This window comes from Ktedonobacter robiniae (assembly GCF_016587375.1).
Lineage (GTDB): Bacteria > Chloroflexota > Ktedonobacteria > Ktedonobacterales > Ktedonobacteraceae > Ktedonobacter > Ktedonobacter robiniae.
Map to the genome: position 1 here is coordinate 1,960,833 of NZ_BNJG01000001.1, position 115,343 is coordinate 2,076,175.

The 115,343-nt window shown below is 53.0% G+C and carries 90 protein-coding genes and 5 tRNA genes (2 of these 95 cut by a window edge); 44 read left to right on the plus strand and 51 right to left on the minus strand.

Going from position 1 to position 115,343, the window contains the following annotated elements; genetic code table 11:
* Window positions 1–613: the 3' portion of an isoaspartyl peptidase/L-asparaginase family protein gene (locus JMJ04_RS08215; protein WP_201370032.1), read on the plus strand. Its footprint begins 260 nt before the window's first position; the window shows 613 of its 873 coding nt (coding positions 261–873); the start codon falls outside the window, past its left edge; it ends in the stop codon at window positions 611–613.
* A gap of 61 nt (window positions 614–674) precedes the next feature.
* Here JMJ04_RS08215 and JMJ04_RS08220 read toward each other — a convergent pair whose 3' ends face one another.
* Both JMJ04_RS08220 and JMJ04_RS08225 read right to left on the minus strand, forming a co-directional pair.
* A complete protein-coding gene (locus JMJ04_RS08220) occupies window positions 675–1,850 on the minus strand; it encodes a protein kinase domain-containing protein (protein ID WP_201370033.1) in 1,176 nt (391 codons plus the stop codon).
* Window positions 1,851–1,990: 140 nt separating this feature from the next.
* Window positions 1,991–3,055, minus strand: a complete 1,065-nt coding sequence (locus JMJ04_RS08225) for an ROK family protein (protein ID WP_201370034.1) — start codon at window positions 3,053–3,055, stop codon at window positions 1,991–1,993.
* 420 nt (window positions 3,056–3,475) lie between these two features.
* On the opposite strand from JMJ04_RS08225, the gene JMJ04_RS08230 reads away from it, so the two are divergent.
* Window positions 3,476–3,973 (plus strand): hypothetical protein, encoded by a 498-nt coding sequence (locus JMJ04_RS08230; RefSeq protein ID WP_201370035.1) that lies wholly within the window; start codon window positions 3,476–3,478, stop codon window positions 3,971–3,973.
* A gap of 72 nt (window positions 3,974–4,045) precedes the next feature.
* Here JMJ04_RS08230 and JMJ04_RS08235 read toward each other — a convergent pair whose 3' ends face one another.
* The gene (locus JMJ04_RS08235) at window positions 4,046–5,188 is read right to left on the minus strand and encodes an ABC transporter ATP-binding protein (RefSeq protein ID WP_201370036.1); all 1,143 of its coding nucleotides are present in this window, start codon (window positions 5,186–5,188) and stop codon (window positions 4,046–4,048) included.
* A 243-nt stretch (window positions 5,189–5,431) separates the two neighbouring features.
* Between JMJ04_RS08235 and JMJ04_RS08240 the strand changes: the two genes are divergently transcribed.
* The 6 genes from JMJ04_RS08240 to JMJ04_RS08265 all read left to right on the plus strand — a co-directional run bounded on the left by JMJ04_RS08240 (window position 5,432) and on the right by JMJ04_RS08265 (window position 12,518).
* Window positions 5,432–5,845: a winged helix-turn-helix transcriptional regulator gene (locus JMJ04_RS08240; protein WP_201370037.1), complete on the plus strand. Its 414-nt coding sequence runs from the start codon at window positions 5,432–5,434 to the stop codon at window positions 5,843–5,845.
* A gap of 189 nt (window positions 5,846–6,034) precedes the next feature.
* Window positions 6,035–6,538 carry an HIT family protein gene (locus JMJ04_RS08245; RefSeq protein WP_201370038.1) on the plus strand — a complete coding sequence of 168 codons (504 nt, stop codon included), beginning with the start codon at window positions 6,035–6,037 and terminating at the stop codon, window positions 6,536–6,538.
* Between the two features lie 382 nt (window positions 6,539–6,920).
* Complete coding sequence (locus JMJ04_RS08250; RefSeq protein WP_201370039.1) at window positions 6,921–8,051, plus strand: ABC transporter ATP-binding protein; 1,131 nt, start codon at window positions 6,921–6,923, stop codon at window positions 8,049–8,051.
* Complete coding sequence (locus JMJ04_RS08255) at window positions 8,038–8,898, plus strand: ABC transporter permease (protein ID WP_201370040.1); 861 nt, start codon at window positions 8,038–8,040, stop codon at window positions 8,896–8,898. The genes JMJ04_RS08250 and JMJ04_RS08255 overlap by 14 nt, the downstream gene beginning before the upstream one ends.
* 4 nt (window positions 8,899–8,902) lie before the next feature.
* Entirely contained in the window at window positions 8,903–9,712 is an 810-nt protein-coding gene (locus JMJ04_RS08260; protein WP_201370041.1) for an ABC transporter permease, read from the plus strand.
* 565 nt (window positions 9,713–10,277) lie between these two features.
* Entirely contained in the window at window positions 10,278–12,518 is a 2,241-nt protein-coding gene (locus JMJ04_RS08265) for a glycosyltransferase family 39 protein (RefSeq protein WP_201370042.1), read from the plus strand.
* A gap of 239 nt (window positions 12,519–12,757) precedes the next feature.
* Here JMJ04_RS08265 and JMJ04_RS08270 read toward each other — a convergent pair whose 3' ends face one another.
* A complete protein-coding gene (locus tag JMJ04_RS08270) occupies window positions 12,758–14,224 on the minus strand; it encodes an acyltransferase family protein (RefSeq protein WP_201370043.1) in 1,467 nt (488 codons plus the stop codon).
* 630 nt (window positions 14,225–14,854) lie between these two features.
* Between JMJ04_RS08270 and JMJ04_RS08275 the strand changes: the two genes are divergently transcribed.
* The 3 genes from JMJ04_RS08275 to JMJ04_RS08285 all read left to right on the plus strand — a co-directional run bounded on the left by JMJ04_RS08275 (window position 14,855) and on the right by JMJ04_RS08285 (window position 20,482).
* Complete coding sequence (locus JMJ04_RS08275) at window positions 14,855–16,339, plus strand: hypothetical protein (protein WP_201370044.1); 1,485 nt, start codon at window positions 14,855–14,857, stop codon at window positions 16,337–16,339.
* Window positions 16,340–16,644: 305 nt separating this feature from the next.
* Entirely contained in the window at window positions 16,645–18,552 is a 1,908-nt protein-coding gene (locus tag JMJ04_RS08280; protein ID WP_201370045.1) for a hypothetical protein, read from the plus strand.
* A gap of 19 nt (window positions 18,553–18,571) precedes the next feature.
* Window positions 18,572–20,482, plus strand: coding sequence for an ArnT family glycosyltransferase (locus JMJ04_RS08285; protein ID WP_201370046.1), 1,911 nt, complete (start codon window positions 18,572–18,574; stop codon window positions 20,480–20,482).
* On the opposite strand, the gene JMJ04_RS46455 is transcribed toward JMJ04_RS08285, so the two are convergent.
* On the minus strand, window positions 20,474–20,641 hold the full coding sequence (locus tag JMJ04_RS46455) for a hypothetical protein (protein WP_236037962.1): 168 nt from the start codon (window positions 20,639–20,641) through the stop codon (window positions 20,474–20,476). The two genes, JMJ04_RS08285 and JMJ04_RS46455, sit on opposite strands and share 9 nt — an antisense overlap.
* Window positions 20,642–20,833: 192 nt before the next feature.
* On the opposite strand from JMJ04_RS46455, the gene JMJ04_RS08290 reads away from it, so the two are divergent.
* Window positions 20,834–22,180, plus strand: coding sequence for a hypothetical protein (locus tag JMJ04_RS08290; protein WP_201370047.1), 1,347 nt, complete (start codon window positions 20,834–20,836; stop codon window positions 22,178–22,180).
* A 239-nt stretch (window positions 22,181–22,419) separates the two neighbouring features.
* Window positions 22,420–23,697, plus strand: coding sequence for a M16 family metallopeptidase (locus JMJ04_RS08295; protein ID WP_201370048.1), 1,278 nt, complete (start codon window positions 22,420–22,422; stop codon window positions 23,695–23,697).
* Window positions 23,698–23,766: 69 nt separating this feature from the next.
* On the opposite strand, the gene JMJ04_RS08300 is transcribed toward JMJ04_RS08295, so the two are convergent.
* The 6 genes from JMJ04_RS08300 to JMJ04_RS08325 all read right to left on the minus strand — a co-directional run bounded on the left by JMJ04_RS08300 (window position 23,767) and on the right by JMJ04_RS08325 (window position 33,599).
* Complete coding sequence (locus tag JMJ04_RS08300) at window positions 23,767–24,684, minus strand: WD40 repeat domain-containing protein (RefSeq protein ID WP_201370049.1); 918 nt, start codon at window positions 24,682–24,684, stop codon at window positions 23,767–23,769.
* A gap of 73 nt (window positions 24,685–24,757) precedes the next feature.
* Window positions 24,758–25,243 carry a molybdopterin adenylyltransferase gene (gene mog / locus JMJ04_RS08305; RefSeq protein WP_201370050.1) on the minus strand — a complete coding sequence of 162 codons (486 nt, stop codon included), beginning with the start codon at window positions 25,241–25,243 and terminating at the stop codon, window positions 24,758–24,760.
* 95 nt (window positions 25,244–25,338) lie between these two features.
* Complete coding sequence (locus JMJ04_RS08310; protein ID WP_201370052.1) at window positions 25,339–25,989, minus strand: CpXC domain-containing protein; 651 nt, start codon at window positions 25,987–25,989, stop codon at window positions 25,339–25,341.
* Window positions 25,990–26,260: 271 nt separating this feature from the next.
* Window positions 26,261–27,535 (minus strand): DNA double-strand break repair nuclease NurA, encoded by a 1,275-nt coding sequence (locus JMJ04_RS08315; RefSeq protein ID WP_201370054.1) that lies wholly within the window; start codon window positions 27,533–27,535, stop codon window positions 26,261–26,263.
* 28 nt (window positions 27,536–27,563) lie between these two features.
* Complete coding sequence (locus JMJ04_RS08320) at window positions 27,564–30,710, minus strand: AAA family ATPase (RefSeq protein ID WP_201370055.1); 3,147 nt, start codon at window positions 30,708–30,710, stop codon at window positions 27,564–27,566.
* Between the two features lie 255 nt (window positions 30,711–30,965).
* The gene (locus JMJ04_RS08325; RefSeq protein WP_476630024.1) at window positions 30,966–33,599 is read right to left on the minus strand and encodes a heavy metal translocating P-type ATPase; all 2,634 of its coding nucleotides are present in this window, start codon (window positions 33,597–33,599) and stop codon (window positions 30,966–30,968) included.
* Window positions 33,600–34,157: 558 nt separating this feature from the next.
* Between JMJ04_RS08325 and JMJ04_RS08330 the strand changes: the two genes are divergently transcribed.
* Both JMJ04_RS08330 and JMJ04_RS08335 read left to right on the plus strand, forming a co-directional pair.
* Window positions 34,158–34,424, plus strand: coding sequence for a metal-sensitive transcriptional regulator (locus tag JMJ04_RS08330; protein WP_201370059.1), 267 nt, complete (start codon window positions 34,158–34,160; stop codon window positions 34,422–34,424).
* Window positions 34,425–34,462: 38 nt separating this feature from the next.
* Window positions 34,463–34,678: a heavy-metal-associated domain-containing protein gene (locus JMJ04_RS08335; RefSeq protein ID WP_201370060.1), complete on the plus strand. Its 216-nt coding sequence runs from the start codon at window positions 34,463–34,465 to the stop codon at window positions 34,676–34,678.
* A gap of 61 nt (window positions 34,679–34,739) precedes the next feature.
* Here JMJ04_RS08335 and JMJ04_RS08340 read toward each other — a convergent pair whose 3' ends face one another.
* Complete coding sequence (locus JMJ04_RS08340; RefSeq protein WP_201370062.1) at window positions 34,740–35,396, minus strand: TMEM175 family protein; 657 nt, start codon at window positions 35,394–35,396, stop codon at window positions 34,740–34,742.
* A 288-nt stretch (window positions 35,397–35,684) separates the two neighbouring features.
* Between JMJ04_RS08340 and JMJ04_RS08345 the strand changes: the two genes are divergently transcribed.
* Window positions 35,685–35,757: transfer RNA gene (locus JMJ04_RS08345), tRNA-Ile, on the plus strand.
* Between the two features lie 903 nt (window positions 35,758–36,660).
* Window positions 36,661–37,185: a DUF4352 domain-containing protein gene (locus JMJ04_RS08350; protein ID WP_201370064.1), complete on the plus strand. Its 525-nt coding sequence runs from the start codon at window positions 36,661–36,663 to the stop codon at window positions 37,183–37,185.
* Window positions 37,186–37,380: 195 nt separating this feature from the next.
* On the opposite strand, the gene JMJ04_RS08355 is transcribed toward JMJ04_RS08350, so the two are convergent.
* The 3 genes from JMJ04_RS08355 to JMJ04_RS08365 form a co-directional block, all read right to left on the minus strand.
* Window positions 37,381–37,453: transfer RNA gene (locus tag JMJ04_RS08355), tRNA-Met, on the minus strand.
* 92 nt (window positions 37,454–37,545) lie between these two features.
* A tRNA-Met gene (locus JMJ04_RS08360) sits at window positions 37,546–37,621 on the minus strand.
* Between the two features lie 24 nt (window positions 37,622–37,645).
* Window positions 37,646–37,720: transfer RNA gene (locus tag JMJ04_RS08365), tRNA-Met, on the minus strand.
* 514 nt (window positions 37,721–38,234) lie between these two features.
* On the opposite strand from JMJ04_RS08365, the gene ftsH reads away from it, so the two are divergent.
* Window positions 38,235–40,241, plus strand: a complete 2,007-nt coding sequence (gene ftsH, locus JMJ04_RS08370; RefSeq protein WP_201370069.1) for an ATP-dependent zinc metalloprotease FtsH — start codon at window positions 38,235–38,237, stop codon at window positions 40,239–40,241.
* A 110-nt stretch (window positions 40,242–40,351) separates the two neighbouring features.
* Here ftsH and JMJ04_RS08375 read toward each other — a convergent pair whose 3' ends face one another.
* Complete coding sequence (locus JMJ04_RS08375; protein ID WP_201370071.1) at window positions 40,352–41,263, minus strand: toll/interleukin-1 receptor domain-containing protein; 912 nt, start codon at window positions 41,261–41,263, stop codon at window positions 40,352–40,354.
* Window positions 41,264–42,054: 791 nt separating this feature from the next.
* Between JMJ04_RS08375 and coaA the strand changes: the two genes are divergently transcribed.
* Window positions 42,055–43,014 (plus strand): type I pantothenate kinase, encoded by a 960-nt coding sequence (gene coaA / locus JMJ04_RS08380; RefSeq protein ID WP_201372345.1) that lies wholly within the window; start codon window positions 42,055–42,057, stop codon window positions 43,012–43,014.
* Window positions 43,015–43,267: 253 nt separating this feature from the next.
* Complete coding sequence (locus JMJ04_RS08385; protein ID WP_201370073.1) at window positions 43,268–43,603, plus strand: hypothetical protein; 336 nt, start codon at window positions 43,268–43,270, stop codon at window positions 43,601–43,603.
* A 342-nt stretch (window positions 43,604–43,945) separates the two neighbouring features.
* Here the strand turns inward: JMJ04_RS08385 and JMJ04_RS08390 are convergent, their stop codons facing one another.
* From JMJ04_RS08390 to JMJ04_RS08405, 4 genes are all read right to left on the minus strand, one after another.
* On the minus strand, window positions 43,946–44,893 hold the full coding sequence (locus JMJ04_RS08390; protein ID WP_201370075.1) for an LLM class F420-dependent oxidoreductase: 948 nt from the start codon (window positions 44,891–44,893) through the stop codon (window positions 43,946–43,948).
* 74 nt (window positions 44,894–44,967) lie between these two features.
* Entirely contained in the window at window positions 44,968–46,146 is a 1,179-nt protein-coding gene (locus JMJ04_RS08395; protein WP_201370077.1) for an RNA polymerase sigma factor, read from the minus strand.
* A 117-nt stretch (window positions 46,147–46,263) separates the two neighbouring features.
* On the minus strand, window positions 46,264–46,512 hold the full coding sequence (locus JMJ04_RS08400; RefSeq protein ID WP_236037964.1) for a YciI family protein: 249 nt from the start codon (window positions 46,510–46,512) through the stop codon (window positions 46,264–46,266).
* A 795-nt stretch (window positions 46,513–47,307) separates the two neighbouring features.
* On the minus strand, window positions 47,308–47,925 hold the full coding sequence (locus JMJ04_RS08405) for a TetR/AcrR family transcriptional regulator (RefSeq protein ID WP_201370079.1): 618 nt from the start codon (window positions 47,923–47,925) through the stop codon (window positions 47,308–47,310).
* 291 nt (window positions 47,926–48,216) lie between these two features.
* Here JMJ04_RS08405 and JMJ04_RS08410 point away from each other — a divergent pair, with 291 nt between their 5' ends.
* The 7 genes from JMJ04_RS08410 (at window position 48,217) to JMJ04_RS08440 (ending at window position 55,831) form a co-directional block, all read left to right on the plus strand.
* Window positions 48,217–48,984, plus strand: coding sequence for an SDR family NAD(P)-dependent oxidoreductase (locus JMJ04_RS08410; RefSeq protein ID WP_201370081.1), 768 nt, complete (start codon window positions 48,217–48,219; stop codon window positions 48,982–48,984).
* Between the two features lie 70 nt (window positions 48,985–49,054).
* Window positions 49,055–50,236, plus strand: coding sequence for an acyl-CoA dehydrogenase family protein (locus tag JMJ04_RS08415; RefSeq protein WP_201370086.1), 1,182 nt, complete (start codon window positions 49,055–49,057; stop codon window positions 50,234–50,236).
* 140 nt (window positions 50,237–50,376) lie between these two features.
* Window positions 50,377–50,907, plus strand: coding sequence for a flavin reductase family protein (locus JMJ04_RS08420; protein WP_201370087.1), 531 nt, complete (start codon window positions 50,377–50,379; stop codon window positions 50,905–50,907).
* Window positions 50,908–50,937: 30 nt separating this feature from the next.
* Window positions 50,938–51,828, plus strand: a complete 891-nt coding sequence (locus JMJ04_RS08425) for an SDR family oxidoreductase (protein WP_201370089.1) — start codon at window positions 50,938–50,940, stop codon at window positions 51,826–51,828.
* A 62-nt stretch (window positions 51,829–51,890) separates the two neighbouring features.
* Window positions 51,891–52,655 carry a hypothetical protein gene (locus JMJ04_RS08430; RefSeq protein WP_201370093.1) on the plus strand — a complete coding sequence of 255 codons (765 nt, stop codon included), beginning with the start codon at window positions 51,891–51,893 and terminating at the stop codon, window positions 52,653–52,655.
* 171 nt (window positions 52,656–52,826) lie between these two features.
* Window positions 52,827–53,717: an SDR family oxidoreductase gene (locus JMJ04_RS08435; RefSeq protein ID WP_201370094.1), complete on the plus strand. Its 891-nt coding sequence runs from the start codon at window positions 52,827–52,829 to the stop codon at window positions 53,715–53,717.
* Between the two features lie 455 nt (window positions 53,718–54,172).
* Window positions 54,173–55,831, plus strand: coding sequence for a glycosyltransferase family 39 protein (locus JMJ04_RS08440; protein WP_201370095.1), 1,659 nt, complete (start codon window positions 54,173–54,175; stop codon window positions 55,829–55,831).
* Between the two features lie 75 nt (window positions 55,832–55,906).
* On the opposite strand, the gene JMJ04_RS08445 is transcribed toward JMJ04_RS08440, so the two are convergent.
* Window positions 55,907–56,650 carry a TetR/AcrR family transcriptional regulator gene (locus JMJ04_RS08445; RefSeq protein ID WP_201370096.1) on the minus strand — a complete coding sequence of 248 codons (744 nt, stop codon included), beginning with the start codon at window positions 56,648–56,650 and terminating at the stop codon, window positions 55,907–55,909.
* A gap of 564 nt (window positions 56,651–57,214) precedes the next feature.
* Window positions 57,215–57,556, minus strand: a complete 342-nt coding sequence (locus tag JMJ04_RS08450; RefSeq protein WP_201370097.1) for a hypothetical protein — start codon at window positions 57,554–57,556, stop codon at window positions 57,215–57,217.
* A 299-nt stretch (window positions 57,557–57,855) separates the two neighbouring features.
* Between JMJ04_RS08450 and JMJ04_RS08455 the strand changes: the two genes are divergently transcribed.
* From JMJ04_RS08455 to JMJ04_RS08470, 4 genes are all read left to right on the plus strand, one after another.
* Window positions 57,856–59,883, plus strand: coding sequence for a hypothetical protein (locus tag JMJ04_RS08455; RefSeq protein ID WP_201370098.1), 2,028 nt, complete (start codon window positions 57,856–57,858; stop codon window positions 59,881–59,883).
* Between the two features lie 267 nt (window positions 59,884–60,150).
* Complete coding sequence (gene modA, locus JMJ04_RS08460) at window positions 60,151–60,984, plus strand: molybdate ABC transporter substrate-binding protein (RefSeq protein WP_201370099.1); 834 nt, start codon at window positions 60,151–60,153, stop codon at window positions 60,982–60,984.
* A gap of 94 nt (window positions 60,985–61,078) precedes the next feature.
* Complete coding sequence (locus JMJ04_RS08465) at window positions 61,079–61,918, plus strand: ABC transporter permease (RefSeq protein WP_201370100.1); 840 nt, start codon at window positions 61,079–61,081, stop codon at window positions 61,916–61,918.
* A gap of 174 nt (window positions 61,919–62,092) precedes the next feature.
* Window positions 62,093–62,554 carry an SRPBCC family protein gene (locus JMJ04_RS08470; RefSeq protein WP_201370101.1) on the plus strand — a complete coding sequence of 154 codons (462 nt, stop codon included), beginning with the start codon at window positions 62,093–62,095 and terminating at the stop codon, window positions 62,552–62,554.
* A 71-nt stretch (window positions 62,555–62,625) separates the two neighbouring features.
* On the opposite strand, the gene JMJ04_RS08475 is transcribed toward JMJ04_RS08470, so the two are convergent.
* The 7 genes from JMJ04_RS08475 to JMJ04_RS08505 form a co-directional block, all read right to left on the minus strand.
* Window positions 62,626–64,116, minus strand: coding sequence for an aldehyde dehydrogenase family protein (locus JMJ04_RS08475; RefSeq protein WP_201370102.1), 1,491 nt, complete (start codon window positions 64,114–64,116; stop codon window positions 62,626–62,628).
* A 15-nt stretch (window positions 64,117–64,131) separates the two neighbouring features.
* A complete protein-coding gene (locus JMJ04_RS08480) occupies window positions 64,132–65,337 on the minus strand; it encodes an RNA-guided endonuclease InsQ/TnpB family protein (RefSeq protein WP_201370103.1) in 1,206 nt (401 codons plus the stop codon).
* A 16-nt stretch (window positions 65,338–65,353) separates the two neighbouring features.
* Window positions 65,354–66,727 (minus strand): baseplate J/gp47 family protein, encoded by a 1,374-nt coding sequence (locus JMJ04_RS08485; RefSeq protein WP_201370104.1) that lies wholly within the window; start codon window positions 66,725–66,727, stop codon window positions 65,354–65,356.
* Window positions 66,728–66,786: 59 nt separating this feature from the next.
* Entirely contained in the window at window positions 66,787–67,215 is a 429-nt protein-coding gene (locus JMJ04_RS08490; protein ID WP_201370105.1) for a hypothetical protein, read from the minus strand.
* A complete protein-coding gene (locus tag JMJ04_RS08495) occupies window positions 67,212–67,940 on the minus strand; it encodes a hypothetical protein (RefSeq protein ID WP_201370106.1) in 729 nt (242 codons plus the stop codon). The genes JMJ04_RS08490 and JMJ04_RS08495 overlap by 4 nt, the downstream gene beginning before the upstream one ends.
* Window positions 67,940–68,362, minus strand: a complete 423-nt coding sequence (locus tag JMJ04_RS08500; protein ID WP_201370107.1) for a hypothetical protein — start codon at window positions 68,360–68,362, stop codon at window positions 67,940–67,942. The genes JMJ04_RS08495 and JMJ04_RS08500 overlap by 1 nt, the downstream gene beginning before the upstream one ends.
* Before the next feature lie 61 nt (window positions 68,363–68,423).
* Window positions 68,424–68,918 (minus strand): hypothetical protein, encoded by a 495-nt coding sequence (locus tag JMJ04_RS08505; protein WP_236037966.1) that lies wholly within the window; start codon window positions 68,916–68,918, stop codon window positions 68,424–68,426.
* A gap of 354 nt (window positions 68,919–69,272) precedes the next feature.
* On the opposite strand from JMJ04_RS08505, the gene JMJ04_RS08510 reads away from it, so the two are divergent.
* Complete coding sequence (locus tag JMJ04_RS08510) at window positions 69,273–69,482, plus strand: hypothetical protein (protein ID WP_201370108.1); 210 nt, start codon at window positions 69,273–69,275, stop codon at window positions 69,480–69,482.
* Between the two features lie 373 nt (window positions 69,483–69,855).
* On the opposite strand, the gene JMJ04_RS48395 is transcribed toward JMJ04_RS08510, so the two are convergent.
* From JMJ04_RS48395 to JMJ04_RS08535, 5 genes are all read right to left on the minus strand, one after another.
* Complete coding sequence (locus JMJ04_RS48395; RefSeq protein ID WP_201370109.1) at window positions 69,856–70,188, minus strand: NUDIX hydrolase; 333 nt, start codon at window positions 70,186–70,188, stop codon at window positions 69,856–69,858.
* The gene (locus JMJ04_RS48635) at window positions 70,100–70,345 is read right to left on the minus strand and encodes an NUDIX hydrolase (RefSeq protein ID WP_201370110.1); all 246 of its coding nucleotides are present in this window, start codon (window positions 70,343–70,345) and stop codon (window positions 70,100–70,102) included. Before JMJ04_RS48635 ends, JMJ04_RS48395 begins: the two co-directional genes overlap by 89 nt.
* A gap of 137 nt (window positions 70,346–70,482) precedes the next feature.
* A complete protein-coding gene (locus tag JMJ04_RS08525) occupies window positions 70,483–73,488 on the minus strand; it encodes a hypothetical protein (protein ID WP_201370111.1) in 3,006 nt (1,001 codons plus the stop codon).
* 444 nt (window positions 73,489–73,932) lie between these two features.
* Window positions 73,933–75,201: a transcription termination factor Rho gene (gene rho / locus JMJ04_RS08530; RefSeq protein ID WP_201370112.1), complete on the minus strand. Its 1,269-nt coding sequence runs from the start codon at window positions 75,199–75,201 to the stop codon at window positions 73,933–73,935.
* Window positions 75,202–75,729: 528 nt separating this feature from the next.
* The gene (locus JMJ04_RS08535) at window positions 75,730–76,254 is read right to left on the minus strand and encodes a hypothetical protein (protein ID WP_201370113.1); all 525 of its coding nucleotides are present in this window, start codon (window positions 76,252–76,254) and stop codon (window positions 75,730–75,732) included.
* Window positions 76,255–76,773: 519 nt separating this feature from the next.
* On the opposite strand from JMJ04_RS08535, the gene JMJ04_RS08540 reads away from it, so the two are divergent.
* The 3 genes from JMJ04_RS08540 (at window position 76,774) to JMJ04_RS08550 (ending at window position 79,287) form a co-directional block, all read left to right on the plus strand.
* Complete coding sequence (locus tag JMJ04_RS08540; RefSeq protein WP_201370114.1) at window positions 76,774–77,226, plus strand: hypothetical protein; 453 nt, start codon at window positions 76,774–76,776, stop codon at window positions 77,224–77,226.
* A 426-nt stretch (window positions 77,227–77,652) separates the two neighbouring features.
* Window positions 77,653–78,135 carry an FtsB family cell division protein gene (locus JMJ04_RS08545; protein WP_201370115.1) on the plus strand — a complete coding sequence of 161 codons (483 nt, stop codon included), beginning with the start codon at window positions 77,653–77,655 and terminating at the stop codon, window positions 78,133–78,135.
* Window positions 78,136–78,507: 372 nt separating this feature from the next.
* Window positions 78,508–79,287, plus strand: a complete 780-nt coding sequence (locus tag JMJ04_RS08550) for a gamma-glutamyl-gamma-aminobutyrate hydrolase family protein (protein ID WP_007912885.1) — start codon at window positions 78,508–78,510, stop codon at window positions 79,285–79,287.
* A 344-nt stretch (window positions 79,288–79,631) separates the two neighbouring features.
* Here the strand turns inward: JMJ04_RS08550 and JMJ04_RS08555 are convergent, their stop codons facing one another.
* The 5 genes from JMJ04_RS08555 to JMJ04_RS08575 form a co-directional block, all read right to left on the minus strand.
* Window positions 79,632–80,729, minus strand: a complete 1,098-nt coding sequence (locus JMJ04_RS08555) for a BMP family lipoprotein (protein ID WP_201370116.1) — start codon at window positions 80,727–80,729, stop codon at window positions 79,632–79,634.
* Window positions 80,730–81,079: 350 nt separating this feature from the next.
* Window positions 81,080–83,833, minus strand: coding sequence for an NYN domain-containing protein (locus JMJ04_RS08560; RefSeq protein ID WP_201370117.1), 2,754 nt, complete (start codon window positions 83,831–83,833; stop codon window positions 81,080–81,082).
* Window positions 83,834–84,363: 530 nt separating this feature from the next.
* A complete protein-coding gene (locus tag JMJ04_RS08565; RefSeq protein WP_201370118.1) occupies window positions 84,364–85,125 on the minus strand; it encodes a CDP-alcohol phosphatidyltransferase family protein in 762 nt (253 codons plus the stop codon).
* A gap of 438 nt (window positions 85,126–85,563) precedes the next feature.
* Window positions 85,564–86,427 carry a PHP domain-containing protein gene (locus tag JMJ04_RS08570; RefSeq protein ID WP_201370119.1) on the minus strand — a complete coding sequence of 288 codons (864 nt, stop codon included), beginning with the start codon at window positions 86,425–86,427 and terminating at the stop codon, window positions 85,564–85,566.
* A 263-nt stretch (window positions 86,428–86,690) separates the two neighbouring features.
* On the minus strand, window positions 86,691–87,092 hold the full coding sequence (locus JMJ04_RS08575) for an ArsR/SmtB family transcription factor (protein ID WP_201370120.1): 402 nt from the start codon (window positions 87,090–87,092) through the stop codon (window positions 86,691–86,693).
* A 323-nt stretch (window positions 87,093–87,415) separates the two neighbouring features.
* Between JMJ04_RS08575 and JMJ04_RS08580 the strand changes: the two genes are divergently transcribed.
* A complete protein-coding gene (locus tag JMJ04_RS08580; protein WP_201370121.1) occupies window positions 87,416–88,324 on the plus strand; it encodes an LLM class flavin-dependent oxidoreductase in 909 nt (302 codons plus the stop codon).
* A 48-nt stretch (window positions 88,325–88,372) separates the two neighbouring features.
* Here the strand turns inward: JMJ04_RS08580 and JMJ04_RS08585 are convergent.
* From JMJ04_RS08585 to JMJ04_RS08620, 8 genes are all read right to left on the minus strand, one after another.
* A tRNA-Lys gene (locus JMJ04_RS08585) sits at window positions 88,373–88,447 on the minus strand.
* 163 nt (window positions 88,448–88,610) lie between these two features.
* Window positions 88,611–90,098 (minus strand): sensor histidine kinase, encoded by a 1,488-nt coding sequence (locus tag JMJ04_RS08590; RefSeq protein WP_201370122.1) that lies wholly within the window; start codon window positions 90,096–90,098, stop codon window positions 88,611–88,613.
* Window positions 90,099–90,151: 53 nt separating this feature from the next.
* Window positions 90,152–90,895, minus strand: a complete 744-nt coding sequence (locus JMJ04_RS08595; protein ID WP_201370123.1) for a response regulator transcription factor — start codon at window positions 90,893–90,895, stop codon at window positions 90,152–90,154.
* 239 nt (window positions 90,896–91,134) lie between these two features.
* A complete protein-coding gene (locus tag JMJ04_RS08600; protein ID WP_236038137.1) occupies window positions 91,135–91,707 on the minus strand; it encodes an NUDIX hydrolase in 573 nt (190 codons plus the stop codon).
* Between the two features lie 189 nt (window positions 91,708–91,896).
* Window positions 91,897–92,292, minus strand: coding sequence for a response regulator (locus JMJ04_RS08605; RefSeq protein WP_201370125.1), 396 nt, complete (start codon window positions 92,290–92,292; stop codon window positions 91,897–91,899).
* 191 nt (window positions 92,293–92,483) lie between these two features.
* Window positions 92,484–94,109, minus strand: coding sequence for a benzoate-CoA ligase family protein (locus JMJ04_RS08610; RefSeq protein ID WP_201370126.1), 1,626 nt, complete (start codon window positions 94,107–94,109; stop codon window positions 92,484–92,486).
* Window positions 94,110–94,248: 139 nt separating this feature from the next.
* Entirely contained in the window at window positions 94,249–95,010 is a 762-nt protein-coding gene (locus JMJ04_RS08615) for a TlyA family RNA methyltransferase (protein ID WP_201370127.1), read from the minus strand.
* 70 nt (window positions 95,011–95,080) lie between these two features.
* Complete coding sequence (locus tag JMJ04_RS08620; protein WP_201370128.1) at window positions 95,081–96,097, minus strand: ROK family protein; 1,017 nt, start codon at window positions 96,095–96,097, stop codon at window positions 95,081–95,083.
* Window positions 96,098–96,415: 318 nt separating this feature from the next.
* Here JMJ04_RS08620 and JMJ04_RS08625 point away from each other — a divergent pair, with 318 nt between their 5' ends.
* The 3 genes from JMJ04_RS08625 (at window position 96,416) to JMJ04_RS08635 (ending at window position 103,310) form a co-directional block, all read left to right on the plus strand.
* A complete protein-coding gene (locus JMJ04_RS08625; protein WP_201370129.1) occupies window positions 96,416–97,600 on the plus strand; it encodes a lysylphosphatidylglycerol synthase transmembrane domain-containing protein in 1,185 nt (394 codons plus the stop codon).
* A 220-nt stretch (window positions 97,601–97,820) separates the two neighbouring features.
* On the plus strand, window positions 97,821–101,339 hold the full coding sequence (locus tag JMJ04_RS08630) for a DNA polymerase III subunit alpha (RefSeq protein WP_201370130.1): 3,519 nt from the start codon (window positions 97,821–97,823) through the stop codon (window positions 101,337–101,339).
* A 216-nt stretch (window positions 101,340–101,555) separates the two neighbouring features.
* Window positions 101,556–103,310 (plus strand): PrsW family glutamic-type intramembrane protease, encoded by a 1,755-nt coding sequence (locus JMJ04_RS08635; protein ID WP_236038138.1) that lies wholly within the window; start codon window positions 101,556–101,558, stop codon window positions 103,308–103,310.
* A 174-nt stretch (window positions 103,311–103,484) separates the two neighbouring features.
* Here JMJ04_RS08635 and JMJ04_RS08640 read toward each other — a convergent pair whose 3' ends face one another.
* Window positions 103,485–104,723: an IS110 family RNA-guided transposase gene (locus JMJ04_RS08640; RefSeq protein WP_476630025.1), complete on the minus strand. Its 1,239-nt coding sequence runs from the start codon at window positions 104,721–104,723 to the stop codon at window positions 103,485–103,487.
* Between the two features lie 718 nt (window positions 104,724–105,441).
* On the opposite strand from JMJ04_RS08640, the gene JMJ04_RS08645 reads away from it, so the two are divergent.
* From JMJ04_RS08645 to JMJ04_RS08665, 5 genes are all read left to right on the plus strand, one after another.
* Complete coding sequence (locus JMJ04_RS08645; RefSeq protein ID WP_201370133.1) at window positions 105,442–106,725, plus strand: MFS transporter; 1,284 nt, start codon at window positions 105,442–105,444, stop codon at window positions 106,723–106,725.
* Window positions 106,726–106,973: 248 nt separating this feature from the next.
* Window positions 106,974–107,741 (plus strand): nucleotidyltransferase family protein, encoded by a 768-nt coding sequence (locus JMJ04_RS08650; protein ID WP_201370134.1) that lies wholly within the window; start codon window positions 106,974–106,976, stop codon window positions 107,739–107,741.
* 709 nt (window positions 107,742–108,450) lie between these two features.
* Window positions 108,451–109,764, plus strand: coding sequence for an aspartate--tRNA(Asn) ligase (gene aspS, locus JMJ04_RS08655; RefSeq protein WP_201370135.1), 1,314 nt, complete (start codon window positions 108,451–108,453; stop codon window positions 109,762–109,764).
* A gap of 152 nt (window positions 109,765–109,916) precedes the next feature.
* Complete coding sequence (locus JMJ04_RS08660) at window positions 109,917–110,453, plus strand: NUDIX domain-containing protein (RefSeq protein ID WP_201370136.1); 537 nt, start codon at window positions 109,917–109,919, stop codon at window positions 110,451–110,453.
* Window positions 110,454–110,481: 28 nt separating this feature from the next.
* Complete coding sequence (locus JMJ04_RS08665) at window positions 110,482–111,030, plus strand: GNAT family N-acetyltransferase (protein WP_201370137.1); 549 nt, start codon at window positions 110,482–110,484, stop codon at window positions 111,028–111,030.
* A gap of 20 nt (window positions 111,031–111,050) precedes the next feature.
* Here the strand turns inward: JMJ04_RS08665 and JMJ04_RS08670 are convergent, their stop codons facing one another.
* The 3 genes from JMJ04_RS08670 to JMJ04_RS08680 all read right to left on the minus strand — a co-directional run.
* Window positions 111,051–111,839, minus strand: coding sequence for a class I SAM-dependent methyltransferase (locus tag JMJ04_RS08670; protein WP_201370138.1), 789 nt, complete (start codon window positions 111,837–111,839; stop codon window positions 111,051–111,053).
* Window positions 111,840–111,913: 74 nt separating this feature from the next.
* Window positions 111,914–113,332 carry a class II fumarate hydratase gene (locus JMJ04_RS08675; protein WP_201370139.1) on the minus strand — a complete coding sequence of 473 codons (1,419 nt, stop codon included), beginning with the start codon at window positions 113,330–113,332 and terminating at the stop codon, window positions 111,914–111,916.
* A gap of 148 nt (window positions 113,333–113,480) precedes the next feature.
* Window positions 113,481–115,343 carry the 3' portion of a S53 family peptidase gene (locus tag JMJ04_RS08680; RefSeq protein ID WP_201370140.1) on the minus strand. The gene runs 1,347 nt beyond the window's last position, so 1,863 of the gene's 3,210 nt are visible here — the last part of the coding sequence; the start codon falls outside the window, past its right edge; its stop codon occupies window positions 113,481–113,483.

The window sequence follows — 115,343 nt, forward strand, 5'->3', positions numbered from 1 at the left end:
GGTTGGCGCGCTTGCGGGCATTGAACTGGTGAAGAACCCGATTGCCCTGGCACGCCTGGTCCTCCAGAGTCCTCATGCCATGCTGATTGGCCGGGGGGCCAGCCTCTTCGCCGAAGAGCAGGGTATCGCATTCTGCCAGCTTGAAGACCTGCTCACCGAGCGCCAGTATAACAACTGGAAGCGAGCCCAGGCCCAGCATACGACCGAGGCCGAAGATCTTTTCGAGGAGAAAAAGCATGGAACCGTGGGCGCCGTCGCCGTCGACAGCCATGGGCATCTCGCGGCCGCGACCTCCACAGGTGGCATCATCAACAAGCATCCCGGGCGTGTGGGAGACTCGCCCCTGGTCGGATGCGGCTTCTACGCGGACGCAAACGCGGCCATATCCTGCACAGGCTATGGAGAAGACTTCACGCGCCTAACGATCGCCAGGCGTATCGCAGATGCCGTAGGCACAGGCAAGACGGCCCAGGAAGCGGCCGACGAGGTCATCGCCTTCCTGGGAACTCAAACAAAAGAGACTGGGGGCGTCATCGTCGTCGATAAACACGGCAACACTGGTCAAGCCTGGAACAGCGAAAACATGATGTACGGCTCCGCGCAAAACAAATAGGTAGGTACATAAAGAAAAAGCGAGGGGCGCCATCCTGCAGATAGCGCCCCTCGCTTTTTCTTTACTTTAATACCATTTGGGCCAGGAAGTAGCCGATGACAAAAAATAGGGCGAATAGTAGCAGACCCGCGACGATCAAGACTGGCATATTCACGCGGCTGGGAGCCTGTTGGGCTTCGGGATAGGGAAGCGCCTGGTCCGTCATGGGAGACTGGGCGAACTGGGGATCTGCCAGGGCGGCAGCAGCCGGGGGAGCATCCGAAACAGCCAGGGAGCCTGGCTCAGAGCGATAGTTGGAGAGCAGGCCTGGCTGTGAGCGTTCCTGGCGGACCCCAGCAGAGGCTGAGCTTAGCTTGCCAGTGCCAGTAGGCAAGACCTGGTGTGGCTTTAAGACATCCTCTGACTTGAAGGTGGACACGGGTTCATAGGGTTCCAGGGCGTCGGCAATCGCTTTAAGTTCGCTATAGAGGGCATCTGGGGTCACGATATTTTGAGGATGCTGGCGAATGAGCGTCCGGGCAATCACATCGCAGACCTCAGGCGGCACATTGCGGTGGAAACGCAGGCGGCCATCAGTGGGCGGCTCAACGGAGGTCGCGCCCTGAGGTCGGCCTGAGAGCAACTGGTAGAGCAGGATACCAACCGCGCGTGTGTCATCTGCAAGCCGATTCTCGCTCATCTGTCCCCAGGGGGTCTCGGCATCGAGCAGGGCAACTCCATCGGCCCCTACAATGCTCCAGGCATTAAAGTAAGCCATGTCAGGAGGAGAGGCAAAATTGCTTAAGCGCACACTGCCACGACGATCACGTAAAATAGTGGCGGGCGTCAGATCTCCATGACAGACTTTGCGTGAAGAGGTATTGGCGTACATGAGTGCCTGGCAGATCTGGCGACCGAGGTCAGCAATTTGGTAGATAGATGGCTGAGCCTGGAGCAGCGTAGCAAAATCATCGCCGTCCACATATTCCTGCACAATATAGAGGCCATCAGCTTCAGGAATCACATCATACACACCAATGATATTAGGATGTGAGAACTGAGATGTCAGTCGGAGCGAGGCCCGATATGTGGGAATCTGTTCAGCGGGAGCAACCTTGACTGCAACCACACGCTGCAATACCTGGTCGAATCCTTGATAAACAGCACAGACCTGGCCCTGCTTCACCAGACGTTGCAGCAGGTAGCGCCTTTGTATGACTCGACCTGTTTCTACCATAAGCCCCTCGAGATTCTGCATTATTCCTTACGATCTTATTCCGAAACCCAACATCACTGGCGTGCCTAGCGCTTCCCCCATTCGGGGACCACCTAACCCCCATTCGGGGGCAAGCGGTGGCATGGCAAGCGCGCTCATGGTTTTCGGATCAGAAGTACATGTCATAAATCCTGGAGAGCCAGTGTGACAGCTCCAACCAGGCTGGCATCCACTCCTAGATGCCCTTGCACGACCTTTAGATCCTGGCACACCTCGGGCAGACACAACTGGTGTATCTGCTGCTCCACGGGTTTCACGAGGAGATCGCCAGCCTGGGCGACCGATCCTCCCAGGATAATCATACTCGGATTGACTAAATGCACGATATTAGCAAGTGCGATGCCAAGTGAGGTATGCACATCTGATACGACGCGCTGTGCAACCTGGTCGCCCTCATCGGCCAGTTGAAAGACCTGGGCAACCGTCAGGCGCTCCGCCCAGTCATGTGAGAGGCGCATAATCGCGGCATGCGTCTCTGTCACCTCAACCGAGAGGCCAAGCGTGGTACTGATAATCGCTCGCGCCGACGCGATGGCTTCAAGATGCCCATAACCACCACAGGAGCAACGGGGACCCTGCTCTTTCACCAGCATATGGCCAATCTCTCCGGCCATTGAGTTCACCCCGTGATAAATTTTCCCGTTAATGATCAGTCCCCCGCCGATACCTCGCCCCAGGCCAACATAGAGTATCACACGCTCGCCAATACCAGCCCCACGATGATACTCAGCCAGGGCCGCGGCATTTGCGTTATTATCAATAATACAAGGAGCATCAAAGCGCTCAGTGAAATAATCCTGAAGCGGAAAATCGTTCCACCCATGAGCGTGATACAGCCTTCGCACCATGCCACGCGAAGCATCTACCAACCCTCCGACCGCAATCCCTACACGTAAGATGCGTCCGTCCACAAGGCGCTCAGGCGAGGTGACCTCGGCTAGCATCGCCTCCAGTTGCTGCAAGACAGTCGCACTATCAGGAACGACCTCCAGTGGGCGGCTGATACGGAAGAGAATGTCTCCATCCAAATTGGCTAATGCTACCGATTGGCGCAGACCACTACTGCTAATCTCGATGCCTACGACATAGCCATGAGTGGCAAGCAGTTTGTCTGTAACGCGCTGTGGATGTACCAGCCCTGTGGAAAAAGATCCGGTTGGCATATCGGAAGAGTGCTGTATAGACACGGCGGTTCTCCCTTTCACGCGACCCTTCGCCCACGCGCCTAACGATTTTCCCGAGAAAGATCTTATTCCGAAACCTCCCCATTCGGGAACACGGCAACGTCGCTCTCGCGACTAGCGCTCCCCCCTTCGGGGGCACGCGCGCTCAGGGTTTTCGGATAAGCAGTAAGCGACGCAGGGCGGTCTTCTTTAAGGCCCCTTGTGACTGATTAATACAGGTGCTACCGGGCAACAAGGCATACTACCCTACCGGGACAACGTGTTCAGTATATCATACTGGTCGGGCAACGCAAAGGTGCTAGGATGCCTGTCCCAGTTTTGGCATGTTGCATTGTTTTCGCCCTATTGTTACAATACCTGTTACTACTATACTGCGTTAACATACGTCCGCCTATATTTATAAATTTATGGGAGCAGTTTTCCATGGCATCATCTCCTGCCTCCTCCAAGCAGGTCTTCATAGGACCCGGCCTGAGCCGCTTTAAGCTCGTTGTGACTGTCATAGGCATTATTGCTATTACAGCTTTAGTGCTCTGGATCGCTATTCATCAGGGCGCATCGGTACTAGCCAGCACCATCATCGCCATCCTGTTTATCCTGGGCTTCGCAATCTACCTGCGCATCGTCGCCCCCATTCCCTTTACCATCGCGCTCGAGCCAGATGCCCTGGTCAGACGCAATAAAAGTGGCGAGGACGTTATCATTCCCTGGGAGAACCTGACCAAAATCAAAGAGGAGTTTTTTCCCAATGGCAAGCGCATCAGCGTCATCGCCTACCGCAAGGTGACCGAGCCTGGCATGAAGGCCAAGGCCTGGGCGGTCTACCGCGACGATGTTACCGACCTCGATGGCCTGGCTGAGGCCCTCAAGCAGAATCATCCCGATACCTGCCAGTGGGAAAGCGAAACCGTTCACGAGTAGTTAATGTTTTGGCTATGTATGATGAGTGCTGGCAGCCGCAGGCTGCCAGCACTCATCATACATAGCCAAAACTTACATATACGCGTGGGCGGCGGAGGCTTTGAAGGAGGCGTAGATCTCCTGGCCCTCGTGCAGGTTCAGGCGCGCGGCGGAGGAGGCCGTGATCTCAGCCGTTAGGGGGATGGGCGCGGACGCCACACCGTCGACGGCCATACTGACACGGACGCGCCCCTCAGAGGGTGAGGGCAGATGGAGCAGTTGCACGATGCGCCCCTTGCAACTATTGCGCGCCGAACTCTCGGGGGGACCAGGGTGCAACGTGATGTCACGCGGCTCCACCACGACATAAATCTCGCTCTCGCTCGGAGGCACTCCCTGGCGCTCCTCAAACATGACTGTCAAATCCAATGCTGGCTGAGATTGCGCGATACGCACCACACAAGAGTCGTCGTCCTCGGTACGCAGCAGGCGACCATGTAGAAAGTTCATGCCAACCAGCTCGGCCACATAGGCTGAGCGCGGCTGCTGCGCCAGGTCAAGCTGCGACCCCTGCTGCAAAACCTGCCCCTGGTCCAGCACCAGGATATGCTGACCAAAAACCAGCGCATCCACATACTGGTGCGTCACAAAGACCGTCGTAATACCCGTCTCAGTCAAGATACGGCGTAGTTCCTGGCGTACCTCGCGCCTCGTCTGTACGTCCAGGGCAGAGAGCGGCTCATCCAGTAGCAGTAGCTGAGGCTGTAGAACCAGGGCGCGTGCCAGCGCCACGCGCTGCTGCTGTCCCCCCGAGAGTTGGGCAGGATAACGCTGGGCATAGCCCTCCAGATGTACCTGTGCCAGTGCCTCAGTAACCCGCAAGCGTATGCGCGAGCGCGCCTCTGCCTGCGCTCGTAAACCAAAGGCAATGTTCTCAAAGACCGTCAGGTGCGGAAAGAGCATATACTCCTGGAAGACATAGCCAAAGGGGCGCGCCTGGGGCGGTAACGCCAAGCCACGCTTGCTATCGTAGTAAACCTGCTTATCGAGGATGATATGGCCTGCCTGAGGCTGCAAGAGGCCCGCCAGTAAACGCAGAACGGTGCTTTTCCCCGCGCCACTCTCTCCAAGCAGCACCGTCGTTGTTCCCTGCGGCACGGCGAAGCTTACATCCAGCGTAAAGGTATCCAGTTGTGTTGAAAGGGAGACATCCAGCATACCGCTAGTGTAGCACAAATCCCCCTACCAGGCTCACGAGCTGGCCTTATAGGAGAACCTTCGCGCCTGCGACACTCAGGGAAGTGACCACTATATAACAAAAGTATGAGGGCAGAAAAAAGCTTTTCACTTACTTTTTAGCTGTATCCATCCTTGCCTTAGAGAATAAAACATGGTATACTTACAAGTAATTCTAAACAGGCGCTTTTTATCCCTATTGGTACAATCAAGGTACCTGTGAAATGGCAGGTAGGTGAATCCATGGCTACAAAGCCTACAACCTCAACAACATCAGCGCAAGACTCACCAGCGCGCATGTGTCCTCGCTATGAGCACGCGGTTCAGATACTTGGCAAACGCTGGACAGGTCTCTTATTGAACACGCTCCTTGATGGCCCGTGTCGCTTTGGTGAGCTGACCACAGTCGTCGAAGGTCTCTCTGACCGCGTATTGAGTGACCGCTTACGCGAATTGGAGAGCGAGGGCATCGTTAAACGCGTTGTTTACCCCCAAATTCCTGTGCGCGTCGAGTATCAGCTCACGGAGAAAGGGCATGCCCTTAAACCGGTCGTTGATGCGATCCATCTATGGGCCGAAGACTGGATTCCACTGCGTACAGAAGCAGAAGGCTGTCCCGCCCTGGAAGAACAACCGGAAGAGTCCACACAAATGTAGCCGCGAAAACGTGTTTTCGCGGCACGTTTCTTTCCCCTCTCCAACACCTACAGCATCCACTCCCAGACATAGCAGGCTTCGCTGTGATGTGATACTCTCTAATAGCAACTCGGCGTCTGCGACGCCTCCCACGTCGTGGCGCATCCACACTAAAGCGTCATCACTTATGCACTGTAGAGGATGTTGTTTATGGAAAATTTATGGGCGCCATGGCGCATGGCCTTTATTCAACCCCAAACTCCACCCAAGCCCGGCTGCATCTTCTGTACTCAGCCAGCCGAAGGGCGCGACGAGGAATATCATATCCTTCAGCGCGGCGAGCACTGCTTTGTAATGCTCAATCTCTATCCCTATAGCAATGGACACCTGATGGTCGCGCCCTACCAGCATATCGGCGCACTAGAGGAGCTTGACGCCGCGACGCTGGCCGAGATGATGGCCCTGGCTCAACTCGCCATCAAGGCCCTGCGCCTGGCTATGAACCCCGATGGCTTTAATATGGGTTTTAACCAGGGGAAGGTCGCGGGCGCGGGCTTCGCGGAACATATTCACTTCCATGTCGTTCCGCGCTGGAACGGCGACACCAACTTTATGCCTGTCCTGGCCGACATCAAGGTCATGCCTGAACACATCGATACCGTCTACCAGCAACTCAAAGAGGCCCTGGCCAAAGTCCAGAACAACCAGGAATAGAAAGCCTATTTGACAAGACGCGTATTTTACCTGTACAATTCCTCTATGTTATACGCGCGTTTATAGAAGCAACTTCTTTATCGTGAAGTTGCTTCCTGTAATTATCATTTGAGACTGAAAGGGCTACGATAACCACCATGCAGGCGAAGAACATATGGTTTACCACTACCATACTTGCCTCCACTACCCAATGTTATTCCCACGTGGAATATCCTCGGGTAAGGTGTCGTTGTCCTCTAGCTCATTCTCCATCAGTAAGCTTACCGTTACAACGTAGCTGTCAATAGACAGAGTAAAAAAAGAGAGAGGCGCAGGCGACACACCTGCGCCTCTCTCTTTTTTTACTCTGGATCTACTTTTCTCAGGCAAAGGAGGGGTATGTATGCCAATCATCGAAGTGGAACAATTAGCCAAGACCTTCAGGAGTCGGGAGCGGGCCTCGGGTCTCGCTCAGAGCCTCCAATCGTTTGTGGCGCCGCGTTATCGGACACGTGAGGCCGTGAAGCATATTAGCTTTGCCCTTGAAGCGGGTGAAGTGCTGGCCTTTATTGGTCCCAATGGAGCTGGTAAAAGCACGACCATTAAGATGCTGACCGGTATTCTCCACCCTACGGCAGGCAGGACACAGGTGCTTGGGTTCACCCCCTGGCAACAGCGGAGACAATTGGCTTACCACATTTCCAGTGTATTTGGGCAGAAATCACAGTTGTGGTATCACCTTCCACCACAAGACACCTTCAATCTTCTGGCACGCATCTATGAGTTGGATATGGCTGAGTACCGCAAGCGACGAGACTTTCTGATCGAGGTCTTTGACATTGCTGACTATATTCACACGCCAGCACGGAAATTGAGTCTAGGTGAGCGCATGCGTTGTGAATTGGCGGCAGCCTTTCTGCATAAGCCACGTATCGTCTTTCTGGATGAGCCAACGATTGGCCTGGATGTCATTGCCAAGCAGCGCATTCGAGACCTCATAGGTCTGCTGAATGTGGAGGAAGGTGTGACCGTGTTTCTCACCTCACATGACGCTGGCGATGTCGAACAGGTCTGCCGCCGGGCAGTGGTCATCAATCATGGAGAGATCATCCTGGATGAATCGGTGGCGATTCTGAAGCGCGATTACCTGAAAGCGAAGACCATTGAGCTGCAACTGGCTGAGAATGTTGAGAGTCTGATCGCTAGCGATCATGATCCTCAATCCCGGTTGCAAATGAAGTTAGCTACGCCCGCATTCGCCCAGGAAGGCATCCAGGTTTTAAAGGCGCAAGGGCATAGTCTCACGCTCGAAGTCGATACTGCCCGCTGCCTACTAGAGCCGGTCATTGCAAGCATTATGCAGCAACAACATATTCTGGATATGACCATTTCGGACCCGCCGATGGAGAAAATTATCGCCTCGATCTATGGGGAACAGAGGGAGGAAACAAGCAGTACCACTCACACCCAGGTTGAAGAGGTCGTACAGCAGCAAGCAGGAGCGGAAAGGGAACTACTCCATGAAGATGTATAGCGAGAGGGAGCCAGCAGGGGGAATCGTTGAGCGCATCCAGAGGCGAGGCCGCCTCTCTACCCTCAAATACCTGGCTGTCTTACGGGTGAGTATCTTAAATAACCTGGCATACATCATGGAGGTCTTCTTTCGCGCATTATTGCTGGTCGTGCTGGTCTTCGTTCTCACCCAACTCTGGAAAACGACCTTTGCCCTGCGTGGAACCAGCGTCCTGAGCGGTTTTAGTATCGCGGATATGATCTGGTATCTCGTCGCGGGTGAGGCCATTGCCCTGAGTTTACCCGCCTTAACCAGGCGCATTGATCAAGAGGTCCGTTCTGGACAACTGGCCTACCTGCTGGGGCGTCCCAGCAGTTACGTGCTTTACAATTATGCTCACTACCTGGGGGAGCGCCTGGTTCGTCTGCTGATGAATGCGTTGATAGGAGCGGTGCTGGCTTTTATTATGGCCGGTCCTCCCCATTTCACCTGGCAAGGAGCGCTGGCCTGGCCGCTTGTCGCCTTCCTCGCGCTCAGCATTGACTTCGTCATGCACTTTAGCATCGGTTTAATGGCGTTCTGGAGCGAGGAAACACAATCGTTTTCACTCATATTGAGTCGGCTCACTCTAGTACTGGGAGGCGTACTGGCGCCGCTTGAGATCTTTCCCCAGCCATTACGCAGTATCGCTCAGGTCTTACCATTTAGCACCATTCTCTATGGGCCATCGCGCACCCTGGTACATTTTGAAACCGCTCGCTTTACAGGCTTGCTCGTGCAACAATTCGCGACATTGGGAGTGGGAATAATTATTATGCTGAGCATTTATCATGCTGCGGTGCGTCGCGTCAACATCAATGGAGGGTAGAAACATGGCTATGAGCTGGCTTAAACGTTGCATTTCTGAGGTCCGCTTGATCCATGCCTATACCATCGCGAATACGCAAGCGGCGCTCGAATATCGTTCCGCCTTTATTGTACAGGTCGTTGCTATGCTCGCAAACGACTCGCTCTGGCTCTTCTTCTGGTGGAACTACTTTCAACAATTTCCTCTCGTAAATGGGTGGCAAGGGAGCGATATTGTCATTTTATGGGCCGTCTCGGCCTGTGGATTTGGCATCAGTGTCGCCATATTTGGCAATGCCCGCCAGATTTCGGCTCTGGTGATGAATGGAGGTCTGGATGCGTACCTGGGGATGCCTCGCTATGCACTGATCCATGTATGTATTGCCGCGACTGATCCGACTGCATGGGGAGATATCATCTTTGCCATTGGCGCCTACCTGCTCTTAGTGCGACCAGACATAGGTCATATCGGACTCTTTATCCTCCTTGTATTGCTGGTCTCACTCATTTATACCGCTTTTCTGGTGTTGCTTAACTCACTTGCATTTTTCCTCGGCAACACCGAAGGGATGGCTCAGCAACTGTTTGGCGCCCTGATCTCATTTAGCACATACCCGATGGATATCTTCAACGGATTTGTGCGCGTGCTGCTCTTCACCATTCTGCCTGCTGGTTTTGTCTCGTTTGTGCCATTACAGCTCCTTCGCCATTTTTCATGGTCACTATTGGGCATCCTTATCAGTGCAGTAGCCATATTCATCCTGGCTGCCGCTGGACTGTTCGAAGCTGGCTTACGCCGCTATGAAAGTGGAAATTTGATGGGCTCACAAATGTAGTTAAGCGAGAGAGAGTGGAGCGTGCTGGCAGCCCTCGGGCTGCCAGCACGCTCCACTCTCTTTACCCTGGAAGAGATGTGCCAGGATTGCTTTTCTGCGCTATCATTGCTAGAGGTAATCTGCTACTCCAATGCGTTAAGCATAGCAGCCAACACTTTGATTGTTTCGATTGTGTTCCACTCCAAAGCCCTCCATCGGCTGGAGGGTGTTTGAGAGCCTCCGCGCTTATGATGCTATAATGCCCTATTGCATTAGAGTACTGCCAATAAAGATCGACCAATGGACCGGCGTCGGTCCTAGTCCCTTCGCGCTACTCTACCACCGTTTTGTTGCTCTGATAGCTATGACCGCTTTTTGAGCTCTCACACCAATCCAAAATGATTTTTTGGTGAAGTAGACATTCATCCTACCTTAGTAATCACTACAGAAGATAGTTCGTTCTGTATTTAATGACTAGAGAAGCGAGCTTCCTCTTTTTTCAAATCGGCTAAACACCACTACTACCCTGAAGAGATTGGCGACAAGAGTGGAATGTAAATAACAGAGAGAAGGTAATTTTGGAATCATGGATGCAATTGATACAACTGACCTTACGAAGAGAGAGCAGGTACAAAGGCCAGAACCATCATTCTGGTCACTCGCCAGGCATACTATTTCTTCCTGGTTATTGACGTGGGAAATTTATCCCATCATCCTGGTTGCTGCATTTCTGCGCTTTTATCGACTTCCACTCACAGAGCTTGATGCAGACCAGGCGATACTCTTTAGTATGCCTCGCGAGGCCTTTTTGCATGGCCTTATTCCGGCAACCGGTACCGTTTCCTCCATTAAAATGGTGAATCCGCCAGGCTATATCTATTTCTTAATGCCTATTGCTGCCTTCATATCCAACCCACTTGCCGGTGCTTTTTTTACAGCCTTGCTGAATGTTCTCGCTGTTTTTCTCGTCTATATTTTTACGCGTCGTTATTATGGGCGCCTGGCAGGTACCGTTGCAGCACTCCTTTATGCAACTACAGTTCAGGATATTATATTTAGCCGTTTTATCTGGCAGCCTAACTTATTCCCGTTTTTTACCATAATATTTATGCTGGCTCTTTTCTGGGGAGCAGTTGAGCGCCGTCCCGGCTGGCTTCTGCCAGCGCTTCTCTTACTGGGATGTATGCTTCAGTTGCATACCACAGCTATCTATATGGCCATCCCTCTCGCCATAGCTCTGCTCCTGGCCTATAAAAATGTGCGTTGGCGCGATCTGATCCTCGGTAGCCTGCTCATTTTATTGATGTTTTCAACGTATTTTATCTGGTTAGCTGCCACGCACTTTGCCGATCTTAAATTTTTACTAGCAGTTTCCGGTGGACAGGCACACGTTGATACACAGGGGTTAGTTCAGTACCTTAGTTTTCTCATTCCCTATATATCAACACCGGACACCCCACAAAGTCTCCTGCCTCATCTTGTTCCTTTCCTGCGTTGGGGAAAATTGGCAGTGTACATCGTAATATCTGGAGGATTTTTCGTAGCGGTTTTAGGACTATTGGGCTGGAAGCATATTCAGCTTATGCCTTATTCACACTTTCCCACAGAGGAAACTCATGATGTTGCCAGAACCTCTCTGTGGCAGAAAGCCCTGTATTGGTGGAATACACTAGCGGCCTCTCCTCAACGTCGTAGCCTACTTCTACTTCTGGCCTGGCAGATTCCTCCTCTGGTGCTGTTCTCGCGCCATTCCATTGATCTTCAACCGCAATACGTTATGGTTTTGCTGCCAGGGTCGTTCATCCTTATCGGCTTATTCTTCAGCCAGATAGTTTCCTGGTGTGGAATGCTTAAAGAGCTGAGCAAACTTCTGCGTTTTGCGACTCTCGTGCTCTCCATTGTACTGATACTTACACAACTTATAGGTTCTTGTACATGGCTTTTTGACGAGGCGCATGGGTATCATTATCATGGTAACGCATACAATACGTTGCAAGATGTAGAAGGAGCTGTCAATACCGCTGATCAGCTTGCTCAAGCTCGCCATTTGCATCATGTTTATATTATTGCTGGAAGTGACCTTACCTATTTTCCACTGCACTATCTGGCCAGCGAGATGAAAACGCCGACGACTCTTCTCAGCGATCCCTACAGTACCTGGAAATATCTGCAAGGGCAGGTGTACGCCCCCCCGTCCAGTACTGCTCATTGCCTGATTTTACCCTCGCCCTCTCAGGGACCCGCGGTCATGCTCCTAGAGCCAAATGATCTGCTTGATATTGCGTTGCTTACTCATTTCACAGCGGCAACCCTGGTAAGTGAGCCAACTCGTCTGGGAGGTCAACCTTTTCGTATCTATGTAGTGCAACCACTCCCTGCCACGTCTGGCAGCCAGGTCTCGTTCACGCATGCCCTAGCTTTATCTACTAAAAGTCCGGGCACCATTGTGGAAAACCAGCTCAATCTGTTAGAGACACGCTGGACGAACCTAAAAAATTTACCGGCAAAATATGGTACTACATACAATTATCATTTCGTGGAGCATGCTTCTGGCAATGGTACAGATGGCGCAACCAGCACAGTGGATTGTAACTTTACCAGCCTGACTCCCGGTGAGGAACTGCTGGTACCTTTCAATCTCCCGGCAGGCAACTCTGCTCAGCCTGTATCGCTTTCTATTAGTGGCTCGACCCGTGTTACCAGTCATATAACTCTGCAATACGGACCATTAGACTTCCAATCGATTCTCGATCAACGTTCCGTATTAGCTCCATTTCAATCCTCTTCCGGTGGAGGAGACATCGTTGTTCAGAGCCAGGTCCCTTAGTAGCCTCTCATGTTTCTCAAGCTGTATTTGATGAGGCTCCGGATCATTTAACACAAGCGATAGCATGAGGTGAGAGCCCGTCGAGTTTTTTCGATCTCACTGAAGGGTTAATATAACAAAAGGTGGAAGAATAGACCACTGAGGTGCAGAGAATACGCCCAAATCTAGCTTACCCTTGTTTTCCGTTTCTTGCACCTCAGATCCTGGAGTTAGCGGCGTAGGGACAGTGGCAGGAATGGTTAAGGGATTTCTACCTCTACTGGTGAGGATATTCTTTTCTGAGCTGATGTTTCACCTTGAGCAGGTACATGTCCAGAAGAAACGGCCAGCCTTTTCTTTTTCACATTTCCAATCCACTGGATTAGCAACTCTCCTACACGCATGCCTGGCATTTCAATCCAGCGATAAAGGGTCAATGAGATGGGGATAATTACGAAGAGAATCCAGGCTACTGTACCCATATAGGCAATGCTTTTTCCCCATCCCCGTAATTGAGGAAGGATAGCATCCATATACAAGAGGAGCAGCGGAAGGTGCCACATATATAAACTGAAAGAGATCAGGCCTATCCATCGTAAAACCGGTAACTCAAGCGGTCGTTTGAGACGATCTGTTCCATACAACATGGCATAAAGGCAGAAGCCGTAGGCGATAGAATAGCTGATTGGTTGCCACATCTGCCAGGCTAATTCGAAGGCCTGAGGCTCCCCGTAGTTGAACATCTGGCTGCCAGAAGGATCGAGCCTGAGATTGATGTAATAAAGATGCAAGAAGGAGAGGATACCTAAGAAGCCTAAACCTGTTAGTAATATCCAGGGACTCCAGCGCTGAAATTGTACTCGCCAAACATCTCCTTGAGAAGCATTTTGCGTATAAATATAGAGCATTGCCAAGAGCATGCCTACTGCAAAGGATTCAAAATACTTACCCGTGTCGTCTCCATACACAAATGGTTTTATCTGAAGAAAGAGATTCTGAGCAAAGTTTACTGTTCCTGTACTGGGAATTGACAATCCCCAATAGCGTGTGAGCAATCCCCAAGTTAACATAAGAAGCAGGCAGCAAGTTAACTTAATCATGCGCCAGGAGAGAGTACCCCTACGAACAAAGAGGCAAAATACTCCCGCAATCAGCGGCAAAAGCATATAAAACTGAAATTCAATTGCTAATGTCCAAAATGGTCCATTTACTTGTTGTGAAAGTGCGTCGTCCATACGAAATGTGAGTAAAGCCCACAAGTCGGCCCAGTGTCCAGAATGGAAGTAATTGGAATGAAAAAAGAGGAGGATTAAAAATAATGCAACAAAGTATCCTGGAACAATACGGAAAATGCGGCGAAGGTAAAAACGCAAGATAGATGGCCATGATTCATCAAATAAAAGCGCTCTGGCAAAGGGGAGAAATAAAAGGAACCCGGAAAGGAGGAAAAAAAGGATTACCCCCGATTCGCCAAAATAGTATAGGGAAGCAAACAAGTTTTGAAGGGTGCCTCCTGTTGGGTTCCAGACACCACTTATGCGAAGGCGCAAATGCATATGATAAGAAAGCACTGCAAGGCAGGCAATTGCTCGTATCCCATCTAACACCAGCAAGTGGTGTTTTGGTTTGCTCACCTCTAAGGAAGCGGTTACCTTCTGGTTATAACTCTCCGCTTTTCTTCGTAGATAAGAGTACATTCGTCCAGAAGACGCAGATGTTGCGTCCATTTTTTATCCTTCCAGAATAAAGTCGGCTAACGCAGCCAATGAACTAATGTATGCAAATAAATCATTACAGCGATGATTATCCCCGCGAGCCTCTCAAGAAGAAAATATCTCGCTTACTAAACAGCATTTTGAGGGTATAAAAACACTGTATAAAAAACAACGGATCAGTAAATGGAAAAATGAGCGTCTAGCCTATATGGGTAAAGGTTCTGCTAGGACTCAGAAGAGGGCTTGGCTGAGAAGCCATTCATAGAGATACAGTTGTAAGAAGCCAACCTCTTGACGAGGAGCGATCCATGAGGCGCTAAAAAACGCGGTGTGTTGGGGGATGGTTTAGTACTCTGAGAATATTTCATGAGCCTTTTCTCTGGCAAGAAAACTTGTACGTCAGGTTAGTACTACTTTGGTGGTTTCTAAAAGATGGTCTTTGTAGCGAGCACCAAATATTGCCGTAATACTCAGCTTGGCAACTTGGTTCCAAGCTCCCATCTACAAAACTAACAGTGTAGTATTAGCTATACTAGTGATAGTTATAAAAATTTTGTAACTACTCAGCTCTTTCCTGAGTAGTAGTTATAAAATTGAAAAATATATTGCATGGACATATTACCGAATAGGAGTGAAATTTATATGCTAGGTAATTTTCAGAGGATGAACAAAAATTTTCAATCTTCTTCCGAGAACGATGTTGGAGCAGAAGATACAGAGGTAAGGATTCCAGTGCTACAGCCCATAAAGGATATGGATGGGTTGACTGACAAAAAAAACTCTACTTTTGTAAAAGCAGTTATAGAGACAAGTCTGATTGTTGTATGTCTGATAGCTCTTTTTCTGCTTCTTCCACGGGATGCTGGAGCTGATGGTTTGGTTCGCTATCAAGGTCTTTTGCAGATTGTTATGCAACATAAGATACCTGATATAAGGTATTCTCTTATTGGTCCATCTTTTGCGCTGCCTCTTGTATGGATTGGTAGAAAGCTTGGCAATCCGTATGGCTGGACGATTTCTTATAATCAGATCTTATTTTCCTTTACCTTGCTGGTCAGCTTTTTTCTACTACGTAAGCGCATAGACCGCGCGCTTTTGCGTAAATTCTATCTTCTTCTGATCATTGGGTCGATGTTTACAGCGCACCTGGCGTTTTTCTATGGCGAAGTATTTACCGCACTCCTGGTTGGGTTTGGGGTTTTGATAGCTAGCTTGCGTTCTGATCTACCTGTAGCGTGGCTGGCTGTCGCTCTAGGTGTTGCTAATACTCCTGCAACGCTGGGGGGATTGGTGCTACTTGTGCTCAAAAAGGTATTTGACAACAAGCGTTTGCGTTACGCGCTGGTGTTCCTTGGAGGCCTGGCGTTGATTGGTTTGGTTAACTGGCTTCAGCATGGCAATCCTCTAAATGGGGGATATACTGACGATCACGGAATTAAAACCATCATGCCTTACTCTAGTCTGCCCGGCTTCAGCTATCCTTTCGTCTTTGGCGTGCTTTCCCTCACACTCTCTTTTGGCAAAGGACTGCTTTTTTTTGCACCTGGCCTCCTTTTACCTGTACGCAAAACGCTGTTGCGCTGGCAGCAGCAAAAACAGGTGCTGCTCTACCAGGTGTACACGCTCTGGATTGCTTTTATTATTGGATTAGTACTGGTTTACGCACGCTGGTGGGCCTGGTCTGGTGCCATATTCTGGGGACCACGTTTTCTGCTTTTTGCATCTATTCCAGCTTCGTTCGCTCTGGCTATACGCATACATGATCGTAAAGAGGCATCACTGGCGGTAAACTTCTTAACGCTCGTGATATTTGTGTTTTCGGTTTGGGTCTGTATAGATGGCGCGGTTTATCAGTGGGCAGCGGCCTGGCATATGCCTTCAGTGTGTACACAAAATAACTACAATCTGGAGATGATGTGCTACTATATTCCTGAGTTTAGTGCCCTCTGGCTGCCATTTACTCAGCACTATGTGCTGAATATTCAGCAGAAACTTTTTCTGGGAATTATTCTTGTTACCGCCACATATATTGCTTTCCCTCTATTCTTGCAAACTGTATGGCAATCGTGGAACTTCCTCAAGAAATATGGTAAGGAGCATTTCACACCCACAATCTGGCGTATTTGACACTGGCGCGTTTTTAGAAAACTGGCAGTGGAGTTTCGCTGTTGGGGATGTCGGCTGTCGCAGAGGCTGGAGTGGTACGCACTACATAGAGAGAATGCCAGCCAGCTTCTAGAGGAGGTTGGCGTTCTGCAAAGAGTATGTCACTTTTTGCAAGGATACATAAAAGGCAAGCTTTTCAAAGAAATTACCAAATTTGCTATAGGCAGAGTTTTTATGAGATTTTCCTCTCCTCTATACGTCATAAATCAGTGAAAGTTAATGAAGTTTAGACCATTATTATTGAAATAGTGAATGGTTTTTTGCGTATGAGTATTAAAACAGGAAATGTTGCCAAACCTGCAATCCCTAACCAGCGAGAGCAGCCCGCAACATCTGAACAATCTCGTTGGCAGCGTATGCTCTTTTCACCACTCTGGCTCTGTCTACTTTTAGCATTGGTTGTGCGCATCTGGCTGATTATGCGTTCGCAGGGCATGATTGACGGTGATGAAGTGTTGGTTGGCATCCAGGCAGAGCATATTTTACATGGTGATTTTTCGATCTATTTCTATGGGCAGCCCTACATGGGCAGCCTGGAAGCCTATCTGTCAGCTATTTTCGTCGCCATCATGGGTCCTTCCGTATGGTCATTGCGAGCTGAAGCCATTGTCCTTTCGCTAGTTCTGGTCAGTCTCACCTGGTGGTTTGCCTCACTTCTCGCTGAAGCTGCGCGATTACCTCTCTCTATCAAGAGATACTTTACAACTGTCGCTACACTGGTGGCCGCAATACCCCCTCTCTATGATGGGGTTATAGAGCTACGCTCCTGGGGCGGCTGGATTGAAATATATATACTTATACTGCTGCTCCTCATTTCGGCATTTCGCTTGACAAGTCGTTGGAGCGAAGGAGCCTCTAACCGCGAACTGGCCTTACGTTGGGTCGGGATCGGTTTTATTGTAGGACTGGGTTTCTGGGTCTATCCGTTAATTGTCTCTGCTGTCGTGGCAGCTGCCCTCTGGATACTGGGCTATGCTGTCATGCTCATGTATCGCAATTATCAGCAACCCCACCAGGAAGCTCGACAAGTGTTGGGTATACTGCTGAGTACACTGAAGAAGCTTCTGCTGGCGCTTTTTGCCATCCCTGCTGCTCTCTTTGGCTTTACCCCTGCTCTGATCTGGGGCGCTCAGCATAACTGGGAAAATATCACTTATATTTTGAATCTGGGTGGCGGTATCCTGCAACGCCGGGGAACTATTATTCGTGTGGCAAAAGCCTATGTCACCTGTATCTCACCACGTGTTGTCAGTGGCGCGTTTCCCGCTGAATCGAGTAGTCTCGCAGCCTTGCACCTTCCGCTCTTGATCCTGGGAATGATCTGTATTTTTGGCTCATTCGCTCTGTTGCTGGCCTCATTCCTCTGGAAAGAGCCTCTGCTGGCGCAGGCGCGGAGTCTGGCCGCACTACCCCTACTTTTTGGCACATGGACGGCTATTAGCTTCGCTACAGGCAAGAATTCGGTCTACGCCCTGATCTCATGCAACTATGACCCGGTTGGGCGCTATGCCACGCCTCTGGCACTGGTCCTTCCTTTCCTTTATGCCACTGTTTTCGTATTCATTCTCCAATTCTTCTTCCAGCTACGAACTCGCCGTGCTGCTCAGAATGGCGCTCCCGTTGACCTCCAGCCACCTTCACACTCACGCGCCTGGCTTTTTCCGGGCCTGCTATTTGGTCTGTTCTTCTGTAGCCTAGTGCTACAGGTATTCACTTATCAGCAAACCAATATGGTTAGTGCCTTTGAATCACCCTATTGCCACGAGGCACCCGTCAGTGATGAGCCGATTGTGCATTATCTAGAAAACCAGCATATCCATTACGCCTGGTCGACCAATTGGATCGCCTATCGCATTGTTTATGAGACAAATAGCCAGGTCATTGTAGCAGATGCTATGCCATTTATACCACCAGTAGTTAATTATGATCGTATTCCAGCTAACGATCAAGCCGTGCGTCATGCTGATCGGCCCAGCCTGATCGTTTTTGTCTGGAAAAAGGATTCCCATCCACCGCTGCTGAGTGCGCTGGATGCAGCGGGCGTCACCTATAAAGCGGCCCGGTTCTCGGCGGTTTCTGACACAGATATTCTGGTGGTAACGCCGCTCAACCGCACAGTCTCACCTTTTGAATCAAAAGCTATCTCAAGCAATTTCGCAAGCTGTAGCTACTAAAAGCTGGAAGGAAAGATGGATGTCTGCAACGGATACAAACTTTGCGGTGGATGTGTCAGCAAGGAAAACAAAAACTCCGCCGCTATTCACTCATACCACTAATTCCTCTGGAGTCTGGCGAGAACGCATCTTTTCTCTGCTCTGGCCCTGTCTGTTAGTCGCGCTGGGACTGCGCATTTTCCTGGTAGTGCATACCCATGGTGTAATTGATGGGGATGAGGCACTGGTAGGTATCCAGGCCCAACGTATTCTGCATGGTGATTTTCCGGTTTATTTCTATGGGCAGGCCTACATGGGTAGCCTGGAAGCTTACCTGATTGCTATCCTTTTCGCGCTCTTCGGCCCCTCTGTCTGGGCTATGCGTGCCGAACCAATCCTGCTTTCCATGGGGGTGGTCTGGCTGACCTGGAGGTTGGCCGGAATATTGACTGAGGCCAGCGCTCTCTCCCAGACGGTGCGCCGTGTCTTTATGACTGTTGCGGCTCTATGCGCCGCGGTTCCGCCACTTTATGATGGGATTATTGAGGGGCGAACCTATGGCGGATTTATCGAGATGCTGGTTGTAATTCTACTGCTTTTGATCTCTACAATACGTCTTACTCGCCGCTGGTTTGGAGGCGCCCCACGTAGAGAATTGGCGTGGCGCTGGGCAGGACTTGGTTTTCTTATTGGCCTGGGTTTCTGGATTTATCCTTTGATCATCTCATCTGTGCTCGCCATTGCACTCTGGATTCTGGGTGCCTGTGCGCTGGCGATGTGGCGGCGCAGACAAAGCGGAACAGACACGGCACGCACATGGTGGCAGCCAGCCCGTGAGTTGCTTCTGGCGCTTTGGGGTATTCCAACCGGTCTGATAGGTATGGCGCCGGCTCTTGGCTGGGGTGCCACGCACCAATGGATGAATATTTCCTATGTGTTTAGCCTTGGAGGGCATGAAACACTGCACCAGAAGCTCTCCGACGTTGAAAGGCTCACTGAATCCTATGAAACCTGTGTAGGACCACGAGTGATAGGCGGCGGTATTCCTTATGAGTCTTCTCTGGCAGCTAATATTCATACATATATACTTTTAGTTGAAGTTGTCTGTATTATAATAACGCTCCTTATGTTTGGATTCTCTTTTATTCGACCAACCTTGCGCGCCGTTGTGGTACGCCAGCTTGCAGGTCTGCCTATGCTTTTCGCTGCCTGCACAGTTTTTCTTTTCTGTATCAGTTCAGCCTCGAAATCTATTTTTATAGGAGGGTGCGCGGCCGACAATGCTGGACGCTATGCCGCGCCTGTGATGCTGGCTCTGCCATTCTTCTTAGCCACCGCTTTTACGCTGGTCTGGACCTTCCTGGCTTCCAGGAAGACACCTGCTGATTTTACAGAGAAACAGATAACCCGGGTTCCTCATCGAGCTTTGGCGCTTGCGGCACAGTCCCTGCTCGTGCTATTTCTGCTTGGTTTGTTAGGTGCACAGGTAGCCACCTATCAACTGGCGGATCCAGCTGAGACGTACCAATCTAACTACTGTCTCGCGGATCCGACTGATAACGGCCCTGTTCTCGCGTATCTACAAGAGCAGCATATTCGGTACTTCTGGGCAAGTAATATGTTGGCTTACCCGCTGGTTTTCAAGAGTGGTCTCACCATTATGGGTGCTGATCCATTACCGCTGATCCAACCTACAATCGCAATTGATCGCATTCCATCCTACACAGATGCGGTCTTGCATGCAGATCGTCCCAGTATGCTTTTCATAGTTCCACACGACCAGATTCAGCCAAGGATTCTTCAGGTGCTTGACAGTCTGAATGTGACCTATCGTGTGGCCCGGTTTCCTTCTCAACCTGGCTATGATGTATTGGTTGTTATTCCACTAAACCGCTCGGTTTCGCCGCTGGAGTCGCCAGAACTCGATCTGTTCTACTGCGTCTCACACTAATTTCCTGGCAATATTGTCCGGTACCATCCCCCGCGCTCGCATCTCATCGGCGAGCAAGCACCGGCGCGTCCCTTGCGGAAAGCTGCCGGTGCGGCGAAGATCGAAGGTGGAAACGCTGGGGAATGTTGCGCTGCAAGAAGCACAAATGGATTTGGACATAGAAGAACCTCCTGGCACAGGTTGCCTACACTGTAGAAATTCTGACCGGTTTTTCGTAGGTAGGCCCTCGCAATACAGGGAGAAAACCTTGGGCTTTCTACAGTCTGGAAGAGATGTGCCAGGATTGCTTTTCTGCGCTATCATTGCTAGAGGCACACTACTTTCAACACAAGACACGAGGAAGCCAGGCGTATGTACCAGTTACCCGAACACGAATTTGATGATAAGACAATAGAAGTCAGCGATCTGCCAGGCGCGGAGAAGCAAGGCGGAGTGCATAGGCTCTGGCTTGGATCACGCCTGACATGCAAGCAGAAGCGGCAGCGTCTTTTCTGGACAAGCGCACTTATCGTCCTGGCGCTGCTTGGTCTTCTGGCAAGCCTGGCTCCAGTACGCGTGCTTATTGGCGAGAGTTTCTCGGGGAGCAACACTCCTGGCCCCAATGCGCGCAATCTGTATTTTGTGCAACTCTTGCCCGGCTGGGGACGGCTCAGCGTTGATGGTAAGCAATATAGCCCCTTGCCGACAGTCCTCAATGAGCAACCCATACACCTGGCCAGTGGAATCCATACACTCACCTGGGAGGGCGAGCCCTTTGCACCTCTCACCTGCCAGCTTACCGTGCCGGGCGCCAGCAGCGTGCCTCCAGCCAGGGGGCAGGCCTGCCTCACCAGCAGTGCCAACACGGCTCAGTACAAAGCCAGTGTCATTAGTTTTCCGCGCGCCGTCAATCTGACAAGCCTTCCAGGCGATGAGCAGACGAACCTCAAGCAAGCGGTCCAGGACTTTCTGGACAAACAAGGTAGCAGCGAGTATGTGCAGCCCGACGAACAATATAAGCTGGACTATGATGCTCAAGAGACCTTCACCGCGCGCCAGCGTATCCAGGCAACGCAGAGCTTTCTCCTGGATACCGATACGCAACGGCCAGGCGCCTGTGATGGACCAACCGTCGGCCCAGGCTGTACACTGCAACAACAAGACTGCCGCCTCTTCTGCACGGTCCCGGTAGGCAATAATCATCAAGCGAATAGTCAGCATTACTGGGACACCTTCGTTGTGGTACGTGAGCATTGGAGCTTTCAGGGAGACAATACCAACCAGCAATCGCGCGCCAATCACCAGACCCTGGTCCTGCTCCGTATTAGCAGGGTCAAAGATAGCTGGCAGATCGCGTTTCTCCCCCAGGGGTATAGTGGCTTTAATAATCCCGCCTGTACCCTCACAATGGGAACGATCTTTGGCAATGCCCGCTATCGACAGATTACCCAGAAGCAGCAGGACGCTGACTGGCAGTTTGCTACAGGCGAGAGGGCGGCTCGTGGTTGCCTGGCCGCGGCGCAGTTTTATATCAACTATTCCCGGACCTCGACCCAGAGCGAGCTGAGCAACGCCGACGCCTATCTCTTAACACGCTTCAACATCCTGCTTGCTGGAAACGCCAAAGCGCACGAGATCTGGCCTGACCTGCCCCTCGTCAGCTTGGAGGCGCGCCAGGCCACCGACGAGATTGCCCAACACCCTAAGATCATTTCATAGGGTAGAGAGTATTGACGAGGTGTGCAGGCACATGCCTGCACACCTCGTCAATACTCTCTACCCTATAAGCACCGCAGGCGCGAAAGCTCATTTGACAATTAATCCACAGCAGGTCTATCATGCTAGTAATATGTCCTTTTGCCTGTTGAAGAGAGAAGGCACAAACAGTACATCTTTCGGAGGCGAGGCGCTTCACATGTAGTGGGGGTGGCGCAGCCGAATTGTGAAAGGAGCATTCAATGTCAGAGAGCCAGAATAATGGCGCTGTGTTTCATACGCACCGGCTGAGCAATGGTCTACAGATCGTGGGCCAGCCCATGCCAGACTTTGAATCGGTGGCAATCGCCTATTATGTCCGCACCGGCTCACGCGATGAGTACGATCCAAAGGTCGCGGGTGTCTCGCACTTCCTGGAGCACATGGTCTTTAAGGGGACCCAACACCTGGACTGGCAGGAGATCACGCTGGAATTCAATAAAATCGGAGCAGAGATCAACGCCTTTACCTCCCACGAAGCGACTGTGTACTACGCTCGTGTGCTCGGCGAGTACCTGGATCGCGCCATGGAGCTACTGAGCGACATGATGTATCCACGCCTGGACGAGAACGATTTCAATATGGAGAAAGAGGTCATCGTCAACGAGATCGCTCGCTCAGAGGATCAGCCCTATAACCTGACCTATCGTCGCATGATGCAGACGTATTTCGGGGAGCATCCCCTTGGCCACGATGTCCTGGGCACACGCGAGAGCATTCGCGGGATGCACATTGAGCAGATGCGCGAGTACTGGCAGCGGCGCTACGCGGCCAATAACCTGGTCCTCACCGTCGCCGGGAATTTTGATTGGGATCACCTGGTCGAAATGGCCGAGAAGCACTGCTCAGGCTGGCGCACAGGCGATGCCAGCCGTGACGCGACCCACTATGAACCAGCGCAACCCATCAATAATATCGTGGTCGATCCCAAGCTGAAGCAGCAGATCATGATCCTGGCCATGCCCACCGTTGACGTCAAACACCCCGACTACTACGCAGCCATGCTGGGTGGTAGCATCCTGGGCGATAGCGATGGCTCGCGCCTCTTCTGGAACATCTACCAGCGCGGCCTGGCCGAGTCGGCCAGCGCGGGCATCTGGTCCATGGAGGGCACCGGAATTATGATCATGGAGTCCAACACGACTCCTGATAGCGCCCCCCGCGTGCTCAAGATGCTCCGCGATGAGCTAAACAGCCTGCTGGCAGACGGCGTCCACGAGGACGAGCTACGGCGCGCCAAGGATAAGCTGATCAGCAGCATCGTCATCAGCAATGAGTCCACCTTCGTCCGTATGCGGGCCCTGGCCAGCGATTGGGTCATCGAGGGCCGCCTGCTAAGCGTCGAAGAGGAGATTGAGCGCATCGAGAAGGTCACGCCAGAGGACGTCATGCGCGCCCTGCGCAGCTTCCCCCTGCGGGAGAAACAGGTGCTCACCGCGCTTGGTCCCCTGAACGAAGAGGAACTGCTGGCCGAAGTTTAGTAGGTACTGACTGTGAGTATGGTGCAGTAGCCGCTACTTGCGTACGCGGCTACTGCACCATACTCACAGTCAGTACCAGAGATAAATATCAGAGGCGCTGGCCGAGGCCAGGCATGTGCCGTCGGGCGACCAGGCCAGGGCTCTTATCCAGGCGCGATGCTCGGTAAAGGTATGCAGCGTCGCGCCTGGTTGGGTCGCGAACGGCTCATAGACATTCACCAACTTGTCCTCGCCCGCGCTAGCAAGTCGCTCGCCGCCTGGCGACCAGGCCAGCGTTTTAATGGGACGCGTATGCATGGGCAGGACACACGGCTCAATGATTGCCGGGGCCGGAGCAGGCTGATGGCCGATTCCTGGCACGCTCCAGATATGCACCTCCGCATCCTCCCCAGCCGAGGCCAGGTAGCCATGAGCAGGCGACCAGTCAAGCGCATAGACTGGGCCACTATGGCCGCGATAGATGAACACGGGCACTCCATCCGGCGCCGACCAGACATGCACGCTGCCATCAAAGCTGGCCGAGGCCAGATAGCCTCCATCTGGCGACCAGCCAAGCGAGAAGATGCGATATTGAGCGGTATATGTTGTGAGTAGCTTCCCCGACGTGGCTGACCAGACCTGCACCGTATTATCCCCAAAGTCACCACCAGAGGCCAGGTAACGCCCATCTGGCGACCAGACCAGGCAGCGCGTAAAGCGCCGATGTCCACGATAGATTAGCTGGGGTTTGTCGGATCCTGTCGCCACATCCCAGAGAAAAACCGGGCCAGCGGTCGAGCCAGCCGCGAAGTAGCGCCCATCCGGCGACCAGGCCAGGGAGAGGAAACAGGTGGCCGAGGGTTCATGATAGGTATATTGAAGCCGCCCCGAGGTGAAATGCCAGAGATGCACCTTGCTGTCACGGCCAGCGGAGGCCAGGAATTCACCTGTAGGAGACCAGGCCACAGCAAAGATATTATCGCTGTGAGCATCGAGCAATGTATGCATATGGCCTCCATTTATCATTGTAGGTGAGCTATGGATTGGCGGCCGAAGGCTGCCAATCCATAGCTCACCTACTTTAATGTTCCTTTGGGCCTTCGATGAGCAGGTTGATGGCATGGGGCAGGACGGGCAGGATATATTCCAGGCATTCTTTGACGGCCTTGGGGCTTCCTGGAAGGTTGATGATGAGCGAGTTGCCACGCACGCCTGCCACGCCTCGGGAGAGCATCGCCATAGGCGTATATTGCAGGCTGTTGAAGCGCATGGCTTCGGCGATGCCGGGAGCCTCGCGCTCGATAACGTCAAGTGTGGCCTCGGGGGTGACGTCTCGTGGCGCCAGGCCAGTCCCGCCGGTCGTCAAGATAAGGTTCAGGCGTTTCTCATCGGACCACTCGCGCAACAGGGCTGAAATCTGGTCACGCTCATCTGGCACGATTGCGCCCGCTTGAATAAGCGCCTCTGGGAGCTGCGTCACCAGGGAACGGATTCGCGCCCCGCTCAGATCCTCCCGCTGCCCATGCGAGGCACCATCGCTGATCGTCAGTACACCAATGGTAATCATGGTATTTATCCTACTCTATCCTGTAAAAACATAATTGATGGTGTGGATGACGAGGCAAAGCCTCGTCATCCACACCATCAATTATGTTTTTATGATTACCCTCCAGGGGCGAGTTCGCGCATAAGGGCACCGATCTGACGCCGTGAGCCATAGAGCCAGACAACGTATTCGTCGGGGAGACTCTCCACCTCCACGCTACAGTCCATCTCGCTGGCAAGCTTGCGCGCGATACTGTAAAACTGGCCGCGCTCCGCATCATTCCGGCTCTGAGTGCTCAGTGCGAGCTTACCCAAACGCTCTTCCGGCGCGAGTACTCCACTGATAAGTTCTGAGAGCTGATCCAGGCCAAAGACCACCTGCAATGGGGGCAGGTCCTGGGCCTGGCGAGGGGAGAGCGTCGCGATATGATCACCAGCCCCATCGGCTCTATCACGAGCCACGAGCAGCGCCTCGACGTTCTCATAGGCCGAGCGCAGATTCTCTAAGATGAGCAGCCGCGCCTCCTGAGGAGCATCGCCACGTGGATGGACATAGGCCAACAAATTGTGGGCCGGGTCTGAATATATGAAAGGCGTCGAGATAGCCGCTTTCAGTCCACAATTGGGGCAGACGGAGACGTTGAGCAGGCCCGCGAGCACGGTATAGCGGAGACCGGCGTCTTTAGCGACGTTGACATACTCGTATATTGAACTGGAAAACACTTCGCCACAGGGGCAAGTGAAAGTGTGTGTTGTTGAACGAGACATATGTGTTAGGTTCTGTTTCTCACTTCTCGCGCCTGCGGCGCTAGTTATATTGTGTGATATGGTTTGGCAGCCGAAGGCTGCCAAACCATATCACACAATTGACTCTGGTTTACGTGTGTGATGGGTATCTTCGGATAATGTATGCGATGGTTGCCTGGCTCTCTCTGCCAACCTCCATCACACAATTGACTCCAGGTTAATGACTCTTCTCTCTATTGTAAGTTAGTATAACACATGAGCGAGGGAGAACCTTTCCTCAAAGAGGGGTAAATTAAGGATAGCGGCGGCGTCCCTTGCTCATGGACTTCTGTGAGTAGGTAAATGTCATGCCCTGGTGCTGGATAAACTCCTGAAACTGGTTGTAGAAGATATCGCGGTCAACCGAGCGAATGACCGAGACCTGGTCGGCGGTTTCAATCGCATAGGGGTAGCCCTTGCCAATAATAATCTCGGCACGTACTACATCCATCACTGGCTCTACAAGTCCGTCATCAAGCATCCAGCGCGGGAATTCCAGGCGAGCAGGCGGGCGCGTAGAGGAAGTTTGCAGATACGAGAAGGCGACGCGATCGCGATAGGGTCCATAGCTATCAAGGATATCGTTACGCGCACACAGCATGGCAGGAGTGCGATCACCCCAGCTCATATGTCCCTGCCAGAGCAAGGCGTCGTGGATCTTCTTGGTATCACGCAGAATGGGTTGACGGTCGGCCCCATCCACACGGCGCAGCATGGTAATCATATCGCGGGCATAGCTGGTATCGATATACCCAATCAAGGGAACGCGCAGGTCCTCGGAGAGCTTTAGGAGCATTACCGCTGAATCAACATATTTCTGGCGATACTGCGGAAGCATAGTCAAGGCGAACGAGACCACCAGCGAGCCATCGAAGAAGACCACGGGGCTATGCGCAGGATCATCGACACGACGGTTACGCGCCTGCTGTTCCATCAGATTACAAAGCGTCTCAATCTCCAGCAGATAGCGGCGTAGCGTCACCTGCATATCGGAGTAGGGATAGCTATCGGGGTCATCCCCTTCTTTGCGCGCATCCTCCATGATCTCATCCGGGGCTAACACTTCAAGGCGTACATCCTTCGTGTAGGGACGGTTGTGCCCGTGCGGATTGACAAAAAAGCCCACCTGGACCAGCGCGACTGGAATCGAGGCATCGCGCCAGGGAAGCAACTGGCTGCCATCCACGGCAATCGTGGTGACGCCCTCGATACACTCGGCCCACTGATTGGCCTGTTCATGATTGGCAAAGGCCTGACCAAAGGGATAGTGGGGCGCACGGTATTCACGCAAAGCGGCCTCAGCCAGCCAGTGGTCAAACTCGATGGTTGGGCGAGCACCAGCAGAGGGCATCCCCGGCTCAGCGGGCGGCAGAATTTGCTCCAGCGCGGCGCTGGAGGGATAGCGATGATAGAGGTTCTCCAGCACATGGCGATAGGACTTGAGCTGGTCGCCAAAGTTGCCGTCATAGAGCGAGAACTGACCACGCTTCAAGTTCAGGGCAGCGAGCAGCTTGCCTTTGTGCAGCATGAGCGAACTCCTTTTTGTTGTGTCAACATTAGACATGCTCCATAGAAGGCTCGTTGGATCCATTGGGGTAGAGCGCTTCGTCGCTAAAGGATGACTCGGATAATCCCTCGTGTTGGAGCTGGGTCTCGCCGCTGGCCTTGCGCAGACGAATCAGGCTATCCAGCCCCTGCTCAAATGTATCGTCGTGACTGATGACGATTAGCTGCTCAAAGCCACGCACACGGCGGATCTGCTCGGCAAGGTTCATGCGGCGTAGCTCGTCCATGTTCTGCGTTGGCTCATCGAAGAACGCGAGATTGAGCGTCGAGAGCTTCTTGAGCAGGGCCAAGCGCACAGCAAGGGCGGCGCTCATCTGCTCGCCACCGCTCAACTGTGCGAAGGTGCGCGATACACCCTGACGGCGTAGCACCACCTCGTAATCGTTCTGCCAGGAGAGTTGGGCGCTACGGTCACCCATGATCTCGCCAAAGATACGATTAGCCTCGGCTGAGATATCGTTGAGCATGGCCTTGAGGACGTAGGGCGCGGCCTCCTTGATCACCTTGCGGAAGTATTCCATCATAGTGTGCAGGTCTTCCAGCTCGCGGTACTCCTGGCGCATCCCCTCCAGCTCGTGCAACTGCTGCTCAGCGTTCTGGATACGCTGCTCGGCCTCGTTGATGGTACGTTGGATCTGCTGCATCTTCTCCGCAAGGCTGCTAATCTCACCGTGCAGGTCGCGTCGCTGCCTGCGCACCTCATCAAGCTCCTGCTCATTGAAAGTGGCTCGGGCCTGCATGTATGCCTGCTCGGCCTCACGCATACGCTGGTGGGCCTGCTCGGTCTCCTGCTCCTGCTGGCGGCAGACACGCTCGCGCTCGGGCAAGGCTCGCGCCTGCTCGATGTGCTTGAGGTAGTTCTGATGCGCACCCTGGGAGCGCTGGCGTAGCTTCTCCTGCCCCTCGATATGGGCATCAAGCTCATAGTAGGCCGCGAGCTGTTCATGCAGGGCGGCGAGTTGGGTGTTTAGTTCCGCAAGCTCCTGCTCCGCCTCGACTACTTCCATCTGAAACTGGGCAGCTTGTGCGACGATATTTCGCTGCTCACGCAGTTGCGCGCGTGGATCGTTGAGGGCCGTCAATTGCTCGTTGACCTGCTGTAGACGCGGCTCACTATCGCGTAGCTGGTTGGCGCGTTCGCGCATCGTCTGGATATCGGTCTCGTACTGCGTGATGAGCTGCTCGTTTTGCTGGAGCTGATCGCGCAGCCCTGGCAGGGTGGCGACCTTCTCGCTTGCCAGCTTACTCTCTTTATACTGTTCTTCGTTTTCACGCATCCGACTATCATGCTCTTTGAGCATCTCAAGCTGGGCTTCCAGTTCAGCACACGCCTCCTCAAGCTGCTCCATTTCGCTCTCTAGCTGCTGCATCTGCCGCTTGAGATCATCGCGCTTCTCGACATAGAGGCTATATTTCCCCAGGGCATCGGCATATTTTTTGATCTGCTCGATGCGAGTCTCAACGTTCTTGCGCTCAGTGAGGACCTGCTGCCGCTGCGCACGCTCCTCGATGAGCAGGTTCTCGAAATAGGACTCCAGGCTGACCATACCCCGATTCTTGATGTTGAGGCAGGGTTCGCGCAAGAGGGGACACTGCCCGCCCGCCGACTGCTTGAGGGAATCGCTATAGGCCTCGATATTGCCATCCAGGCGATGAAGGCGGGCGTTGATTTCGTTCAAGCACTCCTGAAGCGCAGGCATCTCTTCCGCTTCAGCACGATTCTCGTCGATAAGCTGGACATTGCGCTCGGCCTTTTGGAGTTTGGTGAGCAGGGGCGCATGCTGATCGCGTCGCTCATGCAAGGCGCGCCGCTTCTCATTTAGTTGCTGAAACTTGTTCTTGCGCTCGACACTCTGTACTTGCAAGCGCGAGCGGGCCTGGTCAAGTTCTGGCAGGCGTTGCGCCAGCTCTACCAATGGTTCAATCACCGCGATACGTTGTTCCAGCACACCGCCAGTCTTCTTCGTGCTCTCCAGGCGTTCACGCTGATTCTGTCCCTCTTCACAAATGGATTTATAGAGCTTGACATTCTGAAGTAGCTCATCGCGTCGCTCCTCCAACTCTTGCTGGCGCAGTACATCTGGCTGAAGCATATCGATACGCTGGCGCGCCTGCTCTACCTCCTGCAAACGCGTATGCAGCCCCTTCGCCTTCATCTCAATCGAAGCGTGTTTATTACCTAGACGTGCCTGCTCCTTAAGCAAGCGATTGCGCTGCTGCTCCTGCTCGCGCAGTTGCTCAAGCGCCCTCTCAGCCTGAAGATACTGCTGATACCCCTTCTCTGCCTCGCGGGCAATCTGTTCGGCGGCCTGAGCCTGTGCCAGAGCTTGCTGATAGTTTGCCAGGATGCTACGGGCAGAATCATACTGGCTAGCACGCGCCTCGGAAGAGCGGCGTAGATCCTGGAGCTGGTTATATTGCGCATTCAGCTCCTGCTCGCGCTTCTCCAGCTGTGCCAATGTTGTTGTAAGCTCGGCATTACGCACCTTCTGCTGCGCGTCCTCCTGACGAGACTGCTTCAACTGCTCACGCCACTGCTCAAGCTCGCGCGTCTCATACTCAAGCTGGTCAATGCGGCTCTGATGCTGCTGCATCTGTTCGCGGTAATCTTTCTGCGAATCCAACAGATACTCGGCGGCGGCCTTGTAATCTTCAATCTGGAGCAGCGCATCAAAGGTCTGCTTGCGCTTGCTCGCCGCCTCAAGAAAGATGGAGGTAAAGGTTCCCTGGGGGACGCCCAGGGCGTCGCGGAAGAGCGAATCGAGCGGACGTTCGCGATCAATGCCGAAGAGTTCATGTAGTTTATCCAGCACATCCGCGCCCTGCTCGATGCGCATATTGGCCTCTTCATCGTGAATCAGCCAGCGCGAGCCGGAGCCACAGCGACGCTCCACGACATACGGACGCTCATCTCCGCCCAGCAGATGGACAAGTACCCGGCCCCACTTCTCGCCCTCGCGCACGAAACGCGCCTGGCTGTAAGGAAGGTAATCAAAAAGGGCGAAACCAATAGCCTCAACCAGAGTGGTCTTGCCGGCTCCGTTTTCGCCACTAATGGCCGTCGTCCCACGGCGAAAATCTACGCTAAAATGACGGTAGCTCTTGATATTCTCTAACTCAATACGCGTAATGAGCATTGCAGGTCAGCCAGCCTTCCCAACAAACGACACAGACGATCAAACTCTCCCAATTTGCTTTTCTTGCTCAGCGGGGCAAAAACGGAAAAGAAATACAAATGTACCGCCAGATTATAACATAATCTGGCGGTACATCTTATGGCTACAGGGCGAGCGCCTGCGGCGCTCGCCCTGGTAAGGGTGTGGAGGGTGCTGGCTGCCTGCGGCAGCCAGCACCCTCCACACCCTTACCCGACTGAGGTGAAACCCTACCCATTATTTAACGCGGAAGCCGCGCAGACGCAGGGAGTTTGTCACTACTGTGACGGAGGAGAGCGCCATTGCGCCGGCGGCAAAGATGGGGGCCTGGGTCTGTAGGAAGGGGATCAGCGGCGAGAGAATGGCCGTAGGAATCAAGAGCACATTGTAGGCGAAGGCCCAGAAGAGGTTCTGCTTGATCGTACGCATTGTGGCCCGCGAAAGCTCCAGCGCGCTCACCACGCTTTGCAGATTGCCCTTCACGAGAGTAATATCCGCCGCCTCCATAGCGATATCGGTTCCGGTTCCCATGGCAATGCCGGCATCGGCCTGCACCAGGGCGGGCGCGTCATTAATGCCATCACCCACAAAGACCACGACCATGCCCAGGTCTTGCAGGCTCTTGACCTGCCTGGCCTTCTCTTCGGGCAGAACATCGGCCAGTACATGCTCGGCATCGATGCCCACCTGCTCGGCAATGGCCCGGGCTGTGCGTTCGTTGTCGCCGGTAATCATCCAGACCGCCAGACCGCGCTGCTTCAGTTCGGCGATGGCAGCGGCCGAACTCTCCTTGACCGTATCCGCGACGGCGACCAGGCCCGCCAGCCTGCCATCCACACTAATCAGCATTGCTGTCTTGCCCACCTGCTCCAGGGCTTCAAGTTGTGACAGTAGCGCGTCAAGGGCAATCCCGCGCTCCTGGAGGAGACGCCGATTCCCAATCAGCAACTCATGCCCCTCAACCAGGGCCTCGACGCCCCGTCCTGGAAGCGCGACGAAGCGCGTGGGATAGCCCTCCGGGGCCAGGGCAAGGCCCCGCGCCTTCGCCCCCTCGACGATGGCCGCCGCCAGTTGATGCTCTGACCCCTGCTCGGACTGCGCGACCAGCCGCAGCAGCGTCTCCTCGTCCAGGGTCTCATCCAGAACTAATACATCCGTCAATTCAGGCTTGCCTTGCGTAACAGTACCGGTCTTGTCGAGCATGACGGCCTCGATGGCCTGAATGCGCTCCAGGCTCTCACCGCCGCGGATGAGAATGCCCTGCTCGGCACCCTTGCCTGTTCCAACCATAATCGCCGTCGGGGTCGCCAGACCCAGCGCACAGGGGCAAGCCACCACGATGACCGTGATCGCCGTTACCAGGGCGTTGACGGTGGGGTCCATATGCATGAGCATGTTCATCGGGTGACCGCCCATATACATCGGCATCATCATGGGGGGCAGAGAGAAGAGGTTGCCATAGATCAACCAGCCAATGAAGGTGAGCAAGCCAACTACGAGCACTGCTGGAACAAAGATACCCGAGACAGTATCGGCCAGGCGCTGGATCGGGGCTTTTGAGCCCTGGGCCTGCTCTACCATACGTACGATCTGGGCCAGCATAGTATCGGCGCCCACCCTGGTCGCCCGGACCTGCAACAGCCCCTGCTGGTTAAGGGTTGCGCCAATGACCGTGTCGCCCTCAGCTTTCTCGACAGGCAGGCTCTCGCCGGTCAGCATCGACTCATCGACAGAGGATTGGCCCCCCAAAACCTCGCCATCCACGGGGAGCTTCTCACCAGGGCGCACGCGCAGGATATCGCCCACGCGGACCCGCGCCACGGGAATATCCATCTCCTGGCCCTTGCGCACAACGTGGGCCACGTGAGCCTGTAAGCCAATCAGCTTCTTCAGAGCATCATTCGTGCGTAAACGCGCGCGTGCCTCCAGGTATTTACCCAGGTAGATCAGGGTAATGATCAGCGCGGTCGTATCGTAAAAGGTCATAGTTCCCAGCGAGGGATTAAAGGTGATTGCGATACTGAGAGCAAAGGCCGCCGTCGAGCCAAAGGAGATCAGGGTATCCATCGTGGCACTCAGATGGCGTAGATTCTTCAGCGCGTTGCGGTGGAACTCCCAACCAACCATGCCCCAGACCGGCGCGGTAAACGCCAGCAGCATGGTATTCATATTGCCCATGCCGGGCATGCCAGCACCCATAAAGAACATATTGAAGAAGACCACAAGCGCGCTCAGGATGGCACCTACAATCAGCAGGCTGCGTTTACGCTCAAGCTCGGCGCGGTGGCGCGCTCTCTGCTCCTCCTGGCGCTGGGCAATGAGCTGCAGGGGATCGAGGGCCTCGCCCTCCTCCTCTTCCTCGTCTGCAGGACGAACCACCACATCGGCGCGAGGAATGGCCTTATAGCCCAGGGCATCTACCTTCTGCACCATCTGCTCCGGCTGCGCCTGCGTGGGATCATAGACCACTGTTGCCTGCTCAGATGCCAGATTCACATTGGCCGTATGCACCCCTGGCAACTTCTTCAAGCCCTTCTCTATACGCATCGCGCAAGAGGCACAGGTCATTCCCTCCACCGCGAAGAGGATCTGTGCCTCCTGCGGTTCGGCCGTCACAGCGGCCACAGGTGGAATAGCCTTATAGCCCAGGGCATCTACTTTCTGTGCTATCTGCGCAAAATCGACCTGCTGGGGATTGAAGGTCACGCTTGTCATCTCAGAGGCCAGGTTGACGCTGGCCTCATTCACACCCGGCAGCTTCTTCAAGCCCTTCTCTATACGCATCGCGCAGGCGGCGCAGGTCATCCCCTCCACCGCGAAGGAGAGCTGCTCGGATGTATATGTCGTCTGAGAAGAACTCTCAAGCGGCATATGCATTTTCATATTCATAAGAACGAACCTCGTTCTAACAAACGAATCAGATCACACCAAATTTATACTATCGTAGGGTCCATGCTGGCATGGACTCAAGATCCATGATTTATCTTAGGTATGTCCGCAGGTTGATACTCCTGCTTGGGGAAAGTCGCTTCGCTCAGAGCCCATGCCAGCATGGACCCTACACATAGCATACGCATTACTACCAGGGTATAGATTGCTATCCATACCCCCCCGGTAGGGGTATAGAAGACACTATATATCACAAAAAGAGAGAAGTCAACCCCTACCCGGAGGGTACAATTCATGTTTTCACGCATTCAACACAAACTGGAGAGACGCTCCCCACGCGGTAGGGACCAGCCTGTCCCCGAATGGGGCTTCAGCGCGTCCAATACCAAAAATTTTATCGGCCTAACTTGTAGACATCAATAACACATGTTATAATACACCCCATACCCCCGGTGTGGGGTATAGATAAAACAGATCAAGCAGGCCAGCGGCTAAGGTGACCAGTCGTGTTGCTGAGATGAAGAAGCAGGAGAAAAAAGAATGAAAGCCGAAAAGCAAGATGTCCTGAAGCGGCTCAATTACATTGAAGGTCATGTCGCGGGTATTCGCAAGATGGTCGAAGAGGACAAATACTGTGTAGATGTGTTGCGTCAGACACATGCTGTCCGCAAGGCCATTGAGAAGCTTGAGCAATTAATTCTCAGCGGACACCTGGAATCATGCGTTGTGGAGGGCATCAAGGAGGGACGGGAAGAGGCGGTTATCGATGAGCTGCTCCAACTCTACAACGTCGCTGGCAATAAATAAATCCACCTTATTCCGCATTAAAGATAGAGGAGTACAGCATGAAAGAAATTACGCTTTCAGTGCCTGACATGAGCTGTGAGCACTGCGTCAATGCCATCAACAAGGCCCTCACCGGACTGAATGGCGTCGAAGACGTCAACATCAGCCTCCCCACGAAGACCGTCTCCTTTGGCTACCAGCCTGAGCAGGTCTCCATGGAGAAAATCGAGGCCGCCCTCGACGACGCTGGCTACACCGTCTCCGGCGTACAATAAGAATAAGCGATAGTGGAGGGTGTGGTCAGCCCATGGGCTTGACCACACCCTCCACTATCGCTTATGCTGGCTTCTGGCTTGTCGAAAGTGCGATCCCTGGCAGCAGGAAGAAGATCGCCAGTAAGATATTCACCGCCAGGCTGATCCAGGGATTTACGAAAGCCAGGGCAAAAGCAATGGTGTAAAAAAGTGGTCCCAGCAAGTACTGCCGATCAATACGCCTGACTGCCTCCATATCTACATTTGGACTCAGTAGGCGTCCTTTATATGTGGCATAGAGCCAGAGCAGATGATAGCCAAGCGCCACAAAGAGAAATACGCCATTATACAGAATGGTCGCCTGCTCAAAACTGACCTCATTCTTCACTACATCCACGCCATTCACCATATCCGCGCCATATCGGCCCAGTAAAGCAGTGGGAAAGGGCACCACGGTTGCGGCCAGCAACAAGAGGAGATTGAGCACCAGCAAGGTATGATCGACACGCACGATCAGCGTAAATAGTCTATGGTGATTTAGCCACATAATACCGATGGTAGCGAAACTCAGCAAAAAGGCCAGCAGCACCGTCCACTGTTGGCGAAGCAAGCCAAGGAGCTCAAGCTTTGATGCGCCACTAAACGCAGATGTTACATCCAAAATCAACAATGTAATAGCGATGGCAAACACGCCATCGCTAAAGGCCTCGATCCTCGATGTTTCCTTCTTCTCATCCATACAGATACAACCTCTCTTTATTCATCGCCCCATATAGCACAGTATAGCCGCTACTCACGTACGCGGCTACTCCCCCTTTTTTGTACCTTTAGCTCTGTAAAGATTTTATTATTTTTCTTTAACCAATAATGTTTGAAAATAAAGTTGACAAAACGCAAAGTTAATGTTAATTTGTCAAATATAAAAGCAGTAACAACGCACCATTTCACTCAACACATCGAAAAAATACATACTATTAGCTTGGCGGCTGAATATAACATAGCGATATATTCAGTTTCTGCGCTTCCTGGTGGCATAGCTCAATGGTGAGAGCATCGTCCTTATAAGACGGGGGTTATGGGTTCGAATCCCATTGCCACTACTTCGCTCATCTATCATTTCCCACACCTTCATTGTCTCAAGTGCCGCGTGAAGTGCTCGCGCGTCCTTGATGAACCTGAAATAAATGTGTAAGCTCTATCAAAAGATGCTAAATTTACTTTAGATAGAGAAAGGTGAGAAATGCAGAGAGAACATATCCAGAGGTTGACACGTCTATGGCCGTTATTACTTCTGGTCGCCTGGATCATCTTTCCCGAAGAATGGCTGGGTCTAAAATAGGCCACCTTTGGGCATGTGCTCTTTACGATCTTTGCTAACGACACTGAGCACGCGATAGGACACATAAGCCTCTTTCTTTTGTTAGGGCTAGGCACAATATATGTATTCCCTAAACTGCGGAAAAAGCCATTCTTCTATTTCTGCTTGCTTCTTGTAGGAGTAATCCAGGAGGCAGCACAACTCCTTTTTAAGCACAGGTGGCTGGCCGGGGACGACTGGCGCGACCTGGCAACAGACCTGGTAGGGCTGACGCTGGCATATGCGTTGGCATGGGGTGGGTATGCGTGGCGAAAATCGTGCATGAAACGCGAGAATACGCCATTCCCAATAGATTAGTTAAAAAACTTATCCACAACTTATCCACATATTTATCCACAAAAGTTGAAGAACAACATTTCGCTTTGATACATAATGTTATCCCCAAGGAATGGTCAATCTCTTGTGAAATGGAAACGCTAGATAGCAAAAGACACAGCAGCTTTGGGCCTGGAAAGAAATATTACGCTTCATATATCTAATTTTAAATCTGTTACACAAATAATAATGAACTACCTCACAGCACATGACTTAAACTTAGTCTATACTGTACCTTGCTTACCGAACACAGAAGGAGAAGTAGTAGAAGGAGAAGTAGTAGTAGTAGTTAGATGTGGAAGGTACACATATGAAAAAGACACTCGTATTCCTCGCCGGTCTCTTCATTATCCTGGGTACATTGTTGGCCTGTGGTGGTAGTTCTGATAACACCGGCACCTCAACCTCCAGCAGCACTACCTCACAAACCTCGCAGCAAGTCAAACACTTTAAAGTTGGCGAAACCGTCAAAGTGGGTGATACATGGGAAGTGGTCGTTAGCAGTGCCAAAACCTCAGACGGAGATGACTATACTAAACACGACGTCGGAAACACGTTCCTGATCGTCAATGTCACGGTCAAAAATATTAGCAATAAAGAGCAGGATATCAGCAGTCTGCTTAACTTCAAGCTGAAGGACAAGGATGGAACAGAAGGGAAAGACGCATTTCTCACCACTGGAGTCACGCCCGCGCCTAATGGCAAAGTTGCCGCTAGCGACCAATCCAAGGGCGATCTGACCTACCAGGTTTCCGCCAGCCAGAAGAGCTTCACACTTGCATTTGAAGCCGACCTTCTCTCCTCAGGCCAGACCGTCTGGGACCTGAGTGTCTAGTTCCCGCCCTGGGCGACTTCTCTGGGGTCAGAGAGGTCGCTCTTTTTCTTTATTAGGAGCCACGTCCCTCATACCCTTTAGGATAGCTACTGGGACATGATGAAGATATCCCTGGTGCCCCCGCCGATGTAGTAGAATAGCCACAAATAAAAAACACCCCCGACCTGCTCTAAGAGCTAGTCGAGGGCAACTGAGTAGCGGCTACTGGACTCGAACCAGTGACACAGGGCTTATGAGTCCCTTGCTCTACCACCTGAGCTAAGCCGCCATATGTTTCGTCCATCATATTACCATATGCTGTCAAGCAGGCATATTGGACGATTTACGAAAGTTCACTGCACGTGTGCAGTGAACTTTCTTTGGTAGCGGGAGCAGGATTTGAACCTGCGACCTCCGGGTTATGAGCCCGACGAGCTAACCACTGCTCTATCCCGCGTCAATTTATTAAGGTCTTGCGACCTGGTAGCGGGGGAGGACTCGAACCTCCGACCTTTGGGTTATGAGCCCAACGAGCTAACCACTGCTCCACCCCGCGTCGGTGTTTACATAATACTACAATCTTTGTTTCCTGTCAAGTATCTAGATTTTCTCGTTTGTGTAGGCCATCATGATGCTTGCCGATAAGGAACTCAATTGCACTGGACTATTATAGTCCAAAATGTTATGGACAGGCAAGCTCTTAGGGAATACAATATGCACATCACCAGATTGCTCCATATTCTTAAGACGATTCTTAGACGAAAACCAACGCTACTCTCGTGGCTAGCGCTCCCCCCATTCGGGGACAAGCGCGCTCAGGTTTTCGAGAGGCAGTATATCCTTAGAGATGGCAGGAGGCAGGACTGCCAAACTCTGCGGTGTAACCTTTCCTTACCCACGACGTATCACAAAGTAAGAGGTTACTTTCTTGCACGCACGATACGAAATTTTGCCACGTATCGTTTTACATACAATTACTCTTTCAGGCGTCTTCTTTTGAAGACGTAGGAAGCATCCGGCTTCATCCTATCAAAGACATGTCGTCAGACAAAGAAAGCAGGTCTGAACATATGGACGCTCAGGCTATATATATGTACCAGAACAATAACTCAAATGATCAACGCACTCCTGGCAACCATCAGCCGGATAACGGTAGTAATGGGAATACTCCAGGAGGCCCCCGCGATGGCGGTTCCTCGCTCTTGATTCGCGTTGTTTTGCTCGTTGTCCTCTTGCTGGGAGTCTGGTATTTCTTCCAGTTCTTCGTCTCCGGTTCCGGCGGTGCCAGCCCTAATGCGATTGAGGTCCCCTACAGTAAGTTCTATCAGCAGGTACAGAATGATAACGTTAGTTCTGTAACCTTCCAGGGACAGGACGCCTTTGGCAAATTCAAAAACGCAATCACGATTGTTGATGCCAATGGGCAGAGCAAGACTGGCCAGGACTTTCACTTTACCCAGCTCCCCAATGGAGACCAGCAGCTGACACAACTGCTGATACAACATAATGTCACGTTCTCGTCGAAGCCCAATAGCGATAATAACCTCTTCTGGACCTTCCTGCTCAACGTCGGTCCCTGGATTGGTTTGATTGTCGTCTTCTTCTTCATCCTGCGCCGAGCCAATCAGAGCCAGCAGAACATCTTTAGCTTCGGCAAGAGCCGAGCGAAGATGGTGCTGGAGGATCGTCCCAGCACTACCTTTGGGGATGTCGCGGGCGTAGATGAGGCCAAGAATGACCTGGTTGAGGTGGTCGAGTTCTTGCGTACACCTCAGAAATTCCAGCGCCTGGGCGGTAAGATTCCTCGCGGTGTCCTGCTGGTAGGCCCTCCAGGAACTGGTAAGACCCTGCTGGCACGCGCAGTCGCCGGTGAGGCCAGCGTCCCCTTCTTCTCGATGAGTGGCTCCGAGTTCGTCGAGGTACTGGTGGGTGTCGGTGCCAGTCGCGTACGCGACCTGTTTGAACAGGCCAAGAAGGCGTCCCCAAGCATCATCTTTATCGACGAAATCGACGCTGTTGGTCGCCAGCGTGGTTCTAGCATTAACAGCAACGACGAGCGTGAGCAGACCCTGAACCAGTTGCTGGTCGAGATGGATGGCTTTGATACTCACCAGGCCGTGGTCGTGATCGCGGCAACCAACCGCCCTGATGGCCTGGATAAAGCGCTCCTGCGACCTGGACGCTTCGACCGTCGCGTGACGGTTGACCGCCCCGACTGGAATGGTCGCCTGGCGATCCTGAAGATACACTCGCGTGACGTTCCCCTGGCTTCAGATGTGGATATGATTACCATCGCACGCGCCACGCCTGGCATGGTGGGTGCCGACCTGGCGAACCTGGTGAACGAGGCGGCACTGCTAGCGGCTCGCCGCAACCTAGATGCCGTGACTCAGCGCTGCTTTGAAGAGGCCCTGGACAAGATCCTGCTCGGCGCCGAGCGCCCGCTGATCTTGAGTGAATCCGACCTGAACGTGGTTGCCTACCACGAGGGTGGGCACGCGCTCACGGGTATTCTGACCGAGGGCGTCGATCCCGTCACGAAGGTGACAATTGTGCCTCGCGGCCAGGCCCTGGGCGTTACCCAGTATACGCCGCTTGACGACCGCTACAACTACTCGAAGGATATCCTGGAGGCACAGCTAGTAACCATGCTGGGTGGACGCGCAGCCGAAGAGGTCGCGATTGGTCGCATCACCACAGGCGCGGAGAACGATCTGCAACGGGTGACAGCTATCGCCCGCCAGATGATCACGCGCTGGGGTATGAACGAGCGCCTGGGCCAGATCTCTTACAGCGAACGCGAAGATCCCTTCTCGGGCACGGCCCTGGCGAGTAATTCTCGCGAGTATAGCGAGCGTACAGCCACCATCATCGACGAGGAGGTTACGCGTATCGTGAAATGGGCGCATAACCAGGCCGTCACGCTGCTGCGTGAGAACAAAGAGGCGCTTGACCGCATCGCCAAATCGCTCCGCCTCTATGAGACAATTGATGCCAAACAACTGCGCGAGATTATGGTCGAGACTGGCTCAATTAATGCCGCTCCCGAGTCATACCGCGCGGAGGTTACGGCCTAACACCCAAGGAGCGAGAGCAGGCAGGCTGGAAGATGTGTATCCTCCAGCCTGCCTGCTTTTCTTGTCTCAATCTTTCACAGGTGCCATACATTCTAGAATTCATTGCGCGCCTATGAGATTGGAAATGCGTACACACTCATCAGCGCCAGGAGTGCCATCGTCACAATGACGATCACGACAACGGTGGCCTTCTTCTGGGACATGTGGCTGCGAATGATACGCGTAATATTCTCTGAGAGCGAACGCGCATCGCGTTGCTCAATTGCATGTTTGCTTTCATCCACCCTGCTTAACTGGTCTAACTGAAGCGTCTCCTGGAAAAATTGTTTTGCCTCACCTGGCGATGCAGATGCTTGCGTATCGCCTCTTACGCGCTCTTCAACCAGGGAATCACGAGGAAGAGACACTACGGGGAGCGAGGGATCGGTTGTGCGCAGTTGCTCGCTGGTAAGAGTTGGCGTAGCCCAGCCAGAAGGTGCGCGTTGGGCGCGTTCATTTGCAAACAGGAAATGGGGAACGGGTTGTTCGGGGTCTGTCTCGCCCTCACGAGGATGCGTCATCACGGCTCGCAACTCGTCGAGGATAGTTGCGAGCACAGCGGAATCGAACTTACCGCTCTCGGGCCTGAGGAGCACGCCTCCCTGCGAGGGCAGGGGACAGAGATTGCCGAAGCTTGTTGTCACCCAGGATGTTTTGCGCACTACTATTGGATAGACAGAGACATCACCGCGCTGCTCCCGCTCTAGAATACGCTGTATTTCACGGGGATTGCCAAGGCTCAGCGTCTTGAAGTGCTCGCTTACCAGCAAGAGAATGATGTCAGCCTCTGTGATCTGGACCGCGGCCTCAACCGCCTCGTAGCGACCAGGGCTCAGATTTAAGCTCTGCCAGGTAGCAGGCACCTGCTCGCGCGAGAGACCATCGAGGAGATACGTTTCAAGCCGGGCCTGGATCAGCCGGTCCTCTTCTGCGTAACAGCACAGAAGACGATAGTTTTTCCCAGAACGTGTAAGCATCTGCATTCTTTATCCCCTTCCTTAGAAAAGTGGTTCAGGTAGGCTAATTTCTACTTTTCAGTTCGCCAGTCCAACCATGACTGGCGTCGGCAATGACTCGTATTGCCAAATCTTTATGGCGACGAGAGTCAATTCAGGGAGACGCGTTCTCAATGACCTTCTTAGACGAAAGCCTGGATGACTAGATGACGAACCCGATGTTTTTTTACCAGGCTCAGCACTAGCGATATCTTCAGCTCTCCTTGACCACCGTTCGCGACACTGCAACAGGCACGCTTCTCTCCAGAATCATGCACGGCGTGCATCAAGTATGTATGACACACGTCAAGTAGAAATAAAGAATGCAGTGAAGGTACTTTATGACCAGAAAATTTATACTTTGTAAAACTACAAATTTACAATTGTAACATTTAGCATATAGACGACAAAGGAAGACAAAGTATAAAACAGTTGAGGCAAATGTTGCTCTATCTAAACAGACCTCATTACGCTCCAATCGTCTGACAAGACATTGTTCAGGCAATCAAAAATGTCGGAAGGTTGTTGGAAAGCGCCCCATCTATACACAAGCCACAGCATGACCACGCACCACTTAGACGTCCTCTCTCCCCTGAAATTAAAGGTGTTCATAATGTCCGCGGAACAGGAAAGTGTAGTACAATGGAGCAGGTTTGCCAGTATTTTTATAACCACAAAGGAGTGAAGCGGCCTGGAGCAGTGTGCAGGAGCAATGAGCCGTGATGGCCGGAAGCAATGAATCAATCTTTCTGCACCCTCGCCCAGGCCGTTATATCGATATGCATCTATCAAAAATCACACCCAAGGAGCACTCACGGTTTCTCACATTTTCGCGTGAAGCATGGGCCAGCCTGCGTGCCAGTACGCCTCTAACCCTTTCAGAAGAGCGCCTGAACGCTCTGCGTAGCTTGAATGACCGCATTGACCTCAACGAGGTTGAGCAGGTCTATCTGCCACTTTCCCGGCTACTCAACCTGTATGTGGCAGCCGCGCAAAAGCTACATACCGCAACGTCGACCTTCCTGGGGCACCATACCGCCCAGGTTCCCTATATTATCGGTATCGCAGGCAGTGTCGCAGTTGGGAAGAGCACAACCGCTCGTCTCTTACAGGCACTGCTCTCCGATTGGCCTTCACGCCCCAGGGTTGACCTGATTACAACTGATGGTTTTCTCTATCCTAATCGTGTCCTGTTGGAGCGTGACCTGATGCAGCGCAAGGGCTTCCCACAAAGCTATAATCAGCGCCGCTTACTGCAATTTATGCTCGACGTGAAGGCAGGCAAACCAGAGGTCAACGCACCCATCTACTCCCACCTGATTTATGACATTATTCCCGACCATGTGCAGACGATTAGCCAGCCTGATATCCTCATTGTTGAGGGTTTAAATGTCTTGCAGGCCAGGCGTCCCACTGGGCGCTCGGCTCAGCGCCTCTTCATCTCGGATTTCTTTGACTTCTCGATCTATGTCGATGCCGAAGAGTGCGATGTTGAGCAATGGTATGTTGAGCGCTTCCTCACCCTACGTGAGACGGCTTTCCGCGATCCTTCATCCTTCTTCACCCGTTACGCACGCCTCTCTGAGCAGGAAGCCATCGCCACCGCACGCGACATCTGGCAGCAGATCAATGGCTTAAATCTGCGTGAAAACATTCGCCCAACCCGTGAACGTGCACATCTTATCCTGCGTAAGGGGCGCAGGCATGCCGTTGAAGAGGTTCGCCTGCGGAAAATCTAGCGCCTCCCCAGGCAGGTAGTTCACTGTACACAACTGGCGAACTTCTCTTTGTATCGGAATTCGCTCACGATGCGTATTCAGAGTATGAAGAAGCTACGTTTTCCGTGTCATCTTCACGTGGTATGCCTGGCTACGCATTATAGCGTATACTATATAGTATAAACTCGCAGCACCTCTTCGTAGTCATTTGCGCGCGAATTTCGTTGCTTAGAGCATGGCTGTCTACCAGCCTGCCAGCAGGGAGGAATGCAAGATGGGGCAAGAACGGGGTATCAATAGGCACCGCCTGCGCGTCTTTTACCGGGCGGTCAAGAGCAAGGCCAATAAGTATACGTGGAGTGGCCTGTTTATATTCGTCCTGGGAGTCGTGTTTATCGCAGCCGGCGTCAGCCTGAGCCGGGGAGTCTACTACTCTACGCCAGGGCTTCTGATTGGGCTAGGCGCTATTATCGCCATTATCGGATTGATTCGCCTCGCAATCGGCTTTATCAATCCTCAGACGCCCGAGGATCTGCCACCATCACCAGAAGAAGAACTGGTAACAAATGCGCAACACACCATCGCTGTCGATGAGCTTTTCGAGGCGTAATGATCATGAGTAGTGGTGCGCTACTTACGTACGCGCCTACGCTGGGGGCTTGCACACTGCCCGGGAGCGTAGGCACGTACGTAAGTAGCGCACTATTCTATATATCTCTAGTGCACAGGCAGGCCCTCTACGGCCCAGATTGAAGACCCAGGTGCTTCTGGAACGCGCTCCCCAGATCTTTGTCGATCCGCGAGGCAAAGGTTCAGGTAACAAGCAGGGCCTTGCCGACCTGGAACGGATGGTCGATGCTTAATGATGGATCTGGACCAGCAAAAAAAGCCTTGAGGCCGCACCTTTGATTTCTGATCACCAAAAACGAGCGATAATATTCTTATGTCTGGTCTACATGATGAACGTCCGAGCGAAACGACGAATGTCATCCAGATGGGTTGCATCAGAGAAACTGATCACGAGTTCCTGGACACCAGCAGACTCATAGGCGGCTAGCCGCTGACGGATGGTCTCAAGGGTACCAATGAGGCCATATGATCCGACGTCTCCAGGGAACACAGCGCCCGCCCATCCTGGTATTAGAGCCCTGGCCTGCTCATCAGTCTCACCAATGATACAAAGCGTGAGGGCTGTACGATGAATGCTCTCGTAGTCTCGTCCAACCGTCTCACAGTGCTGTTTGAGCACCGCAAACTTGTGCTTGAGCGTCGCAAGGTCGCCGCTCACATTACACGCATCGCCGTATCGGGCCACGAGCTTGAGCGTCACCTGTTCACCACCTCCGGCGATCATCATGGGAATATGTGGTTGCTGCACCCCTTTGGGCTGATTGATCGCACCCCGAATCTGGTAATAGTTCCCTTCAAAGGTGGCTTCCTCCTGGGTCCACATGGCAAGAATGACCTGCACCGCTTCTTGCAACTGGCGCAGGCGTTCCGGACCATCGGGATACGCGTAGCCATAGGCACGATAATCGGGTTCGTACCAACCTGCTCCAATGCCAAAAGTGAGCCGTCCATGCGAGAGGACATCGAGAGTTGAAGCCATTTTGGCTTGTAATGCGGGGTTGCGGTAACTATTTCCTGTCACCATCTGGCCGATACGCACCCGCTTCGTATCGCGCGCCAGAGCTGCTGCCATGGTCCAACACTCAAAGACCATTTCCTGCGATGGAGGAGCCGTTATAAAATGATCCGAGATCCAGACCGAATCATAGCCAGACTGGTCAGCCGTTTGCGCAAGGCGGGTCAGCGTTTCATACGCTTCCACCGGATTCTTGATGCCAGCCAGTTCATGCGTAAACCCTTGGGGAAGGAAGAGACCATATTTGAGAGACATATGTATTTACCTCTTTGAATTTAAATGACTCTGGAGGCGCTGATGAAGGAGGAATTGTTCGGCCTGGTTGCCTGTCAGTGCAAGGGCACGCAACTCGGCTGCGTGAGCCTGCTCGCGGCGACCGAGTTCCAGTAAGAAATCCCCCGAATGGCGTGAAAGAGATGATACCCCTCCAGATCACGCGCGAGCGTTTCGACTTCGGCCAGTGCTGCTTCTGGACCGGCCACATAGCGCAAGGCCACTGCACGGTTCAGTTGGATGACTGGCGAAGGCGTCATGCACAGCAGCAGATCGTAGAGCGCCAGGATCTGTGGCCAGTCAGTTGCCTGCCATGATGAGGCTTCCGCGTGGCAAGCCACTAAAGCCGCCTGGATCTGATATGGGCCTGGACGACCTAGCGCCGCCGCTTGCTCAATCAGGGCTCCCGCCTCAGTAATCATCCGCCGATTCCAGCGTGAGCGATCCTGATCGACAAGCAAGATCAGTTTGCCCTCGGTATCGAAGCGCGTGTCAGATCGCGCCAGGTGCAGACGCATCAGCGCGAACAACCCCAGAGGCTCCGGTTCTCGAGGATAGAGCCGCGTGAGGAAGGCCGCCAGCCAGGCAGCATCTTCGGCAAGATCGCGGCGCGCCGAGGCGTCGCCTCTGCTGGTAAGATAGCCTTCGTTAAACATCAGGTAGAGGGCTGCCAGTACTTCGCCCAACCGCTCATCGAGGTCCTCATCACGAGGGACGTGGTAGGGAATACCAGCCTGCACAATCTTCTGTCTCGCCCGCACCAGACGCCGCGCGACCGCCGCTTCGGAGGTCAGGAAGGCGTGGGCGATTTCTGCGGTTGTGAAGCCACAGACCGCTCGCAACATCAAGATCACCTGGGTCTCGCGCGAAAGCGCCGGATGGCAGCAGGTAAACATCAGCCTGAGGCGATCGTCAGGCTCTTGCATCACCGGGTGCTCCAACGCAGCAAGCTTATCGCGATAGCGTGCGTCGCGTCGGAGATGGTCGATAGCTCGACGACGGGCGACCGTCAGCAACCAGGCGCCAGGCTGAGTTGGAATACCTTCGACCGGCCAACGTTCCAGCGCGACGAGCAGGGCATCCTGAACAATCTCCTCGGCGATCTCAAAGTTGCCCAGGATGCGCAGAAGTGCTCCCACGACTTTGCCCGCCTCTTCGCGAAAGACCGCACTGAGCGTGACCTGGATCTCGCCACTGGAAGCAGGTGGGAACAGGGTTCTTGAGGTATCAGACATGGAGATGCTATTCCTCCACCACTGGCCAGATCTCGACCACATTGTAGCCTGGAGCATGAACAGACCACTCCCTGGCAAGGTGCAACGCCTCATCAAGGTCTGCCACCTCTATCTCAGCTATCCCCCGATCACTTCTGTTCCCTCAAGGAACGGGCCATCGGTCACCAGCGGTTGACCGCCCGAGCCAACATGGACACTGGTAACGGTATGGGGCAAATGGAGTCCATAGCTCTTTCGGATCTGGGAGCGGTGTTCGTGTATCCACTGACTGGCCTGTACACGCTTCTGGGCACGATCCTCTTCAGACAGCTCCTGCCATGCTGCCAGATCCTGCGAGTTGTTACAAAACAAAAGAAGGTATTTCATTGTTTCTTTCCTTTCCGTTCATGAAGTTGCGCTTCAAAGAATGCTCCGTATTTGTCCTTTATACATACGACGAAGAGGCCTGATCCGAAAAGGACATCCTTGATGCCGAATATAGAAGCACGACATTTTTAGGTATTGTCAACTTGGTAACGTAGCTGAACACTTTGCTAAAATAGCTTCATGAAAATAAATGCCATTGCCCCTCATTACAAAAGGTTCACAAAAGGTTCCACAAAAGACATTTCAAGAGATGCATAGCGTACCCATCAACATTTTGACATGTTCAACTATTCGGCTTTAAAGATGTCCTTTTCGGATCGGGCCTCTTCGTCGTATGTATAGAAGATCACAAGTGGTGATTTTCACGACACTGTCTCACATCACAAGAAAGGAAAAAGATGAATATCCCATCAGTTTGGTTTCCCGATGTCTGGTTTCCTACAGTCTGGTTTCCCTAAGCAACATGCCAGGCACAAATGATGGCCATCATCTGTGCCCCTGACAGCATTCATGTCGTCAGAGGCATCTCTGCCAGAAGACCAGGAGAAGGTGTGATGAGGCTGTGTGCCAATTCTTGCGCTCTCCCTTGGTTATGGACAGAGAATTTATAAAGCAGAGAGTCTACCATTTCTGTCGAGATGGTAGACTCTCTGCGAAAAGTCTACCATCCGTCTGTGAGTCTTTTGCAGAATGCGATTGTCCCTCTTCTATAGCAGCTTCTGACTACGGGCAGTTACTTGAGAAATACACCGATGACAGTGTATAGCTGGAAACCAGGCCTGGGTAAAGCTTTGCTCAACCAAGAAGAGGTTCAAGGTAACGCTGCAACGCGATTTTGAGTTCGTGTACAAGAGATCTTCGATCAGCCTCCTCTGCCTCGAGTATGAGTGGGAGGACAGCCTTGAAGAGTTGAACGCTCATCGTGGCGCACAGAAGGCGTTGCGCTATCGGGAGGTTGGGGGCACGTACCTGAAAACCCCGCTCAAAATTGGCTTGCATATCTTTCGGCAAAGCTTGCGTAAGACTTGCTAGAGACATCGATGGAGTGGGAATTGTGAGAAGGATGTAAAAAGCAGGATGGGCCAGGTGAAATGCAATCAGGGCATCAATAACCTGATCCAGCCAGAGAGAGAAGGTACGTGATGCTGCCTCGCGCGAAAAAATAGAACCATATACCTGTCGCAGTTCCTCGGTATACCGAGCAGCCAGGGCCAGAGCAATCTCTTCTTTGTTAGAGAAGAATTGATACAGAGAGCCAGGCGAGATCCCAGCCTGCGCTGCAATATGATTGGTCGTTGCCTCATCGTAGCCCATTTTCGCAAAGACAATTTCAGCGGCATCAAGGATGGAAGCAATGCGCTGTAAACCTCGCGCGCGCCGCTGAACAGGCCGTGCGTCTTTCTGCTGATCCATACGATCCTCCAAACATTCATTCCAAACAGCATCAGTATATTTTTTGCTCTAGCAAACCTCTTGACAATACGAGTTTTTACTCGTATAATTCTCCAAGAGGACGAGTTTTTACTCGCCTATGTAGTATAGGATATCAAGGCTGCTTTGTCCACAAGAAGCGAGGCTTGCCGAAAGTTATCCTGAAGTATCGCCCATGGTATCCATGCTGATCCCGGCCGTTTCGACTTCAGGGCTTTTATCATGATGACCATACGTCATGTTAGGTTGGTTGTTATAGAAGAAGGATCGCATATGAACACATCAGCCGAGACGAGGCGCTTAGATAGCAAGAGCGTGGTCGTCATTGGAGGCAGTAGAGGTCTGGGACGCGCCATTGTGGCCGCAACTCAGGCTGAAGGTGCACATGTGCTTGCTGTAGCACGCCAGGAAGAGCCACTCAAGAAGCTCGTCGCAGAATATCCAGCCGTGCAAATGCTCAGACTCAATGCAAGCGACGAAAACGCTCCTGCGAAGGTCTTTGAAACGCTTTCGCCAGACGTTCTGATTGTCTGCGGAGGTGCCATACCTCATAATGTGCCACTTTCGGAGCAAAGTTGGGAGCAGTTCTCGCGCAACTGGAATACTGATGTCAAAATGTCGTTGCTTTTCTCGCAAGCCGCGCTCACCAGGCCGCTTCCTGTGGGAACGAGTGTTATCCTCATCTCAAGCGGTGCGGCCATTGGTGGTTCTCCACTTTCGGGCGGCTATGCTGGCTCAAAACGTACACAGATGTTCATCGCCAGTTACGCCCAGAAGGAATCTGATCGCAGAGCACTTGGTTTGCACTTCTTTGCGCTAGCACCGGGAAGCATTATGCCAGAAACGGACCTTGGAAAAGCCGCGGTCTCGGCCTACGCTTCTTCGCTCGGCATTTCTGCCCAGGACTTCATCAAAGGCATGCCATCTCCACAATCGCCGGAACGTGTCGCAAACGCGGTGGTAGAAATTGCGAGCAATCCAGGCAGCAGAGAGGGAAATGTGTTCCTGGTTTCTGGAAAAGGCATTGAGGCTTTACCATAGTTTTTTTAGATTAAGAAAACGCTACCTGTGTTCATAGGAGTGTACAACAACTCATTGAAAGTGAGATAGAATGACAATCACTTCTCTTCCAACTCGAGCAGAGCTCGTGAGCCGTGCGAGTGCTATTGTACCTCTTCTCCAGAAACATGCGCAATGGCACGAGGAGCATCGGCGTTTGCATGAAGAAACAATCGAGGCGATGGCACGAGCTGGCATCTTCAAATTGCGCATCCCCAAACGCTACGGAGGCTACGAAAGCGATATCCAGACCGTGGTGGATGTGCTTACCGAGATCGGGCGAGGGGACGGCTCATCCGCGTGGACGGGGCAACTCTGGTTGCATGGCGCATGGATAGTTGGCCTATTTCCCGATGCCGTCCAGGAGGAGGTCTTCTCCACCCCTGATGTTCGTGTGAGCGCGCTTTTAAGCCCAACAGCGACAGCGGTGCGCACAGAGGATGGGGTCGTCGTGAGCGGGCAATGGCACTTCAATTCCGGCGCGCTACACAGCCATTGGGACCTGGTCAATGCCATATCCATCACAGACGAAGGAGCACCGAAGCCGATCCTTGCACTCATTCCGATGTCGCAGCTTGAGATCATCGATGACTGGAATACCTCGGGCCTGCGAGGAACCGGCAGTGTCACCACCGTGGCAAAAGAGGTCTTTGTTCCCAATGCCCGCGTGCTCTCGATCACCGCTTTAACGCAGGGGCAGTCCCAAAGTGCCTTAAACGCTAATCTCCCCCTGTACCGCAGCCCGGTGATCCTGACGGGCGCGACACTCTCCAGCGTGACCGGGCTTGGTCTGGCGAAGGCCGCCCTGGAGGCCTTTCTCCAGCGGCTCCCTGGTCGACACATTGCCTACACAGCCTACGACAACCAGGCTGAGGTACAACTTACCCATCTTCAGGTCGCTGAGGCAGCGATAAAGATTGAGGAGGCTGCGTTCCATGCCTCACATGCGGCAAGTCTTCTGGACACGAAGGCCGCGAGCGGTGAGACATGGAGTGTGGAGGAGCGCAGCCGTGTTCGTCTCGACGCAGCTCTGATCGCTTTGAGAGCCAAGGAAGCGATAGACATACTCAACACAGCCAGCGGAGGATCGTCGGTTTACAGCAGCGTGCCCATCCAACGCATCGCGCGCGATGTTCAGGTGTTAAACCTGAACGGCCTGCTGCATCCCAATACCAATCTCGAACTCTATGGGCGGGTCCTTGTTGGCCTTCCCCCGAATACGCTCTACCTCTAGACGTGTTCTGGCCCTCGCCACACGACCCGGCAGCGATCGGCTAAAAGCAGGATTGAAGGCCATCGGGTATCCTTCACAAGGCCATTGGCGCAACACCCGATGGTACACCCCCTGGAGTCGCGTGGCTCATCGGAGAAAACATGGAACAGGCTGCATCGAAAACGCATCACAATGAGTCACGGCTGGTCGATCAAGAACGCTTTCGGAGCGTGATGAGCCGCTTCGCCAGTGGAGTGAGCATCATCACTACACGAAACGCAGGTGTTGACTATGGCCTCACCGCCAGCGCCGTCACCTCACTCTCACTCGACCCGCCCATGCTTCTCATCTGCCTCAACAAGGCCTCAAACACACGAGATGCCATCGCAGAGGCACAGGCTTTTGCAGTCAACATTCTGCGGGAAGATCAGAGCGAACTGGCGCGCCGGTTCGCCACCTCTCAACCAGGCAAGTTCGAGGGCCAGAGCATCTCCTATGGAGAGCTCGGTGTGCCTCTACTAGACAATATGCTGGCTAGCATGGAGTGCCGTGTTGTTGAGATCGTTTCAGGTGGCACCCACTCAATCTTTCTGGCCGAAGTGCAGACGGCCCAGGCCACAACAGAGATGCCATTGACCTACTTTCGAGGGAGAATGGGCCGCTTTACCTTCCTGGGCGCCGATGCCAGATGAGCAGCGATATAGTATGAAAGGGACTAAAATATGCTTCTCGTTACAGGAGCAAGCGGGCTAAGCGGATCCGCAATCATCCGCGAGTTTGCTCGCCAGGGGTATCCCATCAGGGCGCTCGTCCGAAATCGAGCAAAGGCACAGGCATTGGAGACGTTACCTACTGTAGAGATTGTGGAAGGCGACATGCTGCGCCCTGGCACGCTCGCAGACGCGCTCTCTGGAGTAGAGCGCGTACTGCTAATCTCGACCGCTGACCAGCAGATGGCGGAGACGCAATGTGCCTTCATCGAAGCTGCCAGGAAGGCGGGTGTCCACCACATTATCAAGTTCTCCGGGGCCGAATCGGGTGTTGGTTTCAACCAGAGAAACTTCCGCTTCACGCGGATGCACGAAGACGTTGAACACTACCTCGAACAATCTGGACTTGCCTGGACGCATCTGCGCCCCAGCCAATTCATGCAAGTGTATCTGCGGGAAGCTCCTACAATCATTGCCCAGGACGCGCTCTTCCTCCCCATGGAAAATGCCAGGCTCTCACCCATCGATATTGAGGACATCGCGAAAATTGCCTGTGCGTTGCTGCGCACTGGTAGAGAGCATGAGGGTAAAAGTTACGACATGACAGGCCCTGAGTCCTTGACAATGACGGACGTTGCCGAGCAGATCTCTCGGGCGATCGGGAGAAACATCCGCTATGTGAACGTCACTCCAGCGGAAAGAAGACAGGCTCTTTTGGCGAAAGGAGGAGTATCCGCCTATTTCGCTGACGCCCTCGATGAACAGGTTAGCGAGCGTCTGAAATGCGCTGAAGCACAGGTCTGCCTCGACGCCCACAAGGAATTTGGAATTGAGCCGACCACGTTCGCCGAGTTTGCGCGCCGGAATGCAGCCGTGTTTCGGGGCGAGCTGGCACGATCTTGAGAGAGGGTGCACCGAGCCTCGACCTACCAACGTTATCTGAGACAAAAAAGGATGTATGAAAAGTGATCAGAAACGATTACCAAAGCTATCCACTCGTTGATACTGCCGTGGGAACCCGGCTGCTGCTTGGCTTTATCGCCGACGCCACAGCTGTCCAAAAGCGTTTGCCTCCAGGGTGGAAGATCGCGTCTTTACCGGCTTTCGAGGCAGTAGGGTTGCCAGCGGAGCACCAGCCCAACCTGTTGCTCGCCTTCCATCACCTGCTGTTGGACCAGGATCCCCAGGGACAAATACTCACCGATGCTGGCTCGCGCTTCCTTGTGTTGGATATTCCGGCACGTCATCCAGACAGTGGCGAACATGGCCTGGTCCACTTTCAAATGTTCACCGGCGGAGCCATTCCTGGTCGCTACCGTGACTCTCTGCCAGCGCAGGTGACGCATGACTATCACGTCATGGAAGATAGCGCTTCCACGAGCACCAGAGAAGCCTATCGGGTGCAACCAGAGGCTGGGGGTTTGATCGAGGTGCAAGTGACCTCTCAAAGGGGACCTCTTCTGCGTCAGACAGCGTCCTCCCCGAACTTCCCCTTGTGGGCAGCAGCCGATCCAACCATCATACGCATCTATCAAGAAGATAGCGTGATGGAACTCCTGCGTAATGACTTCACGGGCTTCAACCACGTCCAGGATCTCACCTTTCGTGTGACAGTGCCAGCCCTGGCGGATCTCTTTGATGGTAACGAGCGACTCGTCGCCATCATCGGCAACCCGCATTATATGCGGAGAGTGTTCTCGCCACGCAGCGAACCAGCTTCCCGCGAATAAGCGCCGTACAGACAAAAGATCCTGATAAACATGGGCATAAGCGCACTTTTGTTCTTAAATGCCACCAACCAGGTGACCCATCTTACCGTGGTCGATTCGACTTCAGCCAATCTTAGTTATTATCTGATGTCTTTGCATACCTATGTACTAACGTAAGGAAAGGAATGCCTTATGATTCTTGTAACTGGAGCGACCGGATTGAGCGGATCTGCCGTGATCCGCGAGTTCGCCCAACAAAAGGCACCAGTACGCGCGCTGGTTAGGAACCGCGCGAATGCACAAGCCTTGGAGGCGTTACCCACCGTGGAAGTTGTAGAAGGAGATATGCTTCGGCCTGAGACACTCGGAGCCGCGCTACGCGATGTAGACCGTGTCCTCATGATCTCTTCAGCTAGTAAACGGATGGTGCAGACACAATGTATGTTCATTGACGAGGCCCGCCAGGCCGGCGTCCGCCACATCGTCAAGCTTTCCGGCAAGGAATCAGGTATTGGCTTCAACCCGAATCACTTTCGCTCTACATGGGAGCACGAACACATCGAGGACTACCTCGAACACTCCGGGTTGGCATGGACACATCTGCGCCCCAGCCAATTCATGCAGTTTTACCTCCCACCAGCGCCGACGGCGGTGAATGTGGCCAAAAATGCGCTCTTGATTCCCATGGAGAATGCCAGGCTCTCACCCGTTGATGTTGAGGACATCGCGAAAGTCGCATTTGCGTTGCTTCACAGTGAAGGACATGAGGGCAAGAGCTATGACATGACGGGGCCTGAAGCCCTGACAATGGCAGAGGTAGCCGAGCAGATCTCTCAGGCGATTGGCAAACCCTTCCGCTATGTCAATATCCCGCTGGAGGAAATGAGGCAGGCGTGGCTGGCGGCAGGTATCCCCGCCGAGCGTGTTGACACCATCAGCGAAGTGCTCAGTGAGCGCATCAGATGTGTCGACTCGAGAGTCACCCTCGACACACACAAGATGTTTGGGGTTAGCCCTACAACGTTCGCCGAGTTTGCGCGCCGGAATGCGGCTGTGTTCCGTGGGAAAACGATGCCGTTGTAATTGCGTTGCTACCAACCTGACAACTGAGACACGCTTGCCACTATCTTGTGAGAGCCCAACGCGCTGTTTCTGAACAGAAGGCAAAGGGCTTTTCACGGATAGGTTCCTTTTTTGCTGCGACTGATGGGTTGGTTCCAATCGCAGCGCTCCACGTATGGCCGTGGACAACGTGATTGGGGCCAATGTCACTAACGATTACAGAACGATTACAAGTTTATATGCAGTTCAGGACACTTCCTCATTGAGCGCTAGATTGCACCCCTTTCTTGAATGGGGGCATTGTGGCACACCTGGACGAGGTGTAGCAGCGGGCCAAAACCATAAAACTCCAAAAAGTATTCACTAGCCACTCTGGTCAATTTGTCACCCTTTTCATATGAAGGTCGTTTATCATTGATGAATTATTATTTAAGGATTCTTTTGTAGCCGCACGAAACAATACTTAGGAGAGAGTCTTGCAATCTTTTAGCAAAGAGCTGCCTTCATCGCTTGAGAAGCAGCAGAATGAAGATGATGTGTCGACTCGCAGGCGTTCCTTGCCTGGACGCATCATAATGGAGAGCTGGCTACCTGGCGTGCTCGTCGTGTGTGTCGCCCTCGGGCTTAATTTCTACCGGTTGGGAGACCCTAGCCTCTGGTTTGACGAGATCCTCTCGGTCACCAGGGCAATTCAACCATTACCTGTAGTATGGAAAATCATCTGGACAACGCAGCCCAATATGGCCTTGTACTATCTCCTCCTCCACTTCTGGCTGGATGTCACTAACGCGCTTGGCTTTGCGCCAACTGAGACGGTTGTGCGCCTCCCATCGGCCATTTGCGCGGCATTGAGTGCGCTAGTGGTGTTCCAAATGGGGCGTCGCTATCTTAGCCTCTCGGTGGCACTCCTGGCATCTGGTCTCTACGTCATCAATGCCTTGCAGCTAACCTATGCCCAGGAGACACGTTCATATGGCTTGCAACTACTCCTGCTCAGCCTGGCATGGTACGCACTCTTGAACATACTGACACAGGAGAAGTTGTCCTGGCGCTGGCTCGTTGTCTATGGGCTCACGGCCACGCTCTCAGTGTATACCCAGATCTTTAGCTTGCTCGTCTTGTTGAGCCAGGTCGTAGCGGTTGTCTGTCTGCTTGTACTGCCAACCACCTGGCGCGAGCGTACACGCCAACGCTTCCGCCCCCTACTTTTCTGCGGAATTGTCATAGGCATCTTGATGGTCCCTATTTTGTTGGCGAGTCGGGGAAACGACAAAACTGGCTGGATTCCCATTCCTGATCTCGGGGACGCCCTCCATGTCTTCACCGTCATCAGTGGCGACAAAAGACTCTATGAGGTAATCCTGCTTGGCTTATGCCTCCTGAGCATGATTGGCGCGCTCTGTGTACAGAGTACATGGCTACGCACGCCGCTTCTACGCCTTCCAGCCTTCGCGTCCCTTGATAAGCAACCACGCCTACGCCAATTCTTCCCGGTCATTGTCGTGCTGGCTTGCTGGTTTGTGATTCCCTTTGTGCTCAGTTATATCATCTCGCAAGGCTCGACACGCCTGTTTATTCCCCGCTACCTTGTCACGATTGTGCCACCACTCATGTTACTGGCGGGCGCCAGTTGTATGCTTATCCCCTGGCGTTACCTGCGAGTAACACTCATAGTAGGTGCGCTCTTTGTGGCAAGCTGGGCAGTACCGCTGTATTATCAGAGCGCCGAGGTTGAGGATTGGCAGACGCCTACAGCCTGGCTCCAGGATCACTACCAGTCTGGCGATGGTATGGTCTGTTACGATAACGATCAAGGCTGTGAGGTAGGCATTGAATATTATCTGCGCGCTTATCCCACCGGTGTCACTTTCCCTGAAGATGCACCTGGCGCCTTTCCCTGGGTCCACTACGATACAACCAATCAGCTAGGGGACTCGGAATCCGCGCTTGATACAACCCAGTTGGCGGCCTATATGAATCAACACAAGCGCCTCTTTTTTATTGTCGCGCGCCTCAGCAATGATGACCAGGTCGCACGGGTCAAGGCTACCCAGCAATGGCTTAACAGCCACTATCAATACCAGGACCAGGTAACGACACCTACCGTGACGATCTATCTCTACAAAGTGAACTAATGGTGATTGCGTGGCTCACCGGGTAGGGTGTGTAATGGCAGGTTGGCTCCTCCAACCTGCCACTACACACCCCTTTTATTGGGCGGGTTCTTCCGTCTCGGAAACCAGGTCTTCTGAGAGATGTATAGGGGAGAGAGTAGGCTTTGCGTCTGCCTGGTGGCTGGCCAGACCGAAGAGTAGTATAGGCACAACCTGCTCAGCCTGTTCCAGGTAGCCAGGCTGATAAGAGGTCTCAGGCAATGAGGCATGGGATTCAGAGCCAGCAGGTCTGAGGCGCGGCGCGCGTAGAATAAAGCGTTTGAGCATATTCATAAACAGGTCGGCTGCCATAAGTGCATCAACGCCATAGGTCTGCTCATTGCAAAGGAAGCCCTGGCGGATTCCATCCTCAAAAATAGAGGCAATAGGCATAAGCATACCCGCGTGAAATTCCTGATGTAAGTCCGCACGCGCGCGCTCGTGCAGTTCATGCTCGATATCGTGCAGCATCATACCAATATCGATACGATTGGTGCTTACCAGAAAACGTGCCACCAATCGCAGGCGTTCAGGCACGCTTTCATTACGATGCGCGATCAGCTCAAGTCCAGCCCGGGATCTGGCGATAGTCTCCTTCACAACCGCGAAATACAAATCCTGCTTATCGGAGAAATGGTGGTAGAGGGCGGGCTGTGTCAGACCACAGGCGTCAGCAATCTGACGCGTGGAGACAGCGCGAAATCCGTATTCCATGAAGAGCTGATGCGCTGTACGCAAAATCGTATTACGTGTCTCTTCTATATCCTCGCCTGTACTTGATCGCCTTTGACCGCGTGGCATACGTATGACTTCCTCTCTAAAGTTGGCACAATGATCTATAGCGGGTGGAAAATTGTCGGGGCACTTGACTCTAATAGAACATCTTTACGTGTCAAAACTATATGACACGGCAGGGATAGTGTCAAGAGGTGAGGAGAATAAGCTGAGAGTACAAGAGGTACGCCTTCTAACCACCAGGAGCGAGAGGTTCGAGTAGGCAGACCTCTCGCTCGCTAACGAGCGCATCCTCTTGACCGCTAGAGCATGCGTCGTATACAGGAGTATGCCACCCCGTAGGGCAACATGGCTTGCGAGGAACACAAGGAGGGCGACAGGGGGTGCCGTAAGTAGTAGTCTGTCGATACAGGCCCGCCGTCCAGCGCGCTTCAATGTGCTCGTTTGTTTCCTTCAACGATACTTATTTTAACGAGGTCGTGTTAAAGGAAAGTTATATACATGTAAACATACTGCAAAGGATAGGTAAAAATGCGTATTAAGCAAGCGAGAGGAGCCAGAACCTTGACATTGGTTCTGGCTCCTCTCGCTAGAAGCTCATCCATCAGAGTATTGATGGGTAAGCGCGGATTATTGCTGAGGGTATGATGGATAGCCGGGGCCGACTGGTGGCTGCGGATAGCCAGGACCAGCCGGTGGTTGTTGCGGGTACCCGCCAAAACCAGGGCCACGCCTCAAGGCTGCCAGCTCCTGAAGCACTGGCCATTCAGCAAGCGCCAGGTAGAAAAGCAACACAATCTCCGCCAGGGGAACAAAAGCCACTAACAGGCTCAGCGCGCCGCTATAGCCTGCTTTCGAGAAAATCTTCCACCAGACAAAAAGCTTAATCGCAATACTGACAAGCGCAATAACCCCTACAATAACAAAATACGTTGTTAAAACAGCTATAAGCTGTGATTGACTATTGTCCATCAATTGCCTCCTCAGAAATATCTATAGTAAAAACTATTCACTCTGTTAAACTCACCTTTTTGTTCGAGGTAACATATATCGTTAAGGCGTTCTCAGCATACCATGCCTCAGCGAGCACAACAATGAAACAACTCATAAGCCAAAAGTGAGTCTCCTCACTCAGCAAGCTATTTGTTGACAAGGTGGGGGTGGACTCGTACAATCTGAAAAGACACATATTGGCAGTCATGTTACCGGATTGGTAGGAGTCAACACGTAGCGCAGGCTGTAGAGATAGTGCATCGAGTGTAGAGAAGAAGATGAGCGAGAAGCAGCAGCACGAGGAAGCCCAGGCCCTCTATGCCCAGGGCCTATGGTATAGCAAACAGGCAGAAGGAGAGCGCCAGGACTACCTGGATAAAGCGATAGCCTGCCTGCAAAAGGCCCTGGAGCTTTATAGTATCCATGAGACACCCACAGAGTGGGGGCGCGCGCAAAACGCGCTGGGCGAGATCTATGGCAGCCTGGAGAGAGGGAACCGCCAGCTTAATCTCAGGCGGGCTATTGCCTGCTATCAGGCCTCACTAGAGATCTTCACGCGTGAGCAAGCGCCGGGCGAGTGGGCGCAGGCCCAGTATGGATTAGGCCTGGCCCACCTCTCACTGCCCGGAAAGGATACGCGCCAGAGCCTGGAAAAGGCCCTACTCTACTTCCAGAACGCACTCAAAGTCTACACGCTACAGGACTATCCTCTGGCCTGGGCCATGGTCAACAATAGCCTGGGCAATCTCTACTGCCTCCTGCCAAACGAAGATCGCTACGATACCCTGAAACAGGCCATTAGCTGCTACGAGAACGCGCTCAAAGTCTACACCAGAGATCGCGCTCCAGAAAACTGGGCCATGACACACCAGCACCTGGGCAATGTCTATGCCTTTCTCCCAGGTGGAGACAGGCAGACACACCTGCGCCGCGCCATAGAGCACTATCGCGCCTCCCTGGAAATCAATACCTATGAGCATACACCGGAGCACTGGGGCGACATCATGCATAGCCTGGGCAATGCCTACCGTAATCTCCCTCCGGGCGAAGGCGAGGGCGAAGAAGCCAATCTTCGCCAGGCCATTGACTGTTATAGCCAGGCCCTGCGCGTTTACACCCGCGAGACATATCCCCTGGAATGGGCCTCCACTCAGACCAATCTCGGTATTACCTATAACCTGCTGCCGGAGGGCAATGAGCAAGAACGCCTGGAGAAAGCTATTCAACAATTCCAGAATGCGCTTGAGGTCTATACGCTTGAGGAACATCCTGTTGAGTGGGCCAAGACGAATAATATGCTGGCCCTGACCTACCTGGACATGCCAGATGGGAATGAGCAGGAGAACCTGCGCCAGGCCATCACCTGCTTTGAAAACACCCTGCGCGTCTATACACGTGAGCAGTTTCCTATTGGCTGGGCCAATGTACAGAGCAACCTGGGACAGGCCTATAGCCGCCTGGAGAGTGGAGATATCCAGCAGCACCTGCACCAGGCCATCGGCAACTTTGAGGCCGCGCTCACCGTCTATAATCGTAAGGCCTACGCCTTTGATTGGGCGCGTGTACAATTCTCCCTGGGAGGCGCGTACGGCTCCTTATTAGAAGAGCGCCAGGAGCACCTTCAGAAGGCCATTGCCTGCTACCGCGCGGCTTTGCTTGTCTATAATAGTGAGTACACGCCCCTGGAGTGGGCCGCGGCCCAGACCAACCTCGGCACCTCCTACTGCCACCTACAAGATGAGAAACCCGAGGTCCGCCAGGAACACCTTGAGCATGCGATTGCCAGCTTTGAAGCGGCTCTCAAGATCTACCAGCCAGAGCTACACCCCCTGGACTGGCAGAAAACCCAGAGCAATCTGGGCTTTGCCTATGCCGAGCTACCCCATGGCGATCATCAAAGTAACCTTTACCATGCGATATCGCACTATGAGGCTGCGCTCCAGGTCGACTTCGCCCAGGCGGCTCCCATAGAATGGGCCTCCCTGGTCTTCAATCTGGCCAACGCCTACCGCGAATATCAGGAGGGCAACCGGCAGAAAAACCTGGAGATGGCTATCGCCCTCTACCAGGCAACCCACAAGGTCTATACTCCCACCACCTTCCCTCTCGAATGGGCCGCGACACAGAATAACAGTGGCAACACCCTGCGCGAGCTTCAAATCGGCGACATCCGCGCCAATCTGCAAGCTGCCATCACCTGCTACGAGAACGCGCTCCAGATCTTCTCAGCCCTCAGCATGAACGAATACGCCCTGGCAGTACAGGAGAACATAGCCTCCGTCCAGAAGACACTCCAGACGCTTTAGGCGGGTCAGGGTCCCCAAGCATATACATCCCTTGCAATCCTCATAGCACCTTCTAAACAAATTCTTATATGTGGCGCTGGCTGGAGGCATTCGCCCGCCAGCCAGCGCCACATATAAGAAACTCACCTTGACTTCCATAAGCTCGGCTCGTATACTCAATCATTGAGTACTTGTTTGATGAGTATAAGAAGCTGGACGCGAGCTGACGGGCTAAGATGCAGACATTCCTATGTATCACGCCTGCGCTCGGATAAGGAGGTCCTCATCATGGTGCGCAAATATCGCATCTTATCGATCCTCTTGATACTATTTACGCTACTCCTGATGGCCTGCGGAGGCACGGACACATCGACAAACACCAAACAAAATACAGCGAGCGCCTCGCCTGTGACCCTCAATGTCTTCGCTGCTGCCTCGCTTACCGAGTCTTTTAAGGATATAGCCACCCAGTATAAGCAGGCGCATCCCAACGTGACTATTACGTATAATTTCAATGGCTCGCAGCTCCTTGAGCAGCAGATCGTCAATGGAGCCAGCGCCGATATCTTTGCTTCGGCTGATCAGATAAATATGAAGAAGGCCAGCGATGCCAGCCTAGTCACCACCAGCCAGGTTTTTGCTCGCAACAAGCTGGCGGTCATTGTCCCATCCAGCAATCCTGGCAAAATTCAAGCGCTGAAGGATCTGGCACAGAAAGGCAAGAAGATCGTAGTTGCGGCCCCTTCCGTCCCGGTTGGAAAGTACATGTTGCAGGTCCTGGATAAGATGGGCAAGTCCACCGACTACGGCAGCAGCTATGAGAGCGCCGTCAAGGGCAACTTTGTCTCTCAGGAGGAGAACGTCAAGGCCATCGTACAAAAGGTGCAGACCGGCGAGGCTGACGCGGGCTTTGTCTACCTGACGGATATCACGCAGGCAGTTTCGTCGAAGGTAACGATTATTGACATCCCTGATACCCTTAACGTCATCGCCGAGTACCCTATCGCTGTCACCAAAGACTCGAAATATGCTCAGGATGCGCAAGCGTTCATTGATTTCGTGCTCTCCACGCAGGGCCAGGCCATTCTCACACGCTACCACTTTATCAGCGTGAATAGCTAATAGATATAAAATAGGGTGGGCTGGAGTTGCCAGCCCACCCTATTTTATATCTATTAGCTTTACAACGATGAAGGCAGAACATAAGGAGGGGCATATGGAGCAACCGCACCAACAACATATCGCCAATAAAAAGTACCGGACAGGGCAGTGGCGGGGGAGCTGGGGAAACCTCCTCTTCCGCCTGGGCATTGGGCTGCTGAGCGCGCTTTTTCTCCTTTTTCTGGGTATTCCCCTGGTCGCGCTGCTCTTTCATGAGGCCCCTGCTGTCGTCTGGAGCGAGTTGCAACAGCCAGATATCCTCCAGGCCCTACAAATCAGCCTGTTGACAACCACGGTGAGTACCCTCCTGGCCGTTGTCTTTGGCCTGCCCGTGGCCTATCTCCTGGCGCGTGGTAACTTTCGCGGGCGCGGCTTTCTGGAAACCTTAGTAACCATGCCAACCGTTCTCCCACCTGTGGTCGCGGGCGTGGCCCTGCTATTGACCTTTGGACGCATGGGACTGCTTGGGAGCTATCTGCGCACCTTTGGCATCAGCATCCCCTTTACCACCGTCGCCGTCATTATGGCCCAGACCTTTATTGCCGCCCCTTTCTTTATCAATAGCGCCAAGGCCGGGCTGGAGCAAATGGATCGACGCTATGAGCAGGCGGCCTATACGTTGCGCGCCTCCGCCTGGTATACCTTCAGGCGCGTGACCCTCCCGCTGATTCGCCCCGCGCTCCTGGCGGGAGTTGGTCTGAGCTGGGCACGCGCGCTGGGCGAGTTTGGCGCGACAATCACCTTCGCGGGCAACTTTCCCGGCATCACCCAGACGATGCCTACCGCCATCTATCTTGCCTCGCAAGACGACCTGGATAAAGCTATCGCCCTGGCCGTAGTGCTGCTCGCCGTCTCCTTTGGCCTGCTGCTGGCACTACGCATCAGACGCGTATAGAAGAGGTATAGGCATGTAGGTAGATCCGGTTCGCTTGGTGTGGTGTGTATGTTGATAGTAGCAGTGACAGGCGAGCAGCACAGCCTGTGCACAGGCACCACCAGGAAGAGATAACACATTAAGCAGAACCGGGGCTGTCCATCAGCCCTCCACGAGGAAGGGAAGGTTTTCACTATGGGAGAATATGAGCGCTCTATTAAGATCCAGGCTCCCAGGCGCCAGGTAGAAGACTTTATGTCGGACGTGAGCAATCTGCCCAAGTACCTGCCGACGACGAAGCGCGCGGAGCCACAGCAGGGCGAGCGTGTGCGCGTCGAGGGCGAGGCTCATGGGCACCACTACGACTCGGAAGGCTTCTTCCGCGTTGACAAGAGCAAGAACCGCATGGAATGGGGTTCTGAAGGCGAAGAGCGCTATCGCGGCTGGCTTGCAGCCAAAGGCGATGAAAGCAAAGGCCCGACTGAGGTCACTGTTCATCTATCTTTTGAGCCATCCCCAAAGGTGAGCCGCAGCCTGGAAGAACCAACTGGCTCGCAGGAACAGACCATCAACGAGAGCCTGGACCACGCCCTGCAATCGCTCAAGAACCTCGTTGAAGGTACTGGCGGCAAGATTGAGGGCCGCGCTGAGCGTTAGCAAATTAATAGTTAGAAGAGCACCGAAGAGAGGGACCTGCCTGCGGGCAGGTCCCTCTCTTCGGTGCTCTTCTAACTATCTATCTGAGCTTTCTGGAGTTTGCCGCTGTAGTCGGTATAGACCACCTTCCACTCGGTGAAGACATCCAGTCCGGCGATGCCCGCCTCGCGGTGACCGTTGCCAGTGCCGCGCGTGCCGCCGAAGGGAAGTTGGATCTCGGCTCCCGTTGTGCCGGAATTGATATAGAGGATACCCGTGGTCAGATCGCGCATGGCTCGCTGGGCGTTGTTGATATTCTGGGTATAGATCGCGCTGGAGAGACCAAAGGGCGTCTGGTTGTTGACTGCGATGGCCTCGTCGAAGGTATCGACCGCGATCACGGAGAGCACCGGGCCAAAGATCTCCTCCTGGGCGATGCGCATCTCCGGGCGCACATCTTTAAAGAGCGTCGGGCGATAGAAACTCCCGGAAGTCAGTCCTTCGACTTCAGCACACGCTCCACCCGTTACCAGCGTCGCTCCCTCGCCCTGGCCAATCTCGACATAGGCATGAATCTTCTCAAGCTGGCTGGCATTGATCACCGGCCCGACATCGACCTGCTCATCCAGGCCATCACCCAGGCGCAGTTGCTCAATACGCGGCAGCAACTTCTCTAGCAAGTGGTCATGCACGCCACGCTGTACGATCAGGCGGCTACAGGCGGTACAGCGCTGGCCCGTGGTGCCATAGGCACTCCAGAGAATGCCCTCCACCGCCAGTTCCAGGTCGGCATCATCGAGAACAATAACGGCGTTTTTGCCACCCATCTCCAGCGAGACGCGTTTCAGCGATTGCGCCGCCTCGACCGCTACATGACGTCCCGATTCAGTTGAACCGGTAAAGGAAATGACCGCCACGTCGGGATGGTGAATCAGGGCCTCGCCTACCTCCTGACCAGAGCCACACACGAGATTGACTACGCCCTCAGGCAGACCAGCTTCCTGAAGGATCTCGACCAGGCGCAAGGCACTCTGTGGTGTATCCGAGGCGGGTTTAAGCACAATAGTATTGCCGGCAACCAGCGCCGGAAACATCTTCCAGGTCGGGATGGCAATGGGAAAGTTCCAGGGTGTGATGCAGGCCACAACCCCCACAGGATCGCGCAGAGCCATACCACTCTTATTGGGTAGCTCCACAGGCACGGTATAGCCAAAGAGGCGGCGGCCCTCACCGGCCATGTAGTAGGCCATATCTATGCCCTCTTGCACATCGCCGCGTGTCTCTTTGAGTACCTTGCCCATCTCGCGCGTCATAATACGCGCCAATTCCTCTTTATGGCGCGAAAGCAGCTCACCGACACGAAAGAGAATCTCGCCGCGCTTGGGCGCGGGGACGAGACGCCAGTGCTCAAAGGCCTGGCGAGCCGAGGCGACAGCCGCATCTACGTCGGCCGTGGACGAGAGCGGGAAATGGCCCAGGGTTTCGCCCGTGGCGGGATTATAGTTGGCAAAGGTTCTTCCCTCACGCGCGGCCTGCCACTTGCCACCAATGAAGTTTTGAAATGTCTGCACAGTAGTCGTCATGCAATACCTGCCTTTCTAAATGTGTTCAACATCTTCGATTGCGGTGAAAACGTCCGCACACCGCACGGAATCGTCCGTGTGTGGCCCAAGCCGGGCAAGAAACCTCATCAAGATGTTGACGGCACTGTTGTCGTCTCGATCTATGACGAGTCCGCATTCACTACAGCAATAGGTCCGTTTCCACAGTGGCATGTCTTGTTTGTGCCCACAGCCACTACAGGTTTTCGACGTATCGCGTTCATCTAGGATAATGAGTTCTTTCCCAGAGAGGAAGCACTTGTAGAGCAGCATCTGAACAAAGCTATAGAGTCCCCAATCGTTGTAGACCGCTCGATTCAAATACCTGTTTCTCTCTCGATGCTCTTTCATGACCATCTGCCTTTGGGAAAGATCACCGATCACCACGGTTCTCTCAACCAGTGTGTGTGCGATGAGATGACTTGCTTTATGCAGACAGTCTTGTTGTTTGTTGCGCTTCCGCTGTGAGACGCGCTTGTAGACCTTACTCAAGTGCTTGTATCGACGTGAACCCTTCTTACAGCGATCTCGCTTCGAGCGGATCTTGTCTAGTTGACGATTATACCACCGATTGCCCTTGAACCCTCCAATGTGATAGAAGCGGCCTTGGTCGTTCACGCCGGTTGCCAATGTCTTCACACCTAAGTCAAGAGCAAGCACGCCATTATATTCATGCGTTTCTTCTTTTTTATCGTGGACAAAGGATGCATAGTAGTGTCCCTGTCCATCTCTGGAGATCGCGACGTCTCTGTAGCCGGTTGGGGCTTCTTCCGTCAGTTTGGCCACCACATCGGGGTATCGCTTGCTCTTGCCTCTGCCCCCTGTCGGAAGTCTGAGAGACAATCCTTCCACCTGGATGTACATGGACGGGTAGATGAGCGTGAAAAAGCAATGCCGTGGCCGCACCCTCGGAAATCCGGGTTTTCCTCCGTTCTTGATCCGCCGAAAGAAGGCTTGCATCGCGCCATCCAAGCGGAAATAGACTTCCTGTAAGAGCTTGCCATAGACAAAACACAGTTCCGGGTCGTGCAGCTTGCTCTGTTGCAGCGTCTCCTTCGCTTCTTTCCATCCCGGCCACCTCTCTCCATCCCGCAAGCGCATCACCCACCAATTGTACAACCCCCGACATTTCCCCTGCATGAATTCCAGGGTGGCGGCGTCTTGTGGGCTGACCTCAAGCCTGATCTTCTTACTGATCAGCATCTCCTCTCCTCCGGTCTCAATAGGAAATGAACACAAAACGGATATGCTGGACATCTGGCAGGGTCGTATTGGTGGAGAAGGACACCGACAGCACCCCTGGGTGTGCTAATAAAAGGCTCTTTGCCTCAGCCTGGCTTTTGCCTGCAATACTAGCCTTTAAGTGCTCCTGCTCTGCTTGGGAGAACTGATACACCCACATATCTGTCCCTGTCGCCTGGATGGTCATTTTCCCTTGTGCTGTAGTGGCAATGTGTACCTCCCCACTCGGCATGTACCTGGCTCCTAGCTGCTGCCTTGCCTGAGTGGTGAGTGCCTGGGTGATGAGTGTTTGAAGGGCTTGTGTCTGATAGACAATGCCTGTACATGTCTCGTCGAGGGTCACATGCACACTTGTCGCTTCGTACCCCGGCTTGCGGTCGGCACTCGTCTTCTGCTGGCAATGTAGCGGGGTGACAAGCGTTTCTGCGCTTTGAACTTGGGTTTGTAGTGCTGCGGTGGTACTCTGGTCAAGGCTGGCTTTCAGGCTCATGCCTGCGGTGTCGATGTCGTGTTGGGTCACAGTCTGGTAGTCGCGTGCGTCTTGCCCTCCGCTAAAAGCTCCGTTTACGGCGGAGATATTGACGCGACAGCAGGGGCCATAGATCGCGTCTGCCTTGATGTTGCCTGCTGATCCTGCCTGGGTCGTGTGGGCGCTGACACTCGCCTGTCCAAAGGTGGGATAGCTTGCCGCGCCTATATTCGCGTCTTGATCGGTTGTCACCTGGGTTCCGTTGGTTGCGGTCACGAGGGTTCCTGCGGGTATCGTCTGCCCATAGGTCGCGCTATTGTAAAACGTGATGTACCCGTGTGCGCTCTGGGCGTCCTGGTGCGCTTTTCCCGTTGTGGCAACGGTATGTGCCTGGCTCATGGTGACGGTGGGTAATAATCTTCCTGGCACCTGGCTGTGGGTCGGGTCGGCGTTTCCGATTGTCACCGTCAGGCGGGTTTCTATTGTGCGTGAGATTGGAATAAACGTCACGATCATCGTCGCTGTCCAGAGAGGAAACAGGTACAGCAGGCAACCAACAAGAAGCGCACAGGCACATACGAGAAGGCTGATAGAGACAAGGGGGCGCGTGTGCTCACTTGTCCACGCTAGAGGCTTCCTCCCTCGTGGCTCTGGCTCCTGGTCAATGGGTGGGACACTTTCAACGGTGTTGGCTAACTCCTCTAGCTCTGCTTCCTCCTTGGGATAAATGTGGATCTCGATGTCATACAGACGGCGCTGGTGGTCGTACTCCTGGTTGGCTTCTATGGGTGGTATGTCGTCCGTCGTGCGCGTCTGTTGCTGCTCTTGGTCAAGCTCTCGTAGAAGCTGCTCTAGATCGTTCTGCATCTGTTTGTCTTGCATGAGGTTCCCTCCAACAGGAAGGGGAAGAGCACAGGTTAATGAGACTCTTCCCTGAGACATTAGGCGTTTGGGATACCATCCCACGGTGCTCTACAGGTGTCGAGGGGTCCGGCGCTAAAGGCCGTGTAGAAGAGAACCTCTTTGTTGAGCTGGTCAAGCTGGTCAAAGAAGCTTTCTGGAACGGTTCCACGCCAACGGATGACAATGTAGCCATCGCCTGATGTGTTGACTTTGCCATAGGAGACTAATACCGCTTGTACAGGGCGCTCTGCCTGAAACGAGGTTTGCAAGTTCAGGGCAAGGGTCGCCGTCATGGTTTCCTTGCAGGAGAGGACCACATATTCATCCTCTCCACGAAAGGTGATGCCCTGAAGCTCGTGGACGCGTTGGGTCAACATGCGCATGGTTCGGCGTAGTCCCCTGGGGTCGCTCTCCTGGGGGTGCTGTGGCTGTGTAGTCTGCATGGGATATGCTGGTGTGGCAATCACGGTTTGACCTCTTTCATGGGGATTGGGCTAAACACATCGTTCTGGTTCTTAAAGGCGATGCTTTGTTCTCCAACAGAGACAATCATGTCCGTCTTGCCGTCTCCATCCAGGTCTTTGAATATCACCTGCGCAGGCGTCAAGTCTTGCCCACTTCCTAACAACGCGATGCCTGTCTTGTACACATGTGCTTTGCTTTGGTCGCCTGCTGGCATTTCTATGACGGTAATCTGACTATGCAGATTGAGCACAATGAAGTGGGATGGAGTCACGCTTGTATCGTGGTTGTGGCCGACAACGGCGTCGATCTGGTACGTGCGAGGACGTCCATAATGCAGGTCGTCTTGCCATGTCTGCCATGCCTGTTGTCCTATGCCAATGCCAAGCCATCCCCCAACCATCAACACGCCTGCCAGTCCTACATACGCAGGCCAACGGGGAACATGAAACGGCCTGGAAGTGCCAACCGGCAAGAGGGGTATCTGCCTCTGCTGCCTTGGTTGGTCGTGGACATACACATTGACCCTGCGCATTGCCTGCGCGTCTGACCTTGCTGGCTGGTAGGTGTTTTGGCGTACGACACTGGTATGAGTGCGCGCCTCATGCAAGGCGTCTTCATCGATCTGCTCTTCTGTGTCTCTTTCCTCTCTCGGTACTCTGGTAACGCGCTTTGTGCGTGTAGACGGCTGCTCGGTTTCCAGGGTTGGGCGATAGCGAGAAGGGCGCATTAGCGTTCCCTCCTCTCGTCGTACACTGGCTTTGGAGGGCTGCCCTGTTCCTGTAGCTTGCGCATCGCGTATTGATAGAACTCCTCGTTCCAGCCGCACACATAGCCATAACGCCAAAGTGCCGGGCGTAAGGTGTCGTACATCGCCCATTGCAGGGCGTTCTCTACGTCCTGGGCAACAATCTCGCGCTTGGCAAAAGACAGGGCGAGGAACTCGCTCCGTCCCGATTTCACGCCATTGTGAAAGGCTGGATCAGCACAGATCAGGATGGTATCAATGCCTGTAGGTTTCGTCTCATCTGTCAGCCTGAGAGTATCTTCTGGGTGAATACCAAATGAGGCGCCGACGCGCTGGCATGATACATCTTGCTGCTGTGCTTCGCCATAGAGGTGGAAGGTGGTTTCCGTTCTGTTATGCTTCATGCGTTTTCTCCTCTGCCACCCTCTTGTTGCCTGTAAGCAACAAGAGGGTGGTCATTCCCAGCTAGAGATGCTTCCCTGCTACATAGTCAATTGCTTCTTGTGGGGTAAGAAGACCGTCGCTCACGTAGCGAACAACCTCAGAAATGTTGCTCTGGTCCTCATGACACGGACATGATGGAGCATAACAAAATGGGTTGGTTATGCTGTGAAGCTGGTTGTCATTGGGGATCACAGGAAGAAAATTATCCCCGTAAGGAGCAGGTTCCTCACAACGCCTGCCAGGTGAAGTCGAGGGTGGCTGTTGAGGAGAAGAAACTTCAAGCAAACCTTTCACCCAACCGATGACCCAGCCTGTATTCTCACAGGTCGAATCAGGAAAAGCGAGGAGACGATGGACAAGGTGTTCGTACAGGTCATGTTCGCTCAGCGGGATTTGTTCATTCTGATAGGCTTGGTATCCCGCCTGCACACCGCGAAAGAAAGCAACGTTGGAAACGGTGACCGGCCCATCAACCAAATGGAAGGAATGTAACACCATAGAGGCTTGTTGAGACATACGTATCATCTCTTTCTTGACCGAGGAGCCTCTATGCGCTATGCTGAGCATAGAGAACTCCGGGACGACGCAACGTTTTGTGTGTTCTCACTCACTGGCTCTCGTCGGCAAACGAGAGCCAGTTTTTCTTGTCTGCTATCACCTCCTCTAAAAGGGCTTACCTAGGTAGAAAACTTCTAAGAAATTTCATGATCACATAAGCATAATAACCGAAAAAAATCAAAAAATCAAGGAAAATATTGTTAAAAACCGGTTTTTGTGGTATTCTGATAAAGAACAGTGATGTGTTGCCCCTCCTGTTGACAGAAACCGCCATTTGTCGCAAAATACGGTTAATATTTGTCAGGAGGCCATATGGAGACCTTAGACCAACTGCGTAAGCGTGCGGGCTTGCAAGTCAAGGAACTAACGGAATTAGCTGATGTTTCAGAAACTTCCTATCGCAAGATGGTGAGGGGTGAAGCTGTAGGCGAAGTGCTTGTTTATCGTGTATTGCGCGTTTTATCTGAACGCCTTAAGCGCGAACTAACGCCTGATAATGTGAGTGGGCTAAACCTTTTGTAGGTTTCGCTTGTATTTGAAGCTAAATAATACTAGCTACATGCACCACCTTTGAAAAAGTGGTGCATGTACAATCAGAAGTAAAAAGCATAATCTACGTTAAAACGTCTAAGATGGAGTGGCAAGCAATACCAAATATACGCACTTATTGGCCCTAGAGATAACACAATACGATATGTTAGTATAAGCGATGATACTCAATACAGATTTGTCACTCTTCACAAACAGTGGTCATTTTTTCGTCACAGTCAATGGCACTCTTTTTCCCTAGAGAAGGTTGGCCTAGGTAATAAAATGGCCCAGCGTCGCGCAGGCTGGGCCATTTTAAGCAAACGCCCCTCGGTTGAGGGGGACGCAGATGCAAAGTGAATTATTTTTATGAGCCGTGAGTATCAAAATATGCCCGGGAGTCACCACGCCAGACACGAAACGCTTCCGGGATACGTGTCGCATGACCCGGATCAAGATCATCAGGCAAAATATCCTCGGCGAACCAGCCCATTTCTTTTATCTCGTTAGCATACGTGGGAGGATCAATGCGCTCAACGCCAGGTTTGAGACGACAGAGAAAGAGGAAGTGGTAGAGTTGAGCATTTGATACTGTGCCACAGAGACGAGAGTCATGTACTCCGACCAGGACAACAGGCTCGCAGGCCAGTCTCCTCCAGCGCCTCGCGAACCGCGCCCTGAGCCGGAGTTTCTCCCACATCTAAGCCACCATCCGGCATCGCCCAGCGCAAAAATCTTTCCCTGCGCGATCTTGCACGTATCGGTGCGCAAGCGAAACCAGCGATCCTCATAACTGATACTGCTCGCAATGATGTGCAGGGCGCTACATCCTTTGGTATACTGCTTTTCCTCTCCATTTTGTACTTTACTCCTCCACTTGTTGGGAAAAGAAAGCACCGTGTCCTCTCAGAAGGCACTTTGTAGAGCTTTTATTGTAGCATAGTTGCTTGTGAGGTTTCGATGTATTTTCGCTTGCATGTGTTTAATAACTGGATCAATTCAATGGTTCAGATTCTAACTGTGAAATTAATATTTTTTGTCCAGAGGCATTTATGGTATAAAAGCCTATTGGCTCTTCTCTCCAGAACTCCTGATATTCGCCCTCGTATTTCTTCTGATCCTGAAAAAATGATACTACGCTTCTAATAGAGATATATTCTTTGCCATATGTGCGAATAAGATTCGCGATCTCTTTTGCTTGTAGCGGCCCAAGGCCAACACGGAATGCGATTTCTAATGCCCAAAGGATCCGAATAACATATGAAATTTTCTTTGTTTTTAGGCCTTTGGGCAGTGATCCCAAAGATTGAACTGCATCTAGGATAACCTGCTCGTAGTCAATAGTCTCATCTTCAAATAAAGGCATCTGAAAGGGAGATTCTTTTGAAGTGTTCTGTATTGTCCAGCTTTTATCGTAAGTCTGCAGGTCCGAGTAGTTAGAATAAAATTCATCCAATAGCTCCTCGGAGTTTTCTAGTGATTTACGTTTATTTGCTTGAATAAAACTTAAGTTGCTAAAATTTTCTCCAAATACTTTTCGTTCAACAAGGCTATTTATAACTTGTGCCCAGTCCTTATTAGTTTGGCGAATATTATTGGCTTGAACTTCTTCTAGCCATGACCATTTTAGGTAATCTATGAAGGTTTCTCTCGCATCGGTAGCTTGTAAAGTATCATCATACCCACTTGTTTGTGCATCAAAAGTATCTCTCAGGCATTCAATATAACGTTTTGCAAATTCTTCATTGTACCAAATCATATCTTCTCCAACTCGCGTTTGATAGTAGCGGTTAGAAACTAGCTTTTGCAAGTAGTAATATCCTTTTGCTGAAAGTGCAATTTTTGTATCAGCAGGCAGAGGATCTGGAATTTCACTTCTCATCTCTGTAATAGAGGTTGCAGGTAAGCTTGGCGAGATAAGTAGGCCAGCATATAACAACTTGAGTGTAGCGTTATTTACGTGATGACTTTGATAGCCAAGAAAAACAAGATCACTTTTTATCTTTTCGTACTTTACCGAGTATCTTGAGGATGTATAGTTAACCTTCAAGCTAAGATACGCTAGTATTCTTAGCATTAAAAAATGGCTAACCTTTTCAAAACGATCAACGGAAAAAATATTAAAAACATCCGACTTTTTCTCCTCAAACCACCAACCATCAGTTAGCATAAGGGCTTGGAGGAAACGATTGTTCTCAAGTTCATAATTAAACTTAAAATCTAAATTTAATGGTGTAACCTCTTTACACTTATCATAAAATTCATGAAAAGTAGCATGAGACGAAGTATAATAGTTGGCTAGCATAGCAAGCCCGTATCGGATGTTATTTAGACTGAAAGCTGTAATAAACAGCCTTATAAAGTCATCTTCTTGAAGAAGAAGATGTTTTATATGCAAGTTTAAGAGATTTATGAGTTGAAAATAAGGCTTAAATAACTTAGGAAGCTCACCGCTATTTGTGATCCTATCTATGTACTTTCTTCGTTTGGAGATAATCTGTCGGAATTCAGGAGATTTCAATTGAAAGACAATATCTGTACTTCGAACATCTAAAAAACCCGCCTCTTGGGCTTCTAGGAAAGTATCTTGACGAAGGGTAATTAAAGTAACACACTTTGCATCATTACATAACTGATGAGCAAAAGAGTAAATAAATTGCTGATAAGAATCCGAACCTCTGTCTACATTGTCAAATGCAACCCAAACTTTATACCGTTTTTTTCGAGCAAATCTAATATAACCAACCAAGTGATCATATTTATCATTACTTAGGCCATATAAGTAATCTTCTTCCTCTAAACTATATTTGTCTGGATCCTTTTGAAATAAAATCTGCTTTTGTTTTTTGAAACGACCTAGTCTATCTGCAAAGCATCCTCTTAATACGGCTGGAGCATAAGGATCCAATTTGTCTTGAAATTGTTGTGCTAAACTCGTCAAGACTTTATCCGCCAGTCGTTGCTCCTCTTCACGTCCCTGTGAAATATTGGCTATTGCATCATTAATAAGGTTCACTATTGTACAAATATGTTGTTTGGGTCTATCAAACTTAACAAAACGATGGACAAAGGTACTTTTACCAGCGCCAACATTCCCGACAAGAAGGATTGTCTTGGGGTTACCAGAATCAGATTGTATTTCTAATTCGTTTTCTAAAGTTGTCTGGTCAACTTCCTCCATAGAGAGATCAGACTCTTCAATTACAGCATCATATTGTAAAATTTGTTGCAACTCACGTGAAAATTCATTTAACTCATAGCTATCAACATAGCACTGCTGCAACATTTTGCTTTGACCTGGTTGAGTTATATCTGCCATGAAATTATTAAAAAATGCTCTAATAATTTGTTTTTGCTGTATTTGCTTAGTTTCAGGTATAGAGTCTATAAAATCTCGTGGATGTATTGCAACCGTTGGCTCTATAAGCATCATTTTTCCAAAATGTTCTTCAAGGCTGTTATTTTTAATAGCCTCACGAGAAAGCAATCCATAGAACTCTCCAAATTTATTACGGATGTCCTTTAAAGAGTGAAACACAAGGGATTTGAGTTTTCCCCATTCTTCACCAAGCTTAAAGCAAGGCATTACAATCCAAATCTCTCCAGTAGTTGCCAAGGCATATGGTATTCCGCAATGAATACAGTAATTTATACACTGATCTAAGAGCATTTTCATTTCTGGTCCATAGTTGTTAAAGAGAAAGGAGTTAGCATATTGGCGACTTTGAATATTTTTAGGAAGAGGATTAACTGCTCCTACACGTTTCGCTTCAACTATCAAGCGTGGCTGGCCATCTATAGTTAAGCGGTAATCAGTGTAACTTTTAATAGTTGTTACTTGCTCCGGTTCATATTCATCTTTAGACCAACCTAAAATGCTTAAAACTTCATCTATAATCAGTAGTCTTGTCTTTGCTTCATTGGCACCCTGTAACTTACGAATGACTTCGCTTTCAACTAAAAGGTTCATCTTTGCCGCAGCATCCTCTACTATAGACATTGCATTACCTTTCTATCCAAACCTTTATTCTTCATAAATCAAGAATACTATTATCTAGCTTATCGTTTAAGGCGCCTTAAATTAATGTTAGATGTGATAGTTAATATAATATTACACGCCTATACAGTCAAGGTGCATCTAAAAGGTTAAATGATAATTACGTTTGAAAGTAAAAAGAAGCTGTCAGTAAGTACCAGATCAGAACCCATGTAAGTAGGTTTCAAATCAAGGAAGATACGAAGGGAGCAAAAAATACAGCGCTCCACCATCTGGACCGCTCAAAGCGATGAGACGAGAGAAGACCAGTTCTGCTAGCTGGTATCCTACTCGTTGTGGTTCTACTAGCATTTAGTATGCTATGCCAAACCACCAATCAAGCGCAAGAGCAAGGTGAAGCGCTGTATACATCAGGGAATATGCGATTGTGAAGCAGTCAAACGACTGTTACGAGATGCTCCCTTTGAGGGTCGCCAGGAACTCCATGTTATTGCCTGTCTTCGACATATGCTGCAAGAGAGCCTCCATGGCCTCCAGACCCGTACGACCGGGCTGATCGGACAGGGTCGCGAACATGCGGCGCATAACCACAACAGCGCGCAGTGTCTTCTCGTCGAGCAGGAGTTCTTCGCGGCGAGTGCTGGAGAGGGAGATGTCGATGGCGGGGAAGATGCGGCGTTCGGCAAGTTTACGATTCAGGACGAGCTCCATATTGCCGGTACCTTTGAACTCTTCGTAGATCACATCGTCCATACGGCTGCCTGTATCAACCAGACAGGTACCGATAATGGTCAGGCTACCACCCTCTTCAATCTTACGGGCGGCACCGAAGAAGCGCTTGGGGGGGAAGAGCGCGCTGGGATCGAGACCACCAGAGAGGGTACGTCCACTTGGCTGTACAGCCAGGTTATAGGCGCGACTCAGGCGTGTGATACTATCAAGCAGAACGACGACATCGCGTCCACCTTCCACCAGGCGCTTGGCCCGTTCGAGCACCATCTCAGCCACGCGTGTATGCGCCTCGGTTGGCTCATCGAAAGTTGAGCTAATGACCTCGGCCTTCACGGAACGCTTCATATCCGTGACTTCCTCAGGGCGCTCACCAATCAGGGCGATCATCAAATGCACATCGTCATAGTTCGCGGTGATGGAATTGGCGATGGACTTGAGGAGCATGGTTTTACCGGCTTTAGGAGGGGAGACGATCAGGCCGCGCTGTCCACGACCGATGGGGGAAACAAGGTTGATGATGCGTCCGGAGATGTTGGAAGCACCCGTCTCGAGGTTGAACATCTCTCGTGGGGAGATCGGCGTCAGAACCTCGAAGTGGGGTCGCCGTTTAGCGACTTCCGGATCGACACCGTTGATCGCCTCCACGCGCAACAGGCCATAATACTTCTCGTTATCCTTGGGTGGGCGAACCTGGCCTGACACCATATCACCGGTACGCAGGCCAAAGCGGCGAATCTGCGATTGCGAGACATAGACATCCATATTCCCGGGCAAGAAGCGCTCTTGACGGAGGAAGCCAAAGCCATCTTCAACGATCTCCAATACCCCTGCGCTAAAGATGTTGCCTTGCTGTTCAGTGTTGGCCTGGAGGAGTCGGAAAACGAGGTCTTGTTTCTTGAGGGTGCTGTAGCCGGAGAGTTCGAGGTCGCGAGCGATATCACGTAACTCCGGCAGCGTTTTAACTTCTAACTCTGCAATGTTCACGGTATGTAGGGCGGCGAAGCATTCAATTGCTTGAGGAAAGCGCCCCTTCTCCTTTCTGGGTTGAACCTAGATGAAATTGGTGGGAAAGAAACAAAGCTTTTAATGGAAACAAAGCTTTTAATGAAAGTACAATCATGAGGGAAGAGCAGACCTCCCCTGTAAAGCGTGGTTGTGGCATCGGGTAGCTTTGATGAAGTAAGAGGTGCCAGCTAATGGTCCAAAGAGCATGTACGACTTCTCAACACATAGCCATCGTTGGCGTGTAAAATTTTGGAATTTGCACTTGGAATTTGTATTTGAATTTGTGTGCCTGAAATTTGCTTGGACCTGGTTGTTCACCAATGGTGGCGTGGCACACATCTTTGGAGCTAGCATGAATATATCATATGGTATAAAGAGATGTCAAGAGCTGGAGTACATATCTACCTTCACATCCACTGGAGCAGTGATCAAGGTTGATTGCCAGGATCAGGAGTGTAGAAGAGAAAAGGGAGAAAGGATATCAACAGCAGCTACACTCACAGAGGACTAGCGCGACCTACGACCACGACGCGCAGAATAGCGCGCACTCAGCCAGCTCACCCAGCCAGCTTTCTGTTGCTTATCATAAAAGGGATACCACTCTTTGTCAATCCACTCATTACAAAGGTATAGCTGTTCACCCAGCGAGCGCTGCTCTAGCTCTTTATCAACGACGCTATTAGCGTGAGGATGCTGATATAGGCGCGGACGTGGAGAACCGAAGCCGTGTACATAGTGCACCAGTTCATGCGCAATTGTCGTGATTAGCACACATTCTGGCACTTGCGCAACCTGGAGCAAGGAATTAATGCCAATGAAGGATGTGTTCTCATCTAGCGTCATACGAATCACCCCCAGGCGCGTCTTCCAGGGATAACAGTAGGCAATACAAACCTCGTTGACAGGTTGAATATCAGCAAAATAACTCTTCCAGATATGCTCAAGGTACACATTTATATCCCGCTCAGGAGAAAACATGCTTACATCATTTATATAATTTATGGCAGGAGATGTCGCGGTCATTGAGAGCATTTAGGGACTCCTTAGGATGGTAACACACTAGGTACTTTAAGACTAGTATAGCAGCACTGCTCTAATTGTGAACATAAGTTTTTATATCTGTAAGAGGTAACCTATCAGGACTTCTCGCCATTACATGGCTCGCAGGGGTATAGGATGTGCGGTGGAGATGGGTCGGCTTCGCCGACCCATCTCCACCGCACATCCTATACCCCTGCGAAGCGTCGCAGACGCTGAGAACACCATGTCTAACAAGAGCTCATCATGACTTTAGTCTTAAGGGAAAGTAGGGGACTTTCGAAGTGTGCGGATGGCAAGGGGAGAGTAAGGACAGCCAGAGAAAAGGGCGTGGTCTTCACCCTGAAAATCCTTGAGTCAAAAGCTTAAAGGCAGATTGTAGAAAATTAGATTCCACTTAAAGCTGCAAAAAGTGCGCCAAATCTGGCCAATATTGGCAAGTTTTTCGTCATATTTCCGATACTTCTACTCGTATAGAGAATAGATGTGTAGTAGGAATAAGGAGGAGACACAATGTCCTGTACATTGAGCAGCACAATCGAAGCCATTGAAATGCCCCTGTGGTCTCAAGAAATTCCGGCCACATCAGAGGCAGCATATAAGAGATATGAGACAGCGCCTATGGTTGCGATCGCGCCAGTACCTGCCACCAGGATTTCTCCTACAACCGACAAATTGAGTGAAGAAGAGCTTCACAGCTCATTTGAGGAAGCGCTGGAAGAGCGCATCAACTCTGGAGAAATGCGCCGCATCAGCGCCTTGCTCGAGGAGCTGCCTTCTTCTCACCCATTGCCCCACACTGGGCCGCTGGCACCGAAACAGATGGTGCCATCCGAGTTGCAGAAGTTACTCTCCACCCTGGGAACACTAAGCGCGAAGAGCTATGCCTTGCTCATCGGCTTCGGACTCCTGTGTGTGCTGCTTGGCTTCGATCTCCTGGGTCTCCTCCTCCTCACGACACGCTAGTCGCCGGTGTGTAGGGGAAAGCGGCCCTCCTGCCATAGAATAGGGATAGCGCTTTTTCCCTCCTCCTTCTCTCGCTTCTGGAAATACTTTCGGTCCGTGAGACGTTGTAGTATATATAGTAGTGTTATTTCCTGAGTAGGTAGTGTGACTGACAGGGTCCACCACACATCACCTACCCAGGCAAACATCGCAGATGCGAGAAGTCAAGCTAAAACTTGCACCACTAAATTTCAGCAAATTCTAATAACCATTCGATACAAAGCTTACCTGCAAGCAAGTCTTTTCCCAGGCGCATAGAGGCTCAAACATAGCCTTCATATCATGGGACCGACAAAATGCTACTTCTAGCGCGTTTATTTCGTATTAAGTATTAAAGGCAAGGGCGCAGGTAGTTACGCGGCGTCTCGCCGATTGAGAGGAGCGATTGTGCAGCGACGATCAAGGAAGCCACAATTTCCTGCACGCCCCGAGGAGAGTTACGGTCATGTGACCTCCGCCATAGGTCTGGAGGAGACCTTCGGTCACCAACGGGCCAGGAGGCAGTCTCTCTTCAAGCAAACGCTGATGTGGATTACGGGGCTGATCTGCGCGGTGCTCCTGCTAGGGACCCTGGCTCAGGCCTGGTCCAATAGCCAGTTGACGCGGACGGTACAGAGCGAGCAACTGCGCTTGCAGTCCCTGCAACAGCGCAATGACCAGCTCAAAAAAGACGTAAACAAATATAAAGATCCAGCCGTAATCGAAAGTGAAGCCAGGCAGCAGTTAGGCTATGTACGTCCAGGCGAGAAGCCAGTTGTGGTCGTACAAGCTGATACGACAACCACAACCAGGACAGCATCCACCAGGACCACGAAGAGTGACTCAGGCTACTGGCTGGAGTGGTTGCAGGCCCTCTTTGGCAATGGCTAAGCCATCTCGATAAGCCAAAGGTCCTCTTGTAAGCGTCCAATTCTTGACATTACTTGTATGATAAATGTATAACATCTGTATAGAAATGTCATAACAAGCTTAAACGTCAGGTAACAACAGATGAAGCAGCAGCGTGTTCTTGCGACAAAATTTACCCTTATGATTATTCAGCTCCAGCATTGGCTGGAGCTTACAGGGTTTGTAGTAAGAACATTGCGTTTCGTGGAATGAGGAAGTAGCAGCTACCCGCTAGCGAAACGCACAAACGCAAGTTTGGTGTTTCGCTTTTTTTATTATCTTTCTTGCGGATCTTTTCACCGCAATCATCAATGTGAACGAGTTTGAACACATTTAGAAAGGCAGTAACTGGTAATGCGTCCATTAATCGGTATACCTTGTCATGCAGGCGTGGGGGCTGAGTCGGATCGGCCCATATTCTACAACAACATAGCATACATACGGGCAGTGGAAGCAGCGGGTGGCGTCCCTATTCTCATCCCTATTCTTGACGATCTCGCTGGCCTCCAGACACTTCTGCCTCGCCTTGATGGCTTGTTACTCTCAGGTGGAATCGACCTGCATCCACGTCACTATAATGAAGAGCCACATCCTATGCTGGGAAAAACCAATCCGCAACTCGATGATTTGGAGCTGGAACTGGTCCGCTGGGTTGTGCGGGAGAATCTTCCCACAATCGGTATTTGCCGTGGTATGCAGATGTTGAACGTGGCCCTGGGTGGCAGCCTCTACCAGGATCTGGAGGCGCAATATCCCCAGAGCTTGAAGCATCCTAACTGGGAGTTACCGCGCAATCAGATCGTCCACCGCATCAACGTTCAGGAGGAGAGCCGCATGGCTACTATCCTGGGCAAGTATGATCTGGGCGTCAATAGCCTACATCACCAGGCGGTGAAAGAGCCTGGTTCCGGGGTCATCATCAGTGGACGGGCAGAGGATGGTGTGGCGGAGTTATTGGAGATACCTGATCATCGCTTTATGCTCGCGGCCCAGTGTCATCCCGAAGAAATCTGGAATGATGAGCCAGCATGGAAAAATCTCTTTGGAGCCTTTATTGAGGAATGCTCTCAGCCTGTAGTCAAGCAGCTTCATGCCATGGATACAGTACTCGAGGTTAGTGCCAGGACGGCCTAAGGATTTTTGACCCATGAGAGACGCCTGTACGTCTGAAGTCAGGGATTACGCCCTTCTTTATCTTCACTCGCACACACGTTTACCTGAGCCTACCACTTATGCGAAAACCAACGCCACTCTCGTGGCTAGCGCTCCGCGCTCAGGTTTTCTGATAAGGCCTACAGTAAAATTGATAATAAACAAAACTATGCCAATGTTGTCATACTTGATTCTTATGCCGAAATCCAACGTCGCTCTCGCGACTAGCACTTCGTGCTCAGGATTTCGGATAGGTAGACACTAAAAAGTCGAAAGCGGCCACCCAGAGTAGAGTAACCGCTTTCGACTTTTGCGTTTGATCGTGTTTATTTGTCCGCAGGAATGTCAGCAGGCGGCGTCAGCGTGCCGCTCTTGATCATCTGCGCGAACTCGTCGGCCTTGGCCTTGGCGTCGGCAGGAACATCGCTCGAAGGCGTCGCATACCCAACACCATCCTGCTTCAGGTCGAAGACGGGAGGAGTGTTGGTGTACTGGTTCTTCGAGAAGTTGACAATCGTGCTGTAGACAGCGGTATCAACACGCTTGAGAGCGCTGGTGATGACATCGCTGTGCAGGTAACCCTGGTCGGCGTCGACACCAATACCATACACGCCCTTCTGGTTGGCGGCGTCCAGTGCGCCAATACCACAACCACCAGCGACCTGGAAGACGATGTCCGACTTCTGCTGGTCGATCTGGGTCAGGGCCATATCTTTACACTTGGCGACGTTGGCGAAATCCTGGGAGAAGCCAACCACAACTTTGACCTTGGGATCGACCTTCTGCGCGCAGTACTTGTAGCCCGCGATGTAGTGGTTCACGGGAGGGATCGCCTGGCCACCAACCGCGCTAATGACATTTGAACCGGAGAGCTTGGGCAGCTTGCTCTTGCCATCAAGCTCCATCTGGCCCGCCATCGCACCTACGAGACAACCCGCCTCCTGCTCTTTGAAGAAGAGCGGCGCGACGTTTGGCAGGGTGGTGCAGTCAGACTGACCTGGAGCCGTGGCACAGCCATCAATGATAGCGAACTTTTTGTTGGGGAACTGCTTGGCCACCTGGTAGATAGGGGTCTGCATCAGGAAGCCAACGGCGAAGATGAGGTCAGCAGCCTGGGCAGCCTGGGTCAGGTTTGAGACGTAGTCGTTCTGTGATGTCGACTGGATGACGCGCTCGTCGAAGTTCAACTCTTTCTTGGCTTTGGTATAACCAACATATGAGAGGTGGTTAAAACCATTATCGTTCAGGCCACCAATGTCGGTTACCAGGGAGACCTTGATGGGGGCAGTGGTGTTACCACTATTAGAATTGTTACCACCATTTGAGCTACCACCACAAGCAGAGAGTACCATGGCCACGAGCGAGAGTAGCAGAGTAATCTGGACGAACCAGCCATACTTACCACGCAAATACGGGCGACGCATTCGATAGGGTCCTTTCTCCTCTATAGATAGAGAAATATAAAAATGTGAACATAGCAACCAGTTATCACAGGTGGCTTGTACGATCACAAAATCGTCACATATAGATCCACTAATATAGAACTGGTATTCCTCAGTTTTTGAAGGGTGAAAAATGACCCGTACCAGGACATCTCTCCCCTGCTTATTCCCACACTCGCGCCCAGGGAGAGCGTGAATGCTTTTTTATTGCCTGCCAGTTACGTAGTATAGCATTCTTATTGCTGTGAAGCAAAAAAATGCACCCTGAATCAGCACGAAAAAATGGCAGGGTTAAAAACCGCTGCCATTTTAACATATTTTCTCTGAGATTACTACGAGCGAATTTCTTCGAGCAACGAGAGGTTGACAAAGAGATCGCAGCTCTGGCGTAGAGTAGCAGACATCGCCTCATCAAAGGCGGCCACTTCAACGCGCACACCATGATCGGAGCAGTAGTCGAGCATAGGCATAAAGTCACTGTCACCACTGACCAGCACAATGCAGTCGACCGCGCGCCCCTCAACCAGGCGTACGACATCCATACACAGGTCGAGGTCCAGGTCGGCCTTTTTCGCACCACTGGAGAAGGTCTTGTAGTTCTTAGTGGTAATGCGATAGCCCAGACCCTTCACGGCCTGCAAGAACATCTGCTCATCACCGGCCTGGGGACTGGTGGGACAATAGGCCTGTGCACGCACCAGGCGGCGATTACCGCGCAGGAAGTCCAGCAGCTTGCCAAAGTCAACCGACATGCGCAGGGTACGCGCTGAGTAGAGCAGGTTGGCCACGTCGACGAAGACGCCTACGCGCTCGGTCGAGGGGAAAGGAGGCAGGGTGACCGAGACATTGGTGGGAGCCTGCGCTTGACGGCGCATCTCTGTCACCAGGCGGTCTGACTGCAACTGCAAGGCCTGCACTATCGAGTTGGTAAAGTGATTAAACGCGGCGGCGCTGGGCATACCCTCCTGGCCACGACCCGAGCCAGACGTTGAGACCGGGTAGGAAGGCGTGCGCTGAACCTCGGCACGGGCAATAGTGCGTCCTCCATCGCGGCTCACGACACTGCCACGCGCGGGCGAGGGATCAGGTCCCATAAATGGGCCGGGCAGATCGCCGCCATGATTCATCTGGTTGATCGTGTAGCCCGACACGATGGAATATGCCATCCCTGAAGGAGACTGAGGCAATGAGCTCATTGGTGTCGCGAGTTCATTGCTCTGTCCACGCGCGGGCGCGGTTGGCTGCGCTAGCGCTGGTGCGGGTGTTGGCTCTGAAGGCGTTGGAGTAACCGGCGCGCTTGTGCTACCTGTCGTAGGGCGATGGCGACGACGACGACGTGAAGATGCCGCCTTCTGCAATTCAGAATATTCCAGGGGTGGCAGATCTTCAGGCGCGATCTCCTCGACGGCCGCCGCCAGAGTTGTATATGTTGGTGTATTATCCGAGTTTGGCGCTACAGGGGATGTTGCCATAGTGCTTGTCACTTCTTTCTGGCGCTCATGCCCCCGACGACGCCCATTCTCTTTGGCGGGTGGCGTCGCTGTTTCGGAGGCAGTAGAATCCTGATTAGCTTTCTTGCTTGTCTGTACTTCGCGACCCGTTGCGGTCTCCGCAGCTTTCGGCGCCACTTCTGGCTGGGCTTCAGCTTCAACCGGGCGGATCTCCGGAGTCTCTTTGGTCTCTTTAGGCTCTTCGGCACTCATGGCTGGAGCTGAAGGGACCGTCCCGTTGAGGGCACTGGGCGCGCCACTGGTGGCAGGCGCCGGCTTAGCCGCTGCTGCTTTTGAGGCAGAGGGACGGTCGAAGCGATAACGACGTGCGGGACGTGGCGGTGTGCTCTCAGCAGGCGCGGGCGCAGCTTCGGGCTGGGCCTCGGCTTCAGGCTGGACTGGAGCTTCAGCCTCATTTGAGGCGACTTTCTCCTTTTCGCGCTCCTCGCGCAGGTGACGGACGCTATGACGAGGGAAGCGAATGCGCGAGGCCGGGCGCAAGAGAGGTGAGACCGCCCGCTCTTTTACTGGCTGAGCGGCGCCCTCCTCTTCGCTCTTCTCCGACTCCACATTTTTCTTCTCTTCGCTCTCGCTCATGCTTGTAGGTACCTCTTCTGTCGTGCGCTCAGGCACTGTCTCCTGCGTGTCAGCAGGGCTAGAAATCGTCTCGTCCAAACGCTCAGGCCCGGCAACGGGAGTAGAGCTAGCCGCCTCTTCTCCTGCTACCATATCCTGGCTCGCTTCCTGCTCCTGCCCAGTCTGCGTACGCTCCACCTGGCGCTGAGCCAGGGGTGAAAGTAGCGCGAAGGCCTCTAGCTGCGACTCACGTAGCGAGGCATCAAAGCGCGCCTGGGCCTCGGCCTGGCGAAATTCTTCAATGAAAGAGGTAAAGGAACGAACCTCGTCTTCCTTTGACGGATGTAGCGAGGCAAAGCTTTCCTGACCAAATGGAGACAATTTCTCCTCGATGGCCTGGACATCTACTTCAATCACCGTCGGGGCCTGAGACTCAGGCGTCTCGGCCTCGCTGGAGCCTACTACAGGCAGCGGCTCTTGCTCAGGTGTCGTGGGTGCCTCCTGCGCCTGCTCTTCTGTCGCACGCGGGGCTTCGACCGTCTCCTCTTGAGCAGGGATCTCCGCATCAGCCGGTTGCGTTACCTCGGCGCGATTTGTGTCCGTCTCCGAGAGTGTCGGTAGCTCCTTCTGAGAAGCATCGGCAACGCTTTCGGCCTTCTCGGCAATGGGTGCAGCCTCTTCCTGCTCGTGTGCGGACGAGGCGGTGCTCAGCTCAGGGGATGATGCAGATGCAGAAACCTCACTTGATGTGGGCAAAGATGCCTCAGTATCAGTGGAGGAAGATGCTACTGGAGTTGTAGGCTCTTCAGCCTGCTGCTGAGCCTCCTCCTCAACATGCTGCTCCTGAGAAACAGTGTCAGCAACGACAGGAAAGGAGGGACCTGTCACAGCCTCGGCCTCAGAAGAAGTGGCGGTTTCAGATGCGGTCGGCTCAACCGTTGAGTTGGGGTCTGACGGATGCTCTACAATGTTCGCATCAACGTCATTGTGATCATCAGAATGAGAATGTTTTGTTGTCACTAAGATCTCCAGTCTCAGTCACTACGGACAGAGCACAGGGAATCATCATAGGAAGCACGACCGAGGGATGTGGGCGAAACACTGCACGATGGCTTCTAATGGGAAGGCTAGATAAGCCTATCAGCCCTGAGGCAGATGCTTATCAACAAAGGCCTCTAGAAGTATCTCAATCAGATGCAGTTTCACAACCTACCTGGTGCGTCATCAGCATTTATGCGATTGTGCGTAAGCGAATATACTACCTATTTGAAAACCTGAGCGTGTGAGCGCTAGTCACGCGAGCGGCGCTGTCCCCCGCATGGGGAGTTGGTTTTCGCATAAGAAGGTACCAGGGCGAAGTGAAGATCTTTTCTGATGAATCATCGTAGTCAAGTCTCCGCCCTCCATCAACTCTTAGCAGTCCTGCCCTATGGAATGATGTTTACGAACAAAGCACGCAGGCCTTCACCATAAGTGTACACAGCCTCGTGTTATACACGCATGTGTTCTCTGTACTCTAATCCGATCTCGCAAAGTCTATGCCGTTAGAATCATTCGTGTTTTATGCCCTCATTGAGAGGCGAAACGCTCGAGGGCAAGGGACGAGGGTTCGATTGAACGTTTTTGTCCGTCCCCGTGTTCAAGGTTGTATAAGGTATCGAATGACGCTGTTCGGGTTTACTGGTATCGTGTTGCTCATGAGATTGCTGTCGGGACGATTGCGCGACCTGAGCATGTGCGGACCGGCGAACAGACAGCCAGACCGCGAGCATCCGCTCTATAGCGGTTACATTTGAGAGTACCGCGAGCAGGGCCAGCGCCCAGATACCAGTACCAGTAATAAGACCTAAAGCCAGTAGGATGACACGTTCCGGGCGAGCCAGAAGTCCGACCTTGCACTCGATACCCAGGCCTTCAGCGCGTGCTTTTGTGTAACTGACCATCAGCGATCCGACAACAGAAACAAAAATCAGAGTCACCATCCAGCCTTGCTCAAAGGGAGCAGGCCAGACCACGTCATGTACATTGGGATGCTGTAACGCATAGATGAGCAATCCCAGGAGAATGATACTCTCTGAATAGCGGTCGATGGTCGAATCGAGAAAAGCGCCAAAGGTGGTCGCGGCATTTTGGACGCGGGCCATTGCCCCGTCAAACATGTCAAAAATGCCCGCAAACAGCACCAGCCATCCCCCAAGTACCAGTGATCCCTGCGCAATGACTACTGCGGTAAGAATACTCAGCACCAGTCCAATGCCGGTCAACATATTGGGGGTGACACCCGAGCGGGCCAGGGGTTGTACGATGTACATTACCAGTTGCCTGGCTCGTTGCTGTATGCGCCTACTAAACATATGTCTATTGTATCATACTTCGCCCCGATGGGACTAGCTCTTTTTGGTAGAAGATGGGTTTTCTCTAAAAAATGGTTGTCAAGCAGACAAATTTCCTATGCAGCATGGCTGGGGAGAACCTGGCTAGCAGCCATGGCTGACAGGTTCCGCGCTTTCTCGTCTCGGCTAGGTACATAGAGGGAAGAAAGCCGCTCCTTCGTATCTTGCTTAACCGCCAAAAAGTCTTAGGAGAAAAGTTTATCCCTCTGCAAGCAGGACAGTTCTATAGCAACAGTCAATAAGCGGCCTATTATAGCAGAAACTTGTGAGCAGCACCAGGGCGTAGCTCCTAGTAGCCGCGTGCGCCAGAAGCGGGCTCCTGGAGCCCGCTTCTGGCGCACGCGGCTACTATTTTGTTTAGGCGATTTGCGCGATATCGGTATTGATTCGTTCGCGACGGGCCTCGCGCCCTTGCTTGCTCATCAGGTAGCGTACCCATTGCGCGTACGCCCCTACATTCCAGAGCTTGCCGCCAGGGGCCGTCTGACCCGCCAGGATCATCGTGCGCAGGTCGGCCGCGTTTTCGCCCTCAAACCAGGTTACGCCGCTAGCGATGGCGCTCAAGGAGTGCGCGTCGCTATTGCCCAGTTCGGGCAGGCCATAGCGCTGGCGATTGATGCTCATAGCGACGCCATTGGCATAGATGCCACAAAAGCTGGCGTTCCAGGTCTCTGCGCCGTCGAACCAGACGTCTTGCGCGGCGTGGATACGATCCATGACGGTACGTTGACAGCTATGGCGGAAGAAGCGATGCAGGGGGTGCGCAATAATTGCCAGCCCACCCTGTTCGTGAATCAGATCGATGCTCCGCTCCATGCTCAAACCGGCGGGAATACGCTTCTCGATAAAGAGGCCTAGCAGGTGCCCCTCTTTCGTGGTCACCTCTTCGCCAACAATAAAGTCGAAGCGGTATGATCCCTCGCGCCAGAGGTCACGTGCGCGCAACGATCCCTCAATCACATCATGATCGGTGATCGCGATGACATCTAGATCGGTGTTATGCTCGACATGTTGGAGTATCTGCTCAATCGTCGCGCTACCATCGCTATAAGTACTATGCATGTGGACGTCGGCTTTGCCATGTTTGCCAGCGGCCTGCGCCTGCTGCAATGTCATTTGTTTGCGGCGCGCCAGCTCTGCGGTCCCAAGCGAGGCAATAGTGTTGCTATTAAGTGCTTTGTTCTCATTGCCAGTGCCATTGTAACCATCACGAGTAACCATGTAGCTCCTTCTATACCTTTCATATCACAAGTGCATACGTACCGATTATCTCACTACAGACAGTACCATGAATGCGTTAAGTTTCCCTCTTAAGACAAGGTAAAATGCGCAAAGTTTTTGTAATATCAGGTAAATTTTGTTAAAAAATTTCCTCTTCTGCGCATACTCAACCTCGGAAAAAGCTCTGGGAAACGCACGTTATGCCGAAGCAAGGGTGGCATATCTGTATGATGTTGTCGAAACGTAGAGTTTTTTAAATGCATCTAGTCATTCATGCTCGCGTCGGCCTCGATGAGAGCACTCCCTACGGGAAGCACCTCTAGAATCTGAGAGGGATCTACTAACCGTCCCAGGCGCTCAAGACACTGCTGAAAACGCGAGTGATTTAAAGAACAATACACCTGGCGACCCGTACGGCGCGTCTGAATCAGGCCCGCACGACGCAATTTACGCAGATGCCATGAGACCAATGGCTGACTGATGTTGAGCATTGCGGTCAGGTCGGTCACCGAAATCTCAGGCTGGCGGGCCAGGTGATAGACGATGGTGAGTCGAGCGACGCCACCCAGGGCTTTCGTCATCATTTTTAGATCGCGCCAGTCTTCCATAAACTGCCTATCGCTCTCCAGAGAAGTTGCTTCTCTTTCATCAACACTTACGACCAACTAGCTCTCCTCCTAAACTATATTATCGGCTAGGAGAGGTCCAGCCTTAACATATAAAGCTTTATTTATATTTTATCCATCTCTCTCCCACATGTCAAGGTATCTATCAATATTTCTTTATGTATCAACAAGGGACTTCTCTGTTTTATGCCCTGAGCTGCCGCCTGCGGCGGCAAGAGAAAAAAGAAGTTGGGACACCCCAATCCCCGCCAGAGGCGCTGCCCTGGGCCCCGTTTGTCATGCCTTTTTAGGACTCCTGGGTTCGCACAATGACTGCTCTGGCTGCTAGAATGAGTATATATTCTGTTAGAAGGAGTATCTTCATGAAAATAGGTGTAGCACTTCCTATCGCCGAGCGAGAAGGGCAACAGGTGGGGTACGACGAGATCCGCGCCCTGGCGCTCCAGGCAGAGGACGAGGGACTAGATTCTATCTGGTTCTATGATCATTTGCTCTTCCGCTCGCAGGGGGAACCTACGCGTGGCATCTGGGAATGTTGGACACTTTTGAGTGCGTTGGCCGAAGCGACAAAGCGTGCCGAGTTAGGTACTTTAGTCCTATGCACTGCCTTTCGTAATCCAGCGTTGCTGGCGAAGATGGCGGTGACGCTTGATGCTGTCAGCAAAGGTCGCCTGATTCTGGGGCTGGGCGCAGGCTGGCATCAGCCTGAGTTCGATGCCTTTGGCCTTCCTTTTGACCACCTAGCTGGTCGCTTTGAGGAGGCACTGAGCATCATTGTTCCACTGGTGCGCGAGGGGAAGGTCAATTTCGAGGGTAAGTACTATAGCGCCAAAGAGTGCGAGATGGCGCCCGGAAATATTCGCGCCGGTGGGCCACCTATTTTGATTGGCGCCTCGCGACCGCGTATGCTGGAACTTACGGCGCGTCACGCTGATCTCTGGAATACTTGCTGGCTGGGCCCTGTGGCAGCCCTTGCTCCACGCCTGGCACCTCTTGAGGAGGCTCGCCAGAAGGTGGGACGTGAGGCCGGCAAGCCAGGGGTGACCGTTGGCGTGTCCGTCCATATTCTGGCGGCAGGGGAAGAGGTTCCGGCCGCAGTTGATCGTGAACGCGTTATTGTGGGCACGGTTGAGGAAGTTGGGCAGGCCCTGTACGACTATCAGCAGGCAGGCGCGGTTCATTTGATCTGCGCGCTGCGCGAGAATACCAGCCAGGCATACACCCGGTTGGCCCAGGCCGCGCAATACTGCCGCAAGCTACAAGCTCAGTAAAGCCTCGGCAACGACAAAAAACCCGCTTCTCGTGAGAAGCGGGTCTCCTGGTGGGTGACCAGGGAGTCGAACCCTGAACCTGTCGATTAAGAGTCGAATGCTCTGCCATTGAGCTAGTCACCCGTGCGACGCCATTAATACTACCACAGGTCATATACGAAGTCAAGCATTCTGCCAATGAATTTTTTATGATTGGAAAAAAAGATCTGTATGGTTGGCTGGCGGGCTGCGCCCACCAGCCAACCATACAGATCTTTTTTTCCAATTGACCCCCGATTTTGCGCTACTATGTCAGAGCAGGCGTGAGGGCTTTCTCGGCCATGGGGAGGGAGAAGCTGATACGTGTTCCCTCGCCGGGTGTGCTCCTGGCCCAGACCTTGCCCCCGTGGGCGGTGATGATCGCACGCACGATGGAGAGGCCCAGGCCGCTACCACCAGTAGTGCCTGTGCGCGAGCGGTCGGCACGATAGAAGCGCTCGAAGATGTGCGGCAGGTCTGCCGAGTCAATGCCCACACCCGTATCCTCGATCCAAACCTCCACAGACTGCCCCGATTCTCCAGGGTGCGCCCCAACCGTTATCGTCCCCCCTACTGGGGTATGACGGCGCGCGTTATCCAATAAATTCAACAAAACCTGGGTAACGCGATCACTATCGGCCTGTACCAGGGGTACATCGTCCCGTGTTTCGTTATGGACAACAATGCCCGCGTGCTCACACTCTGGCTCGATAACGGCTAAGGTCTCCGCTATGAGCTCATGGAGCGAGAGTGGGGCCAGGTCAAGCCGCGTCCGACCAGACTCCAGGGAGGTCATCTGTTGTAGATCTGCTACCATACGACGCAAGCGCTGTACCTCTCGCCCAATACGTTGCGCAGTCTCCTGGCGCGCAGCCGGATCCTGGATCATATCGTCGGCCAGGGCCTCGCTAAAGCCCTGGATAGCTGTCAGAGGGGTGGCCAGGTCATGGGCGATATTGGCGAGCAGCTCTCGGCGCGCCTGCTCCTGGCGTCGTAACTCATTAACATCGGATTCAATAGTATCGGCCATTTCATTGAAGGTCTGCGCCAAAAGCCCCAGTTCATCCTGGGCCGCAGGGACGGGCACACGCTGGGCATATTTCCCCTGCTTCATCTGTTCCGCGGCGAGGGTCAGCCATTTGAGGGGCCGCGTCATGCTGCGCGTGAGCAGGAGGCTAAAGAGCAGGACCAGGCTGCCCACAATCAGCGCCGTCAGCTCGATTGAACTATTGATGCGATTGATTAGGGCATCCGAGTCTGCCTTGGGATCAGAGATAAACAGGGCACCAATGATCTGTCCATTAATCCTCATGGGAACACTGATATAGATTGACAGGAAGGAGCCTTTGGCAGTGGAGACGTTTAAGTAGCCATCATCCTCCTGTCCGTTTAGCGATTTGTGCAGAGCGTTACCGAGCGTGGGATCTTTACAAGAAACGAAGCCGTAAGGCTGAAAACATACAATATCCTGCCCACTGGCATCCACAATTTTCTGAATCTCAGGCTCACTAGAGACCAGGGTGCCATATTTATTGCCCCAAGTATAGCCCTGCTGGCGGTATTTATTCTCGTAATAGCCAGCAAAATAGATGGCCTTCTGACGGAGGTTGTCGTGCTGGGCCTCGCGATAAAAACTTTGAATCGCCAGCGAGATCACGATGGAGAGAATCAGGATCGCGCCAATGGTCACAAGCAATAGACTAAGCGTAAGCTTGGTGCGTAGACCAACTTGTGTGATATCGAAAGGCCTCTTCATGCTTCACCTTACCTGCCTGCATCCAAATACCCAGCCAGAGTGGGCCTGGCTCCTCAAGAGGACGACTCCATGCCTGGAGGAACAAACTTATATCCCACGCCCCAGACCGTCTGAATGACCTGTTGCACCTGTTTCGTAGACTCGAGCTTCTTGCGCAGCGTGCCAATGTGGACATCGACCGTACGCCCATCTCCCAGGTAGCTATAGCCCCAGACCTGGTTGAGGAGCGTCTCGCGTGTGAACACCCGGTCTGGTGCCTTCGCCATGAGCGCCAGCAGGTCAAACTCTTTGACGGTCAGCGAGAGTGCCTGTGGGCCGACGGTGACGCGTCGCGCGGGTATATTAATCAATAGGGAGCCATAGCTCAGCTCTTCACCTGAGGCGCTCTTCTCGTCGGCGTGATGTCCCTCGCCCTCCACACCGGGACTGGAATAGAGGCCAGCCCGGCGCAGGATGGCCTTGACACGGCTTATGACCTCGCGGGGGCTGAAGGGCTTAACCAGGTAGTCGTCTGCGCCCGAATCCAGGCCTGCGATGCGGTCCTCTTCGCTCTGGCGCGCGGTGAGCATCAGAATAGGCGTATTAGCCCAGGTGCGAATACGCCGACATACCTCCATGCCATCGAGCATAGGCAGCATCAGGTCTAGAATCACTAGATCTGGCTTCTCACGTGCATGGAGTTCAATACCAGCTATGCCATCGTTAGCGGTAACGACGGCATAGCCCGCCTGTTCAAGATAGAGGCGGAGCAACTGAGCAATATTTGCTTCATCTTCAATGACGAGAATCTTCATCATTCTCTACAACCTGTTTCCCTGGAAGAATATGGTGTTACTATAGCAGACGCACATCAAAGAACTTTAAGAAATATGTAAAGCTTTTTTAAGCTACGCACTGACTGCTACTACTCTGTTAAACTTCATTTGAAAGGTATTCATGCCGCCTGCGGCGGCGGGGGAGAGGGAGTGCAGAGGGGCTGGCGCTCCTCTGCACTCCCCACTTCCTCTCCGTTTTCCGCTTCGCGCCATGTTCCAGTCTACTCCCTGGGCCTGAGGTATCCCAGGCGCTCCAGGGCCATATATGCGGCCGCAATCTGTCCCTGCACCAGAAACTCCCCGCGATGAATAAGCTCAAGTAGCTCTGCTGGCGTGACCAGCAGGTTCTCAATGACCTCCAAGGGGTCGGGCTTGGAGACTCCTGTTTGCTGGATATTCCGCGCCAGGTACCACCAGACGCGTGTGCGCGCCCCTGTGGGATTGGCATACATGTGAGCCAGGAACTCCATATCCTCGGCCACTGTGACGCTATAGCCAGTCTCCTCCATCAACTCACGGTGCGCCGTCATAAGCGGATTCTCCAATTCATCTGGATCGATTCCCCCGGCTGGGAACTCTAGCACCACCTGACCGATACCATGCTTGTACTGGCGATTGAGCAAGAAGCGACCATCCTCTGTAACGGGTACCACGCCCGCCCAGCCGAAGTTCTCAATGATGTAATAGTCTTCAACGATTGGTCCGCCTGGTACCTCTACGCGCTCGCTACGCACCCGCAAATAGGGAGTATCTAAAAGCCACCGTGATGATAGTGTCTTCCATGGCTCATGCATATCCTTCAAAACAGGGGTTCTCCTTCACTATAGAAGCATAAGAAAATGGTTGCACACACATTGTAGCACTGTGTAGTAAGGTATGTGGTGTGTAAAAGGCATGCTGGCAGCCTGTGGCTGCCAGCATGCCTTTTACACACCACATACTTGACTCTGGATAGGTGTGGGAGGGCTGGTTTCGAAAGAATTTCATTGACTTAATAACTGGTTAATAGTATTCATCAGAGTATCAATGTCAAAAGGCTTCTCTAGCCCCAGGAGGTGACGTTCCTCTAGTTCTTCGGTGCGCTGGCCCAGGCTCGCGCTGGTGATGATTGTAGGAACATGAGAGAGATCTTTCATGGCATGAAGGCGGTCATAGAGTTCAATTCCAGTCATTTCGCGCAATAGATAATCGATAATTAACATATCGACCTGAATGCTATGCGCCAGATTGAGCGCTTCATGCGGGGTTGTGGCAAGCAGGGTATAAAATTGTGGCTCCTCGGAGAGAGCCATTTTCATGACCTCGCCAATGGCCTCGTCATCTTCAACAACGAGAATCACCTTGAGGGTTTTGTTATCCACGCTCTGGTCTTGCGCCATATTCTACCTTCATTCCACCTAGTGTCTAAGGATAAACTTTGTTTGCTCACGAGTTCTGAACATATACAGATAACACGCCAGGGGCATCGATACAACAGACACGACGCCCCCAAATGGGTTATTATCATTCTCTATCCCTATCGACACTACAAAGGTGGAGATGAAGGTTGATCGCGCGTACGTCAGTAAAGCTATATATCAAGTGGAACCGTTTCGCCGGTGCCTCGCAATAGGAAACGCTGGATTTTGCCTGTCGCGGTCTTAGGGAGCTCAGCGCGGAACTCGATGTAGCGCGGATACTTGTGGGGCGCCAGTCGCCCCTTCACAAATTCCTTAAGCTCCTCTTCCAGGGCATCCGAAGGCTCTATCCCCTGCTTGAGAACCACGTAGGCCTTGGGTTTGACGAGCTGTGCCTCATCTAAGTCAGCTACTACCGCCGCTTCAAGCACCATAGGATGTGCGATCAGGATATTCTCGACCTCGACTGGCGAGACCCATTGCCCGCTCACTTTGAGCATGTCATCGGAGCGCCCACAGTACCAAAAGTACCCCTCCTCATCGAGATAATATTTGTCACCAGTAGAGATCCAGTGCCCCTTGATCGTATCCTTCGTCTTATCGTGTTTGTTCCAGTACGAGGCGGCAATACTCTCGCCACTAATCAAGAGGTTGCCGATATCCCCCTGAGGTACAGACTGGCCCTGTTCATCGACCAGGAGCGCCTGGTAGCCTGGAACAAGCTTGCCCGTGCTGCCAGGCCGGATATCGTCAAAGCGATTGCTGATAAAGATGTGCAGGATCTCAGTTGAGCCAATGCCATCGAGAATGGGTACCTGGAAGGCATCCTGCCAACGTCGCAGGAGATCGGCGGGCAGCGCCTCACCGGCGGAGACACAGACACGCAGCGAGGAACAATCAAAGCGGCGTGCGGCCTCAGGCAGCGCTAGCATACTGGCGTACAGGGTGGGAACACCAAAGAAGATACTGGGGCGATACTGCTCAATCACACGAAACATGTCTTCCGCCACGGCGCGCCCTGGATAGTGGATAGCGGAGCCACCAACGCCAAAGGGGAAGTAGAGGCCATTACCCAGGCCATAGGCGAAAAAGAGCTTGGCAGCTGAGAAAGTGACATCCGGCTCATGTATGCCCAGAACGGCGCGGGCATAGTACTCGGTACAGTACAACATATCGTGCTGCAAGTGTACACAGCCCTTGGGGAAACCTGTACTACCCGAGCTATAGAGCCAGAAGGCGCTATCATCCTTGCTGGTCGCCGCCGCCGCCAGGCTCGCCGAGGCCCGCGCGATCCACGGCTCAAATGTATGCGTCCGGGCATCAAGTGCGCTCTGTGTACCACTCTCTTCAACGATCACAATATGACGCAGAAAGGCCAGTTGTGGGCGTAAGGCTTGGATAATTGGCCAGAGCGAGGCATGGACCAGGAGCACACGCGCACGGCTATCATTCAGCATATGGAGATAGTCAGCAGCGCGAAGCAGGGTATTCATGGGAACGGGAACCGCACCAATCTTGATCGCGCCAAAGAAGGCCGCGGCAAAGTAAGGAGAATCGAGTAAGAGTAGGGCAACACGCTGTTCCTGGTCTACTCCCAGATCGAGGAGCGCGTTGCCCACGCGGTTCGCCAGTTCGCTTACCTGGGCGTAAGTGTAGGTCTGGCCCTCATAATAAATGGCGGGACGCTCGCCGCGCCCCTCTACAAGGTGACGATCCAGAAAGACTGAGGTCGCGTTGAGCTGATCGGGAACAATAACCTGTGGCGTCGCGGGGTCGTGTATGGGCTTGGCGTAGAGCATTGGCACACCTCTTTCATCTTCGAAAGATAGCCAACCAGGCGCGCAGGCGCGTCTCGTATGGCAAGCAAACGACATCCAGGCGATTGGAGGGAAGCTACGAGACGCGGTTGCGCGTATGTATACGTATGTAAAATAGCGCTTACACTTCTGCGCGGAAGCGTATATGAAAGAGGAACTCACGGTTCCCATCGCGTCCCAAAATTGGAGAGTCACTCACCTCCAGTACTTGTAGCGCTGTATGCTGGGGAATCCATTCCTGCAATTCACGCAGAACACGTTGGTGAACCTCGGGATCGCTAATAATACCATTACCTCGGTCCACCTCGGCCTTGCCAGCCTCAAACTGCGGCTTGACGAGCGAGGCGATCCAGGTTTCAGGCGAACGCACTAAGAGGGGTTCAAGTGCGGGTAGCACGAGGCGCAGCGAGATAAAAGAGACATCAATAACGGCGCACTGCATTGGCTCTGGAAGTGATTCCAGGTGCCGGATATTGGTGCGCTCCATCACGACCACGCGTGGATCGTTGCGCAGAGACCAGGCCAACTGGCCATGCCCAACGTCGACCGCGTAGACGAGCCGTGCTCCACGTTCAAGCAGGCACTGGGTGAAGCCGCCAGTTGACGAGCCAACGTCTATCGCCACGCGACCGGTTGGATCGAGATGAAAGGCGTCCAGGGCCTTCTCCAGCTTCAGTCCGCCACGGCTGACATACTTCATTTCGGGCGTGATCTCTGCGAGACGACACTCTACATCGAGCGGTATCATCGAACCCGCCTTGTCAACCATGCGCTCGCCTACATAGACCTGGCCCGCCATGATCAGCGCACGCGCACGCTCACGGCTTGGTACCAGCCCCCGCCTCACCAGGGCGACATCGAGTCTCTCTTTATTCGCAGCCATAAAAATGCTTGTGCATCCTCCCACACTCCATGTAAACCATGTTCCTGTTTTAGTATACCTTATTTTTCGCTTATGCCTGGTTGTAGTAGATCAGAGCACCGGCGCCAACGAGGCCGACGTTGGGACCCAGTTCGGCGGGTACGATGCGCGCCATCTCGCGAGGCACCTGCATTGCGCGCTGCTGGACGATAGCACGCGCGGGGGCCAGCAGTTGCTCGCCCATCTGCATCAGTCCACCCCCCAGGACGATAAGCTCGGGATTAAAAATATGAATGATATTGACCAGGCCAACACCCAGCGCCTCTGAAGCCTCGCCCAGGACCTGCTGGGCCAGGGACACACCAGCAGTGGCGGCCTGCGCGACCAGGCGCGCGTCTACACGTAGCTCTTCGCCCGCGTGCAGCCCAGACTGTTGCTGGCGCGCAAAGCGCAGGAGTTCTTCGCCCTCGCCACGGGCGATGGCGGCCAGGACACGGCGCGCGATGCCCGTTCCCGAGGCCAGACCCTCCAGACAGCCAACATTCCCACACCCACATGGCTCACCACGCCAATCAACGGTAATATGCCCCAACTCACCCGCGGCTCCCGCGATCCCCTCCAGAATCTTGCCGTTAGTGATCACGCCACCACCGATGCCAGTGCTGATGGTCAGATAGACCATTTCATTGCTGCCACGGCCGGCGCCAAAGAGATGCTCGCCCAGGCCAGCCGCGTTCGCGTCGTTCTCCAGGTAAATAGGTAGCTGGTAGTGCTCGGCAAAGATGTCCCGCAGGGGGATATCGGTCCAACCTGGCAGATTGGGGGGTGAGATCACGACACCAGTGCGGTTATTAAGTGGCCCCGGCGCGGCAATGCCAATGCCTGCTATTTGGGCAGGCGTGAGCTGAGCATCAACTAAGGCCTGGTCTACCGCCTGGAAGAGGCGTGGAATTACACGTTCGGGGGTACCGTTGTCACCGGTAAGCAGATTCGCGCGCGAGAGCAAGGTCGCACCCTGCAATACCGCCGCCCGAATCTGCGTCCCTCCAAGGTCAACTCCTACCACCAGGGGATAGGAAGCGTACGTTGTCTGGTTGTCACCAATCATATCAGCTCCACAGGTCTGCTTTTTTGTTAGATGATACTCCATTTCCCCAAGAGCGACAAGATTGTTAGAGATGCACTTTGGTACATTTATCTATTCTGAGTTACTACAATATGCTCATGCCGTTTTTTTACTTGAAAGTGGTAAATACCAGGGAGCAACCGTTTATTCATTAATGTTGTGTGCAACTTCTTTCAGGTAGGTGGTTGTGGTGGATGCTGGCAGCCTGCGGCTGCCAGCATCCACCACAACCATCTACCTGGACGAGCGCCGCAGGCGCGAGAAGTCAAAAGATGTGCTTTGTGGATGGGAGGGTAAGAGATGACGACGCTACCAAACCCAGGCCCCGATATGCCTTTGCGGCCTTTTCACAGCCTGCGCGACTTCGGCGCCTTTCAAGGCGTCTCCCAGACAACCCCACAGGTAACAGTACCGGGCGCCCCCGAACCCCGTCAACCCATGGCGTATGCTACACATCGCCCCCAGGTCAGGCAATCCCAGGTAGCGAGTACACAGACAGACACAAGCAAAGTTGCGACCGATACAGAACAGCTACAGCATGAGCAACGAAAGCGTTGGCTGATCATCGGCCTGCGCGGGAGTGTGAGCCTAGTGCTGCTTGGCTATCTGCTCATTACGGCTCCCTGGACATCTTTGTTCACAGCATTGCATTCCCTAAATTTCGGTCTCGTGGGCATCGCTTTCCTCCTGGGTGGCATGAGTAGCGTGGCCTACGCCTTTCAATGGCATCGTTTGTTGCGCGCCGAACATATTCGCTTTGACCTGGCGGACCTTATCAAGCTTCACCTGGTCAGCCTGACATTCTACCATTTTCTCCCAACCAGTATAGACGGGGATACGCTTAAGGCTACCTATGTTGGCAAATGTGCCGATAACCCTACCGGGGCGGCGAGCGCGATGATGCTTTGTCATGTCACCAGTTTTCTTGGCATGCTTGTGATAGCAGTGCCCATGCTGGTGTTACACCCTGAGCGTTTTCCCTTCGCTATAAGCATGTGGTTTATCCTGCTTGCGCTTGGCATTGGTGTGCTCTTCAGTGGCGCGCTTCTCGTCTCCCTGATGCTGCCGGAGATCATCTTTGGCAAATGGCTGGAGTATCGCCCGGTGCGAGCCCTGCTGCTCCTGGGCAATGCCCTCAGTATCAGCCTCAATCGTCCACATGCCCTGCTCTTCGCCATTAGTTATGGCCTGCTCTCCTGGCTCTGCGCCATCTTTAGCTGTCAGACCTGCGCCCTGGCTCTGGACATGCATATACCGCTCGCCTTCTACTGCGTGGCTGTGCCCCTGGTCACCCTGGTTTCAACCCTGCCTATCTCGCTCTGCGGCTTTGGTCTGCGTGAAGTCATTCTTATCGCTGTCTTTAGCGCCGCGCCCATCCCAGCGGGAAGCGCGCTTGCCCTGGCGCTGCTCCTGGATGCCCAACTCCTCTTCTTTAGCGCGCTTGGAGGCTATCACTACTTCACCCTGGGACGCCATAGTGTTTAAATAGTTTGAGAGTGTGCTGCGTGCTGGCAGTTTGCCAGCACGCAGCACACTCTCAAACTATGCCTACATACATAGACACTCAACCGCATATGTCGTACACTGATACAATCTTCCAGACCTTGACTGAATGAACAAATGTTCGTATTCTATAAAGTAATATATTGACGGTATAATATTTTCCCGTTACAGGCACATATGAATCGCACATGGAGGAGGCGCCATGGGGGCAGATTTCGCACACTTGCACGTGCATACCGAGTATTCTTTGCTCGATGGCTTGAGCCACATCAAAAAACTGGTACAGCAGACAAAAGAGCTAGGTATGCAGCACCTGGCAATCACCGATCATGGAGCAATGTACGGAGCGCTTGAGTTCTACAAGGCCTGTCGCGCGGGTGGCGTCCATCCTATTATTGGCTGCGAGGCCTATCTCACGGAAGATATGCAGGACCACTCCAGGCGCTTTAGCGATGACTATTACCACCTCCTCCTGATCGCGAAGAACAATACTGGGTATCGCAACCTGATGAAATTGACGACGATTGCGAATACCGAAGGCTATCATCTGCGTCCCCGCATCGATAAAAAGGCCCTGGCACAATATGCCGAGGGGCTGATCGTCACCTCGGGCTGCCTCTCCGCCGAAATTCCCAAACTGCTCCTGGCGGGTAGACAGCAGGAGGCGCAGCAGGCTGCGCGCTGGTACCAGGATGTCTTTGGACCCGAGAACCTCTATCTTGAGATTCAGGAGCACCACGGCGTCTGGGATAATGATACTCCTTCCCCCCAGGAGCGCCTCAACCAGATGCTCTACCAGATGCACAAGGATCTCCACATCCCTTTGATCGCCACCAATGACCTGCATTATATTCGCGCCGAAGACGCTCAGTCCCATGACGTGCTCTTATGTATCCAGACAGGCAGGCAGATCGACGCCCAGAAACGCTTCAAGTTTGATAGTCGCGAGTACTATCTCAAGAGTCCAGCGGAGATGCTCCAGCTCTTCCCCGAACTTCCGGACGCCTTGAGCAATACGGTCCGCCTGGCCGAGCAGTGCGAGGTCGATCCTCTGGCTCATAAAGCCAGCCTTCCCCAGGTGCAGATCCCAGCGCAGTATGCCTCCGCCAATGACTATCTCTACGCCCTCTGCCTTGAAGGGGTAAAGTATCGCTTTGGCGAGCTGACGGAGCCTATCAAACGCCAGCTCGACTACGAGTTCAGCATTATCATGCAGATGGGCTACGCGACCTATTTCCTGGTAGTCTGGGACTATGTTAACTATGCGCGCTCGCATGGCATTCGCTGTTCCGCACGTGGCTCGGCGGCTGGTAGCCTGCTGGCATATGTGCTGGGCATCACTAACGTCGATCCCCTGCGTTACCAACTACTCTTTGAGCGCTTCCTCAACCCTGAACGCGCGGATATGCCAGATATCGATATGGACTTCCCGGACGATCGTCGTGAAGAAGTTATCAACTATGTCGCACAGAAGTATGGCGTAGACCACGTGGCACAGATGGTCACCTTTAATACCATGGCTGCTAAGCAGTCGGTCAAAGATGTTGCGCGTGCCATGGGGCGGCAGGACGTTGGCGACCGCATTACGCGCCTCATCCCTACTGGCCCCCGTGTTACCCTACGCGGCTCGCTGGAGAGCGTGCGTGACCTGACCTCTACCTACGAACAGAACCCGGAGGCACGCGAGATCATCGACCAGGCGCTAGAGCTGGAAGGTGCCGTACGCAATACCGGCATCCACGCCGCGGGCGTCATCATCTCCTCGGAACCGCTGGAGCTCTTTGCGCCCCTGCAACTGCGTGACTTCCGCGATGCCAGCAAGGGCTTTATTACCCAGTTTGAGCAATCACACCTTGAGGAGTTGGGGCTGGTCAAGTTCGACTTCCTGGGCCTCTCCAACCTGACCATCGTCGATAACACACTCAAGTTTATCAAAGAGGCGCGCGGCGAAGAGATCGACCTGGAGAAGCTGCCCCTTGATCTCACGGGCGACCCCAAACAGGATCGTAAGCGCGCTAAGGCCTTTGAGTTGCTGGCCGCAGGCGAGACAACCGGCATCTTTCAGCTTGAGGGCGCGAAGATGCGCGAGTATATCAAACAGCTCAAACCCACCAGTGTCGAAGATATTATGGCCATGATCGCCCTCTACCGTCCTGGTCCTATGGAGAGCATTCCGCACTTCATTGATGCCAAGCATGGACGTCGAGCCGTGCAGTATCTCGATGAGCGACTCAAAACCTGGCTGGAGGAATCGTACGGCATTATCGTTTACCAGGATCAGGTGCTCCTCATTGCCGTCAACCTGGCGGGCTTCTCCTGGGGCAAGGTCAACAAGTTCCGCAAGGCCTTGAGCAAGAAGATCATGCACGAGGTCGAGGGTTATAAGGGCGACTTTATTCAGGGCTGTATCCATAATGGCATGTCGCCTAAGATCGCAGAGGAGCTATTTGAGCAGATCAAACCCTTTGGTGGTTATGGCTTTAACAAGGCCCATGCCGCCAGTTATGCCGTTGTAGCCTTCTCTACGGCCTACCTCAAGGCCAACTATACCGCCGAGTTTATGGCCGCCACGATGACGACCGAGGCCGCGGACGCCAGGAAGATCGCCAACGCCATTGCCGAATGCAAGCGCATGGGAGTCAAAATCCTGGGTCCAGACGTCAACAAGAGCAGCAAGGGTTTTACCGTTGAAGAGGGCGGTGTGCGCTTTGGCCTGCTGGCGATCAAGGGCATTGGCGATGCCCCGATTGATGCCATCATTGAGGCCCGTCAAGCCAAGGGACCCTTTAAATCCCTGGCGGACTTCTGTACCCGCGTTAATCCTCAATCGGTCGGCAAAGGTGCCCTCGAAACACTCGCCAAGGCCGGGGCATTGGATTCACTTGGGCGAGGCCAGCGCCACGTCCTGCTGGCCTCGCTGGAGCGCGCCATGCAGTATGGCAAGGGCGAGCGCGAGGCACGGGAGCGCGGCCTGCTCAGCCTCTTTGGTGAGATTGAAGAGCATGGAGGCGCCCTGGCCTTTAGCCTGGCCACCAATGTTGAGGAAATTCCCATGCAGCAGTTGCTGGATTGGGAGCGCGAGCTGATTGGTGTCTATATTACGCAACACCCCCTGACGCACCTGAGTGACACCCTGGCGAGCAAGGGCGTCACTCATCACCTGGGGCAGATCACAGATGAACTCAATGGCCAGAAAGTCATTGTTGGAGGCATGATCAAAGAGGCTCGACGCATTACCACCAAAAAGGGCGACGATATGTGCGTCATCCAACTAGAAGATATGTATGGTACAGTTGGCGTGACCGTCTTCCCACGCCTCTACGCTCAGACCAGGGAGCGCTGGGTAGAGCATAGCATCGTGATCATTAAAGGGGGAGTTCAGATACGACGCGACGAACCCGAAATCATCTGCGACGCCGTCGCTGTCCTGGAAGTTGAAGAGGTGGAGGCCCCACGCAAGCCCTACCAGGTCTGGCTCACGATCCAGATCAGCGGCAACGACCAGCAGGCCATTGAAAACGACATGCTCAAAGTGCAGGATATCTATCGTTTTATTCAGGAGCGTCCGGGGCGCGACCACTATGAGATCCTGGTTAGTAATGGAGAGTGGCAAGTACGCCTGACACCCGGTGACAACACCATGCACTACAGCGAAGAACTGCATCATAAGCTTGAAGATGTTCTGGGTGAGGGCGCGGTCGAAGCTACGCTTGCCGGTTGATTCCTGCAGCATTGCAAGGGCGCCGCGCTGCTAAAGCACGCGCCTACATATCATGAGACAAGTGCGTGCTTTAGCAGCGCGGACCTTTTTTCTTTGACAGCAGAGATGGTCAGCCGTTATACTTAGTAGCAACCATTAACCCTAGCAATTCGTACTAAGTATTAATCGCAAAAAATATACATATCTAAATAGTTTAAAAGAGAAGGCTTGAATATCGTGGGCGCAGAATATCGCGAGTCACCAACTGACTCAAGGCCAGTCTCTGGCCCTACTTCTAGCAACATGCCGTCGCATGAGCCACGCCAACCAGGCTCACAGCCCGCGGCCAATCCAGGGCAACACCCCTTCGACAAACACCAGGTGGTGGAGACACCTCGTCCCGCAATCCAGGTCTCTTCTCATCACTATAATGACTATCCAGGTGACAGCTACCAGGAACCTGTGTACCGGGAGCATGTTTCTGGCTATCTAGGGGCGCCATACCGGCCTCCCTTTCCTCCTACGCAGGCTGGACAGCCAAATGGACAGGGGCATCAGCCATATCAGCCTCAGGCGGCCCATAATGGGGCCTATGGGGCACAGCAACCCTATGCCCCTCATGCGCCCTATAATCCTTATGCTCCCGCTTCCTACGCACAACCCCATTACTACTATGGGCAGGTGCCATATGGCTATCCATATGCCTATGGCTACCCCTATGGTTACTATGCGCAACCCGAGGTTAAGGAGCCAGGGCGCACTTACCAGCTCACAATGGGTATTATTACCCTGATTGCATCGGCCCTCGCCTTTCTGGGAGGTCTCTTCTGCGTGCTCATGCTGGTGCTTACCTCGACTATAGAGGCCGCGACCTCCACCCTGCCTGCGGACCAGCGCTTCGCGTCGATCAGCCTGTTCACGGCCCTCGCCTTCGCGGGCATCATTGGTGGCGCAGCCTGCGGCTATCACAGCATTCGCGCGCTGCTGCGTAAACAGTCATGGGCCTTTAAACTTCCACAATTCTGGATTTTCCTGGCCCTCTACGTGGTCTTGATCGGTATCGCGATCGCGATGTCCATTGGCGGTGTGGCCACCGCTAGCATTCCCCTGACGCTCTTCTTGATTGCCCTGGCGGGCGTCTTCCCAGCCTTTACTGTAGCCTCCCTGGCCATTCGCCACATTCGCAAACCGAAGACCGCCCCCTGGCCCACGACCTGGAGGCGTTTTATTGTCGCCATGGTTAGCGGCGCCACCATCTCAATTGTGCTGGCCTCAGTGCTGGAGCTACTACTCGAAGTAGTAGTCAGGCTCGTCCTGGGGACCTCCAGCAGTATTCTAAGTAATCCCGATCAACTCCCCAGCGACCCCCGGAGTATCATCGCCCTGCTGGTCACGCTGTCGATCATCGCGCCCCTGGTTGAAGAGGCTGTCAAGCCCCTGGCCGCGATCACGATGCTTGGACGCATGCGCAGCGCTGCCGAGGCCTTTGTCATGGGTATGGGCTGCGGTATCGGCTTCGGGCTGGTGGAAACCGTGATGTATATCAGCACAGGCTACCAGGACTGGCTCCAGGTCGCGCTCCTACGTAGTAGCGCCTGCCTGCTCCATGGCTTTGGCGCAGGCATGGTCTCGCTGGGCTGGTATTATCTCACGCATAAAAACTCCACCAAGAAATACAATCGCATCTTGCTGGGCATCGGGTGTGGCGCATATGCTGTACTCCAGCACGCCATCTGGAACGGCTCAACCGGGCTGGAGCTACTGCCCTTCTTCCCCAAGGACAATTTCCAGCTTGGCACCTTCTCGCTCAGCCCTGAGTGGGCGATTGTCCCCGTCTACGTCGTGCTCTCCGCGCTGATGATCGCCTTTCTCCTCTTTGTCACCAGGAGGTTGCGCACACAAAACAGCGAAGGCGCATCCAAAGAGGCGCAGCCCCAACAGCAACCACAGCAGGCATGGAATGTGGCGCCACAACCAGCCCGCGTTGGCTAGGTATGTAAGAATGATGGTATGGTGTTTGGGCAAATGCCCAAACACCATACCATCATTCTTCCTTCGAAAATGGGAAAAGGATCGTTGGAAAAAGGGGCACAAACCTCCTGTGCTCTTCATATTGATGAGGAGTACAGGAGGACATCTCTGGTGAGATGAAAAGAAAGATCGCAGTTAGGCACTCACCTCCTTAGGTGTTAAGACCACTTCATAGCCTAAAACATCAAGTCGCCGTATTGCTTGTTTCTTTGCCCTCTCTCCATCTAACGCATCCAAGTAGGTTGGCCCTAAGTCCTGATACGGCTTTTTCTTTTTGAGAACATGATAAACAATCACTGCAAGACTATGTGAGGTAGCTACAGCGGCTTTGGGCTTGATCATTCGACGCGCAAAGCGATGATGTTGGGTGGAAAGATAATTGCCTTTCATCCGGCTCAGGCACCAACACACCTCGGCTAAAGCTGCTCTCAGAAAGACGTTGCCTTTTGTTGCATGTCCGCTCAGCCGTTTGCCTGCACTTTCTTTGTTGCCAGGGCACACGCCAATCCAGGAGGCGAAGTGCTTGTCGGAAGGAAAGGCACTCAGGTCGATGCCTACCTCAGACAAGATGGTGAGCGCACTTAGCAATTGGAGGCCCGGAATACTCATCAACAAGTCGAGTGCTTCTTTGAATGGGTACATTCTCGCTTCAATTTCTTCAAGCAGGTGTTCCATCTGCTGTTCCAGAAAATCAATGTGGGCAACTATCTCTTTGAGTAAGAGACGATGATGTGCCTCGACTCGTCCTTCCAAAGCCTCTTGCAATTGTGGGAGTTTTATTCGTAATTTGCCTACCGCAAGCTCGGTGAGGACGTGAGGGTCATCTTCACCTTCAATCAATGCCTCAATCATCTGCCGCCCGCTTTTTCCTAAGACATTGGTCGCCACCGATGCAAGTTTGATGTTCGCTGTCTCCAACACTTTCTGTAAACGATTGATCTCCTCTGTGCGCATATAGACCAAGCTTTTTCGATAGCGCATGAGATCCCGCACGTCGCGAAAAGGCTTCGGGGGAATGAAACTGGCCTTGAGCAATCCATGGCGCAAGAGATCAGCAATCCATTCACTATCCTTCACATCAGTTTTCCGACCAGGAACCGACTTTATATGATGAGCGTTCACAAGGATGATCGTGTGTTCATCTTCTAAAAGATTGTAAAGAGGACGCCAGAAGATGCCGGTACTTTCCATGGCGATATGGCTCACGTGTTGCGCATCGATCCAATCTCGTAATGCCACAATCTCTGCGGTGGTGGTCCCAAAAGTTCTCACGGTCTTCTGCACCCGACCGTTTGGTGGCGTGAGCATGATACAGGCAACAACGGTGTTCTTATGGACATCTAAACCACAACAGCGTTCATAGAGCACTTCCATCGCTTCTTCCTTTCTCTCATCTGAACTGATCATCGTGTGTACAGAGAACGATGAGGAGTGAACATGAACAAACAAGTTTCCTTCACGTGCTCCTTTTTACAAAGGGCAACACACTTCTCTTCTGGAGACACTCAGGTCAGCTTACCCATCGGGCTCGATGGCACCAGTGAATCTTGACCTTGACTCACCGCTCTCACTGCTATTGTAGCCCATTTTCATTCACTTCTCTGGCAGAGAGGTCATAGCGCTTACTCTATTTTGCTTGCCTTTTTAAGGGTTGCATGGTATAGTTGGGCTATACATACATCTTCTTCACATAAGAAAAGGAGCCATACATGTCAGCCGCCACATTCTCTCTCTTCGGCGCCGTAGCCTCACATGGCCGCGTAAGTGATGAGCATGAGTGTTGTGGGTATTCATGTATGGCAACAATCTCCACACTCAGCCTCAGGTAAGCTCTCTCCGCGAGATGTCCCTGCTCTATTACTCATTCCTACGCTCAAGCAGCTAGCTTGAATAGCCAGAGTGCTACGCTCATGGTCTGTTTATGCCCATTTATAAAAGGCACCCATGAGGATGGCGCCCGGCTGTTTTTTGTCTGCTTCTTTGCATCAATTCCTTATGCAGAAACTAACCCCCATTCGGGGGCGCGGCGCCACTCTCATGGCTAGCGCTTCGCGCGCAAGTTTCTGAGAGGCACCTAGGAGAAATAGAGCATATGTATTCGATGAGCCGGAAGCTCAATGCTTATAGCGTATACCTGCTTATGGTCGGGATCGATTCCCTGGCCCGCAGTATTATGTTTACCCTTAACCTCATTTACCAGGCCGAGGTCGTCCATCTCAATCCCTTGCAGCTCGTCCTGGTTGGGACCACGCTGGAAACTGCCTGCTTTCTGGCCCAGATTCCCACTGGTGTCATCGCCGATGTGTATAGTCGTCGCCTCTCGGTCGTCATTGGCTATCTCCTGACGGGAGTGGGCTTCCTGCTTGAGGGCATGGTACCCACCTTCGCGGCTGTCCTGCTGGGAAATATCCTCTGGGGAATCGGCGCGACCTGCATCGATGGCGCCCAGGAAGCCTGGGTCGTTGACGAGGTCGGAGAGGAGCACGCAGGTCGCATCTTTACCCGTGGCTCGCAGATAGGCCAGATTATGGGCCTGGTCGGCATTCCTATCAGCGTCGCCCTGGGTAGCCTGCGCCTGAACGTTCCCGTTGTTACAGGCGCCCTGATGATCACGCTCCTGGGACTGGTTCTCCCCTTTATTATGCGTGAGGATGGCTTTACGCCGACGCCCCGCGAGGAGCGCAACTCCTGGCAATCCATGGGACGCCAGCTCACGGATGCCCGGCACATGGTCAGCCTCAAGCCCATGCTGGTCAGCATCTTTGGCGCAACCCTCTTCATGGGCCTCTCCAGCGAGGGCTTTGATCGCCTGAACCAGGTACACTTTCTACAGGACTTTACCTTTCCAATCCTGTGGAGCCTGACACCCGTCATATGGTTCGGCATCATCAGCGCGGTCGGCTCGCTCCTGGGCATCGCCACAACTGAGCTGGTCAACCGCCGCCTGAACCTGAATCACGCACCCTCCCTATTACGCGCTCTAACTATCATCAATTCGTTGCTGCTCATCAGTATGCTTAGTTTCGCCCTGGCTGGCAACTTCTACCTGGCCCTCATCGCTGTCTGGGGTGTCGGGGTCATGCGTACCGCGAGCCGCCCGCTCTATAACACCTGGGTTACACAGAACAGCGACTCACGGGTGCGCGCCACCATCTTCTCAGCCACAGGCATGATCGATGCCATTGGGCAAATCGGTGGTGGCCCAGCCGTTGGCTACATTGGCGAGCGCGTCTCTATCCGCGCCGCCTTGACAGCCGCAAGCCTGCTCTTGAGCCCCATCCTCTTCTTCTTCCTACGCAGCTTCCGCCTGCTCCACCAAGGGGAAAATACCTCCTTGGTGGGCCAACCACCGGAAGTCGCCACGGAAATAGAGTAAGAGAAATGGACTCCATCCCAAATAGAGTAAGGGAGACGGGTACTGGTCACGTGCGAATGCACGTGACCAGTACCCGTCTCCCTTACTCTTTGAGCGCCAAGCTATTGAATTCTCTTCTGCTCCTTGCCTCGGCTTGCTCCGCCCATACCCCCTCCCCGCGAAACGTCTGCGGCATGAAGGCACTCCTGGAGAAGGAAAGACATGAGATAGGTAAATATTGCTATAATCTGTAGCACAAGGAGGAAGCTATGATGCATTATCCAGTGAAAAAGACACATGAAGAGCGCTTACAACTTGCGCAAGAAATCGTGGCAAAATTAAAAGAGCGATATCGGGATAATTTGCTGGCGGTTGCCATTGTTGGTTCGGTAGCACGGGGAGAAGATAAAGATTTCTCTGATCTCGATATGATTGCCGTGATACAGGGTGCAGGTATCGCAGACGATTTTAACGCTATCATTGATGGGTTGAAGTATACAATTGATGTCTTCAGCCAGGATATCATCCTCGGAAAAATCACAACTGTGCATATGCGCTGGCCCTTTCTGGCGGGCAAATTCATCACAGCTATCCCTTTATATGATGAGCAGGGAGTGTTTGCCGCATATAAAGAGACCTTTCAAACCCTTGTACAGAGGGATTTTGCACCTTATATGAGGCAGGTGTTTGTCGAAGAGATCTACGAGGAGTGCAACAAATTCATCAACACAACCTGTACTGGCAGCATGAGCCAGGCCTACTACAATGCCTATCACCTCTTCACCAAATTCGCCATCTTTCTTGGTATCGTCAACAAGTCGTTTTATACCAGTGCTGTTGCCCTGCCTGAGCGGGCAATGGCACTCCCAATCAATTTCCCTTCATTTAGGCTTCTCGGGAGATTTGTCACAGGAGAAGTTATCTATAATCCTAAACAGCTGCGAGACATTGTTGAAGGTATGATGCTTGAAGTCATAGACTATCTGCGAAGCAAAAGTATAGAGTTTGAGACGAGAGAAATCTCCTTTAAACTTTGAGCATGAAACCTTTTCAGAAAGGGAGCGCGAGGTATCCCCGAAAAAGCTCTTTTCCTGCTTTTGCTCGCCGCCCCAGGCGCGAAGAAGACTTTACAACCCCATTGAAGATCAAAAAAAGCTTGACAGCGCCATCAAAGCCATGTTATGCTATATAGCACAAACATTAATCGTATACAGGCGATGAATGGGACATATTAAGTAGTTATAGCAACATACAGAGAGTGATGCCATGGCTGCAAGCATCACAGTTGGTCCTGCTTAATGACACCCCTGAGCCAGGCAGTGAACCGCCAACAAAGAACGATACATTAGGCGCAGTAGCTGTTCCTTCGGGATCGCGCCCGTTAACGCGCGACGGTTTTACCTCTTGCGTACACGCAAAGATAAACCGACTGAGGCCCTTTGAGAGGTCTGCCTTGTAAAGGCTACAGACTGCTCGGGGCAAATGGTGGTGGTACCACGACAGGCAAAAAAGCAATTGATGCCCTCGTCCTCCAAAGGATGAGGGCTTTTTGTTTTGGCCGTCAAACCACCAGCATTCGCTTGAAGCAGAGAAAGGATGCCTATGGAGAGTGACGACGGTAACGACGACGACGATAACAACACTATAAATATTCTGGGAAGCACCTGACAACTGCATGTCTGTATGACTTCAGGTATGCTTCCTTGCGCTCAAAACACAGAAATTTTATGAGAAGGAGCATACACCATGCAGAAGGCAAGAACATTAACTACGGAAATCCATAAACATGTCGGTGAGCGCGTACGCGTGCAGGGCTGGTTGCAATCCTGGCGCCAACTTGGCAGTATTCATTTCCTCGTTATTCGCGATGGCTGGGGCCAGATTCAGGCCGTGGCCGAGAGCGAGGCGGAGATCACACCCCTAACCGAGGCAGAGGCGGGAGTTGAGAGCCTGGTCGCGATTGAAGGGCTGGTCGAGAGCGTTCCCCAGGCCCCCGGCGGCATTGAGCTCCACAACCTGGCGATTGAGCTTATTGAGCCGATTCGCGAGACGCCTCCCTTCCCCATTAACAAACGCAAGATCAACGCTCAGCTTAGCACGCTGCTTGATCACGCCGTGATTACGCACCGACATCCTACCCGGCGAGCGGTGCTACGCCTCTCGTCCGTTCTGTCACAGGCCTTTCGCGAGAGCGTGCTCACCCGAGGTTTTACCGAGATCCACACGCCCAAGATCCTTGGCACGACCACGGAGGGTGGCGCCAACGTCTTCAAGCTCGATTACTTTGGGCGGCCCGCCTATCTGGCGCAAAGTCCACAACTCTACAAGCAGATCATGGTTGGCGTCTTCGAGCGCGTCTTTGAGGTTGGTCCCGTCTTCCGCGCCGAGGAGCATGATTCAACGCGCCACCTGAACGAATATGTCAGCCTGGACGTAGAGATGGGCTTTATCGAGAACCATTTCACGATTATGGCGCTCCTACGCGACATCCTGGCGGACATTATTGGCGCCTTTCAGGAGCACTGCGCACCCGAACTAGAGCTGCTCAAGGCCAACCTGCCTGTTGTGCCAGCCGAGATTCCGCATATCCACTTTCAAGACGCCCAGGAGCTTATCCTGAAACTGCATAAGGTTGACGTCAGAGGCGAGCCAGACCTCTCGCCCCAGGACGAGCGCTGGCTGGGAGAGTGGGCGATGAAGGAGTTTGGTAGCGACTTCCTATACGTGACGGGCTATCCCACGAAGAAGCGCCCCTTCTACACCCATACAGACCCGGAACGGCCCGAATACACCAACTCATTCGACCTGCTCTTCCGTGGCCTGGAGCTTGTGACTGGTGGGCAACGCCTGCATCGCTACGCGGACTACCTGGAGGCACTCCAGAGCCGCAACATGTCCATGGAGCCATTTGAGCACTATCTGGAGGCCTTCCGCTATGGCATGCCACCACATGGAGGGTTCGCCATTGGCTCCGAGCGCCTGCTTATGCAGCTACTTGGCGCGCCCAACGTACGCCTGACGACGACCTTCCCCCGCGACATGCACCGCCTCGTGCCTTAAGCTTTTGAAAGAAGAATGGGCCAGCCTGGAGACTCCCAAGCTGGCCCATTCTTCTTTCAGAAACTACTATTCCATGAAACGAAGCCTGAATGCTATAATATTTGCACACAAGCTAGAACATAGCGAAGGTTAGAAAAGAGGAGCTGCACGCCATGACGGAGCCAGAAAAGATACTCAACGAGCCAGTGGCACGCCCTAAGCGTCCCCTGAGCCTGGGCGCGGGCGCCATCGTGGTTCACGATAACAAGGTCTTGCTAGTACGCAACCGCTATGGCGTCACCAAAGGGCGTTACCTGCTGCCTGCGGGGCGTGTAAAGGCAGGCGAGTTGCCGGACCAGGCAGCTGCGCGCGAGACCTTCGAGGAGACTAACCTGCGCGTTGAGATTGAGGGCCTGCTTGGAGTACGCCTGTGGGTGATGGATGATGGCGAACACAACTACTTCTTTATGTACAAGGCCCATCTTATCTCACCTCTCAGCGAACTGCTACCCAATCTGGCCGAGGTCGATGATGCTCGTTTCTTCTCGCGGAAAGAGATGGACGCGCTGGGACCGGATGAGACATGGTCTGGCGCCATTGCCATCGCCTATAAAGGGCTGGATTCTGAGGCTGTCACATGGCCCAATCACGCTCATCTCTCCGATTCATCCGGCGTAGAGAGCGCGGAGAGATGGCGTATCTGGCTTTAGAAGTGCATGTGGTAGAAGAGAGGTTACTGTGCGCATACGCTTGCTGACCCTGGGTCCCCAGGAGATCAAATACTGGACAGAACAGATTCTTGATGTCTATCGCCAGGCCTTTGAGGCCCCACCCTACAACACACAGGAAGAAGGGGTACAGAGCTTTGGGCTGGTCCTACCGCGCCATAGCCTGCGCTCGGGCTTTCGCTTCCACGCGGCCTACGACGAAGAGGCTCAGCGAATTGCAGGCTTTATCTATGGCTATACCAGCCGCCCAGGCCAGTGGTGGCATGATACGATCCGTGGGGCTATGCCTCACGCCATGGCGTGCGAATGGTTCCAGGATACTCTGGAACTGGTGGAGCTAGCGGTGCAGCCAGGCGCGCAGGGCTGTGGACTTGGAGGCTGGCTCCACGATATCTTGCTCCAAAACACGCCTCACCGCACAGCTCTGCTCTCAACCTATGACGGCGAGACCAATGGTATGCAGCTCTATCGCAAACGTGGCTGGCTGCCCCTCTTGCCCCACTTCTACTTTCCCGGCGGCGACAAACCCATGAGCATTATGGGGCGCCAGCTTCGCTAACCATTACAAATGGAGTGGAGCTATGCCTTCTCGGCGCGCAAGAGCAGTTTATCGTCGGTAAATGTCACCAGAGTGCCATCATCCTGGAAGCTGATCTCATAGTGCTCCCTGGCGGCTGGCGAGGCCTCGACGAAGGCCTGGTACACGCCCTGCCTGGTGGCGTCATCCACACCAGCGCGCCGCAGCCAGTCGGCAATGGTATGCGTCTTGCGGAAAATCTGAGTTTCGCCGACTCTGAAGCCCGCCTGCTCCAGGAAGCGCCGCCACTCCATCTCGGTATAGGAGCGCACATGCGTTGGATCGCGCATCTTCTCGACGGTATTAATAAACTGGTCCAACTCCTGCGCTTCCGGGGCCAGGCTATCTTCAAGCACAAAGATGCCACCCCGGCGCAGGACGCGCGCGATCTCATGTACCGCGCGCTCGATATCCAGGAAGTGGTGAGGGGCGATACGGCAGGTCACAGCGTCGAACGCCGCGTCTGGAAAGGGCAGATCTTCGACGTCGGCCACCTGGGTAGAGATATTCGTCACGCCACGCGCCTGGCATAGCTCCTGGACGCGCTCCAGCATCTCGGGTGTGAGGTCGGAGGCCACGACTTCCTGCACATATGGCGCTACCGCCAGCGCCGTGTGACCGCCGCCCGTCGCGACATCCAGCACACTCATGCCTACTTGAGGTGCTAACAGGTTCAGCAGGAGTTGCAAGTCATGTCCCTTAGCATGAGTCACACTCTCGACATAGGCATGAGACATACGCCCAAACTGGTGCTTTATATCATCCTTTGAAGGTTGAGACATCGAAGCCATAAAGCCCTCCTTGACACAGTTTATTTCCCAACGAAAAAAGAAAGACCGGAACACACTGTTCCGGTCCTGTCTGTTTAGCCTGCGGTGGGTCCTCCGTCCAGGCCGGGTCTGGTCATGCTTGAGGGGTCCAGGATGCGATCCAGGTCCGCCTCGGAGAGGTCGGTCTTCTCACGAGTCACCTCGCGAATGGTCTTGCCCGTTTTATGCGCCTCTTTCGAGATCGCAGCTGCGGCATCATAGCCAATCACTGGCGCTAGCGAGGTACAGATCGCCAGGCCACGCTCGACCATCTCGGGTCCTTTCGTCGTCGCCTTCAGGCCCTTGATGCACTGACGTGTGAAATTGCGCGCCGAGGCCGCCAGCAGCTCAATCGACTGCAAGAGATTGTAAGCCGTGACTGGCATCATAACGTTGATCTCGAAATTACCCGCCTGCCCCGCGACCGTAATCGTCGTATGATTGCCCATCACCTGGGCGCAGACCATGCAGACCGACTCGGCGATGACCGGATTCACCTTGCCGGGCATAATCGAGCTACCGGGCTGTACGGCAGGCAGTTCAATTTCTCCGATGCCCGCGCGAGGGCCAGAGCCGAGCCAGCGAATGTCGTTCGCGATCTTCATCAGGCTGACCGCCAGAGTATTGAGCGCGCCGCTCGCCTCTACGACATTATCCAGCGTGCTCTGCGCCTGAAAGTGATTGCTCGTCTCGCGTACCTCGATGCCATTGACCCTGGAGAGGCGCTGGCAGACATGGGCCGAGAACTCGGGATGCGTATTCACGCCAGTCCCAACGGCTGTTCCACCCAGGGCCAGCTCTGCCAGTTCGCCCTGCGCGTGGCGCACACGAGCGATGCCGCGTTCAATCTGACCTACATAGCCCAGAAACTCCTGACCCAGGCGAATGGGGGTCGCGTCTTGCAGATGGGTGCGCCCGGTCTTGATCACGGGCATAAACTCGTCAGCCTTCTCCTGCAAGGCCTGCTGAAGCTCCTGAAGCGCGGGCACCAGATCTTTCTCTATGCTGACCAGTGCCGAGAGATGCATCGCCGAGGGAATGACATCGTTGGAGGACTGACCAAAGTTGACATGATCATTGGGATGCACCTTGCGCGAGCCACGCGAACCACCCAGCAGCTCGCTGGCGCGGTTGGCAATCACCTCATTGGCGTTCATATTGGTCGAGGTGCCAGAGCCGGTCTGAAAAATATCCAGCACAAAATGCGCGTCCAGCTTGCCATCAATGACCTCTTGCGCCGCCTTAACGATGGCTTCGGTGATAGCGCCATCGACGGTCCCCAGTTCCTCATTGGTCTGCGCGGCTGCCTGCTTAATCTGGCCAAGCGCGCGAATAAAGGCGCGTGGGAAGCGCAGCGAGCTAATGGGGAAGTTCAAAACGGCGCGCTGTGTGCTCGCGCCATAATAAGCGTCTATAGGAACCTGCATCTCTCCCATTGAGTCGCGTTCGATGCGGGTCTCTTGAGTCATAGTCATATCCATCTCCTCATCGAGCATAAGTGGTAATAACGCTGGTATTATACCACGCACACCCATTTCAGTGAGCGAGCAGACAAAAAATAGCGGCCCTGGAAGATTTCCAGGGCCGCCGTTAGCAGGCCAGTTCAGGCCTGCTATGTCATGCTTAGTTGCCGGTGTAGCCGGCGATGTCGGTGCCACCGTTCTTGTCATGGTAGCCGAAGTACATCACGCGCTCGGCCACAATCGTGCCGCTCATCGCCTGCACCGTCGACGAGTTGACGCCCGACCCGAAGGGCAGAATCGTGTCGCCCACGTTGACCAGGATGACCTTGTGCGCCTTCACCACAAACTGCTGCTGGAAGACGCGGTTATCGCCAAAGTAGGTGATCACCACCGTCTCATCGGCATCGGTTGGGTTCTGCACACTTATGTACTCCGAGAAGGAGGAGGTGACAAAGCCTTCAGCGAAGGAGTAGACCCCCTGCGCCTGAGGAGCACCGATCACATCCGTCAGACCCGACTCGTTGGCTGAACCATAGTGGAAGAACTGCTCGCGATCCACCACCACTGGCTGATCGGAGGTGATCTCTGCGCCAAAGATAGCAGGCTTGCCCGCGTTCAACTGGTTCACATCCACTGTCGACTGGCCGTACGCCGGAACCTGCACATTGGCGGTGTAAGGAGCCGTAGAATCGGAATAGGTCAATTTAACTGCTACATTCGCAGGGGTTGCGCTGTAATTCGCCACCACGTAGTACTGCTGATACTTCGAACCGGTATTACCCTGCGCGAAGTCCCAGGTCTTACCAGGGGTGACTGCACCAACCTGGCTGGCCGCGCCAGTGGTGGTACCACCCGCGGTCGCGATATTGGTCTTCACATACATCGGACGCTCAACCACGATAGGCTGGTCGGAGGTAACCGAGACCGCCACCTTCTTCAGCAGACTCAGCGCGGTCGGCGTGCCAGTACCACGCATCAGTGCCCCAACGCTAATTTGCTGGGTCTTACATGGGTTACTCGCGGCACCACAACTGCCATCGTAGTAGGTCAGTGTCACGTTGGCTGTGTTCGTCGTGCTCGGATTGAGGATACTGATATAGGTCCACGACAGAGCTGAGCTATCCTGGCGCGTATCAGCCAGCGGGAAGTAGTAGCTGGTGCCAGGATTAGAGGCGCCCAACACATCAGTACCGCTGCTGATGATGCCGCGATAGTTGAAGTACATCGGGCGTTCCGCCACAATACCGGGTCCGCTCGTGACCTTCACAATCGTCGAGATGGCATACTGTGTGCTCTGAGGCAGACCCAGCTCTCCATTGACGTTGACAGTGAAGCGCGAGCTTGGATTGACCGTGTACTGCTTAACGAGCGCGGGTCTATCCGTGAACAAGTAGGTAATACTCACTTGCGACGCGGTCGTCGTGTCTGGGTTCTGCAGGGTGATAAATTCCTGGAAGGCTCCGGCCCCACCAACGCTCCCCTCGGCAAAGTACCATGTCTTGCTCGTGGGAGCTGGGCGCGCACCCTTGCCCGTGTTCGCCGCCGCTACCAGGTCATTGGCCAGATTGGCCGCGTTGAAGCTTCCCAGACCCGTCGCCATATCATAGCCGGGCGTCGCAGAGTAATCACCAGGGTTGTAATTAACGAACGTGTTGTTGCCCGTATTGACATCATGGAAATCGGTATTGTAGTTGCTGCCACTGGCAATCTGATAAAGGTAGGGGTTAATGAAGCCCAGGTTGTAACCACCGCTCTTGACCGATTGCTCATTTGCCAGCGCCACAAAAGCCGCCCACATGGAAGCTGTGGCAGAGGTACCACTATCAAACCACCAGGCATATGGGCTTCCTGGAGAGCTTCCTGGGCACTTGCGATTTACAGTACAATATATCAGATATCCTTCTGCTGCTAACGAAACATCGGGTACCTGGCGATTCACGCTCGCATCCGTGCCAGGGGCAGTCTGCCACGTGGGATGTGCCCAGTAAGAGCTAATACCACCACCACTAGCTAAATAATCATT

Bases quoted from the DNA above. Each gene is read 5' to 3' on its own strand.
- JMJ04_RS08255 (WP_201370040.1), top strand. From the start codon at position 8,038: ATGAAGATGTATAGCGAGAGGGAGCCAGCAGGGGGAATCGTTGAGCGC.
- JMJ04_RS08265 (WP_201370042.1), top strand. From the start codon at position 10,278: ATGGATGCAATTGATACAACTGACCTTACGAAGAGAGAGCAGGTACAA.
- JMJ04_RS08240 (WP_201370037.1), top strand. From the start codon at position 5,432: ATGGCTACAAAGCCTACAACCTCAACAACATCAGCGCAAGACTCACCA.
- JMJ04_RS08260 (WP_201370041.1), top strand. From the start codon at position 8,903: ATGGCTATGAGCTGGCTTAAACGTTGCATTTCTGAGGTCCGCTTGATC.
- JMJ04_RS08525 (WP_201370111.1), bottom strand. From the start codon at position 73,488: ATGTCTATAGTAGAGGATGCTGCGGCAAAGATGAACCTTTTAGTTGAA.
- modA (WP_201370099.1), top strand. From the start codon at position 60,151: ATGGTGCGCAAATATCGCATCTTATCGATCCTCTTGATACTATTTACG.
- JMJ04_RS48395 (WP_201370109.1), bottom strand. From the start codon at position 70,188: ATGTGGGAGAAACTCCGGCTCAGGGCGCGGTTCGCGAGGCGCTGGAGG.
- JMJ04_RS08390 (WP_201370075.1), bottom strand. From the start codon at position 44,893: ATGTCTCTCAAATATGGTCTCTTCCTTCCCCAAGGGTTTACGCATGAA.
- JMJ04_RS08335 (WP_201370060.1), top strand. From the start codon at position 34,463: ATGAAAGAAATTACGCTTTCAGTGCCTGACATGAGCTGTGAGCACTGC.
- JMJ04_RS08475 (WP_201370102.1), bottom strand. From the start codon at position 64,116: ATGACGACTACTGTGCAGACATTTCAAAACTTCATTGGTGGCAAGTGG.
- JMJ04_RS08495 (WP_201370106.1), bottom strand. From the start codon at position 67,940: ATGCGCCCTTCTCGCTATCGCCCAACCCTGGAAACCGAGCAGCCGTCT.
- JMJ04_RS08245 (WP_201370038.1), top strand. From the start codon at position 6,035: ATGGAAAATTTATGGGCGCCATGGCGCATGGCCTTTATTCAACCCCAA.
- JMJ04_RS08420 (WP_201370087.1), top strand. From the start codon at position 50,377: ATGGAACAGGCTGCATCGAAAACGCATCACAATGAGTCACGGCTGGTC.
- JMJ04_RS08410 (WP_201370081.1), top strand. From the start codon at position 48,217: ATGAACACATCAGCCGAGACGAGGCGCTTAGATAGCAAGAGCGTGGTC.
- JMJ04_RS08590 (WP_201370122.1), bottom strand. From the start codon at position 90,098: ATGAAGAGGCCTTTCGATATCACACAAGTTGGTCTACGCACCAAGCTT.
- aspS (WP_201370135.1), top strand. From the start codon at position 108,451: ATGCAGAAGGCAAGAACATTAACTACGGAAATCCATAAACATGTCGGT.
- JMJ04_RS08285 (WP_201370046.1), top strand. From the start codon at position 18,572: ATGTCTGCAACGGATACAAACTTTGCGGTGGATGTGTCAGCAAGGAAA.
- JMJ04_RS08630 (WP_201370130.1), top strand. From the start codon at position 97,821: ATGGGGGCAGATTTCGCACACTTGCACGTGCATACCGAGTATTCTTTG.
- JMJ04_RS08280 (WP_201370045.1), top strand. From the start codon at position 16,645: ATGAGTATTAAAACAGGAAATGTTGCCAAACCTGCAATCCCTAACCAG.
- JMJ04_RS08315 (WP_201370054.1), bottom strand. From the start codon at position 27,535: ATGCTGCACAAAGGCAAGCTGCTCGCTGCCCTGAACTTGAAGCGTGGT.
- JMJ04_RS08565 (WP_201370118.1), bottom strand. From the start codon at position 85,125: ATGTACATCGTACAACCCCTGGCCCGCTCGGGTGTCACCCCCAATATG.
- ftsH (WP_201370069.1), top strand. From the start codon at position 38,235: ATGGACGCTCAGGCTATATATATGTACCAGAACAATAACTCAAATGAT.
- JMJ04_RS08500 (WP_201370107.1), bottom strand. From the start codon at position 68,362: ATGAAGCATAACAGAACGGAAACCACCTTCCACCTCTATGGCGAAGCA.
- JMJ04_RS08535 (WP_201370113.1), bottom strand. From the start codon at position 76,254: ATGCTCTCAATGACCGCGACATCTCCTGCCATAAATTATATAAATGAT.
- JMJ04_RS08445 (WP_201370096.1), bottom strand. From the start codon at position 56,650: ATGCCACGCGGTCAAAGGCGATCAAGTACAGGCGAGGATATAGAAGAG.
- JMJ04_RS08640 (WP_476630025.1), bottom strand. From the start codon at position 104,723: ATGGAAGTGCTCTATGAACGCTGTTGTGGTTTAGATGTCCATAAGAAC.
- JMJ04_RS08290 (WP_201370047.1), top strand. From the start codon at position 20,834: ATGTACCAGTTACCCGAACACGAATTTGATGATAAGACAATAGAAGTC.
- JMJ04_RS08610 (WP_201370126.1), bottom strand. From the start codon at position 94,109: ATGCTCTACGCCAAGCCCATACACGACCCCGCGACGCCACAGGTTATT.
- JMJ04_RS08485 (WP_201370104.1), bottom strand. From the start codon at position 66,727: ATGCAAGACAAACAGATGCAGAACGATCTAGAGCAGCTTCTACGAGAG.
- JMJ04_RS08605 (WP_201370125.1), bottom strand. From the start codon at position 92,292: ATGGCGCAAGACCAGAGCGTGGATAACAAAACCCTCAAGGTGATTCTC.
- JMJ04_RS08505 (WP_236037966.1), bottom strand. From the start codon at position 68,918: ATGTCTCAACAAGCCTCTATGGTGTTACATTCCTTCCATTTGGTTGAT.
- JMJ04_RS08250 (WP_201370039.1), top strand. From the start codon at position 6,921: ATGCCAATCATCGAAGTGGAACAATTAGCCAAGACCTTCAGGAGTCGG.
- JMJ04_RS08405 (WP_201370079.1), bottom strand. From the start codon at position 47,925: ATGGATCAGCAGAAAGACGCACGGCCTGTTCAGCGGCGCGCGCGAGGT.
- JMJ04_RS08455 (WP_201370098.1), top strand. From the start codon at position 57,856: ATGAGCGAGAAGCAGCAGCACGAGGAAGCCCAGGCCCTCTATGCCCAG.
- JMJ04_RS08540 (WP_201370114.1), top strand. From the start codon at position 76,774: ATGTCCTGTACATTGAGCAGCACAATCGAAGCCATTGAAATGCCCCTG.
- JMJ04_RS08480 (WP_201370103.1), bottom strand. From the start codon at position 65,337: ATGCTGATCAGTAAGAAGATCAGGCTTGAGGTCAGCCCACAAGACGCC.
- JMJ04_RS08340 (WP_201370062.1), bottom strand. From the start codon at position 35,396: ATGGATGAGAAGAAGGAAACATCGAGGATCGAGGCCTTTAGCGATGGC.
- JMJ04_RS08375 (WP_201370071.1), bottom strand. From the start codon at position 41,263: ATGCAGATGCTTACACGTTCTGGGAAAAACTATCGTCTTCTGTGCTGT.
- JMJ04_RS08650 (WP_201370134.1), top strand. From the start codon at position 106,974: ATGATGCATTATCCAGTGAAAAAGACACATGAAGAGCGCTTACAACTT.
- JMJ04_RS08350 (WP_201370064.1), top strand. From the start codon at position 36,661: ATGAAAAAGACACTCGTATTCCTCGCCGGTCTCTTCATTATCCTGGGT.
- JMJ04_RS08275 (WP_201370044.1), top strand. From the start codon at position 14,855: ATGCTAGGTAATTTTCAGAGGATGAACAAAAATTTTCAATCTTCTTCC.
- JMJ04_RS08600 (WP_236038137.1), bottom strand. From the start codon at position 91,707: ATGCATGAGCCATGGAAGACACTATCATCACGGTGGCTTTTAGATACT.
- JMJ04_RS08270 (WP_201370043.1), bottom strand. From the start codon at position 14,224: ATGGACGCAACATCTGCGTCTTCTGGACGAATGTACTCTTATCTACGA.
- JMJ04_RS08570 (WP_201370119.1), bottom strand. From the start codon at position 86,427: ATGGTTACTCGTGATGGTTACAATGGCACTGGCAATGAGAACAAAGCA.
- JMJ04_RS08325 (WP_476630024.1), bottom strand. From the start codon at position 33,599: ATGCCGCTTGAGAGTTCTTCTCAGACGACATATACATCCGAGCAGCTC.
- mog (WP_201370050.1), bottom strand. From the start codon at position 25,243: ATGATTACCATTGGTGTACTGACGATCAGCGATGGTGCCTCGCATGGG.
- JMJ04_RS08230 (WP_201370035.1), top strand. From the start codon at position 3,476: ATGGCATCATCTCCTGCCTCCTCCAAGCAGGTCTTCATAGGACCCGGC.
- JMJ04_RS08550 (WP_007912885.1), top strand. From the start codon at position 78,508: ATGCGTCCATTAATCGGTATACCTTGTCATGCAGGCGTGGGGGCTGAG.
- JMJ04_RS08415 (WP_201370086.1), top strand. From the start codon at position 49,055: ATGACAATCACTTCTCTTCCAACTCGAGCAGAGCTCGTGAGCCGTGCG.
- JMJ04_RS08510 (WP_201370108.1), top strand. From the start codon at position 69,273: ATGGAGACCTTAGACCAACTGCGTAAGCGTGCGGGCTTGCAAGTCAAG.
- JMJ04_RS08435 (WP_201370094.1), top strand. From the start codon at position 52,827: ATGATTCTTGTAACTGGAGCGACCGGATTGAGCGGATCTGCCGTGATC.
- JMJ04_RS08220 (WP_201370033.1), bottom strand. From the start codon at position 1,850: ATGCAGAATCTCGAGGGGCTTATGGTAGAAACAGGTCGAGTCATACAA.
- JMJ04_RS08295 (WP_201370048.1), top strand. From the start codon at position 22,420: ATGTCAGAGAGCCAGAATAATGGCGCTGTGTTTCATACGCACCGGCTG.
- JMJ04_RS08425 (WP_201370089.1), top strand. From the start codon at position 50,938: ATGCTTCTCGTTACAGGAGCAAGCGGGCTAAGCGGATCCGCAATCATC.
- JMJ04_RS08470 (WP_201370101.1), top strand. From the start codon at position 62,093: ATGGGAGAATATGAGCGCTCTATTAAGATCCAGGCTCCCAGGCGCCAG.
- JMJ04_RS08400 (WP_236037964.1), bottom strand. From the start codon at position 46,512: ATGAAATACCTTCTTTTGTTTTGTAACAACTCGCAGGATCTGGCAGCA.
- JMJ04_RS08615 (WP_201370127.1), bottom strand. From the start codon at position 95,010: ATGGCTGCGAATAAAGAGAGACTCGATGTCGCCCTGGTGAGGCGGGGG.
- JMJ04_RS08385 (WP_201370073.1), top strand. From the start codon at position 43,268: ATGGGGCAAGAACGGGGTATCAATAGGCACCGCCTGCGCGTCTTTTAC.
- JMJ04_RS46455 (WP_236037962.1), bottom strand. From the start codon at position 20,641: ATGTCCAAATCCATTTGTGCTTCTTGCAGCGCAACATTCCCCAGCGTT.
- JMJ04_RS08675 (WP_201370139.1), bottom strand. From the start codon at position 113,332: ATGACTATGACTCAAGAGACCCGCATCGAACGCGACTCAATGGGAGAG.
- JMJ04_RS08395 (WP_201370077.1), bottom strand. From the start codon at position 46,146: ATGTCTGATACCTCAAGAACCCTGTTCCCACCTGCTTCCAGTGGCGAG.
- JMJ04_RS08625 (WP_201370129.1), top strand. From the start codon at position 96,416: ATGACGACGCTACCAAACCCAGGCCCCGATATGCCTTTGCGGCCTTTT.
- coaA (WP_201372345.1), top strand. From the start codon at position 42,055: ATGCATCTATCAAAAATCACACCCAAGGAGCACTCACGGTTTCTCACA.
- JMJ04_RS08450 (WP_201370097.1), bottom strand. From the start codon at position 57,556: ATGGACAATAGTCAATCACAGCTTATAGCTGTTTTAACAACGTATTTT.
- JMJ04_RS08465 (WP_201370100.1), top strand. From the start codon at position 61,079: ATGGAGCAACCGCACCAACAACATATCGCCAATAAAAAGTACCGGACA.
- JMJ04_RS08580 (WP_201370121.1), top strand. From the start codon at position 87,416: ATGAAAATAGGTGTAGCACTTCCTATCGCCGAGCGAGAAGGGCAACAG.
- JMJ04_RS08310 (WP_201370052.1), bottom strand. From the start codon at position 25,989: ATGTCTCGTTCAACAACACACACTTTCACTTGCCCCTGTGGCGAAGTG.
- JMJ04_RS08670 (WP_201370138.1), bottom strand. From the start codon at position 111,839: ATGGCTTCGATGTCTCAACCTTCAAAGGATGATATAAAGCACCAGTTT.
- JMJ04_RS08595 (WP_201370123.1), bottom strand. From the start codon at position 90,895: ATGATGAAGATTCTCGTCATTGAAGATGAAGCAAATATTGCTCAGTTG.
- JMJ04_RS08300 (WP_201370049.1), bottom strand. From the start codon at position 24,684: ATGCATACATTGCTCGATGCTCACAGCGATAATATCTTTGCTGTGGCC.
- JMJ04_RS48635 (WP_201370110.1), bottom strand. From the start codon at position 70,345: ATGGAGAGGAAAAGCAGTATACCAAAGGATGTAGCGCCCTGCACATCA.
- JMJ04_RS08555 (WP_201370116.1), bottom strand. From the start codon at position 80,729: ATGCGTCGCCCGTATTTGCGTGGTAAGTATGGCTGGTTCGTCCAGATT.
- JMJ04_RS08330 (WP_201370059.1), top strand. From the start codon at position 34,158: ATGAAAGCCGAAAAGCAAGATGTCCTGAAGCGGCTCAATTACATTGAA.
- JMJ04_RS08660 (WP_201370136.1), top strand. From the start codon at position 109,917: ATGACGGAGCCAGAAAAGATACTCAACGAGCCAGTGGCACGCCCTAAG.
- JMJ04_RS08620 (WP_201370128.1), bottom strand. From the start codon at position 96,097: ATGATTGGTGACAACCAGACAACGTACGCTTCCTATCCCCTGGTGGTA.
- JMJ04_RS08320 (WP_201370055.1), bottom strand. From the start codon at position 30,710: ATGCTCATTACGCGTATTGAGTTAGAGAATATCAAGAGCTACCGTCAT.
- JMJ04_RS08645 (WP_201370133.1), top strand. From the start codon at position 105,442: ATGTATTCGATGAGCCGGAAGCTCAATGCTTATAGCGTATACCTGCTT.